The following is a 115343-nucleotide window of genomic DNA, read 5'->3' as shown; positions in this document are numbered from 1 at the left end:
AATCATCCTTATAGGTAGTATCTTTTTTGCTTTTGCTGTAATGTCTAATAACCTTATTCGTGCTGAGGGGAATGCAAAAGTAGCAATGATTACTATGATTTTAGGTGCTGGAATTAACATTATTCTAGATCCTGTATTCATTTTTGCATTTAATCTTGGTATTAGTGGAGCTGCTTTAGCTACAATAGTTTCACAGTTTATCTCTTTCTGTTACGTTCTATTTTATATTTATAGTGGTAAAAGTTCTTTAAAAGTAAAACTTCATCACTTTATGCCAAACTGGAATATTATTAAAGAAATATTTTCGGTAGGGTTTTCTGCCTTTGCTAGGTCATCTACTAGTACAATTTTCGCAATTGTTGTTAATAATTCATTAAGAATTTATGGAGGAGATATAGGAATTACAATATTTGGTATTGTCAATCGAGTTATTGCTTTCTTATTTCTCCCTATCATTGGTGTAGTACAAGGTATGCAACCAATTGCAGGATTTAACTATGGTGCTAGAAAGCTAGAAAGGGTAAATAAAGTTATTAAATTGTCTATTATGGCTTCTACAGTTTTAGCATTAATAGGTTGGATTATTGGAGAATCAATTCCACATGTTATTTTTAGGGCCTTTACTGAAGATGTGAATTTAATAAAACAAGGCTCCTTTGTTTTTAGAATAGTAATTGCTATGGTACCTTTACTTGGTGTTCAGTTTGTTGGAGCAACAGTATTTCAAGCTATAGGTAAAGCAATGCCGGCTTTGATCTTATCTTTGTTAAGACAGTTTATATTATTAACACCTTTAATATTAATTTTACCAAGACTATTCAATCTACAGCTATTTGGTGTATGGTTAGCATTCCCAATTGCTGATATATTAGCTAGTATAATCACTATATTACTTATGAAAAAACAAATATCTGAAATTAATATAAAGTTAAATGCAGGACTATAATTAATAATTTTAAACAAAAAGAGAAGGAACACTAAATTCCTTCTCTTTTTATTATCCTAAACAACTAAACGGAAATTATAATTCCCCTAACCTTTTTGTTTTTATCTAATATTAATCCTATATTATCCCCAATTTTTAAATCCTTAAATTTTATGTTCATTTTTTTATCATTTCTCTGTAAAACAATAACAACATTCTCTTTTACTTCTAATAAAGGAGTAACTTCAATACTATTATCATCATAATGCTGTTCTAGTGTAATCTTCCTTTTTTCATAATCAATATCTGTTATCATCCCGTAGACAAAAACTTCTCCATTTAAATAGTCACATTCTTCAACATCATCAAAGGTTTTAATTATAGCTTTATTTTCTTCATTTTCCCAACTTACTTTAGCATTCATTGCTTCAGCAACAAATCTTAAAGGTACATAAACCCTATCATTATAAATAAATGGTTCCGTATCTGTTGAAACTTCTTTATTATCTACTTCAATTTTTATATTATTAAAATATACTTTTATTTCTTTTAAAAAGTCCTCTGCAAAACTAGCCGTTGTACTAATAGATACTATTAGTAGTATAACTAAAATAAATTTTATCCTTTTAATTTTCAATCCCCCCTTGTATTGGAACATTTTATCCATCATTATTAACAAATTTATTTAAAAATATACGATTATAATTATCTAGAGCTGATTTTAATTTTTATCTTCTTTATCTATATCTTCCTTTTTTATTTCCTCAACCTTATCCTCTATATTATCTTTTACATCTCCTGTTAAGTAATTAGGAAGCTCCATTCCAGCCATTTTGAAAATATCATCAAAAGGAGGGATTGACTTTAACATTCCAGATAAAAAGTTTGCTGTCATAGGAGTTTGTTTATCTCCTCCCATTGAATCCCAAACAGTAACTTTATCTATCTTAATGTTCTTTATTGCTTCAACTTGAGTCTTAACTAGTTCAGGAAGTTTATCTGCAATCATTAATGTAACAGCATCTTTAGCATTACCACCTGCTGCCTCAACTATTTTTTCAAAACCTTCAGCCTGTTTACTTAATATTTCCATTTTACCCTTAGCTTCTGCTTCCATTTTCATTAACACACCATCTGCTTCCCCTCTTGCTTTACGTCTAATTCTTTCGGCTTCTGCTTCTGCCTCTATTTCTGCTTTTTGTTTTTCTATTTCTGCTGGAATAACTATGTCTGCAATCTTAGTAGCCCTTTGTTTTTCTGCACGTGTCTTTTCTGCCTCCTGTTCTGCAAGATATGCCTCTTCAAGGGCTTTAGCTGTTTGAACCTTTTCTGCTGCAATTGCTTTTCTATTAGCTTCAGCTTCTCTTTGTCTTCTTTCAGCTTCCGAATTGGCAATAGATATTTTAGCTTTATTTTCTCCTTCAACAGCCGTTGCATTTGCTTCAGACACTCTAATTCTTTCATCCCTCTTAGCATTAGCTTCACCAATTGCACCATCACGATTTTTCTCAGCAACTGTTCTTTTGGCATCATTAATAGCCTTTGCAGCTGCTTCTTTACCTAATGCTTCTATATATCCTGATTCATCTTTTATATCTGTAACATTTACATTTATTAATTTTAAACCAATTTTTTTAAGTTCTGCCTCAACATTTGTAGTTACATTTGCCAAAAATTTATCTCTATCAGCATTTATCTCTTCAATATCCATTGTTGCAATTACTAACCTTAGCTGACCAAAGATTATATCTTTTGCTAGCTCCTGAATTTCATCTAGCTGTAATCCCAGTAGCCTTTCTGCTGCATTATTCATAACTCCGGGCTCAGTAGAAATACCAACTGTAAATCTTGAAGGAACATCTACTCTAATATTTTGCTTACTTAAGGCATTTTTTAAGTTTACTTCTATTGAAATAGGTGTTAAATCTAAAAATTCATAACTTTGTATAACAGGCCATATAAAAGCAGCCCCTCCATGTATACACTTTGCAGAACGAAAAGCACCATCTGAACCCTTTCCTACCTTACCATATACTACTAGTACCTTGTCTGCTGGACATTTTTTATATCTAGTAAAGATAGCAGCTAAAGTTGCAAATATTACTACAACAACAATACTAATTAGTATTATTGAATAACCCATAACAATATCCCCCTTTTATTTATCCACTTTTTCAACTAAAAGTAATTGGTCATTTAATACTTTTACAACCTTTACCATTTCTCCAGATTTTAATTCTTCCCCATCTGTTACTGCTTCAATCTCCCTTAATGAACCTTGAATTTCAATATGAACCTTTCCCCTTCCTTTTCTATTTGCAGGTATCTTAATATATACTTCTCCTATACGGTTTATAGCATTTGTCAAATCCATATTTCCACTTTCAGTTAATCTGTTCATAAAATAAAAAGTACCTGCGACAATAAGCATTAAAATTAAAGCTAGAAAAATAGCTAATATTAATGTAACTGTTTTGCTAAAACCTGCATTTATTGCAGCAATTCCAGTCCATCCGAATACTGTAAAAAATATTATAAAGTTCCTCACTGTAAATAAAGGAAATGAATCAAAATCTAAAAATGCATCAAATACATCTACATCTCCATCCATTCCCATAAAGGTTAAGACAACCTGCACTATAAATGCTAGAGAAAACGGTATTGCAAAATACCAAAATATCTTCTCAAACCCCGTTATTCCGTTCCACCAATCCACCAACACCCTCCTTTCCTAAAAATAAATTCCATTTATTTCCACAGCACATATATATGCTTTCTTTATTTTATTAATACTTACTTTTATACATAAAAAAAGCTGATGGGTATATACCCATCAGCTTTTTATGTGTAATTTTTAATTAAGTTTTCTAATAATTAAACTTTTTATCATATTATATATACCAAATCCTAATATTGCCCCTAACACATTTAATATTAAATCATCAACATCAAATACTCCAATACCAGTTATTAACTGTATCAATTCAAATATCAAACTTATAATAAAAGCAATAATAAATATCTTGCTTAGCTTTTTTAACCTTTCAATTAGAAAAGGTAATATAAAGCCTAGTGGAATAAAAGCTATAATGTTGGCACCAATATTCAATTTACTTATTTTAATATTGTCTTCACTAATCAAATAGTAGAATATAGTTTTCATAGGAATAAAATTACTATAAAGTATTCTTCTTTTAAAATTCTCTATATTGGTCTGTTCAATTGCTTCAATAATAGCCTTAATTGGATACTTTAAAATGATAACTTTTATTAATAGTAATAGATACATGAAAAATATTACCCAAGAAAAAATTTTAAAAAGTTTATTGTTAAAATTTATTTTTTTCAAAATCAGCCTCCTTTGTTTTGAAATAAATATTCTTCGTTGTAAAACAAAACCTACTATATTTTTCATTTGCTACACATTTATATTATAATATAAATCCCTATTTTAATTATTAAACATATAAAAAAAACCGGCAAAACTCGCTTCTGCTAAGCGACCTAGTTCCCCTTCGGCTGTTGCTTGCAAGTCTTAAGCACCCCTCTAGTATGGTAAGGGATTTCATCCTCGCAACCTTAATTTTTATTGTCTTATAAAATTTTTCATTATACTTAAATACATCATTTGCCTTTGTTTCAGCAATTCGTTAAAATATGCTTGCTTATATAATAAAAAATATGGGCTGAGTAATTCAGCCCATTCAGTAATTTTCAATTCTCAATTTTCCATTTTCAATTGTGTTACTTCGTTTCTCCCAAATATGCCTTTTGAACCTCATCATTATTTAAAAGTTCATTACCTTCACCCTCAAGGACTATACTTCCTGTTTCTAGAACATATCCGTAATCAGCAATCTCTAATGCTGCTTTTGCATTTTGCTCAATTAATAGAATTGTAACTCCTTGTCTATGAATTTCTTTAATTATTTCAAAAATATCCTTAACTATAAGGGGTGCTAACCCTAATGATGGTTCATCCATCATTAAAAGCTTAGGCTTAGTCATAAGGGCCCTTCCTACAGCAAGCATCTGCTGTTCACCACCTGACATGGTACCAGCCTTCTGCCATTTCCTTTCTGCAAGTCTCGGAAATAGTTTATAAACAAGCTCCATATCCTTTTTAATTTCACTTTTATCCTTACGAATATAAGCACCTAAAGTTAAATTTTCCTCAACGGTTAAATTGGCAAAAACTCTTCTACCTTCTGGAACTAAAACTGCTCCCATTTCAACTATTTCCTTTGTTTCTTTATTAGTTATATCAGTATCATTATAATTTATTTTACCCTTTGAACCCCTTACAAGGCCCATAATTGTTCTAAGTGTTGTGCTTTTACCTGCTCCGTTAGCTCCTATTAATGTAACTATCTTATTTTTAGGTACATCTATATTTATACCCCTTAGTGCATGTATACCTCCATAATGAACATTTAAATCTTTTATTTTCAACATATTAATCCACCCCTAAATAGGCTTCTATTACTTTTTCATCATTTTGAATTTCCTTTGGTGTTCCTTCAGCAATAGTAACACCATGATCTAAAACATATATTTTTTCACATACTCCCATTACAACCTGCATATGATGTTCAATCATGAAAATAGTTAAATCAAATTTATCTCTAATATCATGTATAAATTCCATTAACTCAAAAGACTCTTGAGGATTCATCCCTGCTGCAGGCTCATCTAACAATAAAATCTTTGGATCTGTTGCCAAAGCCCTTGCTATCTCTAGTCTCCTCTGTTTACCATAAGGTAGGGAGGAAGCCATTTCATCCTTTACATCATCTAATCCTACTTCTTTTAATAGTTCCATAGACTTTTCATACATATGTTTTTCCTGTCTAATATAATTAGGTGTTCTTAACACAGAAAAAAGTATGTTTGATTTTAGTCTTAAATGATTTGCAACCAAAACATTATCTAATACAGATAATTCCTTGAAAAGTCTAATATTCTGAAAGGTTCTTGCTATACCTAATTTAGTAACCTCATGGGATTTAATTCCTGTAATATCCCTTCCGTCAAAAAATATACTCCCTTTAGTAGGCTTATAAACCCCTGTTAACATATTAAATACTGTGGTTTTTCCTGCACCGTTTGGACCAATCAAACCGACTATTTCCATTTCTTTTATATCCATAGCAAATTTTGATACAGCTGTTAATCCACCAAATTTCTTTGTTAAATTATTAGTTCTTAATAAAGACATCCCTTTCACTTCCCTTATTTAGCCTTTAATTTGTGTATATTTTTTCTTTCTATTTAATATCCAATCCCAGGTAAATTCCTTTGTACCCATAATTCCTCTCTGATAAAAAAGAATTACAAACATAAGAAGAGCAGAAAATACAACCATACGCATTCCTGGAATGCCTGATATTCTAATAAATCCTAAGTCCATGGTTCCGTCTAATACTCTTAAAAATTCCATTAGTACAGTAACAACAACTGCTGATATAACTGTACCTGTTATACTACCTATTCCCCCAAGAACTACAATAAGTAGTATATTAAATGTAAGTAAGAACCTAAACATTAAAGGGTCAATTGTACCCAATAAATGAGCAAGTAATGCTCCTCCAACTCCTGCTAAAAATGAACCAATTGTAAATGAAATTATTTTATGCCTAAATAAATCTATTCCCATGGCTTCAGCTGCTATTTCATCTTCTCTTATTGCCATAAGAGCTCTACCATAGCTACCTTTTATTAATAAAACCATAAAAATGACCGTTCCTATTGCCATTCCCCAGCTCCACCAAACATTTGTATACTTTGGTAAACCCTTTAATCCTAAAGCACCATTAGTTAGGCTTTGAGTATTAGTAAATACCACCCTAATAATTTCGCTAAATCCTAAAGTTGCAATAGCCAAGTAATCATCTTTAAGTCTTAAAACTGGAGCAGCTATTAAAAAACCTATTAATCCAGCCATTAAACCAGCTATTAATAAAGAAGGAAGAAATGGTAGCTGAATATTTTTAAATATTGGAATTATCGGTTTTAAATAATAATTCATCTGTTTTAATTCAGGAGACATCGTAAAAATTGCAGAAGTATAGGCTCCAATTGCCATAAAACCCGCATGTCCTAAGGAAAAAAGACCAGTAAAACCATTTATTAAATTTAAACTTAACCCCAATACAACATATATTCCACATAAATTTAGAATTCTTATCTCATAAGAATCAAAAGTTCTATTCATTATAAAAAGTAGTATCACAAATAATATAAGTGATATTATTGTTAAAATTTTTCTTTTATCCTTCATAGGCTACACCTTCTCTGTTAAATTTTTTCCCATTAATCCAGCTGGTTTTAATAATAATATTACTATTAAAAGTATAAATGCAAAGGCATCTCTATAACCTGTTAAAGAAGGTAAAAATGCCACAATCATTATTTCTCCTAACCCCAAAATAAAGCCACCTAAAACTGCACCTCTTATATCTCCTATTCCCCCAACAACTGCTGCTATAAAGCATTTAAGACCTGGCATAAGTCCCATTAATGGAACAAGATTAGGAAATTTTAATCCCCACATTATTCCTCCCATTGCTGCTAAAACTGAACCAATCCCGAAAGTAAAAGATACTATTTTGTTTACATCAATTCCCATAAGTCTAGCTGCTTCATAATCCTTTGATACAGCCCTCATAGCCATACCTGTCTTAGTGTTATTTACCACATAAAGCAAAATTAATAGAAGTATACCGGTTATTATAGGTATATAAAAATTTACACTTACAATTGATACATTTCCAATTTTAACTACTTTATTAAACATATCTGGTATTGGAAAAGCCTTTGGTCTACCACCAAATAAAACTATGGCTAAATTTTCAATTAGGAATGAAGCTCCTATAGCAGAAATCATTACAGATATCCTAGGTGAATTTCTTAATGGTTTATATGCTGCCTTTTCAACAATAATTCCAAATATACAAGTTAGAATCATGGCTATTAAAAAAGACAACCACCATGGTAATAAGAAAGAGGTCATTGAGTAAAAAGCAATGTAGGTACCAACCATAAATATATCTCCATGGGCAAAGTTTATAAGTCTTAATATACCGTATACCATTGTATACCCTATAGCTAACAATGCATATAAACTACCTAGTGAAATTCCATTGGCTAATTGTTGTAGAAAATTTGACATCCCCATTATAACCACCCTATTCCATTTATTTAATTTCTCAGTAGATTAGGTCTTACGCTTATATATGCCTAATCTACTGAGAGAATTTTAGTTGCCTTTAGATTTTATAGTAGTCAAGTATGTGAACTTTCCGTCTTTAACCTGCTTAATTACCGCATCCTTAACTGCATCTCCATTTTCATCAAGGGTTATAACACCAGCTGCACCTTCAAAATCTTTAGTTTTAGCTAATGCTTCCCTAATTTTTACTGGATCATCTGTCCCTGCCTTTTTAATGGCATCAAGAATAACTAAATATGCATCAAAACCTAATGCTGTAACTGAAGCTGGCTCTTTATCAAATCTCTTTCTATATTCTTCTAAAAACTCTTCTGATTTCTTTGTAATTGGTACCTCAGATGTAAAGAAGGTAGAAAACACTGCTCCTTCTACTGCTTTTCCTCCTATTTCTAAGAACTCTGGTGCTTCCCAAGTATCTCCACCTAAAATAGGTGCATCTATACCTAATTCCCTTGCTTGTTTAATCAATAATGCTGATTCACTGTAATTTCCAGGTGCAAATATAACATCTGGATTTAATTTTTTAATATTAGTTAACTGTGCAGTAAAATCTTGGTCTCCTGTATTATAATCAGCTATTCCAACAATAGCATTTTCATCACCTGTAAGCTCTTTAAAAGTATTCATAAAGAAGTTTGCTAAACCTACAGAATAATCATTTGATACTTCTCTAATAATAGCAGCTTTCTTAGCTCCTAATTCATTAACAGCATAATTTGCCATTACTTTACCTTGGAATGTATCAATAAAGCAAACTCTAAAATAATAGTCATTTCCCTTTGTAACTAATGGATTAGTACAAGATGCTCCAACTGCTGAAACCTTTGCATCAGCTACTATTGGTCCTGCTGCCATTGAAAAGGAACTTCCCCAGCTTCCTATAATAGCAGCTACCTTTTCTTTATCAACTAGCCTAGTTGCTGCATTTGCTGCCTCCACTTTATCTGACTTGTTATCAACAATTACTAACTCAACTTTTTTACCTAATACCTCAGGATACAACTCATTTGCAAGCTTTATACCTTCAACTTCCATAGCACCACCTGCTGCATTAACACCTGTCATTGGCTCAAAAACTCCTATTTTAATAACATCATTTTCGTTGTCTGCATTTTCATTGGCTTCAGTAGAACACCCAATAAATAAAGTTGTTGTTACCAAAACTAATACCATCAATAAAGCTATTTTTCTTTTCAACTTAATACCCCCTAAATTATTTAATGTTAAAATAATTAAGCTTAATTTATAAATAAAGACCCGGATCTTTATTTCAAAAAATTTTACATATAAAAAACCCCCCACCCCTAGCAAAATTACACTAGGGACGAGAGGTATTTTCCCGCGGTTCCACCCTAATTGGTTATAAAACCCACTTTAATGCTTTAACGCAGCAATTACGGCAATCTTTACCCTAAAAAGATTCAGATACAGCTCAGGGATAGATTTCAACTAGTCATATCTAGGATGCTCCCAGCCTAAGGCACTCCCTCTCTGAAAGACTGTTTCTAGTCTACTACTTCCCATCACAGCTTTAATCATGTTATTTTTTGAATTTTTATTAATTATATAGAATAATTTTACGGATGTCAATAGAATTTATTAATTTTTTGTAATATTTTTAGTGGTAATTTATTCTATACTTCACTTACCTTTACTTTCTCAAATTCTTCAACAATTTCCTTTGATGGTTCTTTATCAAAAAGACTTATTAAAATAATAGCGAGGCATGAAAATATAAAACCTGGTACAATTTCATACAATTCAAAAATTCCCCCTTGAAGCTGTTTCCATACAAGTACTGTAATTCCTCCTACAATCATTCCCCCAAGGGCTCCATACTTTGTCATTCTTTTCCAGAAAAGTGAGAAGATTATTGTTGGTCCAAAAGCAGCACCAAATCCTGCCCATGCATATGCAACTAGCTCTAATACAGAACTATTTGGGTTTAATGCTAGTATAAAAGCAACAATTGAAACTAAAATAACAGTAAATCTACTTACCCATACTAATTCCTTTTCTCCTGCATTTTTTCTTATCAATGATTTATAAAAATCTTCAGTAATGGCAGAGGCAGTAACTAATAACTGAGAGTCTGCTGTACTCATTATTGCAGCAAGAATTGCAGCTAATAAAATTCCCGCTATTAAAGCTGGAAAAGTTTCGTTTACCATCAGCATAAATACAGTTTCAGAGGCAGTACCTTTTAATGTCTGAGGTAAATAAACTCTACCTACCATACCAATAATCACAGCAGCTCCAAGGGAAATTACTACCCAAATCATAGCAATCATTCTAGCTTTTTTAATTTGTTTCGAAGAACTTATTGCCATAAAACGGCTTAAAATATGGGGTTGTCCAAAATAACCTAATCCCCATGCCATAGCTGATACTACAGATATAAAGGGAATTAATTTTCCATCTACTATTGTGAAAGGATTTAGTAGTTCTTTATTAATAGCCTTTAAACTATAAATAGTTTCACTATATCCCCCAATTAAAATTGCACATGTTATGGGAACTACTAAAATAGCAAAAAACATTATAGCTCCTTGGAAGAAATCGGTCCAGCAAACTGCCATAAAACCTCCCAAAAACGTATATAAAATTATTACAACTGCACCTATAGTTAAAGCATGTATATATGGAATATTAAAAACTGTACTAAATAATTTTCCCCCTGCTACAAGTTGAGAGGCTGTATAAATCAAGAAGAATATTAAAATAAATAGTGCAGAAATTGTCCTAAGTAATTTTGTATTATCTCTAAATCTATTCTCAAAGAATACCGATAGAGTTATAGAATCCCCTGAAATTTGGGTATACTTACGAAGTCTTTTAGCAACAATCTTCCAATTTAAATAAGTACCAACTGCTAACCCAATACTAATCCATAGAGCTTCCATTCCTTTAAGATAAGCAAGTCCAGGCAATCCCATAAGAAGCCAACCACTCATATCTGAAGCCTGAGAACTTAAAGCAGTTACCCAACTATTAAGTCTTCTCCCTCCTAAAACGTAATCAGATAGGTTATTAGTTTTTTTGTAAAAAACAAGCCCAATACTTAACATAAAGACTAAATATACAATAAACGTTATAAGAATACCTACAGTTTCATTTGTCATGTATTACCAATCCCTTCTGCTTTGTTATTTACCCTATGTTATATTTTCGACATTTTTCGATATATTAAATAATTGTAACATATTTTCACATTATTTTGTATGCTTTTTTATAAATTTTTCATTCCATTTTATAGAAAAAAGGCCCCAACTTATGGGACCTTTTTCTATAAACTAACCCTTCTTTAACATTTTCTTTAAAAACTGACCTGTATATGATTCTGGTATTTTACAGATTTCTTCGGGTGTTCCCTGTGCAACTATCATACCACCTTTATCTCCACCTTCTGGACCAAGGTCTATAATATAGTCTGCAGTTTTTATTACATCTAAGTTATGTTCTATAACTATTACAGTATTTCCACTTTCAACTAATCTATTTAATACTTTTATAAGCTTGTGAACATCAGCAAAATGAAGGCCTGTTGTAGGCTCATCTAAAATATATAGAGTCTTTCCTGTACTTCTTTTACTTAATTCAGTGGCAAGTTTTATCCTTTGAGCCTCTCCACCAGATAGCTGTGTTGATGGCTGTCCTAACTTTATATAACCTAAGCCTACATCATACATTGTTTTTAGCTTTCTCTTTATTTTAGGTATATTTTCAAAAAACTCTAACGCCTCTTCAACAGTCATATCTAAAATATCAGATATTGATTTTCCTTTATATTTAACTTCTAATGTTTCTCTATTATATCTTTTTCCTTTACATACTTCACATGGAACATAAACATCTGGTAAGAAGTGCATCTCTATTTTAATTATTCCATCACCTTTACAAGCTTCACATCTTCCACCTTTAACATTAAAACTAAATCTACCCTTTTTATATCCTCTCATCCTAGCTTCAGGGGTTTTAGCAAATACTTCCCTTATATGGTCAAATACTCCTGTATATGTTGCAGGATTAGATCTTGGGGTCCTTCCTATAGGGGATTGGTCAATATCAATAACTTTATCTATATTCTTAATTCCCTTTATTGTCTCATGTTTTCCTGGTTTATCTTTACCTCTATGGAGAACTTGTGCTAATTTTTTGTAGAGTATCTCATTAACAAGTGTACTCTTTCCTGAACCTGAAACACCTGTTACACAAGTAAAAACCCCTAATGGAAATTTTACATTGATTTTCTTTAAGTTGTTTTCTCGTGCACCTACTACTTCTATCCACTTTCCATTTGGTTCTCTTCTTCCTTTAGGTACTTCTATTTTCTTCTTACCACTTAAATATTGCCCAGTTATAGATTCTTTACACTTTTTAATTTCATCAACTGTTCCATGGGCTACTATTTCTCCACCATGTAATCCTGCTCTTGGTCCTATATCTACTATATAGTCAGCACTATACATAGTGTCTTCATCATGTTCAACTACAATCAAAGTATTACCTAAATCAGTTAGATTCCTTAATGTCTTTAAGAGTCTATCATTATCTCTTTGATGAAGCCCTATACTTGGCTCATCTAAAACATATAAGACACCTACAAGGCTTGACCCTATTTGTGTTGCTAACCTTATCCTTTGAGATTCCCCACCTGATAGAGTGCCTGCTCTTCTAGATAGTGTGAGATAATCTAATCCAACATCCTCTAAAAACTTTAACCTTTCTCTTATTTCTTTTAATATCTGCTCTGCTATAAACTCTTGACGCTTTGTAAGCTTAAGATTGTCAAAAAATTCCTTTGCTTTCCTTACTGACATATTAGTAATTTCTGATATATTTTTTTCTCCTACAGTTACTGCTAAGCTTTCAGGCTTTAATCTTGAACCATTACATTTAGGACAAGGTATTATACTCATATAATTTCCTATTTTATCTCTAATGTAATCAGAATTTGTCTCCCTATATCTTCTTTCAAAATTTGGAATTATACCTTCAAATGGAGCATTAAAATCTCTTACTCCTCCAAATCGACTTTCATACGTAAATCTAATATTTCTACTACCAGTACCGTATAGAATTTCATCTAAAAACTTTTTAGGTGCATCCTTTATAGGAGTATCTAAATCAAATCCATTATCCTCTGCAATTGCTTTAAAAGCTCTAAAATAATATGTGTCATCTGAGGTATTGCTATATGGTGCTATAGCTCCTTGATTAATAGTCAAATCCTTATTGGGTATTATTAACTCTGGGTCAACCTTTTTATTACTACCTAATCCATTGCAATCAGGACACATTCCATATGGACTATTAAATGAAAACATCCTTGGTGACAATTCTTCTATTCCAATACCACACTCAACACATGCAAACTTTTGACTAAATAATAGTTCTTCCCCATCTATTATATCTACAATAACTATTCCATCTGACAATTCTAGTGCAGTTTCTATAGAGTCAGCCAATCTTTTTTCTATTCCCTTTTTCATTATAAGTCTGTCAACCACTACTTCTATAGAATGTTTTTTATTTTTATCCAGTTTTATATCCTCGTTTATATCCCTTATATCTCCATCTACTCTTACTCTTACAAATCCTTCTTTTCTTATATTATCTAATAGTTTTTGATGTTCCCCTTTTCTTCCTCTAACTATAGGAGCAAGAAGTTGTAGTTTTGTCCTTTCTTCTAACTCCATTATCTTATCTACCATTTGGTCTACTGTCTGTGAAGAAATGACTTTACCACATTTAGGACAGTGTGGAGTTCCTATTCTTGCAAAGAGTAATCTCAAGTAGTCATATATTTCTGTAACAGTACCTACTGTAGATCTAGGATTTTTACTTGTAGTCTTTTGATCTATTGATATAGAAGGTGATAATCCCTCAATATAGTCAATATTTGGCTTCTCCATTTGTCCTAAAAACTGTCTTGCATATGCAGAAAGACTTTCGACATATCTTCTTTGACCCTCTGCATATATAGTATCGAAAGCTAAAGAAGATTTACCTGATCCGCTTAGTCCAGTAAACACTATAAACTTATTTCTAGGAAGCTCTAAATCTATATTTTTAAGGTTATGCTCTCTAGCTCCTTTAACAATAATTTTGTTTTTTGCCATATTACCACCTCAATTTTTTCTAAAGGTTTTCCTTTAACTCCTCTATTTTATCCCTTAATTCAGCTGCCCTTTCAAATTGTAACTGTTCAGCTGCTTTAAACATTTCCACTTCTAACTTTGCAATAGTTTCCTGGATTTCTTCTCTAGTTAACTTATCTTTTTTAGATACACCATATTTGTCTTCATCTTCAGCTACCTTAGTTGCTTCAATAACATCCCTAATTCCCTTTCTAATTGTTTTAGGTGTAATATTATGCTTTTTATTATACTCCATTTGAATATTTCTTCTTCTATTTGTCTCATCTATGGCATTTTTCATGGATCTTGTCACTCTATCAGCATATAGTATAACCTTTCCTTCTGCATTCCTAGCTGCTCTACCAATTGTCTGTATCATTGAAGTTTCAGACCTTAAAAAACCTTCCTTATCAGCATCAAGGATTACAACTAATGAAACCTCTGGTAAGTCAAGGCCTTCCCTTAAAAGGTTAATTCCAACTAAAACATCATGGTTTCCTAATCTTAAGTCCCTTATTATTTCCATTCTTTCAATAGTATCTATATCAGAATGTAAATATGTTACCTTTATTCCCGCCTCTTTAAGGTAATTTGTTAAATCCTCAGCCATTTTTTTCGTAAGTGTTGTAACTAAAACCCTTTGGTCCTTTTCTACTCTTAGGTTTATCTCCTTTAGTAAATCATCTATTTGTCCCTTTGTTGGTCTAACTTCAACTTCTGGGTCCAACAATCCAGTAGGTCTAATAATTTGTTCTACTACTTGTTCTGAATGTTCATGTTCATAGGGACCAGGGGTAGCACTTACATACAGAACTTGATTTACCATTTTTTCAAATTCTTCAAATTTTAATGGTCTATTATCATATGCCGAAGGAAGCCTAAATCCATGTTCCACAAGGGATCTTTTCCTTGATCTATCACCGGCATACATTCCCCTTATTTGTGGTATAGTTACATGGGATTCATCTATTATCATTAAATAATCATCTGGGAAATAATCTAAAAGTGTAAAAGGTTTACTTCCAGGTTTTCTTCCACTTAAATGTCTAGAATAATTTTCTATTCCTTGACAATATCCCATTTCTCTTAGCATTTCTATATCATACATTGTTCTCTGCTGTAGTCTTTGAGCCTCAAGTAATTTATCTTCAGCCCTTAATTCTTTAAGTCTTTCTGCTAATTCCTTTTCTATACTTTTTATAGCCCTTTCAATCTTGTCTTGAGATGTGGCAAAGTGAGAAGCAGGAAATATTGATACATGGTTTCTTAAACCTATTATCTCTCCAGTAAGTGAATTAATCTCTGTTATTCTATCGATTTCATCACCAAAAAATTCAACTCTTATTGCATTTTCACTAGATGATGCAGGAAATATTTCTATTATATCTCCCCTAACTCTAAATGTTCCCCTTACAAAGTTTACATCATTTCTCTCATACTGGATATCAACTAATTTTTTAATTACTTCATCTCTATCCTTTATCATACCTGGTCTTAGAGAGATTACTAGATTTTCATAGTCTATTGGGTCTCCTAATCCATATATACAGGATACACTAGCAACTATAATAACATCTCTTCTTTCAAAAAGAGCTGATGTTGCTGAGTGTCTTAACTTGTCAATTTCGTCATTTATTGAAGCATCCTTCTCTATATAAGTATCAGTCTGAGGCACATAGGCTTCAGGCTGATAATAATCGTAGTAACTAACAAAATACTCTACTGCATTATTTGGAAAAAATTCTTTAAATTCACTTGCAAGTTGTGCAGCTAAAGTTTTATTATGTGCTATTACTAATGTAGGTTTTTGAACTTTTTCTATAATATTAGCCATAGTAAAGGTTTTTCCAGACCCTGTTACACCTAATAGAGTTTGGTGTTTCAATCCATTTTTTATTCCTTTACTCAGTGCTTCTATAGCAGCAGGCTGATCACCTGTTGGCTTAAAGTCAGAAACTATTTTAAATTTTCCCATATTATCACCTCTTAAGAACATCCGTTCGTACTAATTGTATAATTTAATTATATTAAAGTCAATATCTTTTAGATAAAGTTTGGAAATAATTGTAAGTAAGCATAATAAACTAAAACAGAAATGAAATATTCAATAATGTATATGCCCATTTTGTAGTACTTTCAAACCTATCTCATTATATTTAATATTCAACAATACTAACAAATTTAATAGATACTAATTTATATATTATAATAAATAGGACTAGATTAAAAGAATATATGAAAGTATTTATGTGTAAATTTTTGTGTATTTAGCTAATAAAAAGAAGCTAAGGCTTTATCAGTCCTTAGCTTCTTTTTATTAGCTTTCTTTTTATTTTTTTTAATATTCTTTTAATAGGGCTTTCAAGTTCTTTTACAATAAAAGAATTAATTTCATCATTAGAGATTACTAAAACTCCTAAATTTCTTACACCTTTTCTATAGTTTGCATAGTCCTTTGATATGACCTCTCCATTAGAATAATAATCAACCCAAATAAAGGTTGGGTAATATGATAATATTTCATCTATTTCTCTTTTTGTGTATACCCTTTCTCCATTTATAGAAAGAATTATGTCTCCTGATTTTAATCCAAGTTTCTCTCCTACACTATTTGGAATAACATCTAGAACCTTTACCCCTCTATGGGAAGGTAAAAAAACAGGTGTACCCTCCCTCTCTCTTTTTCTCCCGTACTGTATTAATGCTTCATGGGCTATTGGACTAAATAAGGCAGCTATATATTTAAATACATATATATGTGAAGATAATACTGCCAATATTAATAATATTATGCTAAAAAGAAATAAATTTTTAGAAGAATTTTTTATTTTATTTTTCGGATAATCTGTAATTGACATATCTCCATATCCTAATACTGCTATTACAGCAATCATATAGAAGGTTAAATCAGTCTGATTTGCTAACACTCCATCTGGCTTGAAAAGAGGCCACCATTCGGGCATATTTACTCCATTTTCTAGGACAGTCATTTGGCCTATAATAAGAAGAACTATAAAGGGTATTGGCCAAAATCTCATCATATTAAATCCGCCAACAACTCTATTATTCTTTTTCATAAATATTGGTATTAAAGTATTATCTCCATCAAGTAGAATTAGGAAGCTTTCAACTAAATGTAGTACAGCTACAATTGCTATTATACTTGATACATTTACCTTAGGATATCCAAATAATAAACTAGATAATGAAATTATTCCTCCAGCATAGGAAAAACATATAAATCTTGGATGAAATAACATTAACAAAATTGCAAGTAAAAAAACATATTTAAAATCATTTGCTTCTATTGTTATTCCTAATAATAAAATTACGAAACTACCTATGATGCCTCCTAATATTCCCATGAGCATTGATGATAGAACCCTTTTATGAATCGGTTCTTTATTAGTACCTAAAATTCTTTTCTCCATCTTGGCTACTCTCTTATATTGAAAATATAAAAGTAATACTACTCCCCAATATATTGGATTTATAAAAAGTTGAAATAGAGTTATACCAGACATATATATAATATCAAATAACTTAGACATAAAAAACACTCCTAATCTAAATAAGTAGCGGATATTAATATCCGCTACTATTTAAATATTCATTCTTATCTATTTACCTATTTCTTCCTTAATTACTTCTATAGCCTTTTGAAGTTGTTTGTCTTCTTCTATATTTTTTACTCCAATCTGTTCTATATCATCTGGATTTTCAAGAACTATATCTGGTTCTATCCCTTTACCGTGAATGCTTACTCCACTTGGAGTAAAATATTCAGAAACAGTAAGTTTAAATCCTGACCCATCTTTTAATTGTGTAATTCTTTGAACTATTCCCTTACCAAATGTCTTTGTACCAATTAAGATACCTGAGTTTGTATCTTTCACAGCCCCAGATAATATTTCTGAAGCACTTGCACTTCCTTCATTTACTAATACAACAAATGGAATATTTAATTTATCTGCATCTGACCTTCTATATTCTCTTTCTCCATTTTTAGTTTCTGTATATACAACTACACTTTTTCCAATTAATTCATCTGCTATCTCAACTGTTTCACTTAATAATCCACCTGGATTATTTCTTAAATCTATTATTAATCCCTTCATTCCATTATCCTGTAATTTTTCTAAATGTTTCATGAAATCCTCATAAGTTAGTTCATCAAATGAAATAATTCTAATATATCCTATTTTATCTTTTAGCATTTTTGACTTAACACTTTTTAGTCTTATTGTTTCTCTTGTAATAGTTAAATCTATAAACTTTGAATTTCCATTTTCATCTTTTCTAAGAATAGTAATATCAACATTAGTCTTTGGTTTACCCTTCATTACTTTCACTGCGTCATCCATTTTATCTGCAGTAAACTCCTTACCATTTACTTTAACAATTTTATCCCCTGGTTTTATTCCTGCCCTTTCCCCAGGTGTATCCTCTATCGGTGATACAACTGTAATAAGGTTATCTTCTCCTGGTGCAACAATTATTCCTATTCCACCATAAGTTCCCTTAGTATGCTCCATAAAACTAGTAAATTCGTCTTTAGTCATATAAACTGAATAGGGATCACCTAATGCCTGAAACATTCCTTTAATTTGCCCTTCAACTAAATCCTTATCTTCTACATCATTTAGAAAATTTTGTTTTACCATATTTTCTATTGCAATTACCTTCTCATACTTTTTATAGACATCCATTAGTTTTTCATAATCATTCTTAGTTATTAAAACCTTGTCATCTATTGTAATTTGTATAATATTACTTAATACGAAAGTCGATAAACTTGTTATTAGAATAATTATGATAGCACCAAGTATAGCTTTTCTTCTTGAAATCATCTAGGCTTCACCTCAAAACTATAATCTAGTACTCTATTTTATTAAATACTAGTAAACATTATACCATCATTACCTCTTTTTTTCAAAATAGTAAACTTTCCTTATAATTTCAATTTAAAACAAAAGTAATTTAATGTATAATATTATTTGTATTTCTAAATATTACCTTAAAGATAGTTTTAGTAATTAATAAAGATAATTTAATTAAGGGGGTACAGAATGAATAATAAAAATTTTTTTAATTTACCACTTTTTATTTTTATTTCCTTTTTATATAAGATAGCACTTTTTAATTATATAACAGATGTAAAATAATGTTTATATATATGTCCATACTGTTAATGAAAAAAGCTTAAAAGATAAATTAAAAAATCAAGGTGTTGATGGGTTCTATACAGATATATTATTACCTAAATTAGAAATAAAATAGGACAGGTAAATACCTGTCCTATCAATTATCTATCACCTTTTAACCATGGTAATGGATTAACATACTTACCATTTACCCTTACCTCAAAATGTAAATGTGGTCCTGTAGAATATCCAGTACTTCCTGCTAAAGCTATAGCTTGTCCTTTTCTAACTCTCTGTCCTGCCCTTACTAAAAGTCTAGAATTATGAGCATATAATGTTGTAATTCCTCCACCATGGTCTATTATTACTACTTTTCCATATCCTCCAAGCCAGCCGGCATGTTGCACTACTCCGTCATTTGCAGCTACTATTTTCCTTCCTAATGGAACTCCAATATCAATACCTGTATGAAGCTTTTGTTTTCTTAATATAGGATGGAATCTCGGTCCAAATGGAGAAGTAATTCTATAATAGCCAGGAGCTGGCCAAGCTAGTTTACCACCAGCATATTTTCCTGAAAGCTGCTTTCTTCTTATTTCTTGTTCTAACTTTTTAGCTTGTCTTATTAGGGAGTCCTCCTGTTTTTCAAGCTCTTCAATATTATCCTTTAATTTTTCCATCATTCTTTTCTTTGCTCTAGTTGCCAGTAATAGTTTTTCTCTTTTTTCTTCTGCCTTTTTTCTAGCAACTTTCAACATTTCTCGTTCTTTTTCTAAGTTTTCCTTTTCTTGTGCAATTATTTCTCTTTGTTGTTTCATAAATTTAAGTAAATCAATATCATGTTCTATTATCTTTTGGACCATATCTATCCTTGTAAGTAAATCTCCGATATCTTTAGAAGCTAAAAGAACTTCTAAGTACCCAACCGTTCCATTTTTATATATGACTCTTAATCTTTTATTTAAAACATCATTTTTCTCTCTTATATTATTTTCTGCTTCTTCCAATTTAGCCTTAGTTTCATCTATCTTATTTTCTATATTTTTTATTTCTCCTTCAACCTTTTTTAACTCTTTATCTGCCCTATCTACTTGTAAATCTAATCTTTCAATTTCTCTAGTAATATCCTTATATTCTTCCTTTTTTTCCTCAATTTTTTCCTTAAGCTCGCTAATATTTTTATTTACTTCATTTAATCTCTGCTTTTCATTACTTATATCTCCATCTGCATAAACAATAATAGTATTAATTAAAAGTATTAAAACAAGCACAATTGTAAATCTTTTAGATACCATTTGTAGCTTGTCCCCCTTTGCTACACATTTAAATATTTTTTTAGAGATACTATACTTCCTAATGTTCCTATTCCCACTCCAATTGATGTAAATATCATTATTATATCGTCATAAAGTACTTTATAAGGAATCATATATACAGTAAAGAATATATATAACTTTTTATTTAGAATATCAACTATATATTGATAACCAAAATTAACAATTAAAATTGCTAACACTGAACCTAAGAAACCTAAAATAATCCCTTCAACAATAAATGGTCCTCTAATAAAGCCATTAGTTGCTCCAACATATTTCATTATATTTATTTCCCTTTTTCTAGCAGCAACAGTAAGCTTTATAGTATTTGAGATAATAAATATTGAAATAAACAGAAGAATACTTGTTACAATTATGCCGCCTATTCTTACAAAGTTGGCTATACTTATCATTTTTTCTACAATATCACGATAGTACTTGATTTCCTCTATACCAACTAGGCCTTGTATATGGTCAACTACAGAATTAGCATATTTAATATCCTTTAATTGAATAATATATGAATTAGGTAATGGATTTTCCTCTAAACCTTCTAATAGATAACCTTCTTCTCCCCATTGTTTTTGCATATTCTCTAAGGCCCGTTCTTTTGATTGAAAGATTACTGATAAAACTCCTTCATTTTCTTTTATTGCTTCCCCTATTTTTTCTATCTGCTCTTGTGAAACATCATCCTCTAAGTAAACTTGTATCTCATCAAATTGGTCTTTAGCAACATTTGTCATATTATTTATATTTAATGCTAAAATTAAAATTACACCTAATATTACTAGCATAGATGTTACCGAGCCAATAGAAGCAAAGCTCATCATTCTGTTTCTCCAAATACCAACAAACCCCTGTTTTATGATATAATTTAACATCCTAAATCTCATAGTCATACACACCTTTTCTTTCATCTCTTACTACAGTTCCTTTTTCTAATGCTATAACTCTTCTTTTCATAATGTTTACTATATCTCTGGCATGTGTTGCCATTACAATTGTAGTACCCCTTCTATTGATTTCTCTAAGAATTTTCATAATTTCCCAGGCTGTATCTGGGTCCAGGTTACCAGTTGGTTCATCAGCTATAAGTACATTTGGGTTATTCACTATAGCCCTAGCTATTGAAACTCTTTGCTGTTCTCCTCCAGATAGTTCATTTGGATAATTATTAGCTTTATGACTCAATCCAACCATACTTAAAACAATAGGAACCCGTCTTCTAATTTCTCTAGAAGATGCACCAATTATCTCCATAGCAAAGGCTACATTTTCAAAAACTGTCTTATTTGGAAGTAGCCTGAAATCCTGAAAAACTACACCTACACTCCTTCTTATATAGGGAATTTTCCTATTACTTATGTTAGTGATATCCATATTATTTAATATTATCTTTCCATCTGTAGGCTCTTCCTCTTTTAATAAAAGCTTTATTAATGTTGACTTCCCTGCACCACTAGAACCTACAATAAATACAAATTCTCCTTTATCTATATGAATATTTATATCCTTTAAGGCCTTTACTCCCTTTGTATACTCTTTGCTAACATCCATAAACTCTATCAAGTCTTATCACTCCTGTCTATTACGGACTAACTATTTCTATTAATTCGACAAAGTTTAAGTAAATCCTGCAACTATAATTATCATTTATGGCAATATATTCTATTTTTAATGCTAAAAAAACTAATGTACATATATAATTATATAATTTTTTTAGACATAAAAAAACAAAAAGGTCTTGTATTTAATGTAGCATTTTTCCTTTTCCTCCAAAATAGTCTATTTTTCCTATACTTATCTCAAATTTTTTATATAATTATCTTTTTCCAAGTTATGGTATTATATTAATTAGGAGGGATTAATATGGAAAAACAAAAAATAAGAAATGAAATATTAACAAAGCGTAAGAATTTATCAGAGAAAGATATAATTAATAAAAGTAAAAAAATTTGCGACCTTTTTTTATCTACAGTATTATTTAAAAAATCTAAAAATATTATGGCTTATGTGGATTTTAGAAATGAGGTAAAAACTGAACATATTATCAAAACAGCTTTATCTAAGGGAAAAAACATATTTATTCCTATTACTATCACAAAAACTAAAGAACTTTTACTGTCACAGCTTAAAGATTATGACAATGAACTTACTAAGGGTACATATGGAATCTTAGAACCTAAAGAAGAATATATTAGAAAGTCAGATCCTGATTTACTTGATTTAATTATTGTTCCTGGAGTGGCCTTTGATAAAAGAGGATATAGGATTGGTTATGGAGGAGGTTATTATGATAGATTTTTAGGAAAACTTAACAAGGAAATTCCTAAAATTGCTTTAGCATTTGATGTACAAATTGTCCCTAAAATAATCCCAGATAAATTTGATATACCTGTAGATTTTATTATAACAGAAAATGCAATAATAAATTGTACAGAAAATAGAAGCTAAGTACTACTTAGCTTCTATTGATATTCTTTATAAACTTTTGCTAATTCATTTAGTTTCTCTTGCACTAGATAATTGACTGTTTCCTTTTCATAGTATCCATTTTCATCTTTTTTACCAGCAGGAACTCCTGTTAGTATTTCTATCCCTTCATCTATTGTTTTTACTGCATATATAGTAAACTTTCCTTCTTTTACTGCTTCAACCACTTCTTCATTTAACATTAGGTTTTTAATATTTTGATAAGGTATTATTACACCTTCTCCTCCTTTAAAACCCTTTAATTTGCAAATCTTATAGTACCCTTCAATCTTTTCATTTACTCCTCCTACTGGCTGAATTAATCCTTTTTGATTAACTGAACCTGTAACTGCAATAGCTTGATTTATTGGTAGTTCTGATAAACTTGATAATAGTGCATATAATTCTGTACTTGATGCACTATCTCCATCTATTAAACCATATGATTGCTCAAAGGTAATACTAGCAGAAAGGGATAAAGGTTTTTTTCTTGCATATTTTTCACCTAAATATCCGCTTAATATTAAAACTCCTTTATCATGTATGCTACCACTTTTTTCAACTTCTCGTTCAATGTTAATAATACCTTCTTTACCTGCATATGTTGATACAGTTATTTTACTAGGTCTTCCAAATGAATATTGACCAGAGTCCATTACTGAAAGCCCGTTTATTTGACCAACTTTATATCCTGAAGTTTCTATAAGTAACGTGCCATCTTTAAACAGTTCCTGCAACTTTTCTTCATATTTATTATTTCTAAATATTTTTTCTTCTATTGCCTCTTTAATATGCTTAGCCTTAATAATATCATCACCTTCAACCTCAGCCCATGCATCTGCTTCATATAAAAGCTCTACTAGTTCATTAAATCTAGAGCTTAATTTTCTCTGGTCTTCTGCTAATCTTGAACTATATTCGATTACCTTTGCTACTGCAGACTTTTCAAAATGTCTTAACCCTTCATCCTTACAATGTGATGCAATAAAAGATGCGATTTTTTCTATATTATCTTTATTTCTATCCATTTCTATATCAAAATCAGCTCTTATTTTAAATAACTTTTTAAAATCATCATCATAATTATATAATAATTGATAGGTATAGTAGTCTCCAATAATTATTACCTTTAGGTCAATTGGGATAGACTCAGGCTTTATCGTTTGTGTTACAATATTACCTTTACTTATATTCTCAATTTTTACCTTTTCCTCTTTTAATGCCCTTTTTAGTCCTGCCCATGCATATGGTGAAGTTAATATGTCTTTTGCTTGAACTATTAGGTATCCTCCATTAGCTTCATGTATAGAACCAGGTTTTATTTTCATATGATCAGTTTTTAAAGCTCCAAGTTCATTTACATATTCAATTTTTCCTAAAAGATTATAATAATTTGGATTTGATTCTCTTACTACCGGTGCTCCTTTAGTATTACTATTATCTATAAAAAGATTAACCTCATATCTTCTAAAAAAGTTTTCTTCATTTGTTGTCTTACTAAATATATAGGTAGTTTTTTTATCCTTTTCATTTTCTAGAAACTTATCTAGATTTTCAACAATATCCTTTTTCATTTCATCAAGATAATTAATTATTTCTTTGTTATCTTCAAATTTTTCTAATAATGGAGCCATATAAAAACTAACAACTTCTGTAGCCATCTCTTTCTCTAATAAGTCAATATTTTCATTTAGTTCCTCTTCTAACTCCCTTAATTTGTTTAGTATATCAAAGGCAACTTTATTTAATTTACTTAAATTATCCCTTAATATTTCTATTTCTCTATCGGAAAGCTCCTCAATTTCTTCTTGCTTCATAGGTCTACCCTTTATAAGGGGTATACTCATAAGTCCTTTTTCAGTTTCTTTAAATACAAAACCATATCTTTTAGATAATTTGTTTAATTTTTTAATTATTTCAGATCTTTTGTTTTCATATTCATGATATATAACCCTTTTTTTGTTTTCATACTGTCTTGATGAAAATGCATCTACCATTTCTGCTTTAAGTTTAGAAATTAGATTTTCAACTTCCTTTTTAAATATAGGGCCTCTTCCTGCCTTAAGTTTTAAAGCCCTAGGATTTTCTTTTTTGTTAAAGTTATAAACATAACACCAATCATATGGTACTTGTTTTTTCTCTGCAAACTCTTTTGCTATTGAATATGAATAGCTATTTCTCCCTGTGCCTGTTACACCAGATACATATATATTATATCCTTTTTTCTTCACATTAAGGCCGAATTTTAATGCCCTTGTTGCTCTTTTTTGTCCTATAATTTCTTTTATTTCAGATATTTCCTCCGTAGTATTAAAATTAAAAATAGATACATCACATTGTTTTCTAAGTTTAGAAACAGGTATTTCTAAATTATTTTTCAAGATACCACCCCCACATTATTATTCTTTATATACCCGGAAGTTAAGTATATACTTATTATTTTTTATATGTTGTGGAGGTGGAAAAAGTTACCTGTGATTATCTTATACCTGCAGCTATTTTCACATTTTCTTGATGTTTTTCATCTACTTTTCCATCTTTATGTCTTTGACTGTTTAAAAAGTGAATATCAAAATGACCATTCATGCCATTATTTTTAACATAATCTAGGTTTATTCCTGGACCATAATCTCCACTTCTCCAACTAGTATAGTAACCTCCCCTATCTGAATCATTTCCTGCATGGGGCATTCCTGAGGCACTTGCAGCAATTTTTCTACCGTTGTATTCAACTATAACTGGTCTTCTTACCCAACTAAAATTTCCACCCCAAATATCTTTTAACTTTTCGGTATCCTCTTTAGTTAATGCTTCAACATCAGCATGGCTTGCACCAGTGGTTCTTTTAGCCATAAAAGATTTACCTGTATAGAAATCAATTACTTTTATAGTAGCACCTATAGGAATTACATATTGAGCACCATTCCACCAATCTAAATATTCCCCATATTTTTCTCCTGCCCTTTCCATTTCAGGTACATTGTGTACTGGGATAGTAACTGTATCTCCTACATATAATCTAGTATTTGTATCAGCATTATTAACTTTTAATAGTTCTTTTACAGGTACTCCATACTTTAAACTTAAAGTCCAAAAATTATCACCTGGTTGTACAGTATGTTCTTTATAAGTAATATAAGTTCTAGGCTGCTCAGGTATAAAAGTACTAGGCGTACTGTTAGTAATATTAGCTGTACTTTTATTAGAAGCTGGTATTTTTAATTTATCTCCTGGATAAATAATTGAATATTGATTTAAATTATTTAAACTTAAAAGATTTTCCAAGGAAATTCCAAACTTTTCACTTATAAGATACGGAGTATCTCCACTTTTTACTTCATAATAAAAGTAATCATTATTATCAGGTATAGTTAACTTTTGCCCTACATATAAAATAGTATTTTCAGTAGCATTATTAGACTCCATTAGCTTGTCCAGACTCACTCCATACCTTTGGCTTATTTTCCAAAAAGTATCTCCTGATTTAACTTCATAAGTCCATGCATAAGCAGTTGCTGAAGTTCCTATTAAAGAAGCAGCAATTGTACTAACTATTATTTTTTTCAACTTGTTTTTCATACTTTTCCTCCTTATACAAAAGTAATGTATGTATAAATATACACACAATATAAATTTTCTATATATCATCAAAATTTCCTTTATGTAATTTATGGTCAAAAAACCAAAATCATCAGCCTTTAAGACTGATGACCTTAGTTTATATACTCACTTTTTAATTCAATTTTATCTGGTAATTCTTCAAGATTTGTCTTTACAACAACAGTAGGATATGTAATAACCTGTGCAACTATTTCATCTGGTTTAGGATCTTTATATTTGGCATAAACTACAAGTTTATAACCATTTTCTTGGTCAACTTTTTCTATTTTATCTATAGTAACTGAATAGCCTGCTGTCATTTTTTCTCCTCTGGTAACTATAACATATACACTTTCATCCACCTTACATGCCAATGCTCTCTCTTCAGCTTTATATTTAGGTAATAAATCTTTTATCTTTTCAGGTATTTCTTTCTTTTCTAGTTCTTGAAATTCCACTGTACTCCCACCTTCATTTGAAAGTAGTTTTGGGATAAAAATTACTCCTAATACAATCACAACTACTAAAATTATCCCTATTATCCAAGCCCTTTTCACCAAATCCCCCCTTTTACTTTCTCTATAAATATTATTCTTATTTTTTATATTTTATGATAAAAGGAACAATAATTTAAATATAATATAAAAATAATTAACTATAAATAGCGAAGAATAAATTCTTCGCTATTTATATACAATAAAAAAATATTTTAGACTAATTTTTCAATATTAAACATAGCGTCTAAAGCCTGCCAGTTTTGTGGGAAAGGTACTCCTAATACCCAATAGCTTACTCCCCTTAATCCATATTCATTTACAAGATTAAATTTTGCCATAACACTTCTTACATCTTCAAACCAAATTACATGTCTTCGTCCTTCTTCATCTACATAATAAAAATATGGTGCTTGAGATTCTTGATCATAATTAATTACTGCTCCATATCTTGCAGCTATTTCTACTGCCTCTTTTGGACTTACACGTTGTGCCCAATCTCCTCTTGGAGTATAAGGTAACCTCCAATCATATCCATATAAAGGCATTCCAAGTATAATTTTCTCTGGTGGTATTACTGAAGCTGCATAATCAACCACTTCGCGTACTCTATTAATAGGTGCAACTGCTAATGGTGGACCTCCTGACCAACCCCATTCATAAGTCATCAATATTACAAAATCAACTATCTCACCATGAGCTTGATAATCATGGGCCCCATGCCATGCACCTGTTCTAATATCATATGGCTTAGGAGCAAGTGCTGTTGATACCACATATCCTTCAGGTCTTAATTGTTGTACTACTTTCCTTAAGAAATTATTGTATAATTCTCTATCATCTGGTGGAATTCTCTCAAAATCTATATTGAGTCCATAATAACCTTTATTTTCCATAGTTTGAAGTACATTATTTATTAGGTTCTGTTGAACATTTTCATTCGTTAGAATTGTATGGGCTAATTGAGAATCAAAGTTCCCATTTCTAAAATTTGTTATGACCATTAGTGGAGCTATATCATATTGTCTAGCAGTATTTAAAATAGTCTCATCATCAATTGGATTTAGATTCCCTTCTTCATTAACCTGATAACTAAAAGGACTTATATACGTTAAATATTGCCCTACTTCATTAATTATTTCTCTTTCTCTTTCTGGAGAAGTTGGTTCTATATAGGCGTTTACTTCTATTGTTCCATACTGATTTGCCTGTGCCGGAATTTTAATAACCATTCCCGGATAAATAAGGCTAGGATTTGCTATATTATTTACATCTAGTATACTCTCAACAGTAACTCCATACCTTTGACTTATTGCCCAAAGGCTATCTCCTGGTTGAACTGTATAAGTTGCTTCTATACCTGGAATTATTAATGCTTGACCTGGTACTAGATAAGGCAAATCTTGTATTCCATTTGCGTCAATAATGTTTTGAACACTTACTCCATATCTTCTAGCAATGGCCCATAAAGATTCACCAGGCCTAACTACATGTATTTCCATTTTATACCCCCTTTCCTCATAACTATTATTAATTTATTCATGAGAAAAGGGATTAGTGCTAATAAAATAAAATTTTATAAATTAAAAAGTAGCCCAGACTTAAGTCCGCGCTACTTTTTAATTTTAAATTGCTTTTATTTATTTCCTTTTTACAACTCTTTTTACTGCTTCTACTAAATCACTTGAAGTAAGTCCGTACTTTTCTAATAATTCATCTGATTTACCTGACTCTCCAAAGGTATCTTTTACTCCTATTCTTTCCATCGGCACTGGATAGTTTTCAACAAGTACTTCAGACACTGCACTTCCAAGACCACCTATTATATTATGTTCTTCTGCAGTTACTATTGCACCAGTCTCCTTAGCTGCTTTTACTATAATATCTTTATCTATAGGTTTTAGTGTATGTATATCTATAACTCTTACATTTATTCCATCCTTTAATAATTCATCTCTTGCTTGAAGAGCAATTGAAACCATTATTCCTGTAGCTATTATAGTTGCATCAGTTCCGTCTTCAACTAAAATTCCCTTTCCAATTTCAAATTCATAATTATTTTCATCATAAATTACAGGAACTTTACTTCTACCCAACCTTATATATACTGGTCCAACATATTCTGCTGCCTTTAATACAGCTTCCTTTGCCTCTACTGCATCCGCAGGGTTTATTACTACCATATTTGGAAGACTTCTCATTAAACTTAAATCTTCTAAAGCTTGATGACTAGCCCCATCTTCTCCTACTGTTAAACCTGCATGGGTAGCTGCCACCTTTACATTAAGTTTTGGATAGGCAACAGAATTTCTAATTATCTCATATGCACGTCCAGTTGCAAAAACTGCAAATGTACTTGCAAAAGGTATCTTACCAGCAGCTGCTAGACCTGCAGAAGTACCAATAAGATTCTGTTCTGCTATACCTACATTTAAAAATCTATTAGGGTAATCTTCTTTAAATTTGGCTGTTCTAGTAGATTTAGATAAATCTGCATCTAAAACTACAATATCCTTGTTTTTCTTTCCTAATTCCTTTAAAGCCTCACCGTATGCATCTCTTGTTGCTTTATTTGCCATTATTTTTCACCTCCAAGCTCTATGATAGCCTTTTCTGCTTCCTCATCGTTTGGAGCAGAACCGTGCCATCCTACTTCATTCTCCATAAATGAAACGCCTTTTCCTTTTACAGTATTAGCAATTATAATAGTTGGCTTCCCTTTAGTATTTTTACTTTCTTCTATTGCTTTAAATATTTCTTCAAAATCATGCCCGTTTATTGTTATTACTTGCCATCCAAAGGCTTCCCATTTTTTATCAATAGGCTCTATATTCATAACCTCTTTATTTTCTCCATCAATTTGTAATCCATTGTGGTCTAAAAATACAGTCAGATTATCTAGCTTATAATGTGCAGCAAACATAGCTGCTTCCCATATCATACCTTCTTGAACTTCCCCATCACCAATTAAAGCATAGACTCTATAATCCTTTCCATCTAATTTACCTGCTAGAGCCATTCCATTTGCACAAGCCAATCCCTGTCCTAATGAACCTGTTGACATTTCAACACCTGGAGTTCCCTTCATATCTGGGTGTCCTTGAAGCATTTCTCCAGTTTTTCTTAATTTCATTAGTTCTTCTTTAGGAAAATATCCTTTCTCTGCTAAAGCAGCATATAATACTGGTGCAGCATGACCTTTAGACAATACAAACCTATCCCTATTTTCCCAGTTAGGTCTCTTAGGATCAATTTTCATTTCTTTAAAATAAAGGGCAGTTACAATTTCACATGCTGATAATGAGCCTCCAGGATGCCCTGAACCTGCTTCATTAATCATTTTAATTATGTCTTTTCTTAACCTGTTGGCTGTTTCTTTAAGCTCTTGATAATTATCCATATTACAGACCTCCTAATCAGTTTTAATTTCTTTAAATCCTTCACCTAATACCTCATGAATATCTGCTACCATAACAAAGGCATTACTATCAATTTGATGTACTATTTCTTTAAGTTTAACTATCTGTGATCTATTTACTACACATAATAGTACATCTCTACTTTGCCCTGTATACATTCCCATACCTTTTAATACAGTAACCCCTCTACCTAGTGCTGATATAATAGTTTCTCCTATTTTATCTGGGGTATTGGATATAATAAAGAATGCTTTTGCATAACCTATACCTTCTAGTATTATATCTATAACTTTAACTATTATGTATAATGCTATAACTGAATATAATGAAGTCTCTATTTTTTTATCCACTACACCAGCTATTGTTACAACAAATAAATCTATTACCATCATTAAAGTTGCTGTACTAAAATTAGGGAAAAATTTATTAAGTATAGCCCCTGCTAAGTCTGTTCCCCCTGTAGTACCACCAAACTTAAAAACTAAACCTAATCCTAATCCCATAAGTACTCCACCAAATACTGCAGCTAATAATAAGTCATTTGTTAAATTAGCGGCTGGAAACATCCTAATAAAAAATGATAGTGCCAAGGTACCATATAATGTTTTTGCTCCAAAGGCTTTTCCTAATATAATGATGCCCGCAATAAATAATGGTATATTAACTACTAAGTTTGTTATATCTATAGGAATACCAGTAAGTTTCTTTATAACTATAGCTAATCCAGTAACACCACCTGGTGCAATAGTATTAGGGTCAAGGAACATTTTTAATGAAATTGCCATAATTGCTGTACCTAATGAAATACCTACATATTCAATTACATAGTTATACCAATGTTTTGTTACTATTTTCATTACTACTCCTCCTTCCCCCTGAATTCTTCTTGCATTACTTAACAATATTTTTTCTAGAAAATAATACATGTAGCATAAATAAAGGTAATACCATTTGTCTTTTAATTCTCCAAGGTTCTTTTATGAGTCTGTAAAGCCATTCTAATCCAAGTTTTTGATAAACTTTAGGAGCCCTTTTCACTTTTCCAGCTAATACATCAATAGTACCTCCATTACCAATAATTACTTTACAGTTAAGTTTATCTTTGTTCTCATGAATCCATTTTTCTTGTTTTGGGGCTCCAAAACCTACAAATAAAATATCTGCATTTGATTTATTTATTATTTCAATTACTTTTTTTTCATCTTCATGATTTTTATAACCAATATGAGTTCCTTTAAAATAACCATGATGAACTCCAGCAATGTTTAAATTAGGATATATATTCTTTAACCTTTCACTAGCTCTTTTAGCTACTCCTTTTTCTCCACCTAATAAAAACAAACTATATCCCTTTTTATTAGCTAGTTTAATCATTTCTACTGATAAATCATAACCTGTTACCCTTTCTGCAAGAGGTCTTTTCTTAATTTTTGAGGCATAAACTAATCCTATACCATCAGGAATAGTTAAATCACCATCATTCAATATAGTCTTTAATTTATCATCATCCTTTGCTATCATAACTACCTCAGTATTAGGGGTATATATAACTTTAGTATCTTTACCATTTAAAAATTTATTTACTTTATCTACTGCCTTTTTCAAAGTTATATTATTAATCTTTACATCCATTATTTTTATAAAAGAAGGCATATTAATCACCTACTCTCTAACAGCTTCATAACCATCTTAACATTATCATAAGCTTTTTCTTTTAATTCTTTCTTAACTTTTATTAATTTATTTTTTATTTGTTTTCTATTATTCCAAACATCATCAATAATTGTGCACAAATCCACAACCTCTAAATCATCTACATTACAACCAGTTTCTAGCCCAACTTGATCTAAAAATCCCTTTACTTTTGGGTCATAGACAATTCCTACCATTGGAACTGCCTGTGTAGCCGCATATATTAGTGAATGAAGCCTCATAGCTATAATTATTTCCAGTTTATTTATAATTCCCATTACATCTTCTACAGAATATTTTTTAGATATTATATAACATTTAGTTTTAGCTAATTTTTTTATTTCTTTGCTTATTTTAAGGTCATTGGGATAATGCATAGGTAATAACACTATGTTTACATTATAATTATCATTTAAATAATCTATAGCTCTAGATATAACTTCTCTTAATTTTTTATTATTTTTCCATTCCCTAACAGCTACTCCTATTAAGGGCTTATCTGTAGGAATACCTTCTTCTTTTAATATTTGAAATATTCTTTTTTCACTTGCAAGTTGCAAAGTAAATACAGGGTCTGAAGTTACATGAACATTTTTATTTTCTACTCCTATTTCTTTTAGCGTTTTTTGAGAATTATAATCCCTTACTGTTATCAAGTCAACATTATTTAAAACCTTTTTAGTTAATAATTTGTTAATTCTTTTCTTAATAGGTCCTATACCATTTGCATATATAACTACATTTTTTCTAAAAAATTTAGCAATAAATATTAGTGCAAGATAATATATAAGAGATCTTGTACTAGTTATATCCTGTAATAAGCTGCCTCCTCCACTTATCAACATATCACAGTTATATAATCCTCTTATAACTTCAATCACACTGAATCTATTTATTGCATTAATATTATAATTTTTCTTAGTATCTAAAGGCTTTCTGGATAGTGCGGTTATCTCTATATTATTATTTTGAGATTTTAAGTCCTTAACTATGGCTTTTAATATAGCATCATCACCACTATTATCAAAACCATAATACCCAGAAATAATAATCTTCTTATTCTCTTTCATAAATTTAGCTCCTTTAATCTAATTTATTACACTTACTTTTACTACTTGATATGTTTAAAATGACTAAATTAAATGCAATTAAAGTCCAGAAGGTTATTATTATTCTAGGCAAATACAGTATATTTTCAACAAGTCCATGAAACAATATAGCAGACAAACCAGCTAAAACTCCTGCTGAAATTACTTTTATATATCTATCTTCTGTTTTCATCAAGTTTAATATAGAGTATTTATAATTTATAAATATTAGAATTAGTAAAACTATTAGACCACCAATCCCTAGTTCTGCCATTGTTTCTAGATAAGTGTTATGTGCATGATAAACATTCATTGTTCTTATATACTTAACAAAAGTCTCTCTAAATGGTATATATCCAAATCCGACTCCTGAAATCCAGTTATCTTTAATAATATCAAGTGTTATATCCCATACTTTTATTCTATATGCATTAGAAGAATCTTTTAAATTTCCAATCGTCATAATTCTATGAAGTATAGAAGAAGGCATAGCAAAAAATGAAATTATTCCAAAAGGAATTAATGATAGTAATAACCTTTTCTCAATTAGTAGAACAAATATAAACATGCTAAACGCAAATCCTAACCATCCACCTCTAGAAAATGTTAAAATTAAAGCTAAAGTTAAAATTATTGTTGTCAAACTAAAAATAGCCTTTTTATAAATCTTCTTTGAAACCCAAAAAAATGACAAGGAAACTGGTATTGCCATAATTAAGTATTCAGCCAATATATTAGGATTACCAAAAACAGAAAAAATCCTAGTTCTTAAACTGGGATTATTAGCAACATCTACCCAGGCATCATCAATCTTAACTCCGACTTTATATTGGTAAAGACCATATAAGGCAACAATTGTTGCAGTAAAAATAAATGTTGTTAAAATTATATTTAATTGATTTTTATTCTTTATTATATTTACTATAACAAAAACCAGCCCTATAGCTGATAAATGTATTGCTAAATCTCTGAAGCTTCCTTGAGGATTATAAGAAGTAACTGTTGTAATTAGTATTATAATAACATAAACTATTATGGGTACATCTAAAAAACTTTTTCTTAAAGAATATCTTTCGGTACAAAATAATTTAAATAAGAAAACACATACAATAAATATTGCAAACATTAGTGAATTAATTTTTGATACAAAAGGTAAACTAAAAATTACTAACATTATACCTATATTTATGTTATATATAGAGAGAATTGCTGCCACAATCCCTCCTATTAATTTCAACACTATTGTTCCCCTCCAGTTTCTTCATCAATGGTAAATACATCAATAACAATACTTACTATCAGACTATTTTTTAATACCTTTTTTATCATAAACTTGTTATCAGATAACCTCATTAAAAAACGATAAATCAAACTATGCTTCTTGTAACTATTAAAGATTTTACGACAATAATTTGAAAAAGTCATTATTAAATCATTCAGTCTACAATATATTTTAAAAATAAAACTGCTTGCAATTAAGCTTTTTTCACTCTTTATAAAACATCCTATAAAAGAATTATTGTATAGAAATATTATTGTTTTTATTATATTATCAGTAATTTTTCTTAATAAACTGGTCTCATAAAATCTTTCCAATTTATACCATAATTTAAAAAGCACCTTTACTGTAAAGCTATTATACACGCTATCATCTCCTAATATCACTTAACTTTCATGCCTGTTACTGTTGCAAATACAGCTATATTTCTATTTTTAACTCTAAATTGAGTACCAATTCTTGTATGTTCTCCTCCTACAATTATAACCTTATCAGTAACAGTTCCTTTAGCTTCTATAACAAGTTTTACAGTATATTTTTCTGGTACCTCAGCCATAACAACTTTTCCATCACTTGTTGGAACTGCTTCTCTATAGTTTTCTACTTTTTTTTCGATTATTTTTCCAAAAACTTGTCCTCTATCATAATGATATAATAGGTCCCCTTCCTTTATTCCATCTACTGTAGGCTTACGTACATCACTAATTTCTAGTTCAACTAATACCTTTTGGCCTTCCTCAATGACTTCAGGCTGTGAGTTTAAAATTTTATATCCTCCACCTACTATTAACAAACCTATTATTAGTAGTACTGTCAAATCTATTATATTAATAATTCCAAAAACTCTTCCCTTATTATCAATAAATTTCATTAATAATACCTCCTATTTTCCACAATTTTTCTATATATTTTGTAGTGGTCTAAAGCCATCCTTTCCAAAGAAAATTTTTCTTTAACAATATCATGAAGTCTCTGGCCCATTTTATCCATTTTATTTTTATCGTTCAATATTTTTTCAATATATTTTACTAATTCATCAACATTTCCAACTTGAAACAAGTATCCATTCACATCATTTTCTATAAGGTCTCCAATTCCACCTACATTAGTGCTAACAACAGTTTTCTTTAATCTAGCACCTTCTAAAATAACATAAGGAAAACTTTCACTCTTAGAAGTCAGTACATTTATATCTATTGCATTGAAAAAAGAATAGGGTTCATCAACAAAACCTAAAAAGTATACTTTGTCTTTTATATTTAAAGACTCTGTCATGGAAATTAATTTTTCTTTTTCTGGTCCTTCCCCAGCAATTAAATATATTACATCATCTCTTTTTTCACTTAATTTACCAGCAGCTTCTATAAACGTTTCATGATTTTTTACTAAGTCAAGCCTTCCCATGATCCCTATAATTTTCTTCCCTTTACAATCTATATCATATTTATTTAAAAATTCTTCTTTAGGAGTTATATTTATCGGTCTATTAAAGTCAATTCCATTATATACTGTGAAAATTTTTTCTTTATCAAACCCTCTCTCTATTAGCATATTTTTAAAATTACTAGAGATAGCTATATAATAATCAAAAAATTTTAAAGCTATAGCATTTAAAGGAGTATATACAAATTTTTTGTATATATTGTCATTGAAATCTAACTTATAGTCACTGTGTACAGTGGTAACAAAACATTTTTTTACTCTTCTCTTCAAAAGCATGCCTATAAAATTAGCTCTAGCCCCATGACAGTGGATTATATCGAAATTTTCATCTTTAATTTTATCTTCTAATTTTTTTATTATAGAAAGATCATATCTTTTTTCCTGTTCAATAACTTCTATATCTATTCCTAATTCTTTTCCTTCCATATAAAACTGGTCTTTTATGAAACATACAAGTTTTACTTCTACATGGTTGCTAAGTCCTTTTATTAAAGATAATACATGGGTCTTAGCACCACCAGTATCTCCTCCACTAATTAGATGAAGTATTTTCATTTATATTATGGCTCTTAAGAGCTTTCCTCCTCTCAATTAAAATTTCTATATAATTATAACATATGAATATAGTAGTTTCCACAAAGCGTTTTACAATTATTTTATAATCAATATTTTATCTTTAATTGTTTATAGCAACTAAAAAAGAGGGATTAAAATTCCCTCATAATTCAATTAAATACCTTTATTTAATTTACTTTCCTCTAATTCTCACTAATTCTCAACTTTTAATTTTCTACTATTTCATACTCTCCCCTTACCATAAATATTGCATATTTTTCAGCATAAACTCCTCTTCCATCACTTCTTGGTATTATTAAAAGATGGTTAGCAGGAATCAATTGATTCATTTTAATATCTGTAGCACCAGTTACATCTGATAGTCCTCCTAATTCTCCAGCTATAGCCTTAGCTTGTCCTCCTCTTAATATTATTTCTGTCCCTGCTTTTCCAATAAGTTTTTGGCTATTCTTCAGTTCAACAACCTCTAGCCCATAGGACCCTGTTTGTTTTATATTTTCTATAGCTTCTATTTTATCTTTTAATTCTTTATTTTCATTTATTAGTTTTTCAATTTCAGCTTTATTACTATCTACAGTCCCAAGTACTTCTTCTATTTTTTGGTCTATATAGTATTTTATCTGTTCAATTCTTTTTTCAACATAACTCTGTGTAACTAGTGGGTCTTGTTCAGAGCCAGGCTCAGATATTGTTGCCATTCCTATTCCTGTAAATATAAAAATTCCTATTATAGCTAATGTTGCTATTAATAATTTTCTTCTACTCATTTTACTGCCTCCTTAGCTACTATACTGTTTACCATCTTAATTTATATTTTCGACTAATAATGAAAAAATCCTTTCTATTTTCCCGGGAAATATGTCGGAAATTATATACTATAAATCCAGTTATTAGCTCTTAGTTCCTACCTCTTAGCAAAACCCAAAACTAGCAAACTTTATTTTCTCTAAAAACTAACAGCTTAGTTTTTAACTAACATCTAAGAACCAAGAACTAGGAACTGCATTTTTACTAACTACTAACAAAAATTTATCACAAAATATAATAGAGCCTGGAATAACTCCACGCTCTTCTTAAAACTCTATAAGTCCTAAACTAATTTTTAGACATTCATCCACTTTTTTCATCATTTGCTCGTCAAACTGTCCAACTCTCTCTCTTAGTCTCTTCTTATCAATAGTCCTTATCTGCTCTAATAATACTACTGAATCTTTAGGAAGTCCATAATCTTTAGCACTAATTTCTATATGAGTTGGAAGTTTTGCTTTATTAATCTGTGAAGTAATGGCAGCTACAATAATTGTTGGACTATATTTGTTGCCTATATCGTTTTGTATAACTAGAACAGGCCTTACCCCACCCTGCTCTGAGCCTATTACGGGGCTTAAATCTGCATAAAATATATCTCCTCTTTTTACTTTCACTATTATTCACTTCCCGTCAACTTAGCTTCATATACAGATAATTCTTTAGTATCTTCCTCCAGCCCCATTTCAGCTAATGATGCATTAATTTCACTCATTTCTAAATAGCCGTTTTTCATTTTTTCTAATGTCTGTATCCTTTTTTTCTCTCTCAAATACAGTTTCATGGCCTCCCTTATAAATTCATTTCTATCCTTTTTTTCCTTAGCAATAATTCCGTCTATTTCCCTTAATAAATTATCTGGTAAACTTACCATTATTTTCTTTAGCTCGGCCATTCGTACACCTCCAGATTTAGGCGTCACTTATAATTTTAATAAATTAAATAACATATAGGAAATTATATTTATTAAAATATCGCCATTAAAAATATAATTTCCATAATATGTTTCAAAAAATCAACCCTGTAAATATTTTACTTTAATAGAAGACTTTTTATTATTTAATATTATCTTAATTAAGCCACTATATACAAGATTATATATTACATTTTATAAGCCTGTCAATAAAAGTCACCTTATTTCTAATATCTATATTATTCCAATAAATAGTCCTTTATACATACTATTTTATCATTTTTAATATATACCCTTGGAACTCTTCTACTTACCATGCATACAACTTCATAATTAATTGTTCCTAATATTTTAGCTATTTCGTCTATATGGGGACTATTATCTTTTCCATCTCCCATAATTATAACTTCATCACCTGGTTTTACTCTTTCTATATCAGTTAAGTCAACCATAGATTGATCCATGCAGATTCTTCCAATAATTGGTGCTCTTTTACCTTTAATTGCCACTTCTGTTTTATTAGAAAGAAGTCTCGTAAAACCATCTGCGTATCCAATAGGTAAAGTTCCTATTGTAGATTTTTTATCAGTAGTAAAGGTAAGTCCATAGCTAACTCCCGTTCCTTCTGAAACTTGTTTAACATGTGAAATATGAGTTTTTAAAGTCATTGCAGGTTTTAATTTTACCTTTTCTTTATTGACCTCATCTGATGGATATAAACCATATAGCATTATACCAGGTCTTACCATATTTAGATTGTAATCTGGTAAATCAATTGTTGCAGCACTATTTGAAATATGTTTAATAGGTATAACTATTCCCTTATCTTCTAAACTTTCCACTAACCAATTAAACTTTTGAAACTGTTTTTCTGTAAAAGTTTTATCTTTTTCGTCTGCTACTGCAAAATGTGAAAAAATCCCTTCAATCTCAATGTTATCTAGTTCAGTTATCTTGATAATATCATTAATAGTAGATTCATTTGGTTTAAAACCAATTCTACTCATTCCTGTATCAATTTTTATATGAATCTTCCCTGTTTTATCTAACTTTTTCGCAGCCTTTGAAATTTTTTTAGCATGCTCAAAGGTATAAACTGTCTGTATAATATTGTTACTAACTACTTCTTCAGCTTGAGATGTTGGGGTATACCCTAATATCAATATAGGAGCATTAATCCCATTATTTCTTAACTCAATGGCTTCTGAAAGAGTAGCAACAGCTAGTCTGTCAGCACCATTTTCTAAAAAAGTTTTTGCTGCCATAATAGAACCATGTCCATATGCGTCTGCCTTTACAACTGCTGTTATAAGTGTTCCTTCCTTTACTATTCTTTTTACTTCATTTAAATTATGTATTAAGTTGTCCAGATTAATTTCAGCCCATACAGGCCTTACCTTTTCTAAAGTATCCATTCCACTTCCCCCTTTGTTTAATAATCATATTTAATTAATATGACTCTATATTAAATACTTTATCTGGCAATTTTATATTAGATTTGTAATCTGTATAGATTACTTCAGTTGTAATTTCTTTATTTTCATTTAAAATTACAAGCTTAAATGGATTAAAGTTCTTCTTGTTAACCCATAGTTTTTCAAATTTACCATACTTGCTATTTCCAGGCATTTCAGTAGTTATTATTAAATATTCAGAATCTCCTATTTTTTCGGACTCTAAGCTAATATATTCATTCGTAAAAAGATTCTTTAAAAAATATCCAATAAACATATTTTCTTTAGGAGAAGCTTTAAGATCTCTTATGAGGATAGATTTTTCAATTTTGGGATGATAAAACCATACCTGTTTACCGTTACATATCGTTATGTGACCTTTACTTTCTTCTGGTTCAATTATTTCTATAACATACTTATTAGGTCTTTTAAATTTATGCTTTGCTTTATATATCCTTATATCTTCTCCTTTTATTTTAACAGTTGCAGTGCAACTATAGGTTTCTAATACATTATAGGTCTTTTGAACTTCATAAAAAATTTCTTCATTAGTTGGTTCTTTACAACCAGTAATAAATATTAGTGAAAGAATTATAATTATCAAATAGAGATGTTTCATTATAGAGATTTCCCCCTAATCTCGCAACTTTTCGAAAATTCTGACTACAATTGCTAAAAAAAGAGTCTTATCTATAAATATTTATTCCTCAAATATACTCTTTATGCTATAGGGTATATTTTCTAAAATATCTGTTGCAGTAATTCCATATTCACCTTTAATTTTAGATGCCAAATCTCCAGCTAACCCATGTATGAACACTCCAGCTATTGCTGCATCCATGGATTCTATCCCCTGTCCTATAAAACTAGTTATTACCCCTGTTAAAACATCTCCACTACCTGCTGTAGCCATACCTGGATTTCCAGTTGGATTTATATAAAGTTCACCCTTAGGATTAGTTACAATAGTATTATTCCCCTTTAATACAGTAATAACTCCATATTCTTCTGAAGTATATTTAGCATAATTTATCCTATCAGACTGTATATCATCTATACTTTTATCAAGTAATCTTGAAAGCTCACCAGGATGTGGAGTAATTACAGTAATTCCTTTTCTTTTCTTTAATATATTTTTATCCTTTGAAACACAATTAATTCCATCTGCATCAAGAACAATTGGTTTATCTGTTGTTAAAAGTAAATTTCTTATTAATTCAATCCTCTCATTATCAACACCTAAGCCTGGACCAACTGCAATTACATCCATATTCTCAACAAAATTATCTATTTTATAAAAATTTTCTTTTAATAAATGTCCTGTATTATTATCATGTAGTGGCTTAACTATAACCTCTGTAGCCTTTAATTCTAAAATGTGACTTATAGATTTGGGAACCAATGAATATACTAAACCACTTCCACTTTTTAAAGCAGCCATAGAAGTAAGATAAGCTGCTCCACTCATTCCAATGCTGCCTGCAATAACAGCTACTCTCCCATATGTTCCTTTATGGCTTTCTTTTTTTCTTTGTGGTATTATGTTTGATATTTTCCCCTTATTTAAAATATCAATAGTAGTTTTATTAAAACATTCTTTATTTTCGATTCCTTCTGCTAGGGCAAATGCTATGGCATAATCGGTATCATGGCTAATAGATATATGTATATTCTTTATTCCTTTATTTAAAGCATATTCGTAAGCTTTTCCCTTTAACTTAATATAGGGTTTACCTAATTCATCATGTATTACTTCAATATCCTTAAAGCTAAATCCTCTAATACCAGTACCTAAAACTTTACTTACAGCTTCTTTCGCTGCAAATAATCCCGCAATAGTTTTAATATTATACTGTCTTTTTTCTAAATATTTCTTTTCTCTATCACTATATATCCTCTCAATAAAACCTTTTCCTTTATCTATGATTTTTTTTATTCTATCTATTTTTACTATATCTACTCCATTTCCTCTAATCATTTAGGCACCTCTTTTTCCTCATACTGTATTCATTAATTATTATAACAAACTGTATTATCTTTTTTCATATTACTAATCCATTACATATATCAATAAATTTTAATTATATTTATATTACTTCATCCTTGACATTATAATACTATGACAAACATACTTTGTTATAAAATAAAAAAGCTGTGTTAGCAGCTTTTAAACTTTTGTATATTACAAATATCATAAATATGTAGATTTATTTAAGCATATATCTATCTAAAAATATCTAAAATACTTTTATCAAGTGGAATTCCAAACCACATTGCAAGAATTTTTACTAATTGAATTAAAAAATATATTACTGATATCATGAATATTGCTACAACAAATAATTTTATAGCATCCTTTCCTTTTTGATTAAGCTTATAGTCTTTCTTAAATAAAGATGCTATTTTTTGTATAAGCATTGTAAATATATTCAAAAAAATCTCTAGTCCGCTAAAAATAAGTGCTATAAACATAATAGTCTTTATATTCATTGTATCTACCTCTCATAACTTACTAACTTATAACTATATTTTACCATAAAATCTATTTTATTAAAGCATCTGCTTATCTAACTGTTCCATTACTTTGCTTCCTAATATTCCATGCAAAAAGCTATAAGTATTACTAATTTTTTCTTCATGTTCGTGTTTTTCTTCTATAAGTTCCCTTAGTTGATTTCTTAGTATTTCTATTTTTTCATTTGCTGTTTCAAGTTTTTTATGATCCATTTTTAACTCTTTATATGCATATTTTACTGTAGCTAACAATAAGTTGTAATTTGTTATTCTAATCTCCCTTGGTAGAACTTCTAATCTAAAGGTTAATTCGTCTATTTCATCGTTTAAATTATGGATTTCTTCCTTTAAAATATCAAGTTTATTTACACTATTCTTATTATTCCTATTATTTATTTCATTAGAAGTGTTTAATATTTTTGCCATTATTCTTTTCTTTTTAGAATTAGCTTGGTTAAGCTTTCTTTCTATTTCTATTTCTTCTTTTATTAGGCTTTTCAATTGTTCTTTATATTTAACTATTTCCTTTTCCTGAACATCTCCAAAAAGCTTTTTCCAAGATTTATCTTGTATTAATATAGGTACTTTATTTTTTACTACTATGTCATAGTCTAGTTCAATATTTTTTGAAAACATATTATACTCCTCCCTAGTGAAATTATACTATATTTCATCTATTTACTAAATAGTATATTTTAACTAAAATATCCAATATATTTTATACATCTAAAAACTTAATTTTCAGTTTTAAGAAAGTATAATTTTTACTAATTTTTGTTTTATTTTATATTTTAGAGGTATATATTTGAAATATAGGGTATTTTTTCAATAAAACTAAAAAGGGGGATGGAAAATGTTAAAAAACTCTAAAAAGCTAAGTCTTTTCTTAGCTATAATTATGGTGATTTCCATTATTGTACCACTTAACTTGGTCTCAGCTGAAGAAACTGAAACAGTAAAAATAACAGTTTTAGGAACTACTGATATTCACGGTAATATATATGATTGGAGTTATGAAGATGGTGCTGAAGATGATGATGTAGGACTTGCAAAGGTTTACACAATAGTAAAACAAGTTAGAAAAGAAAATCCTAATACACTATTACTAGATAATGGAGACACTATCCAAGGAACAGTTTTGACAGATGACTTATATAACTTAAACCTTGATAAGCCTAACCCAATGATGGATGTTATGAATTTCATGGGTTATGATGCAATGACACTTGGTAACCACGAATTTAACTTTGGGCTAGATTTAATACATAAGATGGTTAAAGAAGCTAATTTCCCTATTCTTTCTGCCAATATTTACAATAAAGAAGATGGTTCAAACTTTGTTAAACCTTATTTAGTTAAAGAAATAGGTGGAGTAAAGGTAGGTATTATTGGACTTACCACACCAAATATCCCTCAATGGGATGGACCAAAGGTAACCAGTCTTGAATTTAAACCAATGGCTGAAGAAGCCAAAAAATATGCAAAAATTCTTAAAGAGGAAGAAAACGTTGACATAATAATAGCTACTGCCCATGCAGGCCTTGAAGGAAGACATCATCCTACAGGTGGAGATGCAGTAAAAAACGTAATAAATGAAGTTCCTGAAATAGAAGCTATTTTAATAGGTCATGACCATATGGAAATTGCTGAAATAATGAATGGTACTGCTGTTGGGGCTGCAGATGATAAGGGACATCAAGTGGTAAGATTTGATTTAACCCTTAAGAAAAGTGGAGATTCCTGGACTGTAGTTGATAAAAAAGTTGAACTTATTGAGACTAAAGGTGTAGAAGCATCACTTGAATTAAAGGATTATGCTAAAAAGTATCATGAATCCACATTAGAATTTTTAAAAGACCCAATTGGAACCTCAACAGGAGATTTCCATCCTAAGGCTGAAATTGAGGGTATTCCCGAAGCTCAAGTAAGGGATACAGCAGTAATAGATTTAATAAATAATGTACAATTAAAATACACAGGTGCAGATATATCTGCTGCCGCACTATTTAAGTCTTCCTCAAATATTGAAAAAGGTGATGTAACATATAAGGATATCTTTGATATATATAAATATCCTAATACCCTTTATGCAGTAGAGGTTACAGGAAAAGAATTAAAAGATTATATGGAATGGTCAGCAGCTTACTTTAACACATATAAACCTGGAGATGTAACAATAAGCTTTAATCCAGAGATTAGAGGATATAATTATGATATGTTTGCAGGTGTTGAATACAAAATAGATATTTCAAAGCCTGCTGGTCAAAGAATAGTTGATTTAAAATTTAATGGTAAGGCTGTAAAAGATGACCAAGTATTTAAGTTAGCAATTAATAACTATAGATATGGTGGACTAAAGAGCCTAGGTATTATCAGTAATGAGCCTTACTTTAAATCAGACCCAGTTTCATTAAGAAGTTATATTGCAGAATATATAAAAGAAAAGGGAACAATAGAACCAGAAGTAGATAATAATTGGGAAATTGTAGGTGCAGATTTGAACCATCCATTAAGAGATGAAATAATTGATATGGTTAATTCTGGTAAATTGAAAATACCTACTTCTAAAGATGGAAGAACTCCAAATGTAAGGTCACTAAATGTATATGAACTAATTGCTGAAGGAAAAATTCCTCAAGAAATCCTTGAAGAGAATAACATAAAAGCTACTCCTATTACAATAGCACACACTAATGATACCCATGCGAGGGTTGAAGAAGGTAAATATGCTGGTATGGGATTTGCAAAAATAGCTACAAAAGTGAAAGAATTAAAAAAGAAAACTCCAAACCTATTACTTCTTGATGCAGGAGATACATTACATGGTCAAACTATAGCTTCCCTTTCAAGGGGAGAAAGTATTATAGAAATACTGAATAGTATTGGATACGATGCAATGGTTCCTGGAAATCATGATTTTAATTATGGGCAAGAAAGGCTTACTGAATTATCAAATAAAGCTAAATTCCCTATAGTGGCTGCAAATATTGAAAAAGAAGATGGAAGTAAATTCTTAAAACCATATACAATAAAAGAATTAAATGGTGTTAAGGTTGGAATCTTTGGTCTTGCTACACCAGAAACTACTTATAAAACACATCCTAATAATGTAAAAGGATTGAAGTTTACTGACCCAGTTAAGGCTGCTGAAGAAATGGTTCAAGAACTTAAGGATAAAGTAGATATAGTAGTAGCATTAAGTCACTTAGGTTTAGATAAGTCTTCTAAATATACTAGTGAACTTGTAGCAAGTAAAGTTGATGGAATAGATATTATTGTAGACGGTCATAGCCATACTTCCCTTCCAAATGGCAAACTGGTAAATGATACACTAATCGTACAGACTGGAGAATATGATAAAAACTTAGGTATAGTAAATCTAGTCTATGAAGATGGAAAGATAGTATATAAATCAGCTAAATTATTTACTAAAGCCGATGCTAAAGATTTAGAAGAGGATAAAGATATATTATCTGTAGTAACTTCAATAAAAGAAGAAAATAACAAAATTCTTTCAGTAGTAATTGGTGAAACCAATAAAAAACTAATTGGTGAAAGACAATTTGTTAGAACCGGTGAAACTAATCTTGGAAACCTTATTGCTGATGCTATGCTTGAAGTATCCGGTGCAGATGTTGCCCTTACTAATGGTGGAGGTATTAGAGCATCAATAGAACCAGGTAAAATTACCAAGGGGGATATTATAACTGTATTACCATTTGGAAACTATGTAGTAGTAAAAGAAATGAAAGGCTCTGATATAATAGCAGCTTTAGAACATGGTATATCAGCATATCCAGAAACTCTAGGTGCATTCCCTCATGTTGCAGGTATGGAATTTGTATTTGACCCTTCAAAAGAAGCAGGAAATAGAATAGTAGAAGTAAAAATAGATGGAAAACCAATTAACCCTGATAAAACGTATAAAGTTGCTACTAATGACTTCCTTGCAGCTGGTGGAGATAACTATACTATGTTTAAAGATGATAAAATAGTAGCTGAATACCCAGGACTTGATGAAGTTGTAATGAATTACATTAAAAAATATGGAACTGAAGGTGCCAAAATAGATGGTAGAGTTAAAGTTTATGAAGAAGAAACTAAACCAGTAACTGAAATATATATTGTAAGACCAAATGATGTATTATGGAAAATCGCTAATAAGTTTGGTCTAACATGGCAAAAAATAGCTAACTTTAATAAGTTAGAAAATCCAAACTTAATATTTCCTGGTCAAAAAATATTAATACCTGTAAAATAAACTTAAGGCAGCCATTTAGGCTGCCTTATATTATCTAATCATTATTAATAATTTCCTTTGCAACTTCCTCCATAGGTTTACAGTTATCCATACTTTTTTTCCGCAAAAACTTATAGGCTTCATTTTCTGTCATATCAAATTTTTCCATAATTATTCCCTTAGCTCTATCAATCAACTTCCTCCCTGAAAGTTTTGTTTCTAGTTTCTCTACTCTACTTTGAAGATTTTTTATTTTACTAGAATTAAAAAGTGCAAAGTCAATTATTTGGTATAGTTGTTCTGGCTTTATGGGCTTTGTTATATATGCAAATAAACTCATATTCTTTATAGTATCTATAAATGCCTTATTTGGATTAGAAGTAATAAAAACTACAGTTGCTAGGTTATCTTTTTCTATTATTTCTGCAGCATCATAGCTACTAATTCCCCATATATTTGTATCTATAAGCACTAAATCTGGTTTTGTGCTTCTTGTTAGTCTTATAGCGCCAGCACCATCACTGGCTTCATATACTTTATAACCCCTTTTAGCTAATATTCCCTTTATCTTTTTTCTTGAGGTTTCACTACTATCAGCAACTACTATTTTATAACGGTCCAAGATACCACCCCATTTTAAATTAAAAGAAAAATACAATTTAATAATTAATATTTCTAATATAATTAAGGTATTTTAACATTTAGTCTTTATAATAACATTGTATTAAAATATTTCTATATATTATACCATGAAAAAAACAATAAAAAAAAGAAGGGTGCAAACATCTTTCGATGTAAACATCCTTCTTCATAGAAGTATTTATTTAATCTTTTATTCACCAAAAACTTTAATAATTTCATACACCATTTTAGCACTATTTACAAGGTCGATAATAGAAATATGTTCTTCTAGTGTATGTGGTTTCTTTTCACCAATTCCCAAGTTTACAGATTTAATTCCATTTCCATTAAAAATATTTGTATCACTACCACCACCAGTAGCTTTTGTATATCCTTTAATGCCAATTCTACTCATAGCTTCCTTAACTTTAATAATAATTTCATCATTTTCATCAATAGTAAAAGCTGGATATACCCTTTCAGCATCTATTTCTACTTTACCTCCAAAGTATTCAGCTGACTCTTTTAAAGCCTTAATCATGTGATTAGTTTGTGCACTTAGTTTATCTTCCTTAAGACTCCTTGCCTCCCCTTTAATATGCACCTCTGGAGTAACAACGTTAGTAGCTTCTCCTCCTTGAATAATGCCAATATTTGCTGTTGTTTCTTCATCAACTCTAAGTAATTTCATATTATTTATGGCTCTAGCAGCTATCATTATAGCACTTACTCCTTCTTCTGGGGCAACTCCAGCATGGGAAGGCTTTCCTACAATTTTAGCATTAATCTTATCCTGGCAAGGTCCTACATTAATTATTTCTCCTGGTGAACCTCCGCTGTCAAGTACAAAACCATATTTAGCTGTAACTTTATCATAATCAAGGTTTTTTGAGCCAAAAAGGCCTCCTTCTTCCCAAATACTAAAAACTATCTCTACATCTCCATGAGCTATTTTATTTTCTTTTATTAATCTAAGACCTTCTAATACAGCAGCAATACCCGCTTTATTATCAGCACCTAAAACTGTTGTTCCATCACTATATATAACACCATCCTTAATAACAGGTTTTACATTTTCTCCTGGCTTAACAGTATCCATATGACAACTAAATAGAATGGCAGGAGCTTTTTTATTTCCTTTAAGACGAGCAATAATATTACCTGTTTCCCCGCCTACTTTTTCTCCTGCATTGTCTTGAGTTACTTCAAGACCTAAGTCTTTTAATTTATCGATTAATACCTTAGCAATTTTTCCTTCTTTGCCTGAATGACTATTTATTTTTACTAATTCCAAAAATTCCTGTATTAACCTTTCTTGCTGTACCATGATATTCCTCCTTTTATAAATACTTTGTAAAAACTATAGTTGTAATTAAAGGCTCTATTGTTACTAAAACACATATAAACCCTAGCAATCTACTGCTAGGGTTTATATAGCTATTTTATCTCATTGGTCAATACTACATTGGTGGAATCATAGTTGGTGCACCAGGACCTATTGGAATTCCTAGAACTAACCAAATAACTAACATAATCATCCATGCAATACCAAAAACTATAGAGTATGGTAACATGGTAGAAATTAGAGTACCAATTCCTAATTTAGGGTCATATTTTTTACCAAAAGCCACAATAATAGCAAAATATGACATTAAAGGCGAAATAATATTTGTTATAGAATCACCAATACGATATGATAACTGAGCTAGTTCTGGAGAATAACCTAACTGCATAAGCATTGGTACAAAAACTGGTGCCATTATAGCCCATTTAGCTGATGCACTTCCAATAAAAATGTTTATAAAAGCACAAACAAGAATAAACATTAAAATTAGTGGAATTCCTGTTAAATTAATAGCTCTAAGGAAGTCTGCTCCTTTAATAGCTAGGATTAAGCCAATATTTGACCAAGCAAAATAGGAAACAAACTGTGCTGCAGCAAATGCTAACACAACATATCCACCCATAGAAGACATTGTTTCTGACATGAATTCTGCTACGTCTTTATCATTTTTAATAGATCCTGATTTAATACCAAAGGCAATTCCTGGAATAAAGAAAAATAATGCAATCAATAATACCATTGAAGAAACAAATGGTGTAAATGGAATACCTTGTAAAATATTTCCTTCATCTGAACGAAGTAGTCCATTTTCTGGAATTAACATAGCAGCAATAATTAAAACAAAAACAATAACTGTAATAAATGCAAAATTTAATGCTTTAGATTCTTGTTTTGTAATTGGTTCTAACTCTTTTTTAAAGGTTCCTTTATATTCACCAAGTCTTGGTTCTATAATTTTTTCAGTTACAAACACTCCAACTGCTGTTATTAAGAAAGTAGAAGCAAACATAAAGAACCAGTTAGCAGTAGGTAATACAGCATAATTAGGATCAAGCAAATTAGCTGCAGAAGTAGTAAAACCTCCAAGTAATGGATCTAACATTGTTACTAATAAATTAGAACTAAAACCACCGGAAACTCCAGCAAACGCTGCTGCAAGTCCTGCCAATGGATGTCTTCCTTTGGCTAGGAAAATAATTGCCCCTAATGGAACAAGTACTACATATCCTGCATCAGCAGCCATACTAGACATAACTCCAGCAAAGACAACTACAGCTGTAATAAGTTTGTCTGGCGCACCAAGGACCATTTTTTTCAATAGTGCTGCAATTAAACCAGAACGTTCAGCAACTCCAACCCCTAACATTGCCACTAATACCGTACCTAGAGGAGCAAAGCTAGTAAAGTTGTCAACAGCTTTTGTTAAAATCATTCGAATACCATCTTTAGATAGAAGGTTAACTACTTTAATAGTTTCTCCTGTACCTGGATGCTGAGCTTCAACACCTAATAAGCTAAGCAAAAATGAAAATATAACTACAATTGCTGCAAAAATAAAGAATAAAGTTACAGGGTGTGGAAGCCTATTTCCAACTCGTTCAACAACGTTAAGAAAACGATCAGCCCAGTTTTCCTTTCTTTTAACTGAGGTTCCTTGTTGTGACATATTTACCCTCCTTTTTTTAAATTTTTATATAATTTAGAATATAATTTAATTATATTAAATCGATATAAATAAAACAAGAAGTGTTTCAAAATTTTAAAATTTCCACAAATTCAGACTCTTCATAATTTTGCATATATAACAAGAGAGTACTTAATAGCACTCTCTTGTAACTCAAACTTAATATTTAAATTAAAACTTAGTTAAATATTTTTCTATTTCCCATTTAGTTACTCTTGCTTTATATTCGTTCCATTCTAATTTAGCAGCTTCAGCAAACTTCTCATAAATATGTCCTCCTAAAGCAGCTTTTATAACATCATTTTGAGACAATTCTTCAACTGCTTCATAAAGGTTAGCTGGTAGGCTTTCAATTCCCATTTTATCTTTTTCTTCTTCTCCAATATTATATATATTACTATCAACTGACTTAGGAGGTTCAATTTTATTTTTAATTCCATCTAATCCTGCCTTTAATACAACTGCTAGAGCTAAATATGGGTTAGCTGATGGGTCAGGGTTTCTCAATTCAAGCCTTGTTGATTTACCTCTTTTAGCTGGAACCCTTACAAGAGGACTTCTATTACTTGCGGACCAAGCAACATATATAGGTGCCTCATATCCCGGAACTAATCTTTTGTATGAATTAATAGTTGGATTAGTTATTGCTGCAAAAGCCCTTGCATGTTTTAAAATTCCACCAAGGAAATAATAAGCTTCTTGAGATAATTGAAGTTTTCCATTTTCCTCATAGAACACATTATTACCTTGTAAATCATTAAGGGACATGTTTGTATGCATACCAGAACCACTTATTCCGTATATTGGCTTCGGCATAAATGTAGCATGTAGACCATGTTGTTGAGCAATTATTCTAACTGCCATTTTAAAGGTCATTATATTGTCTGCTGCACTTAGAGCATCATCATATTTAAAGTCAATTTCATGTTGTCCAGGTGCAACCTCATGATGTGAAGCCTCTATTTCAAATCCCATTTGCTTAAGTGTTAGAACCATATCTCTTCTGGCACTTTCACCTAAATCTACTGGAGCAAGATCAAAGTAACCAGCATTATCGTGAGTAACTAGTGAAGGATTTCCTTTTTCATCAGTATGGAAAAGGAAAAATTCACACTCTGGACCTACATTAAAAGTATAACCCATTTCTTCTGCTTCTTTTAATATTCTTTTTAATGTATTTCTCGGACAACCATCAAATGGTTTTCCATCTTTATCATAAACATCACATATAAGTCTTGCTTCTTTAACTTGTGTAGCCCATGGAAATATAACAAATGTTGAAGGATCAGGCTTTAAGTACATATCAGATTCTTCAATTCTTACAAAACCATCAATAGAAGAACCATCAAAAGTTATTTCTCCATTTAATGCCTTCTCTAACTGTTCAATCGTAATTGCAACGCTTTTCATTACACCAAAAATATCTGTGAATTGTAAGTGAATAAATTCAACCCCTAGATCTTTAGCTTTTTGTAACACTTCATCTTTACTGTACTTTTTTTGCATTTTAAAACCTCCTAAATAGTAGTTTTCAAAAAATAAAAAGCGCCTACTGCAAAAGGGTATAATTACCCCATTGAAGTAGACGCCATTGCCTACATACATTGTATTTTTCAGTTTTGTACAAAATTATACTAGCATATAGCTACATAAAAGTCAATACTTTTTTATTTTAGAATACATTCACATAATTCAGTATATAACCACACTATTGTAATATACTAATTATAAGTAATTCTATAAGGAGGGTTAATATGAAAACATTTAATATACAATTCTGTGAACACAACTTTTCCCATGGCACTGATAAGGTAGCTGAAAAAATAGAGAGTGAATTAGTAAATGCAAATGTGGAAATACAGGCATGTTTAGGATTCTGTGATGATTGTGCTGCATCTCCTTATGCTTTAGTAGATGGCGAATTAATTCAAACTGATACACCTGATGAATTGTACGAAGAAATAAAAGCTTATTTAACCTAAAATAACTTTTATTATAGATAATTGCACTTCCTTTTTTCCTGTAATACCTGAGCTATCAACTTTACATTAAAATTTTCCCTAAGAAATCTTTAGTTCTTACATGTTGTGGATTCAAAAAAATATTTTTAGGAGTTCCTTGTTCTAAAATTTTTCCATCATCCATAAAAATTACTCTATCAGCAACTTCTTTTGCAAAACCCATTTCATGAGTAACAATTACCATAGTCATCCCTTTAGAGGCTAACTGCCTCATTACATACAATACCTCTCCTACCATTTCTGGGTCTAAGGCCGAGGTTGGCTCATCAAACAACATTACATCAGGCGACATAGCTAAAGCTCTAGCAATAGCTATTCTTTGCTTTTGTCCACCTGAAAGCTGTTTAGGGTAACTATATGCCTTATCTTGTAACCCAACCATCTTTAATAATTGTAAAGCAGTTTTTTCTCCCTCTTCTTTACTCATCCCTTTTACCTTTATTGGAGCCAAAGTAATATTATCTATAACATTCATATGTGGAAATAGGTTAAATTGTTGAAAAACCATCCCCATTTTTTGTCTAAGTTTATCTATATTATTTTCCTTACTAGTGATTGGAATTCCTTCAAAAATCACTTCACCGCTTGTTGGATATTCTAAAAGGTTAAGACACCTTAAAAAAGTGCTTTTCCCAGAACCACTAGGTCCTATTATTACCACTACTTCACCCTTTTCTATTTCTACATTTATATTTTTTAACACATGTAATTGACCAAATTTTTTATTTAGATTAGACACCTTGATCACTAGCCTTCAACCTCCTCTCAGCCATTCTAAGCACCTTTGAAAGAGTGAAAGTAAGTACAAAATAAAGCATAGCGGCAATAATTAAAGGTGCAAATGCTCTAAATGTATTACCCCTAACAGTATCAGCATTATACATAAGTTCTGGCACACCTATTACTGAAACTATAGCTGACTCCTTTATAATTGTTATAAACTCGTTTCCTAAAGCAGGTAGAATATTTTTAAAGGCTTGAGGAATAATTATATATTTCATAGCCATACTATATGGCATTCCCAATGACCTAGCAGCTTCCATTTGTCCATAGTCTACTGCTTCTATACCAGCACGTATTATCTCAGCAATATAAGCCCCACTATTTAATGATAATGCTATTACACCAGCAGGAATTTCTGGTATATTAAATGGAAGTCCAAAATATATAATAAGTAATTGGACTAACAATGGAGTTCCTCTTATAAACTCTATATATGCTGAAGCTATTGACTTTAAAAATTTATTTTTACATATCTTCATAAGAGCAAGAAAAACACCTAATATTGTTCCAAAAAAAACAGAAAAAGCTGCAAGTAGAATTGTATTTCTAACTCCGATTAAAAAGAACATATAATACTTACTTAAAAAAGAAAAATCCAATTTAACTGCCCTCCTTGCTTACAATTTAATCATTAGCAATAGTTGTTAATGAATATTTTTTAAAAGATAGGGGATTCTCCCTATCTTTTTAGTTATCCTCCGCTAATTTTACAGCTTCTATAAAAAATTTCTCTATATCATTATTTTTCATTAATCTATCAAGGGTTTTATTTATTGCACCTACAAGTTTGGGAGAACCCTTTTTAATAGCAATTGCTGTACCATCATTTTCAGCTTGAAGTGTTATATTGGATACTGCCAACTCTTCATTTTTATTTGCATATGCCTCTCCTACAACCTTCTCAACTAATACAGCATCAACTTTACCATTTTGTAATTGTAATATAATATCTGGTATCTTATTAAGAGCCTTTATCTGCGGATTTTCAATCTGTTCTCTTGCCATTTGCTCTTGAATTGTACCCTTTTGAACTCCTATAACCTTTCCTTTAAGATCATCTAAAGTATTATATTTTTCTTTATCTTCTGCTCTAACTATTACACCTTGAACGGCTGTATAGTATACCTTTGAAAAATCAACACTTTTCTTTCTCTCTTCCGTTGGAGTCATTGCTGCAATTACAATATCCACCTTGCCGGAATTTAAGGCAGATAAAAGACCTTCAAATTTCATATCTTTAATCTCTAATTCTACTCCAAGATCCTTTGCTATTTCTTCTGCTATAGAAATATCAAAACCAACAATCTCATCTTTCCCATTAATTTCCTCATGAAATTCATATGGTGGATACCCTGCACTGGTTCCAATGATTAACTTACCTTTTTCCTTAATTTGAGCTAAGGTTGACTTATTCGAACAACCTGTAAAAACCATAAGTACCGTTAATAAAATCAAAATAATAGCTGTCGAGTATTTTTTTGCTTTAAACATCCATTCACTTCCCCTTTCATAATTTTATTAATTCATATTATATATTGTTTAGTATATTTTTGCAAGATTTTTTTTAAAAATTCATATATTTTTTTATTTCATTCTAAATAATAAGTAAATTTATTCATACTTTAATTAAATTTAGGTATAATTTTCTTAAATTTTAGAATATATATACTTTGCAATTTATAAATTAACAAATCTTTACACTTTTCCTTTTTGTTGTATTGTGTATATTTATACATAAGCTTATATTTAATAACTTCTAATCATACAATTCATAAATATCTAATTAAAATGGGATAATAATACTAGACTGTTTAGGGAGGTTTTCTAATGGAAAAGAAATTTATTGTAAGAACTGACAATGTTCTTTCAGACCCAATGCCTAGAGAAGAGGCTATTAAGAAAGTAAAAGAATATGAAAGATTAGGTATATCTGCATATATAGTGTCAGAAGATGAAGGGAAAAGATTAGAAAAAAGTAAATTCCATGAACCAAAGTGGGAATAAAAAATTAAAAAATGAAACGCGAACCGGGTTCGCGTTTCATTTTTTAATTTTTTATCCAATAATATTTACAATCTCTACTTCTTTCCATAAAGCCATATTCTATGAGATATCTTCTTAAAGTAACATAATCTTCAAATATTCTTTTTAAAATTCTATTTACTTCTTTTTCAGTATATTTTTTATCATTTTTAAAATTCTTAACTATATGTTGAAGTACAACAATTTTCCTTTTTTCTTTACTAGGAAATACATTAAGACTTCCATTTTCTTCAAAATAAGTTTTTATTATTTTTTCCTTTTCTTTTTCGGTAATTTCATATCTATTATCCACCATAGTAGCCCCCTTATGAATATCTATAAACTTATCATTAGTTTCACTTTTATTGTTTTCATTTAATAATCCCATTAATGCTAGAAAGATTTTTGCTTGTTTTTCCCTTTCTTTTAATTTAAAGCGGTGATTCCTTATAGTTGAAGTACTGCCTCCCCCTCTAGCCTTCACAATTTCCTTATCTGATAATCCCTTATAAAAGTAATCTAAAAGCTCTTTTTGGATTTCTGTTAAACCAGTATACTTTTTATTCATGTTTATAAGATAATTAAAAACTGGTCCATGTTCTTTAGATATATGCATCTTTATTGCCATTCTAGCCTCACAAAGAGTATCATTATTTTTATATATAATCCCTTCTGTAAAGCTTTTTCCACATATTAAACAAATATATTTTTCCTTTTTAATATCATAAACATATCCTTGTTTTATTTCTTCAACTGTAGCATTCCAAAATATCTCATTAATATTGTTCATACTTCCATCCCTCCATCCCCTAAACGTTTTTGATTAATGTTTGTATTTATATAGTTATTATATTATAAAGTTTGTCAATTTGTAAACCTATTATTATCTCATATTGTTTTAATAGACCTTAACTAATTTTTATCCTAACATCTGGTTATACTAATAAAATGAAAGCCATTGTAAGAGGTGATAATTTGAATAATAAGTTATTAGGATTCATACTAATAGTTTTAATTGCTGCACTATTTACTAGCTATTTCATTATAAAAGAATCTATATTTCCTAAAGGTTCTCTAGAATCTAGTCTGAATCAAATCGAAAATTATAGTAAAAATGAGGAATGGGATAAAGCTGCAGAAATTAGTAAAGAGATAAAAAATAAATGGAAAAGATATAAACCATTAATTATGCTTAATTATGCTGAAGAGGATTTCTCTACATTTGAAAACCTTTTAAGTGATATTATAGGTGGTACTGAAGCAGAGGATTTACCTACTGTTTTAACTAGTGTAAAATCTGCAAAAGATTTATGGGAAAACATTAATAGGTTAGTACCTGAACCATAGGAGGAATTTATATGGAAATAGTTGTTTATATGGTGCGTGCTGTTATAATGTTTTTAGTTTCATGGACAGCCGTAAGAGCAATAGGAAAAAAGTCAGTTGCTGAAATGACTGCTTATGATTTAGCAGGAATGATGCTATTAACAACGGTTGCTGCAGAACCCTTAGTTTATAAAATACCTTCCAAAGCAACTGTTGGAGTTGCAACCATAACTATCACTGGTTACATTATTGGTAACCTTGCATTAAAAAATTTTTTTACAATATCGATGCAAAACCTGTTATTCTTATAGCAAAGGGAAAAATATTAAAAAAAGAGTTAAAAAAGGTAAGAATGAATATCCCTTTACTTATATCGGAATTAAGACAAAAGGGATACCAAAAAGTAGCAGATGTAGAATATGCTATTTTAGAGCCAAACGGGGAGCTTTCTGTTATTCCAAAAGCTCAAGCAAGACCTGTTCAACCTAGTGATTTAGCTATAACTCCAAGCCCCACAGTATTAAGTTTTCCCATTATTATTGATGGCAAATTAAATGATGAAAATTTAAAGTATTTAAACAAAGATAAAAAATGGCTTATGACACAATTAAAAGCCTTTAATGTTGAAAAAATTGAAGATGTACTTTTAGCACAGGTAGATTCTACAGGACAACTTTACGTTGATAAAAGGGATAAAAATGTAAAGTTACCTTACATATACTAGTAGGTTGAAAGGAGACATAATATGTTAGATAATATGTTTTTCCGCATAGTTGGATCCTTTATACTTCTTTGGGCAATTTTAAGAATAATTGGCAAAAAAGAAATGGGAAGAATAACATATTATAACCTAGCTACTGCTGCAGCTATGGGTACGTTAGCTGGTGGATTAGCTTCAGATACTAGAACAAATCCATTATATTATGTTGGTCCACTTTTGGGATACTTCGCCTTAACCTATCTTATGGGATATGCTTCGCTAAAATCTATAACTGCAAGAAAAATATTTGAAGGAGAACCTACAGTTGTTATTTCAAATGGTAAAGTAATGGAAAATAATTTAAGAAAAATGAGACTCTCAACAGATAATCTTATGAAAAAATTAAGGGAAAAAAAGGTTTTTAATGTTAGTGATGTTGAATTTGCTGTAATGGAACCAGAGGGAAAAATAAGTATATTACTTAGAAAAGAAAACCAACCTGTTACACCTAAGGATATGAACATACCTGTAGGTTATCAACAACTTCCTTTAGATGTTATAAAAGATGGAAAAATAATAGAAGAAAATATAAAGAAACTAGGTATAACAAAAAGCTGGTTAAAAGAACAAATTAAAACCCATAATGTTGAGAATATTAAAGATGTGGCTTTAGCTCAGATTGATACATCTGGTAATTTATATGTAGATTCTAGGGATGATTATAAGTAAAACTATAATTAATCTATAAACTTCTGTATTTCTAATGTATATCCATTAGGATCTTCCATGAAAAAATGATAAATATTAAACTGTTCCTTCTTTTTAGGGGGATTAGGGTGAAAACCTACTTTAGTTAATTTAGTGTATATTCTATCTACATCTTCTACAAGCAAAGTAATAATAGGGCTTTTTCCTTGCTTTACTATAGATATGTGAGTACAAAAGCCTAGTTTGCCTCCATCTGGTACCTCGTAAATTTTGCATTTACCTTGGTCTTTATATAAAGGTAGTCCTAAAATTTTATTGTAGAAATAATCTGTTTTATCTAGATTTTTTGTTCCTAAAAAAGTAATTATTCCTTCCCATATATCCATTACCATTCCTCCTTTAAAATTGAGACAGAAACCCGGTTCCTGTCTCAATTTTTTGTTGTGATTTTTTCTACTATAATTTTTATTAATCTAGATATCTCTTCTATATTCTTCTCTATTAAAAAACTTGCCTTTTCTTTATTTAAAGCCTCTTCTAAATTAATGGGATAGTTAATAATTGAAAACATTGAATCTATTCCGTAATCATGATTAATTTCTGCATCATCTGATATATAACCTGCAATCCCTATTACTGGTATATTATATTCCCTTGCAATCCTTGCTACGCCATTTGGAGTTTTGCCATATATAGTCTGACTATCCATTTTTCCTTCACCTGTTATTATAAAATCTGCATCTTTTACCTTTTCCCTAAATCTAGTCCTTTCTATAACTATATCTATTCCTGGCTTTAATTTTGCATCTAAAAAAGCTAGTAAACCTGCCCCTAGACCACCTGCTGCCCCAGCGCCTTTAATAGTTTCAACCTCTTTATCTAAATCCCTCTTAATTATTTCTGCAAAACGTTTAAGTCCTTCATCTAACTTAAAGACCATTTCTTCTGTAGCCCCTTTTTGTGGACCATAAACATAAGAAGCACCCTTTGGACCACATAGGGGATTATCTACATCACAAGCAACTACGAAATTAGATTCTTCTATTCTCCTATCTACCTTACTCATATCAATCTTATCAAGATATTTTAGTGAGCCACCACCAAAGGGAATTTCTTTTCCTTTTTTATCTAAAAGTTTTATTCCTAATGCTTGAGCCATACCCGCACCACCATCATTGGTAGCACTTCCACCAATTCCTATAACAAATTCTCTACATCCTTTATCTAATGCTGATTTTATAAGTTCACCTGTCCCATATGTTGTAGTTATCATAGGATTTCTCTTATCCTTAGGAACCAATGGTAATCCTGAAGCTGCAGCCATTTCTATGACCGCAGTCTTTTTATCTCCCAATATTCCATAAAAAGCACTTACTTTATCACCTAATGGTCCTGTAACTTCTTCATATACAATTTCTCCTTCGGTAGCATCTACTAAAGATTTTACTGTTCCCTCTCCTCCATCTGCCATAGGAATTTTTATTACTTCAGCATTATTAAACACCTTTTTTATCCCCTTTACTACACTGTTTACAACTTCCAAAGCACTTAAACTTCCTTTAAATGAATCTGTAGCAACTACAATTTTCAAATCAATTTCCCCCTGATAATTAATCTTCTATAATCTTTATAGCAACCTTTCTACTTCTAGGGCCATCAAATTCACAAAAATATATACCTTGCCATGTTCCCAATAATAACTTTCCATTATGTATAATAATAGTTTCAGATGAACCTATAATACTTGCTTTAATGTGAGCAGCTGAATTGCCTTCCATATGTTTGTAATTATCATCAAAGGGTACTATTTTATTTAGTTCTTTTATCATATCACTTTTTACATATGGGTCGGAATTTTCATTAATAGTAACTGCAGCAGTAGTGTGGGGTACAAATATATAGCATATTCCATTTTTAATGCCTGAATTTAAAACTATTTCATTAATTTTAGGAGTTATATCGATAAGCTCTGTCCTTCCACTTGTCCTTACATCTAAATATTGAATCAATACTTTCACCTCCTAGTTCTATTTTATAATATTTTAATCATATTTTGATAATTTGGTAAAATCTATATAGTGAGTATAGAGCAGCACTAATAAATAATAGCTCTTCAAATTTTCCTCCAGCTTTTATTTTTAAAGGCGAAGATATTGCTTTTCCAAAAGGATAAAATATCCTTATTCCACCTCTAGTAAAATAATCTGCTATAAGATGACTCATATACCCTATTACAAACCCTAAATAAGCATCATTAATATTATATTTTGTAGCTAACATTTTAATCACCGTTGAATACAGAAATATACCTAATAAGCTATGTGTAAATCCTCTATGATTAGAAACTCCTGTTAAAATAAGAGCAGTCCCCAAAATTCCTAAAGATTTTTCATTAGTTTCTATAAAAAAATGTAAAAATATAATTCCAATAATAGAATATATAATAGCCTTATATATTTTATTTTTTATTAATAAAACCTTTTGATTAAAAGTACTTCTAGGATGATCTATGTCAGGGATTATAGACCCAATAATTGCTGAACCTACTAAAATACCAGCATTATCTGCGGAAAAGTTCAATGCTACTGTAATTCCTGAGGCAACTCCTAGCATCATATGTGTTTTGCCTTTCATCTTTTGCTTCCTCCAGTTTTTATATCTTCCATACACAAGAACATTAGTTCTATTATATCACAAAACATTGGTATTTACACGCTTACATTACTTTTATGTAAAATTTATTTATCAACATTAATATTGAATTATTTTATTATTCATTGTATAATGTAGTAGAACATATGAATATATGCTCATATATTAGTATAAAGGAGGATTATAATGGGTAAAGATACTTGTGATTGTAGTATAATCCATAACGATATAGTTGAAAAAGTTAAGAAAAAAATGCCTGAAGAAGAAAAACTATATGAATTAGCTGAATTTTTTAAAGTCTTTGGTGACACTACTCGAATTAAAATAATCTGTGCTTTATTTGAATCTGAAATGTGTGTTTGTGATATTGCTGCCCTACTTGGGATGAAACAATCAGCTATATCCCATCAGTTAAGAATATTAAAGCAAGCAAGACTAGTTAAATATAGAAAAGAAGGTAAAGTTGTTTATTATTCCCTTGATGATGACCATGTAAAAAAAGTATTTGACCAAGGATTTAACCATATAATTCACAACTAAATTTATGAGTCCTTGTATAAAGGGGGAAATATAAATGGAAAAAGAGTTTATATTAGAAGGCCTTGGTTGTGCCAATTGTGCAAAAAAAATGGAAAGAAAAATAAGATTAATTGATGGAATCAAAAAAGCTAATATAGATTTCGTAAATAAAAATTTAACTATTGAACAAAGGTCTAATTTAGATGATAAAGAAATACTAGAAAAGATAACTAAAATAGTACAAAGTATTGAACCCCATGTAAATGTTATAGTTAAATCTAAAGAAACTAATATCACCGAAAGTAACATTAACAAAAGTAAGCTTATTGAGCTTGGTATAAGTACTATTCTCTTTTTTACAGTTTTAATATTTGATTTTAAATTTAATATTGAAATAACCTTTTATTTAATAAGTTATCTTTTAGTAGGTAGAAAGGTATTATTAAGTGCTCTAAGAAACATTTCAAAAGGACAAGTATTTGATGAAAACTTTTTAATGACCATTGCTACTATAGCGGCATTTATTATTAAAGAATATCCTGAAGCAGTAGCAGTTATGCTCTTTTATAATATTGGTATGATTTTCGAAGACCTTGCTGTTAATCGTTCAAGAAAATCAATAAAATCCCTATTAAATATTAGGCCAGACTTTGCAAATTTAAAAACAGATCAAACAATATTGAGGGTTTCTCCAGACAATGTGAAAATTGGAGATACCATTGTAATAAAACCAGGTGAAAGAGTTCCTCTAGATGGTGAAGTAATATCAGGAGAGTCTATGATTGATACATCTGTATTAACTGGTGAATCTCTACCAAGAAAAGTGGTAAAAGGAGATGAGGTTTTAAGTGGTTCAATAAACCAGAATGGTCTATTAACTGTAAAGGTTACAAAAGAATTTAGTGAATCAACTGTATCTAAAATATTAGAACTTGTCCAAAAAGCAAGTAGTAAGAAAGCTCCAACAGAAAAGTTTATAACGAAATTTGCAAGATATTATACACCTGTAGTTGTATTTTTAGCACTTTTTATTGCAATATTACCACCTATTATTTTAAAGGAATCATTGGCTGAATGGATTTATAGGGCTTCCATATTTCTGGTAGTTTCATGTCCATGTGCCCTTGTAATATCTATACCTTTAGGCTTCTTTGGAGGAATAGGTGGTGCATCAAAAAATGGTATATTAGTTAAAGGTGGAAGTTATCTCGAAGCTTTAACTAATGTAGATACCATTGTATTTGATAAAACAGGAACATTAACTAAAGGAATTTTTAAAGTTACAAATATTCAAACCTTAGGTAGCTTGACAGAAAGAGAGTTGTTAAAGTATGCAGCATATGCGGAAAGTTATTCTAACCATCCTATTGCAATTTCTATATTAAAGGCCTATGATGATGAAATTAATGAAAAGTTAGTTAAAGACTACAAAGAAATATCTGGTCAAGGTATAAAAGCTATTATTGAAGACAGGGAAATCCTTATAGGTAATTCTAAATTAATGACTATAAATGAGATAGACTTTAATACAGTAGATGTTGATGGTACTGTTGCTTATGTTGCGATTGATGGAAATTTTGAGGGCTATATAGTTATATCCGATGAGCTAAAGACAGATACGTCAAAAGGGATAAGTAAGCTTAAAAAATTGGGAATTAAAAACTTATCAATGCTTACTGGCGATAATAAACTAGTTGCCGAAAAAATAGGAGAAAAACTTGGAATAGATAAGGTTTTTGCTGAACTGCTACCCCATGAAAAAGTAGAAAAATTTGAACTTATTCAAAAAAATAAAAAGGGTAACACTATATTTGTTGGTGATGGTATAAATGATGCCCCTGTTCTAGCTAGGTCAGATATTGGCATAGCTATGGGAGGTTTAGGTTCAGATGCAGCCATTGAAGCAGCTGATGTAGTTATTATGACAGATGAGATAAGCAAACTAGCAGATGCAATAAAAATTTCTAAAAAAACAAAAAAAATAGTATGGCAAAACATAGTATTTGCTTTAGGTATAAAAATATTAGTATTAATCCTTGGAGCCTTAGGTATGGCGACTATGTGGGCAGCAGTTTTTGCTGATGTAGGGGTTGCAGTAATAGCTATTTTAAATTCTATAAGGGCTACATTTATTAAAGATTAAACTGAAGGTACAATCCTTCAGTTTAATCTTTTTCATTATATCCTTTATAATGTTTTTCATCTACTAAATAAGGATGTCTTCCCCTAGGAATATATGAAGTATGAAGATATTTATTTGCCTTTTCTGAGGCAGGATGACCTAAAAACTCTTCATAAATTTGTCTTACCCTTGGATTTTCATGGGAACGCCTAATCTTTTTACCCTTTTCAACATTAAATAGTGCATCTGCTCTATTATGACGATAACTTAATGATATAAATTTATGATCTCTACTACCTAATATAGGCTGACCTCCTCCACCTACACAGCCTCCTGGACATGCCATAACTTCCATAAAGTGGATTTTCCATTCTCCCCTTTTCATTCTATCTAATGCCCTTTTTGCATTTCCTGTTCCATGTGCAATTGCAATATTAAGGGTTTTATCTCCTATAGTTACTCTTCCATATTTTAAGCCACTTTGAACATGTTCATCAGTATAATCTGGTACTTCCATTTTATCACCAGTAATTTTTTCATGAACTGTACGTAATACAGCTTCGAAAAGTCCACCAGTAGCTCCAAATATCATTCCTGCACCACTATATTGATCAAAGGGTTCATCATATTCTTCTTCTGGTAGGTTAGGGAAATCTAAACCTGTTTCTCTAATCATTCTGGTCAATTCTCTAGTTGTTAATACATAATCAACATTCCTATATCCATCTGATTCCATTTCTGGTCTAGCAACCTCATATTTTTTAGCAGTACAAGGCATTATTGCTACATTTACTATTTTATCTGGATCAATTCCATATTTCTGTGCATACCATGTCTTTGATAAAGCACCACACATTTCATGGGGAGATTTAGTACTAGACAAATTAGGAAGAAACTCAGGGAAGAAGTGTTCTGCATATTTTACCCATCCAGGGCAACAGGAAGATAATAGTGGAAGTTTGTCTGGTTCATGAAATAATCTATGTAATAGTTCTTCACTTTCCTCCATAATTGTAAGGTCTGCAGTAACATCTGTTGCAAAAACTTTATCAAATCCTATACGTTTAAGTGCAGCAACTAATTTACCAGCAACAAATGAACCAACAGGCATTCCAAAGGGCTCACCTATAGTAACCTGAATAGAAGGAGCTGTCTGCGCAATTACATGTTTATTTGGGTCTGATATTGCTTCAAGAACTTCATTAATATGCTCTTTTTCAGCTAAAGAGCCAGTAGGACAAGCTAGAACACATTGGCCACACATAATACAGCTAACTTCAGATAAGTCCTTTTGAAAAGCTGGTGCAATAAGTGTATCAAAACCTCTATTGATTGGAGAATAAACGTAGCATTCCTGAATTTTGTTACATATTGCCATACAGCGTCTACAGTTTATACATTTATTGTAATCTCTTTGAATTGCAGGATTATTATTATGGACACCATAATCCACTTTTTCACCTGTAAAGGGTATATTTCTAATTCCTAAATCTGCTGCTACATTCTGTAATTCACAATTTAAGTTAGCAACACATGTAGTACATTCTCTATGATGATTAGAAAGCAATAGACTTACTGCTGTTCTTCTTGCCCTTCTTACCCTTTCAGTATTTGTTCTAACTCTTAACCCCTCTCTAACAGGATATACACATGAAGGTTGTAATGTTCTAGAACCTTCTACTTCCACAACACAAACCCTGCAAGTTCCAATCTCATTAATGTCCTTTAAATAACATAAACTTGGAATTTCTATATTTACCATCCTTGCAGCCTCTAATACTGTTAAACCCTTTGGAACTTCATAATCTCTTCCATCTATAGTTATAGTTACTTTTTCTTCATTTTCATATATTTTATTTTCTTCTTTCTCAGGTATGTTCTCCATTATATCACCACCCTTATTCCTTATATATAGCGTCTACAGGACATTTTTGAACACAAGCCCCACATTTAATACAAACATCCTGATGGATTTTAAATGGAGGTTTTTTATGCTCTCCTGTAATAGCATTTACAGGACACACCCTTGCACAAATCCCACATGCAACACATTTTTCTTCAGAAATTACTACTTTTAATAGTTCATTACATACCTTTGCAGGACATCTCTTTTCCTTTACATGTGTTATATATTCATCTCTAAAGTATTGTAAGGTACTTAGTACTGGATTTGGGGCTGTCTGTCCTAAACCACACAATGAAGAATCCTTAATGTCATAGCATAGATTTTCTAGTATTTCTAAATCTTCCATTTCTCCTTTTCCACTTGTAATCTTTTGGAGAATTTCTAACAGTCGCTTGGTACCTACCCTACATGGAACACATTTTCCACATGATTCATCATGGGCAAACTCTAAATAAAATCGTGCTATATCAACCATGCAATCCGTCTGATCCATAACAATCATTCCACCAGAGCCCATCATTGAGCCTATGTCTGCTAATGATTCATAATCTACTTCTGTAGTTAATAAGTCAGATGGTATACAACCCCCTGAAGGTCCTCCTGTTTGAAGGGCCTTAAATTCCTTGTTATCGTGAATTCCACCGCCAATATCATATATTATTGTCTTTAACTTTGTTCCCATAGGTACTTCAATTAATCCTGTATTGTTAATTTGGCCAGCTAAAGCAAAGACCTTTGTACCTTTACTTCCCTCCGTTCCAATACTTGAATACCAATCTGCTCCTTTTCTTAAAATTATTGGAATATTAGCATATGTTTCAACATTATTGTTTAATGTAGGTTGTTCCCAAAGCCCAACTTCTGCAGGGAAAGGTGGTCTTGGTCTTGGTTCACCCCTTAAACCCATAGTTGATTGGATAAGGGCTGTTTCCTCTCCACATACAAAAGCTCCAGCTCCTAATCTTATGTCTAAATCAAAGTCAAATGAAGATCCAAGTATATTTTTTCCTAAAAGTCCCATTTTTTTAGCTTGGTCTAAAGCTTTTTCAATTCTATTTAATGCTGCCTCATATTCAGCCCTTACATATATATATCCCTTATGTGCACCTATACAGTATCCAGCTATAATCATAGCCTCTATTACACTATGGGGATCTCCTTCTAATATTGAACGGTCCATAAATGCCCCAGGGTCACCTTCATCAGCATTGCAAAGTACAAATTTTTTATCACTTTCATATGCAGATGCATACTCCCATTTTTTTCCTGTTAAAAATCCTCCCCCTCCTCTTCCTCGTAAACCAGACTGTTTAATTTCTTCAATTATAACTTTAGGATCTGTTTTATTTACCAAAATATCAGCTAAAGCCATATATCCATCCATTGCTATATATTCAGTTATATCCTCTGGGTTTATTACTCCACAATTTCTAAGTGCTATACGGTTTTGATAATCAAAAAAATCTACTTCATCTATTGTTTTTTGAACTTCATTTGTTTTAGGTGACCTATAAAATAGTCTCTCCACTGGTTGACCTTTTTCTATATGCATTTCTAGTATTTCATCAACATCTTTAGGATCTACCTTTGTATAAAAGGTTCTATCTGGATGAACTACCACTATAGGACCTAATTTGCATAAACCAAAACAACCTGTTTTAAATACTTTTACTTTTTCTTGTAGTTTTCTCTTTTTTATTTCTTTATCTAATTTTTTATGTACTGAATTACTTCTTGAGGAAATACATCCAGCCCCTGTACAAACTAATATGTGATATTTATTTATCTCCTTTTCTACATTTTCTTCTTTAAAACGCAACTTCATATTATTATAGGTTTCTTCTCTTACTCTTACTAAATCATCTTTAGAGTTTAACTGCTGTAATTTCAATTTTTCACCTCCTCTTTCTCTGGAACATGAGCCTTCTTATGGGTTTTAATATACTTATATAAAATTGATGGTATATCAGCTGGAGTTAGTCTTCCGTAAACATCATCATTTATCGTAATAACAGGTGCTAGACCACAGGCACCAATACATCTAGTTGTTTTTAAAGTAAAAAGTTTATCCATGGTAGTTTCCCCTTCTTTTATTTGCAATTCATCCTTTATAGCATCTAAAACTTCATGTGCTCCCTTTACATAACATGCAGTTCCTGTACACACACTTATTGTATATTTACCTTGTGGTTCTTGATAAAACAAAGAATAGAAAGTCACTATACCGTTTACCGTAGAAATTGGGATATCTAACCTTTCCGATATGTATGATTGAACTTTCATTGGTAAATAGCCAAAAATATCCTGAGCCTTTTGTAAAATCCTAATTAGCATACCTTCCTCTTCTTTGTATTTCTCAATCACTTGGTCTAACTTTTTAAAATTTTCTTCCTCATGCTTTTCAATCCTTATTCCCACAAACTCACCCTCTTTCTGGAAAAAAGATAATTTAAATTCAATTCTATTATGCTCGAATGTATAATTGATTATTCTGAGAAGTAGAGGGATTATAAGCATTAAAAAAGATGGTCTATTGTAAGACCATCTTTTTTAATGCCTAATTTTAGGTAACTGGATATGCTTTATTTTTTTAAGTTTAAATAAAAGCTTGTTACTTAATAAAGTTATACTAGGTAAAAAATAAAGGTAAAAACTATATGGAATAAAACTTGAATCTATTGATAGGGTAGCTGCTGGTATTGCTCCTGCAACATTCCAAGGAATTAGAGCTGCCATAACTACTACTGTATTTTCAATATCAATAGCCAGGTCATATTTATTTAACCCTCTTTCATCATATATCTTCTTTAAAAGTTGATAGGTGAGTATAATAGCAAGGGTCTGTGTACAACCAAAAGAAGATGTTATTATACTAGTAAATAATATTGCCGCAAAAACTCCATATTTATTACTAACCTTATATATAAACCCTTCTAATTCCTTTAATAAATTAGTACCTTCAAATATACCTGCATATGCTGTAGAAATAAGTACAATAATAGAGGCCTTTAACATAGAAACAACTCCGCCACCTTTTAATATTGCCTGAAGCTGCGCAGCTTCTTCTAGACTAAATCCAAATATAATATACTTTATTACATCTAAAATACTTCTATTTTGTACAAAAACAGCTATAATAATACCTGATAAAATACTTATAAACATTGATATTTTAATATCTATTCTCAATAAAATCAAAAAAATTATAACTACAACTGGGATAAGTACAATAATGTCAATATTAAAAATATTTATTATCTCGGAACTAATCATATTACCCTTAATTATAAGAGGATTTTCTAATGATAAAATAATAAAGGCTATTAGAGTTATTATTAAAGGTATAATAGTTGTTTTAAACATTAATTTGATATTTCTATAAATTTTTGTTTCAGTAAGTGTAGCTACTAACATGGCACTAGATGACATTGGAGAACATCTATCTCCAAAATAGGCACCAGATATAATTGCACCACCTACTAGACTGAGATTTATATCTCCCGTTTTGGCCATAATCATAAGTACAACCCCAATTGTACCTACAACACCAAAGGCAGTTCCTAAAAGCAATGAAACTATTGCACTTAATATAAAGGCAGAAAGAATAAAATAATTAAAATTAATCATTTCTAATCCATGATATACAATGAAAGGGATAGTTCCTGAAGCCATCCAAACAGAAATAATTGCCCCTATAAGCATAAATATTCTAACAATAAGTAATGCTTTTTTAGATCCATTTATACTAAATTTAACTAATTCTTTAAATTTAAACCCCCGTTTTATTCCTACTAAATATAATATAAATAATCCTGCTATCAATAGGTAAGCTAAAAAAGTTCCTTTATAGGAGCCGTATAATAGTAAGGAAAATATTAAAATTAATCCTAATATTAAGTCCACTAAATCACCTCTAGAATATTAATTATGCATTTAAAATTCATTATTATTGTATAATATTTTAGAAAACTTACAATAGTTAAAATTTAATCTAGGAAATTTCTTATTTAAAAAGCGAGCAAATCTCGCTTCCGCTAGGGGAACCTTAAATATATTATTTATCTTTATTTCATCAATTTGTTTAAATATACTTTCTTAGACAATAAAAGTTTATATATAAATAGGAAAGGTGGCTGAAAAATCAGCCACCTTTCCTATTTAAATGTACAGCCATCACATTCGGAACAGCTTTTTAATAGAATTTTAAAACATCGGGGACATCTAATAGCTTCTAAGTCTTTTATTTCAAAACCACATTGGGGACATATCCTCTTTTTTTCCTTTTGATTACATTTCATTTAATCACCTTCTAGGCTAATAATGGCAGTATTTTCGCTACAACACCACCTGCAACAAATGCAATTATCCAACTTCCAAACCAAATTGCTAGAGCTTCCTTCCAGCTTCTTTCTTTTATCATAATCATCATAGCTGCAATACAAGGTACAAATAATGTAATTGTAACTAGTGATACTACTGTTTGAGCTGGAGTCATTGCTAAATCTGTTAATCCAGCTGCACCAAAGTCACGTCTAACTATACCCATTATGAAGGCTGTTGCAGCTTCTTTAGGTAATTCTAGCCAGCCTACAGTAATTGGTGCTACTGCATTCTGAATAGCAGTTAACATTCCAAACTCTTGCATTAATGTTATTACTATTGCTCCTATAGCAAATATAGGACCTGCCTCTTTAATAAATGACTTAGACTTTATATATGTTTTTCTTAATACGTTGCTAACCCTTGGTAATCTTAATGGTGGTAAATCTATTAATAAATCAGTTGTTTCCCCTGGCATTACCTTGTTTAATAATGTTCCTACTAATACATAGATTATAAATATTGCTGCAACATAAATAATGAAGAATTTAGCCCCTAAAGGTGCTATTAATCCTGCGATTACACCTAACTGAGCTGAACAAGGTATTGCTAAACCTAATAGGAATACTGCAATTATTTTTTCCCTCTTAGACCCTAATAAGCGTGTTGTTATTGTAGCCATTGTAACACAACCAAAACCTAATAACATTGGAATAATTGCCCTTCCGTTTAAGCCTAATGAAGTTAGAACTCTATCTACCAAAGCAGCAATACGAGGCATATAGCCTGAGTCTTCTAATATTGATAAGAATAAGTAGAAACCAATAACTAAAGGTAATAATAATCCAAATGTATAAGTAATTGCCATAGTAAGTAATCCAAATTCACCTATTAGTAGTTGTCCAAATAATGAAGATGGTTCTACTACATTTCCAACTACCCTTCTAATAAAAGGCTCATACATTTCTAAAAATATTGTTTCTTCTGTAATACCTACAACTGTCTGTGCAACAAAAACACCTACAAATTCATATAATCCATATAGGGCTAACAATAACATAGGAATACCTGTTATAGGGTTAACCATCATTCTACCTAATGTAGTTTTAAAGTTTGTTCCCTCTGTTGTTTCTTTTACTACATTATCAACAATTTTATTTACTCTTTCTCTTCTGTCCTTATAAATTTTTTCCCTATGATTTATTGGTTTTAATCCATATTTTTCAGTTACGTGAGGATCCCCTTCAAGGATTAGTAATGCTTCAGGTTGATTACCCGCCTTTTTCTTAATATCTTCTAATTCTTCTGTAAGGGTTAAACTACTATTTCCTATCTTAGCTTTATTAATGGACTTTTTAACTTCTTCTAAGCCTTCACCTTTTGGTGCAACAGTAGGAATTACCGGTACACCTAGTTCTTTACTAAGTTTTGAAACATTAATATCTAATCCATTTTTCTTAGCATCATCCATCATGTTTAATGCAACAATTACTGGTATACCCATATCAATAATTTGTTGTGTTAGGAAAAGGTCACGCTCTAAATGAACTGCATCTACTATGTTTACTACAATATCAGCTGAAGCTATAACATCCCTTGCAACAATTTCTTCATCATTAAACGATGAAACTCCGTATACCCCTGGTGTATCTATTACATAGTAATCTCCAAATTTTCCTGTACTAATATCTAAAGTAGTACCTGGATAATTAGATACATCTACATATATACCTGTAAATGAGTTAAAGAAAATTGACTTCCCTACATTAGGATTTCCTGCTAGAACGACTTTTTTAGAATTTTCAGGTATATCTATCTTATGGCTTATATTACAGCAATCCATACTTTTACCTCCTTAATCTTTTGTTCATCTAGTTTTTATCCAATGTTTTTTATTTTTATTTTATTTGCTAAGTTTCTACCAACAGCAATTTCTTGAAGATTTCTCTTTACAATTACAGGTCCTCCTGGTACCTTTTCAGCACAAGACACAGTAGCACCCTCAGATATCCCAAATCTTAAGGCAAATGCTCTTGTTTTTTCATCTGGTATATAAGTTATTTGGAATTTATCTCCTCTTTTAACATCTGCTAATGTCATACTATTACCTCCCAAATATTTTAGTAATGAGAATCATTATCAACATCAGCTAAAAAAATTACTTTTATGTATGCTGATTTAAATTTCATCCGTCTATTGAAAACAATTATCATTTTCTCTATCCTTATTATATATAATCGTTTTTTATTTGTCAATAAGTTTTTTAAAAAAGGGTCTGAGATTAACAGTTTATACACATTTATTAACATATTTTTACTATTAATTATATTCTATAAATCATCTTTTTTTACAAAAAAACATTCGCTATTTTTAGCGAATGCATATTTTGTAACCAAAAAATAATTACTTTTTAGTTATTCTCCATATTACTCCTGTATTTGGTATAAATCCATGATAGCCATTTGCATGGTCGTGATCCATCATACCAAAATCCGCTACATACATACAATCATCTGGACCAAAGACCACATCAATAGGTCTTTCTAATCCTCCTCCATCTGTATATGAAGCTGCTCCAAATGACTTATTTATTGCAAATGTACTTACTTTTCCAGTTTCCATATCTATCTTAGAAATCCTATGTCCAACATAAGGCATTGGTTTACCACCTGTAGTTCTAGGGGCTTCACTTCCAAATTCCGCTATATAAACATCACCAACCTCTCCAAATAGAGGATTATAATTAAAATCAAATCCCATAATAGCAGAATGAGGTTCAAAAATTGCTAAAGGTTTTGGTGGCTCCATTGGATGTTGAGCTAATAGGAATGAAGGTTGTGGCTCATTCTCTGGCTTAAATATCGGTAAAGTTACTGGTAATCCCCCTGTGTAATCTGGCCAACCATACCATGCTCCATACTTTATAACATAAAAGGAATCAGGTGAGTTAGCAACTGGCCTACTACCCCTAACATCCATTCCATGGTCAGTTGAAAATAAACAACCATTTCTATCAAATTTCATTCTAAAGGGGTTTCTTAACCCCCATGCTACTAATTCTAAATCTGAACCATCTGGATTTGCCCTTAATACACTTCCACTTGCTTTTACAACACCCTTTACTATTTCTCCACTATATGATGGTACTCCAAAAGGCGAATAACTACCAGTGCATGCTGAATCCCTTTGTGCCTTTGTAAGGAAATTTTCTGTTTTATAATTTTTTCCTAGAAGCATAACTGTAGAGCCAGGATAATCATGAAAAAAAGGATGCCTTTTTACCCATGATGAATTATCCATTCCCACTACTCCCGAATTTGTAGCTGTACCTTGACCAAAATACATTTTTCCATCATGTCCAAAAACTACTCTATTGTTATGATGATCTCCCCAACTTGGAAGTCCTTCTATAATGTTTTCTTTAGTACCATCTGGCTTAATTATAGTAATGTAACCCCTATGAGAAACATAAATATTCCCTTCATGATAGGTTATTCCAGTAAGTGGAGGATTAAATCCTTCAGCTATTACCTCAAAACCATGGGAGGTTAATTTTAAAACTTTTCCATTTCCTGAAGTAACTCCAGCATCTGCAACAAGCATTTCGTCTTCATCTGTAAATATTATGTTAATTGGTGTTGTTAGGCCTTCTTTAAAGACTTCAATTTCATATCCTTCTGGTAAATTAATGTCTTCAGGGTCTAACTTTCTTTTAACCTCTAATAGATCTTTTTTTTCCTTTTCCACATTATTCACCTTCAATTAATTTTTTATATTAATATATTCAAAATCATTATAATTCGTGTATCTCATAAGTCTTTATAAATTCCCATTTAGAATATATGTAACATAACTATATAAAAAGAAGTTAAGGGGTGAACATATGGTAAGAACAAAGTTTTTAACATATGGAGGTATTCTTACTTGTCTAGCTGCAGTATTTCAGATAATTCCAGCTATATTAGGAGAAATATTTATTTTTATGACAATATTTAGTGCATTCCCTATATATTTTATAAGTCGATTAAGTCCAAAACTCGGTTTAATTGCCTATATAACGACTTTTTTTCTTGTTCTTTTGGTAAGTTTTCACGAAGCTATTTTTTTCCTTTTTACCAATGGGGCTTTAGGGATTTCCCTAGGAATATTTAGGTGTCATACTAGTAATAAAGTTATTGTATCTATTTTATCAGCATTAACTTTAACCCTATCTTTATCTATATTAAACTTCATAATAGGCATTCAAGTATTTGGATTCTCTATACCTGGAATACTGCTAGTCCAAGTATGCCTTATATATTCTTTCTCATTAGTTTATTGTTCTTTATATTTAAAAGTATCAGATGTTATTTTTGATTTAATTATAAAAGTTGTTAATGCCACATAACAAATATAAGCTGATGTCATATGCCATCAGCTTATATTTGTTATCTCCAAGACATCTTGTCCTTAAATATTTGATACAAATACTCCATCTCAGGATATGATTTTTCCTTTAATATTTTCATTATTCTATCTCTTCTTTCAATCATATTATTATAATGGTAAACAATTGCAAGGGTTGAAAGTACATCTAAATTATCGGGGGCAATTTTATGTGCTATTTTTATATATTCTAAAGCCTTGTCATCTTTATATCTTTGTAATTCAGTTAAAGCCATATTACAATATGCCAAAACATCCCTAGGATTTATATTTAAAGCTTTATTACAATACTCTATTGCTTTATCATATTCTTCAAGTTTTCTGTATAATACACCAAGTCCATTATAAGCCTTACTTGAATAGGGATTTATAGAAATGACTTTTAAAAAGGCCTTTTCTGAATCTTCATCTCTATCCATTAAAAAATATATATTACCTAGAAATATCCAAACATGCTCATTACTTGGCTCACTTTTTAAAAAAGCTAAAACCTTTTCTTCACATTCTTCTAAATTTCCCTTTTCATAATCTAATTTAATCTCCCTTAATAACTGTTTCTTACTCTTTTTATTATTTGATATATAAAATGAAGAAACTTTATAGAATCCTATCATAAATACTACGAAAGACAAAACTATCATAATTATAGTAGCAGATACCTCACCCACGTTATTTCTTAAAGTTATTAACACATAACCTTCCCACAGTACTGGTGTTTTACCAATAGTCAAAAAGGTTACAACTATACTAGTAATAATGAGTAATATCCCAAAAAGCATTTTAGCTCCCCTTTTAAAGATTAATAATTACTTTATAATAAAAAATAGCAGAATAAATTAACTGTATACAGCTAATTTATTCTACTATTTTAAAAAAAGTGCATGTTTTAACAAAGTTATTATAATTACTTCCTATCGAAAAAGATATTTTTACCTTTAGCAGATAAAGGAATTCCATAGACTATTTCTACATCTTCTCCTAATAAATTTAATTCTATAGCAGCCTTTCCTGCGCTAAACATTATTCGATTATCTGCTCTATCATTAGCTGATATACTTACAGCAGAACCTATAGCTATCCCTAAGTCACCTACATCAAATGCGCAAATTCCTCCATTTTGGTTCTTACCCTCACAATTTTCAAATCCACAAAATCCGCAGTATGGAACACCTCTTGATTTTAACTTAGTTCCTATTAATACAATTACAGAGGCCTGTCTTACATTTTCTGCATCTCTGGCAAAAAAGCCCACATTTTCCCTTTCAGCTATTTCCTCCATTTTTTCAGCCAATTTTTCTTTATCATTATCTGTCAATATTGCAGTAACAATATTATCAATTCCTTTGCCCTTTGGAGCAGTACGTGCAGCAACACACATTTTTTCAGCAGTGCTTATAAGTGCTTTTTTCTCTGCTTCATCACTTCTATATATCATATTGAAGTCCCCCTTTTTAAGTTTTCATATATATTTTACAATATTATATTTTAATTTTAAAACTATAAATTTTTTACAAAAAATAACTTTGGTAATTTACATAAAAAATAGAAGACTAATTAATATTATCTATTCATATACTATTAGTAGAGGTGGTTCAATGAACAAAGATAAGCATGTTCTTCCTAACACAAAAGATACTTTTGCTAATAGAATAAGAAGGGAAGCAAAAGAAGAAAAATTCGATATTCCTAGAAAAATAATCTATGGTCCTAATAATGAACCTCTAGTTAATGTTAACATGGAAGTTAGTGAAGAACTTAACTTAGATAAATAAAAAAATAAACACATTTATACAAAGCAGCCTTTGGGCTGCTTTATATTCTTTTAACTATATATATTTATTATGGATAAGGTATAACACTTTTTGTATATTAACTTATAAGATTTGAACCAATATTTCTCAAATATCTATTCTCCAATATACTTAGCATATAGACTTTTAGCCTCTATTGGATTTTCTGTTCCTTTTACTATAACTCTGCCGTCAGGAAAAATAGTTAAGATAAAGTTTTTTATTTTTAAACGTAACAAAAACTTATTGTACTCTACTTTTCCGACCCTTTCTAAAACTTCCGCCATTTCTTTTATATCTAAATTCTTTTTCTTATGTGGAATTATTTGTATAGCATTTTTTCCACAAAGAAAACTTGTAGTGGGTAATTTATTGTTTAAAAATTTAAACCTTCTTTGATGGCAAGAAGGGCAATTTTCTTTAAATTCCACCCTTATTACATCCCATTCTAACGGCCATAAACTTATTGTTAAAAGCCCTTTAAAAAAATTGTCATCCTTTAATAAAATTTTTATAGCTTCTAAAGACTGAATATTCCCTATAATACCTGTGGTAGAATTTAAAATTCCTAAAGTATCACATGTTTGTGTATGACCTGCGAAAGGAGCATCATTCATTAAACACCTTAAGCATGGTGTTTTACCTGGAATTATATTCATAGTCATTCCCGTATCCGCTACAGCTCCACCATATATCCATGGTATATTGTTTTTAATAGCTATATCATTTATTAAAAATCTAGTTGTAAAATTATCAGTACCATCTAATATGATATCAGCTCCCTTAATTATATCTTTGTAAGTCCTTGGATTAAAATCTTCAATAACCGCCTTTAATGTAACTTCCGAATTAATATCTTTTAAATGTTTTATAGCTGCTTCAGCTTTGGGAAGTTTTTTTCTAACATCTTCTTCCCTGTATAAAACCTGTCTTTGGAGATTACTTAATTCTAAATAGTCTCTATCGACTATTGTTATATGTCCAACTCCAGCCCTTACTAAATTATTAGCTATAACCGATCCCAATGCTCCAGCTCCCACAATAACCACTTTTGAGGTTTTAAGAGTTTCTTGTCCTTTTTTACCTATTTTGTCAAACAATATTTGTTTTACATATCTTTCATTCAAAATAATCTCCCCCTGCATTTTATTTTTTAATTTTGGATTTTAATTAAATTATTAGTCAAACAGTTGTTATAAAATCTTATAATTTAAAGTTACTCTTTATTAATAAAAGTTGATTTATTTTTTATTTCAAAATAAAAGTTTTATTCTATTATATCTCACAATTTATTAACTTTTTTAAATCCTTAAACATTTTATCAATTTTTTGCAAAATAATGTTAGATTTCAAAAAAAATTGGTATAAATTAAAATGGAAAATAAATAATATAGGAGGGATTATGATGAACACTAATGAAGCAGTTTTAGATGCATTAAAAAATTCAGACAAGCCATTAAAAACAGCTGAAATAGCTGAAGCTACAGGAATAGATAAAAAGGAAGTAAGTAAAGCTATAAAAGCCTTAAAGAAAGAAGAAAAGGTAATATCTCCTAAAAGATGTTATTATGCTATTAATGAATAAAACTTACTTACATAAAAGGTATCTACCAACTTTGTAGATACCTTTTATTTTTTAATAAAACTTCTTGCAGAATATGATAAATATTGATAGAATTATATCGAAATTCGATATCGTATTTAGTTTTCATTAGGGGTGTTTGTAATGAAAAACAAAATTCTCAGGAAATTATTTTTAGGATTTATTCAGATTCATATATTACATCATGCAAAAGAAGAACCTTTTTATGGTTCTTGGATGATAGAAGAACTTCAAGAGCATGGTTATGATATTAGTCCAGGTACCCTTTATCCTCTACTACATAGGCTTGAATCAAATGGTCTATTAGAAAAAGAAAAAAGAATAGTTGATGGTAAAGTTAGAAAGTATTATAAAATTACTGATAATGGTCTAAAAGTTTTAGAAGAAGCAAAAGTAAAGGCGTTAGAACTTTTTAATGAAATCAAGGATTAGTTAAAGGGGGTTTTTTTGTGTTCCATTTAAAAGAAGTAAAATATAAAGATATTCTCAATATTGAAAATCTGATTATACCAGAATATAAAGTTACTTGCATTGTAGGTGAAAGTGGCAGTGGGAAAACTACACTTTTAAAGTTATTAAATAAGATAATAAGTTATGATAGTGGAGAAATATATTATAAAAATAAACCATTAAGTCAAATAGATTCTATTGCACACAGACGAAATGTTGTTATGTTACCACAATCACCTGCTATTTTTAATGGTAGTATAAAAGATAATTTACTTATAGGTTTAAAATTTGCTGAAAAACCAATAGTATCTGATAACAAGCTAACTGAAATATTGGAGTTTATAAACTTAAATAAGAAGTTAAATGAAAATGCCCAGAAGCTATCCGGTGGTGAAAAGCAGAGGCTAGCCCTAGGGCGAATTTTACTTTTAAATCCAGAGGTGTTTTTGTTGGATGAACCCTCTTCTGCATTAGATGATGAAACCGAGGAAATAATTATTAAAAAGCTAGTTGAATATACAAAATCTAATAACAAAACACTTATAATGGTAACCCATTCAAAAAAGGTTGCTAAAGATTTTGGAGATAATATTATTGAAGTTAAAAAGGGAAAAATAATCAATTAAAGGAGGTGTAAGCATGAATTCAATAATTAATCTACAAATATATCAAATGGCTTTAGCCTATGTCTTTATAGTAATTTTATTATTTATAGTAAAATTTAGGGGAATTGCTAGAGAAAAAGAGATTTTAATTTCTACTTTACGAATGACACTTCAATTAATTTTGACAGGTTATATTCTTGTTTATGTACTTAATAATAAAAATCCATTATATACGATACTTATTATAATAATTATGGAAATTTTCGCTATACATAATATTTTTAAAAGAGTTAAGGTTAAACTCTCTAATAGAATTAAAAAAATTATTGCTATATCAATGATATTAGGCACTTTATCAAGTATCCTGTATTTCTTACTAGTAGTTATTAATATTAACCCTTGGTATGATCCTAGATACTTTATTCCTATTGCAGGAATGTTAATTGGTAATTCAATGACTGGTATATCCCTTGGTGTAAGTAGGCTAGTAGATGGAATGAATTCACAAAAACATCTTATTGAGTCAGCTTTAATGCTTGGTGCAACACCTAAAATGGCCTCAAAGAAAATCGTTAATAATGCATTTGATTCTGCCATACTTCCAACTATTAACTCAATGATTGGAATGGGAATAGTGTTTTTGCCAGGAATGATGACAGGTCAAATACTATCTGGAATATCACCTGTTACTGCAATTGAATATCAAATAGCTATTATGCTTGGAATCCTTGGCAGTGTTTCTTTAACAGTAATATTATTTGTTCAATTAGGATATAGAACCTTTTTTAATGACCAAAGTCAATTAATACTTGATGAATAAATGAAAAGGTCAGGTTCAAAATTTTAAACCTGACCTTTTGTATCTTTTAAACTCATAAAAATTGTAACAGCCATTAAAACAGCTACAACTGTCAAAATAATCCATACAAATTTTAAACCTAAATTCCTAACTATTTTCAATATATTCCTTGATTAATTTTAATCCTACTTTATAATAATCTGGTGCTCGTTTATTTGCCCAACTACATATATTTAAACCAGTATATAATCTATAAAAATCTCTTTTTTTAATTATTCTTTCATCATCAATCTTCAGATACTTTTGGTATCCTTTTCTAAAAGCTTTAGCATATCTTATGTTTCTATCAAGTAAGCTAAAATATAAATTAATTAATTCTTTATCTTTGTCACAAGGTAAGCCTTGTTCAAAATCAATTATTGCTTCTAACCTCCATTTATTTTGATTTTTATAAACCATAACATTTCTTTCATCAAAATCATTATGACAAAGCCTCGGCTCTATATTATCTTTTAATATGCTTAATCTACTTATTAATAGGTCTGCTCCTTTTCTATGCAATTCCTTGTTAGGTAAATCCTGTGTAAGTAATTCCTTTAATACACTTGCTAATCTCTTTTTAAAAAAGGAATAGTAATCTGTATACTTATCAATACTATTGCAATTTTCATCCCAATTACCAAAATACTTAAAAGTACCTATACTATGAATTTTCCCTAATTCTTCTCCCATTTGTTCATATATATAACATAAATCCTTTTCAGATATTGTATTTAATACCTTTTCTAATACTTCACCTTTTATATGTTCTAGTAATACCCATTCAGTTCCATCCTCTAAAACTCCATAATCAATTAATTTTGGACAGGCAACATCGTAATTAGCAAGTAGCTTCAAGCAAGCAATTTCCCTATTACATCTATTCTTTTTACAGTACAATTTAAAAACACAATTATTACCATTTGTATCTTCTACATAGTAGACTAAATGCCTTTTAAGATGATGATTACCTATAGGTTTTATATTTATATCTTTTTTAGTTATTCCTTTAATAATCTCTTTTATTTGACTTTCATCATACTTAAACATACTAAAAATTCCCTTCAATTATTTAATTAAGCTTAGTTATTAACTTTTCAAACCTTCTTTATTAGGTAATTTACCATTTTAATTTAATAATTCTACAATTATTTATAAATCCCTTTATGGTTAAATTTATATACTATTGAAATAAAAAAATAACTAAGTCAGGGAATTTTATCCTAACTCAGTTATTTCTTTAAATACAATATATTAAATTGCTATATATCTACTCCTTCTTTATAAGTTGAAATATTTAAATTCCCTTGAAAATCCATAGATGCATAAAAAATTTCTTTATAACTATTAAAACCTTTGGTTTTCATTTTCTCTAATATGTCCTGTTTTGTTGTGTTTAGCAAGTTAATATTCTTTTCTTGCAATTCTCCATCTAAAATAACAGTTAACGCCAAGTTACCGGATTTTGGTTGTATGTTCATGTCATTAATAGTAACAGTCTCATTTTGAACTTTTTTTAGAATAGACAAATTACCACTAGGCTCAATAATACCGTATTGAACTTTACTAATATCAAAAATTCCATTTTCCCTTAACATCATTAGAATATCATCTATTGCATAATTTATTTTTTTAATATTTTTATAAATAAGTTTTCCATCCTTTATAATTATTGTAGGTTCAAATGTTAGTAACTTCTTTGCTTTTTTATTTTTAAGAATAAGTATGCTAATAATTCTTTGAAAAAATGCCAAAACAACTACTGCAAAAGCAGTAGGAAGATGTTTGATTCTAGGATCTGCAATATCAGCACCAACAACTGATCCCATGACAACAATTGATAAAAAATCAAATACTGGCAACTCACCAATTGGTCTTTTTCCCATTATAAATAAAGTTACAAATAATAAAAGAAGCATAATAGTAATTATTCTAAATAATATGATAAGATATTCTTCCAATGAAATCACCTTTCTATATTTCTAATATCTTTAATATTTTTTCTATTTAAAATATAATTATTCAAATGATTAAGTTTGATAAAAAACAAGTCAGGGGACCGGATCTAACCAGTCCCCTGACTTATAATACTTTATTGTTATTCTACTTTATACTTTTATTTTCTAATAAGAATCTTTCTGCTTCTAACGACCATAGTCCATTATTTTTCTTAACAATTTGTGCAAGTTCTGCAAAGAAGTCATCAGTTTTTCCCTTTTCTTCAAAATCCTCTATAGCAGTTAATTCCATATCAACATGTGTATATATTAATTTTTTACCCCCAGGGATATTAGGCAAATTAAGTGTTGTATCTTTAACACTGTTTAAGCCTCCAACATGTGTAATCATAACGGCTGGATTAATTAATCCTTTACTTGTCATTTCCAAAGATTCCTTTAAATCATCTGTGTTTCCTCCACTTGTTCCTACTATATGTGTTGAAGCATAGTGTACATTATAGAAGTTTAGTTCTGCAGAAAAGTTTTTATCAGTTGGCCCTGCAAAAAAGTTTAGACATCCATCTTTGGCTAATATTTTATCTGCATCTTCTATAAGTGGTTCCACTGGAGCATAGACAAATACATCATCATATCCTTCTCCACCTGTAAGTGAGCGTAAATATTCACTTACATTATCTATATCTTTAGTATTTACATACTTTAGTTCTACTCCATTTTTTCTAGCATCTTCTTCAGTTAAAATTGAGCGTGCCCTTTCTAATCTTTCTTCGTCAATATCTGTTACAACTAGCATTTTTGGTTTCCTATCACGGTGAATTGCATAGTCAATAGCTCCTAGCCCCATTGGTCCTGCAGCTCCAAGTAATGCCATGTTTCCTCCTTCTTTTACATCCATAAAATGTTCATACACTCCAGCCTTAGTGTGGTAGTTTGCATGGAAAGCTCCTATTATACAGGACATAGGTTCTGCTAATGATGCTTCATAAAAAGCATCTCCATCATAATTTAATAAGCATCCAAGTTCCATTACTTCATTAGGAATTATAATATATGTTGCATTTCCTCCAAAATATTTATATGAATACCCTGGAGAATATGGTTTTCCTTTATAGTTTAAAGCCGGCTGTAATGCAAATTTACTACCTTCTTTAAATTGATCTTTCCATTTAGCTCCTACCTTTACTATTTCACCTGCAAATTCATGGCCAGTAATAATTGGATTTTCTGCAATATCTTCAGGTACCCTCTTATGTTTTGTACCTTGTATAACAGCCTTATATGTTGACATACATATACTATTTGATACTACTTTTGCTAATATTTCATCTTCTTTTATTTCTGGTAACTCAAATTCTTCTAGTCTTAAATCATTTTTGGCATATAATCTTACTGCCCTTGTTTTCATATTTACCTCTCCCCTTTTTATTATTTTTCTATTAAATGTATTTAAATTTTACTTTGTTTTCTAAGCTTCTTATAGTTTCAATACTTCCCGGTTGTGTTCCCTCAGTCATTACACTAGCAGTACTAGTTGCTGACGCTAGTTTTATAATCCCTTCAAATGGATAATTTTTATCTATAGCTAAAGCTAATGCAGCAACCATTGAATCTCCTGCCCCTACTGTACTCTTAACATCAACCTTCATTCCTTCTACTAATGCGGCCTTATCTTTAGTTATAAACAAGGAACCATCTTTACCAAGTGAAACAACAATATATTCTATTCCATATTTGAAAATATCTTTTGTTACATCTACAACTTTCTTGTAACTATCTAGTCTCTTACCAAATAATTCTTCTAACTCATGAATATTTGGTTTTACTAAATATGGTCCTGCTTTTATACCCTCACTTAATAATTTTTTAGAAGTATCTAATATGCACTTTACTCCCTTTTCCTTTGCTTTTTCTATTAAAAATTTATATATATCTATATCAACATTTTGAGGAACACTTCCCGAAAAAACTGCTACTGAATCTTCAGGTATAATATCAACTATTTTTTCCTTTATCCTTCTTAGGTCTTTATCTTCAATAAATGGCCCCTTTTCATTTATTTCAGTTGTAACTTGATTTTTAATATCTACAACTTTTATATTTGTTCTTGTTTCTCCATTAACCATTATAAAGTCGTTTTGAATACCTAATTTATCTAATTCTTGTTTTATAAACTCACCTGAATTACCAGCAAAAATGCCTATTGCCTTACTTTCTCCACCTAATGCCTTTATTACCTTTGAAACATTTATTCCTTTTCCTGCAGCATCTACCCTAGTAGATGTAACCCTGTTTACAGAGCCAATATTAAATTCATTTGTTGTAATAGTTTTATCTATAGCTGGATTTAATGTAATTGTAGTAATCATATTCATTCCTCCAAACCTTTTTATTTCTAGTTAGATGTAAATACTTCATATACTGTATCTACATTATTTGTCTTTACAAGCTTTTGTACGATATCATTATCATCTAACACAGTCGCCAGATTTGACAGTATTTGTAAATGCTCTTTTCCTTTACCAGCTATCCCTATTACTAAGTAAGCAGTATTTCCATCACCAAAATCAACTCCATTAGGAAACTGTAATACTACAATTCCAGATTTATTTACATTTTCTTTTGAAGATTCCGTACCATGTGGAATTGCAATTCCCTTTCCTATATATGTTGTTAGTTTCTCTTCCCTTTCTTTCATATCATCTATATAATCTGAACTTACATATCCACCATCTACAAGTAACTGACCAGCTATTTTAATTGCTTCATACTTATCTACACTCTCAAGTTGTAATTTTATATTTTCTTTCTTTAATACATTGTTATCACTTTCTTTTTTATCTGTATTATCAGTTTCTCCCCCCTTATTTCTTTTCAATTTACTAATCAATTCATCATATACCGGACTATTTATAAAGTCATCTATTGAAATATGTTCAGCATTAGGGGCTACTACTTTTGCCCTCTCTGTTAAACTCTTATGACTTATTACTATATCTGCATCACTTGGTATTTCTTCTATGGAACTATTTACAACTTCTATATCTAATCCATTTTTATTTATCCTATTTCTTAATCTTGATGCTCCCATTGCACTTGAACCCATTCCTGCATCACATGCAAATACTATTTTATTTACATTATCTGCTTTCTTTATCTCTACTTTTTTATCTTCCTTTTTATTTTTTAATTCTTTTACCCTTTCCTTTGCCTTATCTAGGTCTTCTTCTGTTCCTGATCTCTTAATGAAGAAGGATGCTACTAAGAATGATACTGTTGCTGATACTATTACACCTAATATTACTGGTATAAATCCTCCCTTTGGTGTCATTGCTAGTAATGCAAATATACTTCCTGGTGATGGTGTTGCCACTAATCCTGCTCCTAATATGCTAAATGTAAATACTCCACTTGCTCCTCCTGCTATTACTGCTAGTACTAATATTGGCTTCATTAACACATATGGGAAATATATTTCGTGAATTCCTCCTAAAAAGTGGATTATTATTGCTCCTGGTGCTGATTGTTTTGACATACCCTTACTAAATACCCAATATGCTAATAATATTCCTAGTCCTGGTCCTGGATTTGTCTCTAATAAGAAGAAGATTGATTTTCCTATCTCCTTTGCTTCCTGTAATCCTAATGGACTTAATACTCCATGGTTTATTGCATTGTTTAGAAATAATATCTTTCCTGGTTCAATAAATAATGATGCTAGTGGTAATAATCCTGCATTTACTATTACCTCTACCCCTGCCTTTAAGGCATTATTTAATCCTAATACTAATGGTCCTATTCCTAAGTATGCTAATATTGCTAATACCATACCCATAATTCCTGCTGAAAAATTATTTATTAACATCTCAAACCCTTCGGGTATTTTTCCTTCTATTGCTTTATCAAATTTCTTTATTACATATCCTCCTAATGGTCCCATTATCATTGCTCCAATAAACATTGGGATATCTACTCCAACTACTACTCCCATTGTTGCTACTGCTCCTATTACTCCTCCTCTTATTCCTGATACAAGCTTTCCTCCTGTATATCCTATAAGTAGTGGTAATAGGTATAATATCATTGGTCCTACTAGACTGGAAAGTTTTTCATTTGGTACCCAACCTGTTGGTATAAATAAAGCTGTAATCAATCCCCAAGCAATGAATGCTCCTATATTTGGCATAACCATTCCACTTAAGAATCTTCCAAATCTCTGTATCTTTACCCTTACTCCTTCTTGAGAAGTTTGGTTAACAACATCTGTCTTCATTGTTATTCCTCCCATTTAATATGTTTCTGAATACTTGCAATATTTAGATGTTTCTAGCTTTAGCTGAATAAAAATTATTTAATAATTTACTAAATTCTTCGTAAATTTCATCTTTACCCTTAGATATTAATATTTCAGTTAGATACTCATTTTCAACTAAAGCTCTACTAATTTCACTTATTACTTCTAAACTTGCTTTACTACTTTCCTTTGGTGCAATTAGTATTAAAGCTGTACTGATTTCTTGATTAGTTAAATTATTATTAATTTTATTTTTTAGCTTTACAACCCCACAACTTATTTCTTTTACTACTTTTGAACGGCAGTGTAATAATATTATTTTTTTATCTTTTAGAATAGTGTGTCCTTGTTTTTCTCTCGCCTTTAGTTTATCAGCTAATACCTTTTTATGGTCTTCTTCAATCATAAGTTGGCTAACAAATTCAATCAGTTCTTCTATGCTATTAACACAAACATTATCCTTGAAATAAAAGTTATTTAAAAGTTGTAATATTGAATCACTATATTCCCTTATTAATTTCATGTTGTTTTTAAAACTAGAAGTTGACTTAGGTTTAGATTTACGAGGTTTTTTTCGCATTTTTCTGATCTTGTCAACTTTTCTTAATTTTCCTTCTATTTTGAGTTTATCTTCATCAGTAAGAAAGGGAGTTACTACCACTGTATCAACTTGTTCATTTTCTATGTTAGTTGTCGATATTATTAATTCGATATTATTATCACTTAGCCAATTATTGTCTAATTCAATATTTGATACAACATCTATAATTTTTATACTTTTAAATTCTCTTTCTAATCTAGCAGCTAACATTTTTGAGGTTCCTATACCACTTGCACAGACAACTACTACATTATATAGTGCTTCTTTCTGAGAAACATTCCCTTCAATTACTGCACCTAAATGCATAGCTATATATCCTATTTCTGATTCAGGTATTTTTACATTATATTTTTCTTCTAAAACTTTGGCACTTTTAGTACTAATCTCAAATATTTCTGGATAGTTTTCCTTTATTTCTTCAAGTAAAGGATTTCTTATACTTAGATTTAATTTTAGACGATTTATTGCTGGTATAAGATGAGTTACTAAATCTAATAAAAGCCTATCATTGTATCTTAAAATATATCCTGTTTCATTCTCTACAACTTTTAACATTTCTTTAGCAATTTTAATTAATTCAAATTTTTGAATAACTTCTTCTTCAATCTTGTCCGAATTATATATTTTAGCTCCCCTTAAATGCATTGTAATATATCCTATTTCATCTTCTGGTATATTAACTTTAAAAGTTTCTGTAATTTTTTCAGCTAATAGTTTTGCAAAGTTAAATTCACTTGTTGATTTTAATTCCTCTAAAATTTCTTTATTTATTATAATTTTTTCGTTATTTTTTATCCTCTGTACTGCTAAAGCAAGATGAACTACTAAACCCACAAATGCACTATCTGTTAATTTTCGTCCCATTTTATTTTCTATACTTTGTACTATATCTTCAATCTTCATAGTTGTCTGTTTATCTATTAAGTTAAATAGTCTATTACGGACATTTACTTCTATTTTGTTTTGAGTATCTATTGAACCCTCTACTTTTTTATTTAAAATATGAATTAATTGGTCTATATCTAAATTTTCATATAATAAGTCAATTAAAGCTTGTCTAAAGTCTTCTTCCTTTCCTTCTACATAAACCCCAAATCCAGGTTTTCGAATTAATTTTAAGTTATGTTTTTCAAACCAGCCTTCAATTTTATCCAAATCTTTAGTTATGGTACCACTAGTAACATTAAACATAGATTTAAAGTAATATAATTTAACTGGTTCTTTCATCTTTAATAATTCATTAATTAATATGAATTGTCTTTCTTGAGGAGTATAACTTTTCTCTATATTTTCTTGCTTTAATAATTCCTTCATTCGAGCTCTATTCTCTAAAGTTTCATCTAATTGCAATCCTACTCCTGGTTTTTTTATAAGCTTAAATCCATTTTCCTTAATCCATTTCTCTATTTTAGGCATTTCCCTTAATATAGTTCTAGAACTTACTCCAATTTTTTTTGCTATTTCCTTAATTGTCAAAGTATCTGATGCATCAGCCAACATTAAAAGAATAGATTTTGCCCTAGAGCTTAACTTAAGGTTAATTTGAATACACCTCCTACTTAATTAAAAGCAGCTCTCTATAAAGATTAACGACATTTTTAAATAATATATCTTTGTTACTTTTATTGTAACACCGTTCTTTTCAGTAATTCAATGAAAAGATAATTCTATTTGTCTGTTATAAATAGTGACATTATTAAATTTTAAAAAGGAAAACAGCAAGAACCTTTTCTTGCTGTTTTCCTTTATGTTTATTTTTTTAATCTATCAATCAATTCATCATATACCGGACTATTTATAAAGTCATCTATTGAAATATGTTCAGCGTTAGGGGCTACCACTTTTGCCCTCTCTGTTAAACTCTTATGACTTATTACTATATCTGCATCACTTGGTATTTCTTCTATTGAACTATTTACTACCTCTATATCTAATCCATTTTTATTTATCCTATTTCTTAATCTTGATGCTCCCATTGCACTTGAACCCATTCCTGCATCACATGCAAATACTATTTTATTTACATTATCTGCTTTCTTTATCTCTATTTTCTTATCTTCCTTTTTATTTTTTAATTCTTTTACCCTTTCCTTTGCCTTATCTAGGTCTTCTTCTGTTCCTGATCTCTTAATGAAGAAGGATGCTACTAAGAATGATACTGTTGCTGATACTATTACACCTAATATTACTGGTATAAATCCTCCCTTTGGTGTCATTGCTAGTAATGCAAATATACTTCCTGGTGATGGTGTTGCCACTAACCCTGCTCCTAATATGCTAAATGTAAATACTCCACTTGCTCCTCCTGCTATTACTGCTAGTACTAATATTGGCTTCATTAACACATATGGGAAATATATTTCATGAATTCCTCCTAAAAAGTGAATTATTATTGCTCCCGGTGCTGACTGTTTTGACATACCCTTACTAAATACCCAGTATGCTAATAATATTCCTAGTCCTGGTCCTGGATTTGTCTCTAATAAGAAGAAGATTGATTTTCCTATCTCCTTTGCTTCCTGTAATCCTAATGGACTTAATACTCCATGGTTTATTGCATTGTTTAGAAATAATATCTTTCCTGGTTCAATAAATAATGATGCTAGTGGTAATAATCCTGCATTTACTATTACCTCTACCCCTGCCTTTAAGGCATTATTTAATCCTAATACTAATGGTCCTATTCCTAAGTATGCTAATATTGCTAATACCATACCCATAATTCCTGCTGAAAAATTATTTATTAACATCTCAAACCCTTCGGGTATTTTTCCTTCTATTGCTTTATCAAATTTCTTTATTACATATCCTCCCAATGGTCCCATTATCATTGCTCCAATAAACATTGGGATATCTACTCCAACTACTACTCCCATTGTTGCTACTGCTCCTATTACTCCTCCTCTTATTCCTGATACAAGCTTTCCTCCTGTATATCCTATAAGTAGTGGTAATAGGTATAATATCATTGGTCCTACTAGACTGGAAAGTTTTTCATTTGGTACCCAACCTGTTGGTATAAATAAAGCTGTAATCAATCCCCAAGCAATGAATGCTCCTATATTTGGCATAACCATTCCACTTAAGAATCTTCCAAATCTCTGTATCTTTACCCTTACTCCTTCTTGAGAAACCGTTTTTTCTGCTCTTAGATTTGTACTCATATTGTCCCTCCTTTTTTATTTTGTCACTAATTAGTTAGTGACATTTTTGTTAATATTTTTTATTTTCTGATAATTAAATTATATGTTGAAATTTCAACGTTTTCAAGGAATAGATAAACTGCAAATGTCACGATTAAATGGTGACATTTTTAAATTAAAATAAAAAACTACAAAAAAATAAAAGCACCTAGAATAAATCTAGGTGCTTTCCTTTTATTCAACTGTAACTGATTTAGCCAAGTTCCTTGGCTTATCAATACTACAACCTCTATTAACAGCTACATAGTAAGCTAATAATTGAAGAGGTATAACTGCTAATACAGAAGTTAATTCATCTATTACATCTGGAATATATAGAACACTATCAACATATTTTTCTATTTCTTTGTGTTCCTCTTGTGTAACTGCTATAACGTAAGCTCCTCTTGCTTTTACTTCTTTTATATTGCTAAGTGCCTTTTCATATGTTTTACTTTGAGTAATAGTTGCTATAACTGGAGTACCATCTTCTATTAAAGCAAGTGTTCCATGTTTTAACTCACCTGCTGGAAGTGCTTCTGAGTGAGCATAGGATATTTCTTTTAATTTTAACGAAGCTTCCCTTGATACATCATAATCCATTCCTCTACCAATGTAGAATACATGTTCATTTTTATATATCTTTTCTGTAATTTCTTCAATTAAATCTGTATTATCTAATATTGATTGAGCTTTTCTAGGAAGCTCTACTATTTCTTTAATTATTTCATCATATTTTTCCTTTGATATTGTTCCTTTCTTCTCAGCCATATAAAGTGAAACTAAAGCTAATAAAACAAGTTGAGTAGTATGTGCTTTTGTTGATGCAACAGCAATTTCAGGCCCTGCCCACGTATATAATACATCATCTGCTTCTCTTGATATTGAGCTTCCTACTACATTTGTTACTGCTAAAACCCTTGCTCCTTTTTCTTTAGCTAGTTTTAAAGCTGCAAGTGTATCTGCAGTTTCTCCTGACTGACTAACAACTATCATAAGAGTATTTTCATCAATTAATGGTTCACCATATCTAAATTCAGATGCAATATCAACAACCACTGGTATATTTAAATATCTTTCTATCAATGTTTTGCTTATTAAACCTGCATGATATGCAGTTCCACAAGCCACTACATATACTTTATTAAATTTATCTATATCTTCCTTAGTTAAGCTAACATCATCAAGTTTAATTTTCCCATCTTTTGTTACTCTAGGAGATATAGTATCTTTAATTGCCTTTGGCTGTTCATATATTTCCTTAAGCATAAAATGGTCGTATCCGCCTTTTTCTGCAGCTTCAACGTCCCAGTTTACCACATATACTTCCTTTTCAACTGGTGTTCCGTCAGTTTTCATGATTGATACCTTATCTTTTTCTACTATTGCCATTTCTCCGTCTTCTAGGATATATACTTTTCTAGTATGCTTTAATATTGCTGGTATATCTGATGCTATAAAGTTTTCCTTTTCACCTAAACCAACTATTAGTGGACTATCTTTTCTTACAGCAACTAATTTGTCTGGATTTTCTTTACTTATAACGCCTAATGCATAGGCTCCCTCTAATCTTGAAACTGCTTTTCTTACTGCATCAATTAAATCTCCTTCATAGTAAGAATGAACTAAATGTGAAATAACCTCAGTATCTGTATCTGAAACAAAGTTATATCCCTTTTCCTGTAATTCTTCTTTAATTTCTAGATAATTTTCAATAATTCCATTATGAACTACAGCTATATTTCCTGTAGTATCAGTATGAGGGTGTGAGTTTACATCTGATGGTTCCCCGTGAGTTGCCCATCTAGTATGACCTATACCTATTGTTCCATCTATTTTATTACCATTAAGTTTTTCTTTTAATACTGAAAGTCTTCCTTTGCATTTCTTTACATTAAGTTGTCCATTGTTTAAAACTGCTACTCCAGCAGAATCATATCCTCTATACTCAAGTTTTTCTAATCCTTCTAATAATATATCAGTAGCTATTCTATCTCCTATATAACCAACTATTCCGCACATTTTCCTTACTCCTTCCAGTCAAATTTATATATTTATATTACATTACGATTATTTTCTAATTCAAAAAATGGAAAATTTAATACCACCCGACTCCCTTTGTCCCCGTAATCGCTTACGGGTTTTGTGGAATCTTTAAGGGTAGTGGCAATACCCCAGGGCCATCCGCCGAATACTCGATAAGCCCCGTCCCTCGTCAACTTAAAGGCTTAATACCTTTAAGTCCTGGCGCTTTAATTTGCTATATTCAGTTGTTATTTAGTTGTCTCCCCATTTTCTTATAAGCACCACCTCCATAAAATTTATGATTTATAATCAACAATTGACAATAAGTTAAAATTGTCAATTGTACATTGTTAATTGTATTACTGTAATCTTTCTTCTATAAGCTTTGCTAAATTTTGAGCTAATTCTTTTATTTCTTCTTTATCTTTACCTTCTATCATTACACGTACAAGAGGCTCTGTTCCCGAAGGTCTTATAAATACTCTACCTTCCCCTTCAAATTTCTTTTCAAGTTTCTGTATCTCCTCTTTTATTATATCATCTTCTAAATATTTTTTCTTCTTGCTATTATCAACCTTAGCATTTACTAATACTTGTGGAAGTTGAGTCATAATACTTGCTAATTCAGAAAGTTTTTTACCACTTTCTTTTAACACTGCTGTCAATTGTAATGCAGTTAAAAGTCCATCACCTGTTGTATTATGCTCTAAAAATATTATGTGGCCTGATTGTTCTCCTCCTAAAATGTATCCACTATCCTTCATCTCTTCTAACACATATCTATCTCCAACTTTTGTTTTTACAATATCTATATCATGTTCTTTAAGGCATATATCTAATCCCATATTACTCATTACAGTAGCAACCACTTTATTACCTTTTAATTTACCCTTCTTCTTTAACTCTGTACCACATACTGCCATAATATGGTCGCCATCAACAACATTTCCTCTTTCATCAACAGCTATTAATCTATCTGCATCTCCATCAAAGGACAATCCTATATCTGCACCTGTTTCTAATACTAATTCTTGAGCCTTTTCAGGATATGTCGAACCACATTCAACATTTATATTTGTACCATTTGGACAATTATTTATTATTTCAACCTCTGCACCTAGTTCTTTGAATATGATTGGTGCTGCTTCATATGCTGCTCCATTTCCTGTATCTAATGCCACTTTTAAGCCTTTAAAATCCACATCAATAGTATCTTTTAAAAAGTTTACATAGTTTTTAACGGCATCTTTAACTTCAATCCTTTTACCTACATCCTTTCCTGTAGGATTAAAATCTATTTCTTTATTTTCTAGTATAATATCCTCTATTTCTTTTTCTAGGTCATCATTTAGTTTATAACCCTTAGAATTAAAGAATTTAATACCATTATATTCTACAGGATTGTGGGATGCAGAAATTACAACTCCAGCATCAGCATTATATGCCCTTGTAAGGTAGGCTACTGCTGGTGTTGGAACAACTCCAACTACTAAAACATCAACTCCTATTGAACATATTCCTGCAATAAGGGCAGCTTCTAACATATCTCCAGATATTCTAGTATCCTTTCCTACAACAATTTTTGCATCTTTCTTATCCTTAGCTAGTACATATGCTCCTGCCCTACCTAGTTTAAAAGCTAGTTCAGCAGTTAATTCACTGTTTGCAATTCCTCTTACTCCATCAGTTCCAAACAATTTCCCCATCAATATACCTCCCATATAATATTCTACTTTATGATACCATATTTTGTGCTTGTCCACAATCTTCTGGAAATATAATCATTTAACTCTTTTTGTTAAGTAATAGTGCCATTTTTAAATACCTATATATATATTCATATATTTACTCTATTATATATATTCGTATATTGTTATTAGTTTAGTGTCCCTTTATTTCAATTTTTAGTCTATATATTATTTTATATTAAGCCCTTAAGGAACTTTTTTCTTAACTCAGGTTCAAATTTTTCTATTGCATACCTTAACATTGTCCTAGGCATTTTATTATAATGCTCCTTTAGAAAATTAAATTCTACATTAAAATCCCTTTTTCCAATTTCTCTAAGCATCCAACCTACAGCCTTATGTATTAGGTCATGTTCATGATTAAGTAGTACCTTAGCTAATTTTAAAGTATCTTCAAATTGATGGTTTTTTATAAAATAAAATGTTGAAATTATAGCTATCCTCTGTTTCCAAAGGTTATCAGATTGTGCTAGGTCATATAATAGACTTTTATCCTTATCAAACAAATAAGCACCTAAGATTTTATCTGCAGAGGTATCAACTAAGTCCCAGTTATTTACATATAAAATATTGTTTAGATATAAATCTACAATTTCCTTTTTTTCTTCTTCTTTTTTTATCTTTTGAAATTTATTCACTAGAATAATAAGTGCAGTAAAGCGATATTCGTGTATAGATTCTTGTAAAAGCATTTCTACTTCCTTTAATGAAATTTTTTTATAATACTTTCTTGCTATCTTTCTTTGATTTGGTACTCTAACACCTATAAATTTATCTCCTTCTCCATATCCACCAGGATATGCCTTAAAAAACTTTGGTAAATACTCAGCCTTTTCAGGTTCAATATATTGGCTTAATTCTTCTTTAATTGCTTTTATATAGTCCATAATTTCACCTCTAACTTTTACTCATTAACAAATCTTCCATCATCTTTCATAGAAGTAACCTTATGTACGTTTTTTTCTAACCATCCTATTTTCTTAACCTCTTTTATATCAAATTTTGGTACATAGGGCTTTATATCTAAAAGTGGAGTCCCATCAATAATATCTACATCTTTTATGTAAAGTGTATTTTCTTCAACTTTTTCTAATCTAACTATAGAAAGACCTATGGGATTAGGTCTGCTTGGACCCCTTATTGCAAAGATACCATGCTTTTTATCATCCATAAATGGTTTAGCCAATAAAGTTGACTTTTTAACCAAATGGAAATGATACAACAATATAATATGAGAAAAGCCTTCTATATCCTTTAACCCTTCTTTATATTCTGGAAAAACTTCTATTTTTCCTTCTATATCTATAGCGCCACTAGGTTGTATAGGAGTCCCTTTAGGTTCTGTAAAAGGTGATCTAATAATGCCTATTGGTTTATAAACTAATTCATTCATATAACTTACACTCCCCTTAGAAAATATGCAAGCTTTATTATTTTTAAGCTCTTTTCCAATATACTATATTATTTTCAATTTTCATTTCAATTTTTTTATGATTATACAAATGACTTAAATATGCCATAATAGATGTTCTCATAAGGTAATATTGTTGAGATGTCTTTAGCTTAAGTCTTAAGTAGTTGAATATACCATTTAACAACTCATCTGTAGTTTTTTTAGAAGATAGAAGTTTCAATAATGTCTCTTCTATACTATTTATTGCCTTCATATTTACATCAACTAAATTGGTTATATCATCTGTTAATTCTCCATGGGCAGGTATGTAATATTTGCATTTTATCTTCTTTAACTTCTCAAGTGTTTCTTTCTGTTTATTTATATCCACATGGAAAGGTATTTTATGCTTGTTTAAAATCTTTTCAGAAAATACTGAATCTGCACAAAATAATACATCATCAACTAAAATTCCTATCTGATTAATAAAATGTCCTGGAAGTGAAGCAATCCTTAATTCTACCCCATCAACAGTCAATATTTCTTTTTCTCTATCAATAATCTCATCAACCTTTGTTGGTTTTGCCATTAAAAACTTATTTTTTAAATCTTTAATAGGGTCAGCTCCTGAAAAAAGAAAAAAAGGTTCAAAATATGGATTACCAATTATCTCAGCTTCAACCTCCGGTGCATATACTTTAACCCCTTTATTCTTTTTTATATAGGAATTACCACCACAATGGTCAGCATGTGAGTGTGTATTAATTATTGCAACAGGATTCATTCCTGCTTTATCTAATACTTTAAGTATTTTCTTACCAGTATCATCATCTAGACCAGTATCTATTAGAATCACTCCATTATTGGACTTAATTACTCCAATATTAACTGGATTTTTAATATAGGATACCTTTTCAGTTAATTCTTTTAGTTTCATTAATCTTCACCTCTATTTTTTATTAATTCTTTTTCTTTCCAAAGTTTAGCCTTCTTATCAATTTCTCTAATAAATTTGCTTTTTCCTTCTACATAGCTTTCAATATCATACTTGTACTTTTTACTTAATTCTTCTTTTAATTTTGAGTATTTTTCTGCTTCATTAGGATGGGCTATCATATATTCCTTAAAATTAATATGTCTTTCAATTTCTTCATTTCCCCTTTGAAATATATGTACATGATGTGTTCTATTATTTCCTCCCTTAATAAAAAAACGCCTTTTTGGTATACCATATTCCCCCATCGGTTCATAACCTAACTTTTCCATTCCCTGATTATATTTATCGACCTTATCAATATCCTCAACTTCAACTAAAATATCTATTACTGGCTTTGCTTTTATATTAGGAATTGCTGTGCTTCCAATATGATAAATATTAATTAAAATATCCCTTAAAACCTTCTCTATCTCTTTAGCCTCTTCTTTAAACTTATTTTCCCAATCTGAATTATAGGATACAACCTCTACTTTCCTCACACTATTATTCATATATCCCACCCTTCATTTTTCCTGTTTTTGATTATTGTAACTAAATTATAACACTGGATTACTGCACATTCAAAAATTATACCTTTAACTACAACAATATAAAGAGATTAAAAATAAACCAGTAGGATTTACCTACTGGTTTATGATATTAAGCAAAATCTTGCATACTTATGTACAGTGGTAAAGGACACCAACTTTCCAGAACTTGTGCCTTTTTTGGTACTTTATTTACTAGTGATGGCTTAATTGGTCCAAAAAACATACGCATTAGAGTTTTAGTATCTAATCTAAAGTCAGCCTCTTCTTTTGTTTTTTCACAGTTAACATTATTATCTTTAACATTTATTTTGATGTTTCCATAATCTTCTATAGATATTATTATCTCTCCATCAATTAATGGTACATATTGACTCTTTACTTTTAACAAGCTATTTAAAACACTCTCCCAATTAATAATACACCAGTTATTTACATTCTTAATCTCTACTTCTTCACATAAGTTTCCTAATCGATTTGCAAGGGAATAGTCTATTGGATTTATGTCAACAGATATTGAGTAATTAATATTTTCTAAAGTAAATTTATGTATTAGCTCTATTGTAATATCTTCTGTTTCAGCAACTATTTCGTGTATATGATTTTCATCTTGATTAGCAACTAAATATCCTACAGGCTTTCCCTTTTTCAGACCAACATAAAGCTTATGATTCCAATTTTTACAGATTTTAAAGAAGTCTTCTTTAGACCTTTCAAAATGTATCGGGCGTTTATCATGAAAAGATTTTAATTCTTCCATTAATTCTTTATAATCTTCACTTATTTCTTTAATTTTAAAACCCTTATTCTCTATATCAGTATGTTTTAAATTATGTTTATTTATTTTAAAAATAAGCTTATAACCACATTTTTCAAATCCAAAATATGAATATCTATGTCTTAAGCCACCTAAATAGGCTAAATCATATTCTTCACTTTTAATACAATCCATGGAATAATTCATAAGTGATTGCATTAAACCTCTATCTCTAGTATTAGGATGGGTTGATACTGCACCTATTCTTGCTATTTTTAAAGAGTCATCTCCAATCTTTAACTTTCCTGGATAAACTCCTACTAAAGCACGTATCTTTCCATCTTGTTTTACAACATAATGACATCTCATATGTTCATCAGTTGGCTGATAATATGTAGGTAATAGCTCTGGAAAATTAATTGGATGATAATGCATACTAAAAACCATGTTTATAAAATCAATTGCATCTTCATAATCCTTGTCTGTTAGTTGCTCTATTTCAAAGTCCATAAAGTTATTCCCCCTTCATTATAGTATTCATGCTGCTTTTAATATTTTTATCTAACTATTAGTCATTAATCTAGCCCATATTTTTGAGGATTTCTATAATAATCTGAATAATTAAATTCCCCTACTAATTTAAAAGTATTATTTTTATTATCAAATTGAAAAATTAGAATTTTACCATAGTTTCCAGAGTTATCATTGGTTTCTACAATACCTATCTTATTATTTCCTAAATTTATAAAAGAATTTGATGGAATATTTACGTTTTGTCTTGGAATTTGTATATTAGGCACAGGCTTTAATGCAATTATTACTAAAGAAATAAAAATACCCAATAGTAAATATTTAATATGTTTTATTTGCTTTTCAGACATAGTTTTCCTCCTTAGTTTTATAATTCTTTCTTCATAAATATATCTTGTTTTTTTAATCCATCTCTATTAAACCCAAAATCACACCATAAAAATCCTATTTTATTATCTCCTTCTCGTTTTTCTAGTTTAAAATATTATTTTTTCCAATTCAAACAAACTTTTAATTTGATAATCTGAATTTGGATGTTTATTACCATTAGGATCAAAATAACAGGATTTGATACCTGCATTTCTAGCAGCTTGTATATCTAAATCCCTATCACCAACTAGTAAAGCTTCATCTTTTGAAACTTTATATTTTTCTAATAAATAATTTAATGAACTTGGATCTGGCTTTCTAGGAAAATTGTCAGTACTTGTTACTAGTTCAATAAAATAACCTCTCATATTATATTTTTCTAACAACCTAATTAATGTATCATAGTCTCTATGGGTTAATATTAAATTTGCCCTACCATTATCTATTATCTTCTTACAGATTTCCCTTGCACCATGAAAGGGTGGTTCCTCAACTGGTGCACCTTTCTCTTTATAATACTTAGTAAAATTACTTCTTAGTTCATCTTTGTCAATATTCAATTCTTTAGCTAGATTTTTTGCACAAGTACTAAGGGATTCTTTACACCAGTTAAAAACTTTTTTATATTCAAAGTCTAAACCATATTTATCTTTTAATACTGCTAAATAGCTTCTTGCTAATCCAGGATAGGTATTATATAATGTTCCATCAAAATCCCAAATAATATATTTAAACATAATATTCTCCTTTCTAATTTCCTTAATTATTATGTTTATTTAGTATTAATACAATTATCTCTGGCCTATTAAATAGCCTTTGTGGCGCAATACTACTATTTCCTAGCCCTCTACTTACAACCATTTTAGTCTTGTCTTCATTATAAATACCAGAAGTATACTTTGGAAAAAAACCTTGATTAGGAACAAAAACTCCACCTATTATAGGTAATCTTATTTGTCCACCATGTGCATGACCTGTAAAAACTAAATTTATATTTTGAGAAGTATATAGTGGTAAAAGTTCAGGTCTATGACATAATAATATTTTATACTTATCTTCATCAATTTTATTAGTGATGTTTATAAGTTTATTTTTAAATAATTGATATCTTGTTTTCTTAGAATATCTTTGAGGATCACTTATTCCCATAATATATATATAATCATTTCCCTTTTGAAGCTTAGAGAATTTATTATCTAAAATTTTAACACCAAGTTCTTTTATTTTTTCCTTTAATGTATAGTATCTTCCTGACTTCCATTCATGGTTACCTGTAACATAATATACTGGAGCGATTTCTAAAATTTGACTTAATAAAGTTAATGCTGGTTTTTCATTATATAATCTGCTATCTACTGAATCCCCTGTAAAAACTATAAAATCAGGGTTTATCTCTTTTATAGCTTTTACTAATTTTTTCTGATTATTACCAAACCTTTTGTTATGCAAATCGGATAAATGTACTATTTTACATTTGTTAAAACTATTGGGTATATCCCTTGAATTTATTTGTAATTTACTTATAACTAAACTATTATTTTGATAGTACAAAAAATAAAAAAGAGTAATTATAATGACTAATATAACAAGCTTATACACTCACACTTACACCTACCTATAACCCTAATTTAAAGCTACACTGTTTATATGAAAAATTTTACTATTAGCTATAATATATTAAAACATATGCCTTTAACATACAATTAGATTTGTTGCAATAAATATGGGTTTTATCTGCTTTAAAGTAAATAATTTCTCCTTCTTTGGCTGTAATTTTTTCGTCATCTACTGTCACTTCTAATATTCCTTCAGAAACTATAGCATACTCCTCAACTCCTATGTTATGTGGCCCTGTTTTATATGAGTAGCCAGGTTCAATTTCTATCATGTATATTTCGAAACCCTTATCTTTATTAAATGGAACTAAAGGATATACTCTATACATATTTTCTTTTTCTTTAATTGGTACTATACTTTCAGGAGTTATTTTACCTATTGTAGAAGTATCCTCATCTATAAAAAAAGAAAAATTAACATTAAGACTTTTAGCTATTTTCCACAATGTCTTAATTGTTGGATTTGATTCTCCCCTCTCTATTTGGCCTAACATTGATTTACTAATTCCCGAAATTTCTTCAAGCTCACTTAAGCTATATCCCTTCTTTTTCCTTAAATGATTCAGTTTTTTTCCAATTTTTAAATTAAAATTGTCCATTAAAATTATCCTCCCTATTAAATTCCTTCTTGTAAGATATAGGTTAATAATATATAATAAAATAAATGCGTTATATTATATTATTATACGTTATATTATACAGGTTAAAAGGGGGTAAATCAATGAAATTCACCAATAGTTTTATTTCCGGAATGAAAAGGGGATTACCAATAGCCCTTGGATATGTACCAATTGCCATTACTTTTGGTCTAATAGCAAAATCTCAAGGAGTTCCTAATTATATTAGTATTATGATGTCTGCCCTTGTATTTGCAGGTGCCAGTCAATTTGTTGCAATAAATCTCTTAGCATTAGGTACAGGTTATTTGCAGATAGTTGTAACTACATTCATTGTAAACTTAAGACATTTCCTTATGACTGCTTCTATCTCTCAGCGTATTAAAGGTACTGTTTCACAAAAATGGATGCCTGTGTTAGCCTTTGGAATAACAGATGAAACTTTTTCTTTTATATCCTTAAGTCCTAGTGAAAAGCTAAGTTCTGGTTTTATATTTGGAATAAATACTATCGCCTATATAGCTTGGGTTTCTGGTACTGCATTAGGAACTTTTCTAGGTAAAAGTCTTCCTGAAATATTACAAACTAGCATGGGAATTTCTCTTTATGTAATGTTTATTGGTCTATTAGTTCCTAGTTTTAAAAAATCTCGTTCCATAGTAATAATTTCTTTATTATCAGCAGGGATTAGCTCTCTTTTATATTGGGGACCATCAGTTTTAACTTCAATTCCTAAGGGATGGAAAATTATTATAACAACAGTTCTAGCTTCAGCTATTGGAGTACTTATTTTCCCTGAAGAAAAGGAGGTTGAAAGTGTTGAATAGTTTGTTTTTATTAGTAATTGGAATGGCAATAGTTACTTATATACCCAGAGTTATTCCTATGGCACTACTTTCTTCAACTGAGCCTCCACCTTTTTTAAAAAGATTTTTAAGCTTTATACCTTACACAGTTTTAAGTGCACTTATTTTTCCTGAAATCTTATTTTCTACCGGTAATGTAAAATCAGCAGTATTTGGTGGATTGATTGCTATAATTTTAGCTTTTTTAAATGCTAATTTACTTTTAGTAATAATAAGTGGTATCTTTGGAGTCTTGTTTTGGCAAATGTTTTTATAATTTATACTTTATTGAAAAATAAAAGCTTACTAATAATTTCTCTATAGGACACAAAACTCCTTTATAACTAAATAATTATTTTCGCCTACAAAAAATAAAAGTGCCTTTAACTATATATGTTAGGCACTTTTATTAGATTTTTTGTTTATAATTCTCTTTATACCTCCATAGACTAAAATGGCACCAAATATTAGTAAAATTAAACTACTAGCTGAAAATTTCTTTAACTTTAAGATATATAATAGTGGTGTAATTAATATAAATATACATAACACTATTAGAAATATAGGAAATTTACTTAATTTTTTTATAGGATTAGGTACCCTTCCTGTTCCTATATAATGTCCAGGATTAAATTGATTATCCTGCCATTCCTTTAATTCTTTTAATTCATTTTTAAGCTTATTTTTGTTTTTATGAGATGCCATACTTTTTCACCTCTATGGTATAATTAATCTTCTAGAGTAACCTATCTATTTAAAATCAAATTACTTAATGGTTTTTGTAGCTTTTATTACAATTAGTGATTATTATTTTAATGTTTGTTTTACTAACCCTTCTCCATTTTTAACCGCAACTTCTCCGTAGGCACCGTTAATTAGTGTTAACTGTGGTGGCATATGTCCGATATCTACATCATAAACTACAGGAATATCTAAGTCAGATAAAGAATATTTTAAAGCATCTACCAGTGTAAAATCGGCAACATCACTATATCCTTCTGGTCTTCCAAATAAAAAACCATTACATCCTTCAAACCATCCATTTTGTTTCATTTGCCATAATGTTCTATAAATATCTGTAGAGTTCATTTCACAACTTTCGAAATACCATATAAAACCATCAGATTTATATTTATCAATAAATTTTCTAACAGGTGCAAATGGAGTTCCTATTAATTTACATATTACATCTAAGTTTCCTCCTATAAACCTTCCTCCCATTTTTATTTCCTTTTCATTTCCTAATACCTTCCATTCAACCTTTTCCGTTAAATTATATGGTGGGAAGGTATTTTTTGTTACCTCTAACCATTCTTTTTGATATTTATCCATACTCCTTTGTTGGAAATTTTGTCCATTTTCTAAACTTAAAATTTTCAACGAATCTAAAACTGAGTAATGAATAGGGGTACCTCCAAAATCAAGTGCATTAGGACCATGGGCTGTAGCTATATTAAGATTTAAGGTAAGTGTAAATAGTAAGGTGCTAGTATCTGAAAAACCCAGTATCCATTTGGGTTCTGCTTCCTTTAGTTTTTGAAAATCTAAGTATGAAAGCATACTCATTAAAAATTCCCCGCCCCAAGGAGGAATTATAGCTTTTACATCCCTATCTAAATATAGTGAGGTAAATTCTTTAGCTCTTATATTAGGTGGTGCACTAGTTAGCTTATTTTGTCTACGAACAGAATCAGTTTCAACTATTTTATAACCCAATTCTTGTAACTGTTTTATAGCATTATCAAGTCTATAGGATATAACACCTGTAACCCCAGAAGATGGGGCTGTTATTCCAATAGTATCTCCAACCTTTAAAGGTTCAGGGTATCTTATCATAAATTATCTCTCCTTTTAATGTAAACTAATCCCCATAAAACTTACCATTTCTTATGAAGCTATCAACTAATTTTGCAGTTTTAAATTTATGATGAATCTCTTTATGTCCATAGGGAAGAATAATAAAATCTTTTAGCCCTTTATATTTAACTGAACTTACTCTAACTCTACCATCATTCTCTTCCTTCAATAATTTACCTAATAGTAAGTTATTGTTATTACCTGCAATTGCGCCTATTTCAACATTTTTTACTTCCTTTATACCTAGTTTTTTTATTTCTTCAGTTGTTAGGGATTTTAATGTTTTTAAAATATTTATAAAAACTTTAGAAAATCTTGAGGCTATATCTGCTAATTGACTTCCCTTATTAGGTGTTGCTATTAACACACATCTACCTATTTTATCTATATATTTTGTTTTAGATAAATAATACCTTATTATTAAGCCTCCTGTACTATGCCCAATAATTGAAATTTTTTCATTACTATTAAGATTTCTAAGTAAGCCTTTTATTTTCTTTTCAAAAACAGATGTGCAATAATCAACTTCTTTAAACCTTAATGGTAAATCTACTAATATGCACTCATAACCTAATCTCTCCATATTTTTCTTTAAAGGTAACATGTCTTTACTACTTTTATTATACCCGTGTATTAAGACTACTTTCTTCTTCATTCACTACCCCCTAATTAAGTTCTCAAACCTTCTTTTACTTTATTTGCTTCTATTAGACTTTCTTTTAAATAAAAAGGGGATTTATTATTTTCTAATATATCACATAATTTCATCCAATGTACTGATGAAACTTCACCTTTGTCTATAGGTTGAGGTTCTCCTTTTTTATATTTGCATAAAAAAATTACATCTATTACTTGTGTACCATCTTTTATCTTAAAATACCTACTCTGAACATATTTAATATCATTATATACTTCAATCCCTACTTCTTCTAAAATCTCCCTCTTTAAATTCTCCTCTAAAATATTTTCATATTTATCTATAACCTCTACTTTTCCACCAATTAATGAATATGTACCAGGAGCATGTTCCTCTAACTCACTCCTCTTAATAATAAGCCATTTATCCTTATGATAAATGGCAGCTTCAACATTAACTATAAACTTATTATTAATAATCATTAACACCCCCTTTAATTTTAAGTATTACTCTTTTCCCATTCACTTCTCATTATTATATTTTTATTATTTTCTAGGTGGTCAGTTGCTAATATTCCATAGAGATGGTCGATTTCATGCTGAAATAATTCTGACAAATCATCACTAAATTCTTCAATTTTTTCATTTCCTTTTTCATCTTGATATCTAACCTTAATTTTTTTATGTCTTTTAATTTTTACAAAAAAAGCAACATCAAAACTAAAACAGCTGTCCCAAACTTCAAACATTTCCTTACTCTTCTCTATAATTTCAGGATTAACCATAATTATTTCCCTATTTGTAAGTTTATAATATATTACCCTCTTTTTATAACCTATCTGGGGAGCTGCTAATGCTCTACCTATTTTTTTAGTTTTCTGAAGAAAGGTTAAAGTATCTTTAAGGTCTTGTATTATAATTTCTAATTGATTATTAAAATCCTGTATTCTTGTTGATTTTTTTCTTAATTCAGGATTTCCTATCATTAAAACATCTTTTATAGCCATACTAACCCTCCTGATTCTTGTTCAATTCTTCATATTCTCCCCATATTAAATAAACTAATCCAATAATTAAAGCTAATATACTAAATACTTTTAATGAATTTCCTACATACTTAAGCATTGCATTAAACAATCTCTCATTCCAAGTACTTATACCTGACCCAAATATAGCTGCACTAATATATCTAGTACTATAAAGTATTGCTGAAATCAGACAAAATACTGCCCCTGTTCCCCTTTTATTCATTAATATTCAACTCCTCTTGCTGAATTTTTTGAAAATTATCAATTTTTATGGTATAATAAAAAAACGAGCAAAGCTCGCTTTGTTATACTTTATTATACAATAAAAAAGGGCAAGTCGCCAGCTTGCCCTAGATGCCCACACTTTTAAATCCTCTTCCCTTAACCTCTTCTATATCATTAATTGTCATAAAAGCTGATGGATCTATTTCATCAACTATTTCCTTTAATTTACTAACTTGACTTGAAGTTACTATGCAATATATTACCTTTTTATTGTTTTTACTATATCCACCTTCTCCTTGTAGGAAGGTTACTCCTCTTTTTAATTTCTTTAGTATTACCTCTCCAAGTTCATCATATTTATCTGATACAATTATTACATTTTTTTTAGTATCCAATCCTGCTTGAACCCTATCTAGTATCTTATATGCCATATATAATGCTATAAGTGTATACATAGCTGGTACTAATCCAAATAAGGTTGATGAAACCCCAATAACTAATGTATTAAATCCTAATAATCCTGTTCCAACATTTACATTATACTTTTTCTTAAATATTGCTGCAATTATGTCTAATCCACCTTGTGAAGCCCTATTTCTAAACATTAACCCCAAGCCTAATCCATTTAATATTCCACCAAATATTGCTGCTAGTAATATATCGTTTAACTGTATATACTGGTCTATCCCCCTTGTTATTTCTAGAAGAAAGGAAAGAGCTAACATTGAAATAAAACTAAATGTAGCAAATTTTTTGTCTATTGTTTTAGCTCCAACTATAAATATGGGTAAATTTATTACAAAGACTACTAGACCGATTGGAAGTTGTGTTAAGTAATGAATCATCATGGCTATGCCACTTACTCCACCACTAATCATGTGGTTTGGTATGAAAAAACCATTAAAAGCTACTGAGCATAGTAGATTACCTAAAAAAATCAATGCAATTTTACTACTATACTCACCAAAACTTGAAGAACTAGTATTTAATTTTTTGACAATCTGCAACTTAAAAACCTCTTTTCTTATGGGGTGCCCCTTTTTTATTTCACCCCCATTATACTAACTTAGTTGTTGTATTGTAAAATGGTTTTTATCTTAAAAATTACTAAAAACTTTAATGTATTATATATATAACATTCAGGCTATTATTTTCTGTCTAATCTTTTCTTATCCTTTAATTTCCTAAAGATAGCTTTTTGCATAAAAAAAATCCAACAAAGCTCCCTTTGGCTAGTGGAACTCTATATTTTTACTACTGCTTTATCTAGTATTTTAGTACTATGACAAATATACTATTCTATGTAAAAAAGGCAAGGGATAAAATTCCCTTGCCTAAATGTGTTAAGATTACTTCTTAACCATTTCAGCTCCTCTTTGTAAAGCCTTTTCGTTAAGTGGAATTAAATGAGCTTTTCTCTCACCGAAAACCTTCTTTAATGCTTCTACAACTGATTCAACTTTAACAGCTTTTGTTAACTCTAAGTATGCACCTAACATAACCATATTTGCAACTTTACCGTTTCCAAGCTCAACTGCTATATCATTAGCAGGTATATAATAAACATTTATATCTTCTCTCTCAGCTTTTCTATCTATAAGAGAGCTATTTATTAATAGGTTTCCACCTTGAACTATTTCACTTTCAAACTTATCTAATGAAGGTCTATTCATAACTATAGCCCCTGTAGCTTCAGTAACTATAGGTGAACCAACTGGAGTATCTGAAACTATAACATTACAGTTTGCAGTACCTCCACGCATTTCTGGTCCATATGATGGAAGCCATGAAACGTTTTTATTTTCTATCATACCAGCATATGTTAATAGCTGTCCCATTGACATAACACCTTGACCACCGAATCCTGCCATTACTACTCTTTCTTCCACTTTACTTCACCTCCTCAGGTGTTCTGAAGTTTCCTAGTGGATAGTATGGTATCATATTTTCTTCTAACCACTTAAGTGATTCTGTTGGAGTCATACCCCAGTTTGTAGGACAAGTAGATAATACCTCTACTATTCCGAATCCTTCTCCTGCTAATTGAACCTCAAAAGCCTTCTTAATCGCTTTTTTAGCTTTTCTTATATTAGCAGCATTATGAACTGATACTCTTTCTACAAACTTAGCACCATCTATAGTTGAAAGCATTTCTGATACTTTTAACGGTTTACCTGTATGAGCTTCATCTCTTCCTAGTGGAGCAGTAGTAGCTTTTTGTCCTATTAGAGTTGTAGGAGCCATCTGTCCACCAGTCATACCATATATAGCATTATTAACGAATATTGTAGTTATTTTTTCTCCACGATGAGCGGCATGTACAATTTCTGCAGTACCTATCGAAGCTAAATCTCCATCTCCCTGATAAGTAAATACAACACTATCAGGATGAACTCTTTTTATACCAGTAGCTACCGCAGGAGCTCTACCGTGTGCAGCTTCATGCATATCACAATTGAAGTAATCATAAGCAAATACTGAACATCCAACTGGTGCAACACCAATTGCTTTACCTAATACTCCAAGCTCCTCTAAAACCTCTCCTACTAATCTATGGATAATACCATGAGTACATCCTGGGCAATAGTGGAAAGGTTTTTTAGTTAACCCTTTAGTTCTTTCAAAAACCTTAGTTGACATTACTTTTCACCTCCTGCGATTTTCTTAATTTCTGCTACGATATCTCTTGGATCAGGAACCATACCACCTGTTCTTCCATGGAAGTATACAGGATGCTTTCCTTTTACAGCTATCTTAACGTCATCTATCATCTGACCTGTACTCATTTCAACTGTTAGAACTCCCTTAGCATTTTCGTTTATCTTATCAAATGCTTCTTCTGGGAATGGCCATAAAGTAATTGGTCTGATAAGACCTACCTTAATTCCTTCTTCTTCACATTTAGCTATAGCATTTTTAACTACTCTTGAAGTAGTACCATAAGCAACAACTACTACCTCAGCATCTTCTAAGTTATATTCTTCATATCTTGTTTCATTTTGCTTAATTAGCTCATGTTTCTTTTCTAACTTCCATACATGATCTTCTAGTTCTTGAGGATCTATAAATAGTGAGTTTATGATATTTGGCTCTCTTTCACCTTTTGTTCCATCAGTTGCCCAATCCTTTGGAGGTAATTCTCTCTTCTTAGGCTCTTTAAATTCTACTGGCTCCATCATCTGACCTATCATTCCATCTCCAATTACCATAACTGGAATTCTATACATATCAGCAACATCAAATGCTTCCATTACTAAATCAACAGTTTCTTGTAGAGTTGCTGGAGCATAAACTACGTGTCTATAGTCTCCATTTCCTCCACCTCTTGTTGCTTGATAGTAGTCAGACTGTGCAGGTTGGATACCTCCTAGACCTGGACCTCCTCTAACTATATTTACAATTACACATGGTAATTCTGCACCTGCTATATATGAAATACCCTCTTGTTTTAATGCTATACCAGGACTTGATGAAGAAGTCATTACTCTTGCACCAGCTCCTGCTGCACCATATACCATGTTAATAGCAGCAACTTCTGATTCAGCTTGTAGGAAAACTCCTCCAACTTTTGGTAACTCCCTTGACATATATTCAGGAAGCTCATTTTGTGGTGTGATTGGATAACCAAAGAAATATTTACAACCAGCTTTAATAGCTGCAGCACCAATAGCTTCGTTACCTTTCATTAAGATTTTACCCATTTATCTTCCCTCCTTAGAAATTTATTTTTCAATTTTTCTTTCTACTTCAATAACTACATCTGGACAAATTGTTGCACAGTTTCCACAACCTATACATTTGTCCATTTCTTTTACTGTAGCTGGATGATAACCTTTTATATTGATTCTATCCTTATCCATTACTACAATATTTACTGGACATGCTGTTGTACATAACTCACAACCTTTACATAAATCTTCTTTAAAAATAACTTTTCCTTTAGCCTTAGCCATATTTACAACCCTCCCTCTAAATACAATCTAAAATTTTTAGTTATTTACTTTAGGTTTGTAATTTTCTTTTATTTAATAAATATCAACTATTAAAGTTAATATTTATTTACATCATCCACTCTTCTCTCATATACATTTTTATTGGAAGTATTTCTCCTTCTATGTCCTTTGGTAGTTCCCTTGCTACACTTTCTATTGCGGCTACATATTTTATTGGTATATTTAATCTCTCTGAAACCTCTTTTACCAGCTTCTGTCCTTTAAGGACTTCATCAACTGTAGTACTTTTTAACAGGTGGGTGTTATTAATCAAACCTGTTACTCTAGCCCTTGAAGCAGTTTCAATTTCCTTAAGATATTGTATAGCCTTTTCAGGTGTTTGAGTTTCTGGTCTATTGGCATTCAGTACAAAGAACATATCATATTCGTCTTCTATAAAATAGTTATGGTATCTTCCAAGGGCTTTAGCTCCAATTGGATCTCCACCAACATCTAAAATTAATTGATAGCTTTTATCCTGAATTGGTGCTAATATTTCAGGTGAAACAGCTGGCACATCAGCTGCTAAACCTTTTATAGAACTACCTAATACTTTGATTCCTTTCTCTGTAAGAAAATCTATTTTTTCTCTTGTTCTAAAATAAGGATTAACAACATCTAAGTCAGCTATTGCAACTTTCTTGCCCTGTTCAGCCAACTTAACAGCATAATTAACTGAAAACTCAGTTTTTCCACTACCATAGTGACCAGTAATAATCCTTATTCTATTATCATTTAACATAAATATCACCCTTTATAATTGACAAATATTGTTGTCAATTAATTCTACTTGTATTCTTTTGCTTTTTCTTCTCCTCTTAGAACTCTTAGTCCACCTTCTGCTAATGCTATCATTTCATCTTCCCCTGGATAAATCATTATAGGTGCTATAAACTCAACTCTTTCTTTTACCCAGCCAGTAAACATTTTGTCGTAAGCAATTCCTCCAGTTAATATTATTCCATCAACTTTTCCTTTTAATACAGCAGATAGACTACCAATTTCTTTTGAAACTTGATATGCCATTGCCTTATATATAAGTTCTGCTTTTTCATCTCCATTTTCTATCATTTTTACAACTTCTCTACCATCATTAGTTCCTAAATATGCTACAAGTCCACCATTACCTTTAATCTTTTTCTTGATATCTTTTAATGTATACTCACCAGAGAAGCACATTTTTGCTAAATCTCCTACTGGTAATCCTCCACTTCTTTCTGGGGAGAATGGTCCTTCACCATCAAGAGCATTGTTTACATCAACAACTCTACCATTTTTATGAGCACCTACTGAAACTCCTCCACCAAGATGAGCCACAATTAGATTTACATCTTCATAAGCTTTTCCAAGTTCTTTTGCAGCTCTTCTAGCTACTGCTTTCTGATTTAGAGCATGGAATATACTTTTTCTTTCTAACTCTGGCATTCCTGATATTCTTGCTATATCATCCATTTCATCAACAACAACAGGGTCTACTATAAAAGCAGGTATATTAAGTTGTGAAGCGATTTCATTAGCTATAATTCCTCCAAGATTTGAAGCATGTTCTCCTAATACTCCAACTTTTAAGTCTTCTATCATTTTTTCATTTACACTATATGTTCCACCAGGAATAGGCTTTAATAATCCACCTCTACCTACTACTGCATTTAATTTTGTAAGATTAATTCCCTTATCATTTAGAGTTTCCAAAATAACGTTTTTCCTAAACTCGTATTGATCATAAATTTTTTCATATTTTGATATTTCCTCTGTTGAGTGTCTTATAGTTTCTTCTAAAACCGGCTTTTCATTATCAAATATAGCTATCTTAGTTGATGTTGAACCTGGGTTGATTGTAAGTATTCTGTATACGTCAGTCATCCTTTATTCCTCCCTTGATTATTTGTTTGAAGCCATAAGTACACCTAATGCTATTGAATTTAATTTAGCTTTATCACTATCAGCCCTTGAAGTTAGAATTACAGGAGCTTTTGCACCTACTATTACACCTGCATTTTCAGCTTTAGCTAAGAAAACTAATGACTTATAGAATATGTTTCCTGCTTCTATATATGGTACTAATATTATATCTGCATCTCCAGCAACAGGATGTTCAATTCCCTTATGTTTTGCAGCTTCTTTAGAAATTGCATTATCAAGAGCAAAAGGTCCTCCTACCATGCAACCTTTGATTTCACCTTTTTTATTCATTTCTTCAAGCTTTTGTGCATCTACAGTTGCTGGCATCTTTGGATTAACTTTTTCTTTTGCACCTACTACCGCAACCTTTGGCTCTTCAATATCTAAAGAATGAGCTACATAAACAGCGTTTTCTATAATTTGTTTCTTTTGTTCAAGATTTGGAGCAATATTCATTGCAGCATCAGTAACAAGTAAAATCTTTTCATAAGTTTCTAAATCAAATACAGCCACATGGCTCAACAATTTACCTGTTCTTAATCCTATTTCCTCATCAAGAACTGCCTTTAAAATAATGGAAGTATCAACTAGGCCTTTCATTACCATATGGGCTTTACCTTCACTCACTAACTGAACTGCTTTTCTAGAACCTTCTTTTAAGTCCTTTTCATCTACTATTTCAAATTGGTCAATATCCATATCTATCTCTTTTGCTAGATTTACTATTTCATCCTTGTCACCTACAAGTATTGCATCTGCAATTCCTAATTTTTTTGCTTCATTTACTGCTAATAAAACTTCTTTATCATTTGCCATTGCAACAGAGATAGTTTTTGGACCTTTTTTCTTTGCTAAATTAAGAACATCTTTAAAGCCTCTAATCATCTAATTTCACCTCTTCTTCGTATATTTTTTCTTTTTCTTGACCATTTATTACTCTTAGAGCTCCCTCATTAAGAGCTTCCATTTCATCTTCCCCTGGATAAATTTTTACTTCGGCTATGTGTTTTACCATATGTGTAATAAAATCAGTTAAACGTTTAGAATGAGCTAATCCTCCAGTTAGAATTATTTTATCTACCTCTCCACATAATACTGTAGCCATTGCTCCAATTTCTTTACCTATTTGATATCCCATAGCCTCAAATACTAATTTTGCCTTTTCATTTCCATTTTCAATCATACCTTCTACTTCTCTTGCATCATTAGTTCCAAGATATCCTACTAGACCACCTTTACCTCTTAGTTTTGTCTTAATTTCCTTGTAAGTATACTTACCTGAAAAACACATTTTAGCTAAATCTCCTACTGGTAATCCACCTGTTCTTTCAGGTGAGAATGGACCCATTTCATTAGCATTGTTTACATCTACTATTTTTCCTTTCTTAACAGGAGCTACTGATATTCCCCCTCCTAAATGGGCTACAATTAAGTTTAAATCTTCTAAAGACTTGTCCATTTCTTCTGCCAATCTGTGAGAAACTGCTTTTATATTTAATGCATGTAACAACGATCTTCTCTTAATCTCTGGCATGCCTGATATCCTTGCTATATCATCAAACTCATCAACTGCAACTGGGTCAACTATAAATGCCTTTATTCCTTCTTTATCAGCAATTCCTTTTGCTAATATTCCACCTAAATTTGAAGCATGTTCTCCTTGGTAACCAATTTTTAAATCTTCAATCATTTTGTCAGTTACTAAATAAGTTCCACCTGGCATTGGACGTAAAAGTCCACCTCTTCCAACTACTGCCCTTAATGATGATGTACTAATTCCTTCTTCTTTTAACCAATCTAAGATTAATTTAAGTCTATAGTCATATTGGTCTGCTACTTTATCAAACTTTTCTAACTCTTCTGCACTATGTTCAATCTTTTTTAGGATAACCTTTTCCCCATTTTTATAAATAGCTACTTTTGTTGAAGTCGAACCTGGATTTATCACAAGTATATTTTCTCTATTCATTTTCTCTCCCCCAATCTTTAGTTTCCATTATATATTAATATGCAATTAATATGCCAACTTTATTATTCCCTAGCAAAAAAATTTTTATCCACTCCACATCTATTATACCGTAATATTTCCAAGTACACAAATCTGAGTTTCCTCGACATACTTCTGCATCCTTTTGTTTTCTTGCAATTTTTTGCATGCAAAATCATGCAATTCTTTGCATATGTGCAACTTTTTGCACGTCATTCTTCAATACCATATTTATCAATTTTATAGTATAGACTTCTTATTGAGATTCCTAAAGCCTTTGCTGCTTTAGTCTTATTAAATCCAAATCTTTTTAGAGTATTTTTTATAAACTGTCTTTCAGTATTTTTTATTACATCTTTTAAACTCATGTTTTTACTTTCAAAATTTATTTCTAAATCATCTTTTAAATCAATGCTTTTTTCACTGTAGTGGTATATCTTAGGTATATATTCTTCTTCTATGACTGTTTCATTATGCTTCATATTTATTATTGCTCTTCCTATGACATTTTCAAGCTCTCTAACATTGCCTGGCCAATCATGTTTTTTTAATATTCTTAATGCACCTTCTGATATTTCAGTTATACTTCTTCCATATTCTTGATTAAACTTCTTAATAAAATGTAATACAAGAGGATAAATATCATCTTTTCTATATCTTAAAGCAGGAATATATATTGGAAAGACATTTAATCTATAGTATAAATCCTCTCTAAATTTACCCTCTTTAACAGCTTTTTCAAGGTCAATATTAGTTGCTGCAATTATCCTCACATCTATACTTATAGGTTTAGTACCTCCTACTCTAACTATCTCCTTCTCTTGAAGTACTCTTAAGAGCTTAGCTTGAGTACTTAAACTTATTTCACCTATTTCGTCTAAGAAAATAGTTCCTCTATTTGCCTGTTCAAATAAGCCTTTCTTTCCTCCTTTTTTAGCTCCAGTAAAAGCCCCTTCTTCATATCCAAAAAGTTCACTCTCTAATAATGATTCACTTATAGCTGCACAATTAACCCTAACAAACTGATTAAATTTTCTGTCACTTTCATTGTGTATAGCATGGGCAAATAACTCTTTTCCTGTTCCACTTTCTCCCCTTAAAATCACAGTAGCTGGTGTAGTAGCTGCTTTCTTAGCTTTTTCTATGGCTAGATCAATTAATTCATTATTTCCTACTATATCATCAAAAGTATATTTAGCTTCTAATTTCCTAATAAGCTTTTTAGCTTCTTTTAATTCTTTATTTAGCTTTATGATTTCTGATACATCATGAAGAACCCCAACACTTCCTCTAAGTTCTCCATCAACCATTATGGGAGCAGCTGTTGCTAAAACTTCTCTTTTATTTGGACCTACCTTAAGTCTAGCGTTTTTTACAGGCTTTTTAGTTTTTAAAACTTTCATGTGAATACTTTCACCTTCAGCTATATCAGCAGTAGCTGGCTGACCTATTATATCTTCTTCGCTTAATCCAGTTAATTCTGTATAAGCTGGATTTATCATAACATTTATTCCTTTTTTATCTACAACAGATATGGCATCTTGGGTAGAGTTAAAAACCCCTTCTAACATACTTTGAATCTCTTTTAGATTTGTTATTTCCGCCGCTAAATCAAGTATTTCTGTTATATCCCTAAATACAGCCACCGCACCTATTATTTGACCCTTTTCATCTTTAACTGGCATTCTATTTGTAATTATCTTTATATTTCCTAAGTCCTGTTGTCTATTTAATTCTAAATCTCCAGTTTTAAGTATATAGGGAAGTCTCGTATTTTGAATTACTTCTTTTACGGGCTTTCCTAAAGCATAATCCATATTAATACCAGTTAATTTTTCAGCAGCTTTGTTAAAAAGAGTGATTATACCATCCTTATTTACTGCAATCATACCATCATGAGTAGAGTTTAATATTACTTCTAATTCTTTCCTCAATTTATTCCTCCTCACTATTTTCTGTATAACCCTCTTCCCTTTTAGTGTTATTTAATGTTATATCTACACGTTCTGGTTCAGTTTTTACTACTTCTATAGATTCTGGTGAATCTACCTCTATTATTACATTATAATTTCCTTCCTCTAGATTCGATAAATCTACATAAGGTGTTATATCATTTTTAGATATTTCATTAATAATACTTTCTATAGCTTTAATAGTTACATTTATTTTTTCAGGAAACTTAGTTTTATCTACACTTAATTCTGGATTAAGATTTATTAACTTTAAATCCTCCCTATTATATTCAAAGGTTTTACTTTCAACTTTTTCTATATTAACTGTTATAACAGGATTAATTGTTTCCCCTACTACTTCTACCTCTTTGGGCACTATTAATGGTACTTCCTTTTTAATACTCTCCTTTAGATAACTAACATCTATTTGTGCAGTATTTAAAGAAATCAGATCTTGAATTATTTTTTTGTTTCCTTTTATTTTGACTATAGAAGGCTCAACGAATGTACTAGTTATTTTATATCCTTCAAAAGGTTCTCCAACAATTTGTGGTTTTACTAAAACATTTTTTATACGCAATACAGGAATATTTACATCTACAATATTAGGGCTAATTTCTACTTGAGTTATTTCTTTACCTCTATCATCTACTACTTTTAAAGGTACAGTTAGCTGTATATCATCTGTTGCATTTTTTAAGTTTACTTCAGCTATAACTTTTTCTACGGAATTTACCAAACTTCTAGGTCCTTCTATATATATACTAGATGGCTTTAATACAGTATTCCCTAATGTATATCCATTAGCTACCTCTCCAATCTTATTAACTATTATAGGTTTTTGTTTTTTTACTATACTATCAAATTTAAACAAAACTTGTTTAGGAGAAAAATCTACTATTTGAATTTTGTTGTTAGACAACATTACCTCAATTGGTACTTTATTTTTCCCTTCTGAGTATCCCCTTAAATCTGCCTTTGCAATAACATTATCTTTTGTTATTTCCATTATATCATTTCTTCTACCAGATATTTTTACAGAAACTTTTACTTCTTTAGGTTCCATGAGTATAAGTCCTTCCTGTTTAACTGCACTTAGGTTTATAAGTTCTAC

The 115343-nt window shown here is 30.3% G+C and carries 115 protein-coding genes and 1 other annotated feature (1 of these 116 running past the window's edge); of the genes, 19 read left to right on the top strand and 96 right to left on the bottom strand.

Annotated elements, in window-relative coordinates:
- Positions 1-946, top strand: partial view of an MATE family efflux transporter gene (locus BET03_RS11295; protein ID WP_120170397.1) — the 3' portion only. Its footprint begins 416 nt before the window's first position; only the last 946 of its 1362 coding nucleotides appear in the window; its start codon lies off the left edge, out of view; the stop codon is at positions 944-946.
- Positions 947-1010: 64 nt separating this feature from the next.
- On the opposite strand, the gene BET03_RS11290 is transcribed toward BET03_RS11295, so the two are convergent.
- The 17 genes from BET03_RS11290 to ftsE form a co-directional block, all read right to left on the bottom strand.
- The gene (locus BET03_RS11290) at positions 1011-1562 is read right to left on the bottom strand and encodes a copper amine oxidase N-terminal domain-containing protein (RefSeq protein WP_183108844.1); all 552 of its coding nucleotides are present in this window, start codon (positions 1560-1562) and stop codon (positions 1011-1013) included.
- Between the two features lie 84 nt (positions 1563-1646).
- Positions 1647-3068, bottom strand: coding sequence for a flotillin family protein (locus BET03_RS11285; RefSeq protein WP_120170394.1), 1422 nt, complete (start codon positions 3066-3068; stop codon positions 1647-1649).
- A 15-nt stretch (positions 3069-3083) separates the two neighbouring features.
- Positions 3084-3641 (bottom strand): NfeD family protein, encoded by a 558-nt coding sequence (locus tag BET03_RS11280; protein WP_120170392.1) that lies wholly within the window; start codon positions 3639-3641, stop codon positions 3084-3086.
- A gap of 138 nt (positions 3642-3779) precedes the next feature.
- Positions 3780-4274: a VanZ family protein gene (locus tag BET03_RS11275; protein WP_183108843.1), complete on the bottom strand. Its 495-nt coding sequence runs from the start codon at positions 4272-4274 to the stop codon at positions 3780-3782.
- A gap of 395 nt (positions 4275-4669) precedes the next feature.
- Positions 4670-5380 carry an ABC transporter ATP-binding protein gene (locus tag BET03_RS11270; RefSeq protein WP_120170390.1) on the bottom strand — a complete coding sequence of 237 codons (711 nt, stop codon included), beginning with the start codon at positions 5378-5380 and terminating at the stop codon, positions 4670-4672.
- A gap of 1 nt (position 5381) precedes the next feature.
- On the bottom strand, positions 5382-6143 hold the full coding sequence (locus BET03_RS11265; protein ID WP_120170389.1) for an ABC transporter ATP-binding protein: 762 nt from the start codon (positions 6141-6143) through the stop codon (positions 5382-5384).
- Positions 6144-6161: 18 nt separating this feature from the next.
- Entirely contained in the window at positions 6162-7205 is a 1044-nt protein-coding gene (locus tag BET03_RS11260) for a branched-chain amino acid ABC transporter permease (RefSeq protein ID WP_120170388.1), read from the bottom strand.
- A 3-nt stretch (positions 7206-7208) separates the two neighbouring features.
- Positions 7209-8102, bottom strand: a complete 894-nt coding sequence (locus BET03_RS11255) for a branched-chain amino acid ABC transporter permease (protein ID WP_183108842.1) — start codon at positions 8100-8102, stop codon at positions 7209-7211.
- Positions 8103-8183: 81 nt separating this feature from the next.
- On the bottom strand, positions 8184-9353 hold the full coding sequence (locus BET03_RS11250) for an ABC transporter substrate-binding protein (protein WP_120170386.1): 1170 nt from the start codon (positions 9351-9353) through the stop codon (positions 8184-8186).
- Positions 9354-9473: 120 nt separating this feature from the next.
- Positions 9474-9692 (bottom strand) — a binding site (T-box leader).
- Between the two features lie 98 nt (positions 9693-9790).
- Complete coding sequence (gene putP, locus BET03_RS11245; RefSeq protein WP_120170385.1) at positions 9791-11278, bottom strand: sodium/proline symporter PutP; 1488 nt, start codon at positions 11276-11278, stop codon at positions 9791-9793.
- A gap of 171 nt (positions 11279-11449) precedes the next feature.
- Positions 11450-14278, bottom strand: coding sequence for an excinuclease ABC subunit UvrA (uvrA, locus tag BET03_RS11240; RefSeq protein WP_120170384.1), 2829 nt, complete (start codon positions 14276-14278; stop codon positions 11450-11452).
- Between the two features lie 19 nt (positions 14279-14297).
- Positions 14298-16271, bottom strand: coding sequence for an excinuclease ABC subunit UvrB (uvrB, locus tag BET03_RS11235; RefSeq protein ID WP_120170383.1), 1974 nt, complete (start codon positions 16269-16271; stop codon positions 14298-14300).
- Between the two features lie 328 nt (positions 16272-16599).
- Complete coding sequence (locus BET03_RS11230; protein WP_120170382.1) at positions 16600-17847, bottom strand: PDZ domain-containing protein; 1248 nt, start codon at positions 17845-17847, stop codon at positions 16600-16602.
- Positions 17848-17916: 69 nt separating this feature from the next.
- Positions 17917-19146: a S41 family peptidase gene (locus tag BET03_RS11225; RefSeq protein WP_120170381.1), complete on the bottom strand. Its 1230-nt coding sequence runs from the start codon at positions 19144-19146 to the stop codon at positions 17917-17919.
- Between the two features lie 455 nt (positions 19147-19601).
- Positions 19602-20735 (bottom strand): murein hydrolase activator EnvC family protein, encoded by a 1134-nt coding sequence (locus BET03_RS11220; protein WP_120170380.1) that lies wholly within the window; start codon positions 20733-20735, stop codon positions 19602-19604.
- A gap of 20 nt (positions 20736-20755) precedes the next feature.
- The gene (gene ftsX / locus BET03_RS11215) at positions 20756-21676 is read right to left on the bottom strand and encodes a permease-like cell division protein FtsX (RefSeq protein WP_243096928.1); all 921 of its coding nucleotides are present in this window, start codon (positions 21674-21676) and stop codon (positions 20756-20758) included.
- Positions 21642-22328: a cell division ATP-binding protein FtsE gene (gene ftsE / locus BET03_RS11210; RefSeq protein ID WP_120170378.1), complete on the bottom strand. Its 687-nt coding sequence runs from the start codon at positions 22326-22328 to the stop codon at positions 21642-21644. The genes ftsX and ftsE overlap by 35 nt, the downstream gene beginning before the upstream one ends.
- Before the next feature lie 300 nt (positions 22329-22628).
- Between ftsE and BET03_RS11205 the strand changes: the two genes are divergently transcribed.
- Positions 22629-23213 carry a 5-formyltetrahydrofolate cyclo-ligase gene (locus tag BET03_RS11205; protein ID WP_120170377.1) on the top strand — a complete coding sequence of 195 codons (585 nt, stop codon included), beginning with the start codon at positions 22629-22631 and terminating at the stop codon, positions 23211-23213.
- A 14-nt stretch (positions 23214-23227) separates the two neighbouring features.
- Here the strand turns inward: BET03_RS11205 and BET03_RS11200 are convergent, their stop codons facing one another.
- From BET03_RS11200 to BET03_RS11100, 21 genes are all read right to left on the bottom strand, one after another.
- Entirely contained in the window at positions 23228-25612 is a 2385-nt protein-coding gene (locus tag BET03_RS11200) for a Lon protease family protein (RefSeq protein ID WP_120170376.1), read from the bottom strand.
- A 97-nt stretch (positions 25613-25709) separates the two neighbouring features.
- The gene (locus BET03_RS11195) at positions 25710-26810 is read right to left on the bottom strand and encodes a LysM peptidoglycan-binding domain-containing protein (RefSeq protein WP_120170375.1); all 1101 of its coding nucleotides are present in this window, start codon (positions 26808-26810) and stop codon (positions 25710-25712) included.
- A 134-nt stretch (positions 26811-26944) separates the two neighbouring features.
- The gene (locus BET03_RS11190) at positions 26945-27388 is read right to left on the bottom strand and encodes a protease complex subunit PrcB family protein (protein ID WP_120170374.1); all 444 of its coding nucleotides are present in this window, start codon (positions 27386-27388) and stop codon (positions 26945-26947) included.
- Positions 27389-27540: 152 nt separating this feature from the next.
- On the bottom strand, positions 27541-28827 hold the full coding sequence (locus BET03_RS11185; protein WP_120170373.1) for a glycoside hydrolase family 18 protein: 1287 nt from the start codon (positions 28825-28827) through the stop codon (positions 27541-27543).
- A 138-nt stretch (positions 28828-28965) separates the two neighbouring features.
- Positions 28966-29904, bottom strand: coding sequence for a transketolase family protein (locus BET03_RS11180; protein WP_120170372.1), 939 nt, complete (start codon positions 29902-29904; stop codon positions 28966-28968).
- Positions 29904-30725 carry a transketolase gene (locus BET03_RS11175; protein WP_120170371.1) on the bottom strand — a complete coding sequence of 274 codons (822 nt, stop codon included), beginning with the start codon at positions 30723-30725 and terminating at the stop codon, positions 29904-29906. The genes BET03_RS11180 and BET03_RS11175 overlap by 1 nt, the downstream gene beginning before the upstream one ends.
- A gap of 12 nt (positions 30726-30737) precedes the next feature.
- Positions 30738-31601 (bottom strand): YitT family protein, encoded by an 864-nt coding sequence (locus BET03_RS11170; protein ID WP_120170370.1) that lies wholly within the window; start codon positions 31599-31601, stop codon positions 30738-30740.
- 34 nt (positions 31602-31635) lie between these two features.
- Positions 31636-32397 carry a WecB/TagA/CpsF family glycosyltransferase gene (locus BET03_RS11165; protein ID WP_120170369.1) on the bottom strand — a complete coding sequence of 254 codons (762 nt, stop codon included), beginning with the start codon at positions 32395-32397 and terminating at the stop codon, positions 31636-31638.
- Between the two features lie 5 nt (positions 32398-32402).
- Positions 32403-33506: a polysaccharide pyruvyl transferase CsaB gene (gene csaB / locus BET03_RS11160; RefSeq protein ID WP_120170367.1), complete on the bottom strand. Its 1104-nt coding sequence runs from the start codon at positions 33504-33506 to the stop codon at positions 32403-32405.
- Positions 33507-33519: 13 nt separating this feature from the next.
- A complete protein-coding gene (locus BET03_RS11155; RefSeq protein WP_207666069.1) occupies positions 33520-34764 on the bottom strand; it encodes an O-antigen ligase family protein in 1245 nt (414 codons plus the stop codon).
- Positions 34764-35168: a hypothetical protein gene (locus BET03_RS11150; protein ID WP_120170365.1), complete on the bottom strand. Its 405-nt coding sequence runs from the start codon at positions 35166-35168 to the stop codon at positions 34764-34766. The genes BET03_RS11155 and BET03_RS11150 overlap by 1 nt, the downstream gene beginning before the upstream one ends.
- 17 nt (positions 35169-35185) lie before the next feature.
- Entirely contained in the window at positions 35186-35674 is a 489-nt protein-coding gene (locus BET03_RS11145; protein WP_120170363.1) for a DUF4330 domain-containing protein, read from the bottom strand.
- Positions 35674-36801, bottom strand: a complete 1128-nt coding sequence (locus BET03_RS11140) for a glycosyltransferase family 4 protein (protein ID WP_120170361.1) — start codon at positions 36799-36801, stop codon at positions 35674-35676. Before BET03_RS11140 ends, BET03_RS11145 begins: the two co-directional genes overlap by 1 nt.
- Positions 36802-37028: 227 nt before the next feature.
- The gene (locus tag BET03_RS11135) at positions 37029-37589 is read right to left on the bottom strand and encodes a hypothetical protein (protein ID WP_120170359.1); all 561 of its coding nucleotides are present in this window, start codon (positions 37587-37589) and stop codon (positions 37029-37031) included.
- A gap of 306 nt (positions 37590-37895) precedes the next feature.
- Positions 37896-38246: a type II toxin-antitoxin system PemK/MazF family toxin gene (locus BET03_RS11130; protein ID WP_120170357.1), complete on the bottom strand. Its 351-nt coding sequence runs from the start codon at positions 38244-38246 to the stop codon at positions 37896-37898.
- 2 nt (positions 38247-38248) lie between these two features.
- Positions 38249-38524 carry a CopG family ribbon-helix-helix protein gene (locus tag BET03_RS11125; RefSeq protein ID WP_120170355.1) on the bottom strand — a complete coding sequence of 92 codons (276 nt, stop codon included), beginning with the start codon at positions 38522-38524 and terminating at the stop codon, positions 38249-38251.
- 257 nt (positions 38525-38781) lie between these two features.
- Positions 38782-39957, bottom strand: coding sequence for an alanine racemase (alr, locus tag BET03_RS11120; RefSeq protein WP_120170352.1), 1176 nt, complete (start codon positions 39955-39957; stop codon positions 38782-38784).
- A gap of 34 nt (positions 39958-39991) precedes the next feature.
- A complete protein-coding gene (locus tag BET03_RS11115) occupies positions 39992-40615 on the bottom strand; it encodes a LolA family protein (RefSeq protein ID WP_120170350.1) in 624 nt (207 codons plus the stop codon).
- Positions 40616-40696: 81 nt separating this feature from the next.
- A complete protein-coding gene (locus BET03_RS11110) occupies positions 40697-41974 on the bottom strand; it encodes an NAD(P)H-hydrate dehydratase (RefSeq protein WP_120170348.1) in 1278 nt (425 codons plus the stop codon).
- Positions 41975-42219: 245 nt separating this feature from the next.
- Entirely contained in the window at positions 42220-42486 is a 267-nt protein-coding gene (locus tag BET03_RS11105; RefSeq protein ID WP_120170346.1) for a hypothetical protein, read from the bottom strand.
- Between the two features lie 60 nt (positions 42487-42546).
- Positions 42547-43146 carry a hypothetical protein gene (locus BET03_RS11100; protein WP_120170344.1) on the bottom strand — a complete coding sequence of 200 codons (600 nt, stop codon included), beginning with the start codon at positions 43144-43146 and terminating at the stop codon, positions 42547-42549.
- A 217-nt stretch (positions 43147-43363) separates the two neighbouring features.
- On the opposite strand from BET03_RS11100, the gene BET03_RS11095 reads away from it, so the two are divergent.
- A complete protein-coding gene (locus BET03_RS11095; protein ID WP_120170342.1) occupies positions 43364-46771 on the top strand; it encodes a 5'-nucleotidase C-terminal domain-containing protein in 3408 nt (1135 codons plus the stop codon).
- A 34-nt stretch (positions 46772-46805) separates the two neighbouring features.
- Here the strand turns inward: BET03_RS11095 and BET03_RS11090 are convergent, their stop codons facing one another.
- From BET03_RS11090 to glnA, 4 genes are all read right to left on the bottom strand, one after another.
- Positions 46806-47372 (bottom strand): ANTAR domain-containing response regulator, encoded by a 567-nt coding sequence (locus BET03_RS11090; RefSeq protein ID WP_120170340.1) that lies wholly within the window; start codon positions 47370-47372, stop codon positions 46806-46808.
- A gap of 210 nt (positions 47373-47582) precedes the next feature.
- On the bottom strand, positions 47583-48698 hold the full coding sequence (locus BET03_RS11085) for a M20/M25/M40 family metallo-hydrolase (protein ID WP_120170338.1): 1116 nt from the start codon (positions 48696-48698) through the stop codon (positions 47583-47585).
- A gap of 133 nt (positions 48699-48831) precedes the next feature.
- Positions 48832-50382 carry an AbgT family transporter gene (locus BET03_RS11080; RefSeq protein ID WP_120170336.1) on the bottom strand — a complete coding sequence of 517 codons (1551 nt, stop codon included), beginning with the start codon at positions 50380-50382 and terminating at the stop codon, positions 48832-48834.
- Positions 50383-50571: 189 nt separating this feature from the next.
- The gene (gene glnA / locus BET03_RS11075; protein WP_120170334.1) at positions 50572-51906 is read right to left on the bottom strand and encodes a type I glutamate--ammonia ligase; all 1335 of its coding nucleotides are present in this window, start codon (positions 51904-51906) and stop codon (positions 50572-50574) included.
- Positions 51907-52154: 248 nt separating this feature from the next.
- Here glnA and BET03_RS11070 point away from each other — a divergent pair, with 248 nt between their 5' ends.
- Positions 52155-52382 carry a DUF1450 domain-containing protein gene (locus BET03_RS11070; protein WP_120170332.1) on the top strand — a complete coding sequence of 76 codons (228 nt, stop codon included), beginning with the start codon at positions 52155-52157 and terminating at the stop codon, positions 52380-52382.
- 61 nt (positions 52383-52443) lie between these two features.
- Here BET03_RS11070 and BET03_RS11065 read toward each other — a convergent pair whose 3' ends face one another.
- The 3 genes from BET03_RS11065 to BET03_RS11055 form a co-directional block, all read right to left on the bottom strand.
- Entirely contained in the window at positions 52444-53169 is a 726-nt protein-coding gene (locus BET03_RS11065) for an amino acid ABC transporter ATP-binding protein (RefSeq protein WP_120170330.1), read from the bottom strand.
- Positions 53153-53803, bottom strand: a complete 651-nt coding sequence (locus BET03_RS11060; protein ID WP_120170315.1) for an amino acid ABC transporter permease — start codon at positions 53801-53803, stop codon at positions 53153-53155. Before BET03_RS11060 ends, BET03_RS11065 begins: the two co-directional genes overlap by 17 nt.
- Positions 53804-53891: 88 nt before the next feature.
- Positions 53892-54695 carry an ABC transporter substrate-binding protein gene (locus tag BET03_RS11055; RefSeq protein ID WP_120170313.1) on the bottom strand — a complete coding sequence of 268 codons (804 nt, stop codon included), beginning with the start codon at positions 54693-54695 and terminating at the stop codon, positions 53892-53894.
- Between the two features lie 336 nt (positions 54696-55031).
- Here BET03_RS11055 and BET03_RS13715 point away from each other — a divergent pair, with 336 nt between their 5' ends.
- A complete protein-coding gene (locus BET03_RS13715; protein WP_183108841.1) occupies positions 55032-55208 on the top strand; it encodes a hypothetical protein in 177 nt (58 codons plus the stop codon).
- Positions 55209-55251: 43 nt separating this feature from the next.
- Here the strand turns inward: BET03_RS13715 and BET03_RS11050 are convergent, their stop codons facing one another.
- Positions 55252-56016 (bottom strand): DUF2087 domain-containing protein, encoded by a 765-nt coding sequence (locus tag BET03_RS11050; RefSeq protein ID WP_120170311.1) that lies wholly within the window; start codon positions 56014-56016, stop codon positions 55252-55254.
- A 185-nt stretch (positions 56017-56201) separates the two neighbouring features.
- On the opposite strand from BET03_RS11050, the gene BET03_RS11045 reads away from it, so the two are divergent.
- From BET03_RS11045 to BET03_RS11030, 4 genes are read left to right on the top strand one after another with little or no spacing between them, the layout of a single operon-like run.
- Positions 56202-56573, top strand: coding sequence for a DUF4363 family protein (locus BET03_RS11045; RefSeq protein WP_183108840.1), 372 nt, complete (start codon positions 56202-56204; stop codon positions 56571-56573).
- Between the two features lie 11 nt (positions 56574-56584).
- The gene (locus BET03_RS11040) at positions 56585-56863 is read left to right on the top strand and encodes a DUF421 domain-containing protein (protein WP_120170307.1); all 279 of its coding nucleotides are present in this window, start codon (positions 56585-56587) and stop codon (positions 56861-56863) included.
- Entirely contained in the window at positions 56815-57276 is a 462-nt protein-coding gene (locus BET03_RS11035) for a YetF domain-containing protein (RefSeq protein ID WP_120170305.1), read from the top strand. Before BET03_RS11040 ends, BET03_RS11035 begins: the two co-directional genes overlap by 49 nt.
- Before the next feature lie 21 nt (positions 57277-57297).
- Positions 57298-57981: a YetF domain-containing protein gene (locus BET03_RS11030; RefSeq protein WP_120170303.1), complete on the top strand. Its 684-nt coding sequence runs from the start codon at positions 57298-57300 to the stop codon at positions 57979-57981.
- Between the two features lie 8 nt (positions 57982-57989).
- On the opposite strand, the gene BET03_RS11025 is transcribed toward BET03_RS11030, so the two are convergent.
- The 4 genes from BET03_RS11025 to BET03_RS11010 are packed head-to-tail and all read right to left on the bottom strand — an operon-like array spanning position 57990 to position 60594.
- Positions 57990-58346, bottom strand: a complete 357-nt coding sequence (locus BET03_RS11025) for a VOC family protein (RefSeq protein WP_243096927.1) — start codon at positions 58344-58346, stop codon at positions 57990-57992.
- A gap of 44 nt (positions 58347-58390) precedes the next feature.
- Complete coding sequence (locus tag BET03_RS11020; protein ID WP_120170299.1) at positions 58391-59551, bottom strand: glycerate kinase; 1161 nt, start codon at positions 59549-59551, stop codon at positions 58391-58393.
- Between the two features lie 19 nt (positions 59552-59570).
- Positions 59571-59969 (bottom strand): secondary thiamine-phosphate synthase enzyme YjbQ, encoded by a 399-nt coding sequence (locus tag BET03_RS11015; RefSeq protein ID WP_120170297.1) that lies wholly within the window; start codon positions 59967-59969, stop codon positions 59571-59573.
- Between the two features lie 37 nt (positions 59970-60006).
- The gene (locus BET03_RS11010; protein WP_120170295.1) at positions 60007-60594 is read right to left on the bottom strand and encodes a metal-dependent hydrolase; all 588 of its coding nucleotides are present in this window, start codon (positions 60592-60594) and stop codon (positions 60007-60009) included.
- A 204-nt stretch (positions 60595-60798) separates the two neighbouring features.
- On the opposite strand from BET03_RS11010, the gene BET03_RS11005 reads away from it, so the two are divergent.
- Positions 60799-61152 carry an ArsR/SmtB family transcription factor gene (locus tag BET03_RS11005; RefSeq protein WP_120170293.1) on the top strand — a complete coding sequence of 118 codons (354 nt, stop codon included), beginning with the start codon at positions 60799-60801 and terminating at the stop codon, positions 61150-61152.
- A gap of 34 nt (positions 61153-61186) precedes the next feature.
- Complete coding sequence (locus tag BET03_RS11000) at positions 61187-63274, top strand: heavy metal translocating P-type ATPase (RefSeq protein WP_120170291.1); 2088 nt, start codon at positions 61187-61189, stop codon at positions 63272-63274.
- Positions 63275-63296: 22 nt separating this feature from the next.
- On the opposite strand, the gene BET03_RS10995 is transcribed toward BET03_RS11000, so the two are convergent.
- The 8 genes from BET03_RS10995 to BET03_RS10965 all read right to left on the bottom strand — a co-directional run bounded on the left by BET03_RS10995 (position 63297) and on the right by BET03_RS10965 (position 73226).
- Positions 63297-65138 carry an NADH-dependent [FeFe] hydrogenase, group A6 gene (locus BET03_RS10995; RefSeq protein ID WP_120170289.1) on the bottom strand — a complete coding sequence of 614 codons (1842 nt, stop codon included), beginning with the start codon at positions 65136-65138 and terminating at the stop codon, positions 63297-63299.
- A gap of 13 nt (positions 65139-65151) precedes the next feature.
- A complete protein-coding gene (locus BET03_RS10990; RefSeq protein ID WP_183108846.1) occupies positions 65152-66984 on the bottom strand; it encodes an NADH-quinone oxidoreductase subunit NuoF in 1833 nt (610 codons plus the stop codon).
- A 62-nt stretch (positions 66985-67046) separates the two neighbouring features.
- Positions 67047-67577 (bottom strand): NADH-quinone oxidoreductase subunit NuoE, encoded by a 531-nt coding sequence (nuoE, locus tag BET03_RS10985; RefSeq protein WP_120170284.1) that lies wholly within the window; start codon positions 67575-67577, stop codon positions 67047-67049.
- Between the two features lie 132 nt (positions 67578-67709).
- Entirely contained in the window at positions 67710-69062 is a 1353-nt protein-coding gene (locus BET03_RS10980) for a Na+/H+ antiporter NhaC family protein (RefSeq protein WP_120170282.1), read from the bottom strand.
- 251 nt (positions 69063-69313) lie between these two features.
- Positions 69314-69457 carry a hypothetical protein gene (locus BET03_RS13710; RefSeq protein ID WP_183108839.1) on the bottom strand — a complete coding sequence of 48 codons (144 nt, stop codon included), beginning with the start codon at positions 69455-69457 and terminating at the stop codon, positions 69314-69316.
- 11 nt (positions 69458-69468) lie between these two features.
- Entirely contained in the window at positions 69469-71322 is a 1854-nt protein-coding gene (gene feoB / locus BET03_RS10975) for a ferrous iron transport protein B (protein ID WP_120170280.1), read from the bottom strand.
- Positions 71323-71357: 35 nt separating this feature from the next.
- Complete coding sequence (locus BET03_RS10970) at positions 71358-71579, bottom strand: FeoA family protein (protein WP_120170278.1); 222 nt, start codon at positions 71577-71579, stop codon at positions 71358-71360.
- A gap of 303 nt (positions 71580-71882) precedes the next feature.
- Entirely contained in the window at positions 71883-73226 is a 1344-nt protein-coding gene (locus BET03_RS10965) for a PQQ-dependent sugar dehydrogenase (protein ID WP_120170276.1), read from the bottom strand.
- Positions 73227-73362: 136 nt separating this feature from the next.
- On the opposite strand from BET03_RS10965, the gene BET03_RS10960 reads away from it, so the two are divergent.
- Positions 73363-73866 (top strand): hypothetical protein, encoded by a 504-nt coding sequence (locus tag BET03_RS10960; protein ID WP_120170274.1) that lies wholly within the window; start codon positions 73363-73365, stop codon positions 73864-73866.
- A gap of 40 nt (positions 73867-73906) precedes the next feature.
- Here the strand turns inward: BET03_RS10960 and BET03_RS10955 are convergent, their stop codons facing one another.
- Positions 73907-74683, bottom strand: coding sequence for a tetratricopeptide repeat protein (locus BET03_RS10955; RefSeq protein WP_120170272.1), 777 nt, complete (start codon positions 74681-74683; stop codon positions 73907-73909).
- A 125-nt stretch (positions 74684-74808) separates the two neighbouring features.
- The gene (locus tag BET03_RS10950; RefSeq protein WP_120170270.1) at positions 74809-75339 is read right to left on the bottom strand and encodes a ferredoxin domain-containing protein; all 531 of its coding nucleotides are present in this window, start codon (positions 75337-75339) and stop codon (positions 74809-74811) included.
- Positions 75340-75499: 160 nt separating this feature from the next.
- Between BET03_RS10950 and BET03_RS13705 the strand changes: the two genes are divergently transcribed.
- Complete coding sequence (locus tag BET03_RS13705; protein ID WP_183108838.1) at positions 75500-75676, top strand: hypothetical protein; 177 nt, start codon at positions 75500-75502, stop codon at positions 75674-75676.
- Between the two features lie 134 nt (positions 75677-75810).
- Here BET03_RS13705 and BET03_RS10945 read toward each other — a convergent pair whose 3' ends face one another.
- Positions 75811-76821, bottom strand: coding sequence for a ThiF family adenylyltransferase (locus BET03_RS10945; RefSeq protein ID WP_183108837.1), 1011 nt, complete (start codon positions 76819-76821; stop codon positions 75811-75813).
- Between the two features lie 278 nt (positions 76822-77099).
- Here BET03_RS10945 and BET03_RS10940 point away from each other — a divergent pair, with 278 nt between their 5' ends.
- The 4 genes from BET03_RS10940 to BET03_RS10925 all read left to right on the top strand — a co-directional run bounded on the left by BET03_RS10940 (position 77100) and on the right by BET03_RS10925 (position 79172).
- Entirely contained in the window at positions 77100-77279 is a 180-nt protein-coding gene (locus BET03_RS10940; RefSeq protein ID WP_120170266.1) for a helix-turn-helix domain-containing protein, read from the top strand.
- A 141-nt stretch (positions 77280-77420) separates the two neighbouring features.
- Positions 77421-77729 carry a PadR family transcriptional regulator gene (locus BET03_RS10935; RefSeq protein WP_120170264.1) on the top strand — a complete coding sequence of 103 codons (309 nt, stop codon included), beginning with the start codon at positions 77421-77423 and terminating at the stop codon, positions 77727-77729.
- A gap of 17 nt (positions 77730-77746) precedes the next feature.
- Entirely contained in the window at positions 77747-78373 is a 627-nt protein-coding gene (locus BET03_RS10930; RefSeq protein ID WP_120170262.1) for an ABC transporter ATP-binding protein, read from the top strand.
- A 13-nt stretch (positions 78374-78386) separates the two neighbouring features.
- Positions 78387-79172 (top strand): ABC transporter permease, encoded by a 786-nt coding sequence (locus BET03_RS10925; protein ID WP_120170260.1) that lies wholly within the window; start codon positions 78387-78389, stop codon positions 79170-79172.
- A gap of 126 nt (positions 79173-79298) precedes the next feature.
- Here BET03_RS10925 and BET03_RS10920 read toward each other — a convergent pair whose 3' ends face one another.
- The 18 genes from BET03_RS10920 to BET03_RS10835 all read right to left on the bottom strand — a co-directional run bounded on the left by BET03_RS10920 (position 79299) and on the right by BET03_RS10835 (position 99787).
- A complete protein-coding gene (locus BET03_RS10920) occupies positions 79299-80240 on the bottom strand; it encodes an aminoglycoside phosphotransferase family protein (protein WP_120170258.1) in 942 nt (313 codons plus the stop codon).
- 212 nt (positions 80241-80452) lie between these two features.
- Positions 80453-81109: a DUF421 domain-containing protein gene (locus BET03_RS10915; protein WP_243096926.1), complete on the bottom strand. Its 657-nt coding sequence runs from the start codon at positions 81107-81109 to the stop codon at positions 80453-80455.
- 184 nt (positions 81110-81293) lie between these two features.
- Complete coding sequence (locus BET03_RS10910; protein WP_120170254.1) at positions 81294-82556, bottom strand: zinc-binding dehydrogenase; 1263 nt, start codon at positions 82554-82556, stop codon at positions 81294-81296.
- Positions 82557-82587: 31 nt separating this feature from the next.
- Positions 82588-83517 (bottom strand): 1-phosphofructokinase, encoded by a 930-nt coding sequence (gene pfkB / locus BET03_RS10905; RefSeq protein ID WP_120170252.1) that lies wholly within the window; start codon positions 83515-83517, stop codon positions 82588-82590.
- Between the two features lie 26 nt (positions 83518-83543).
- Positions 83544-85421: a PTS mannitol transporter subunit IICBA gene (locus tag BET03_RS10900; protein ID WP_243096925.1), complete on the bottom strand. Its 1878-nt coding sequence runs from the start codon at positions 85419-85421 to the stop codon at positions 83544-83546.
- 43 nt (positions 85422-85464) lie between these two features.
- Positions 85465-87552, bottom strand: coding sequence for a BglG family transcription antiterminator (locus BET03_RS10895; RefSeq protein WP_279230392.1), 2088 nt, complete (start codon positions 87550-87552; stop codon positions 85465-85467).
- A gap of 242 nt (positions 87553-87794) precedes the next feature.
- Entirely contained in the window at positions 87795-89207 is a 1413-nt protein-coding gene (locus tag BET03_RS10890) for a PTS mannitol transporter subunit IIBC (protein ID WP_120170246.1), read from the bottom strand.
- A 213-nt stretch (positions 89208-89420) separates the two neighbouring features.
- Entirely contained in the window at positions 89421-91247 is a 1827-nt protein-coding gene (gene glmS, locus BET03_RS10885; protein ID WP_120170244.1) for a glutamine--fructose-6-phosphate transaminase (isomerizing), read from the bottom strand.
- Positions 91248-91609: 362 nt separating this feature from the next.
- Entirely contained in the window at positions 91610-92956 is a 1347-nt protein-coding gene (gene glmM / locus BET03_RS10880; protein ID WP_120170242.1) for a phosphoglucosamine mutase, read from the bottom strand.
- 215 nt (positions 92957-93171) lie between these two features.
- Positions 93172-93885, bottom strand: coding sequence for a DNA alkylation repair protein (locus BET03_RS10875; RefSeq protein ID WP_120170240.1), 714 nt, complete (start codon positions 93883-93885; stop codon positions 93172-93174).
- 17 nt (positions 93886-93902) lie between these two features.
- On the bottom strand, positions 93903-94391 hold the full coding sequence (tsaA, locus tag BET03_RS10870; protein ID WP_120170238.1) for a tRNA (N6-threonylcarbamoyladenosine(37)-N6)-methyltransferase TrmO: 489 nt from the start codon (positions 94389-94391) through the stop codon (positions 93903-93905).
- A 43-nt stretch (positions 94392-94434) separates the two neighbouring features.
- The gene (locus BET03_RS10865) at positions 94435-95328 is read right to left on the bottom strand and encodes an MBL fold metallo-hydrolase (protein ID WP_120170236.1); all 894 of its coding nucleotides are present in this window, start codon (positions 95326-95328) and stop codon (positions 94435-94437) included.
- Positions 95328-95879: a GrpB family protein gene (locus tag BET03_RS10860; RefSeq protein WP_120170234.1), complete on the bottom strand. Its 552-nt coding sequence runs from the start codon at positions 95877-95879 to the stop codon at positions 95328-95330. The genes BET03_RS10865 and BET03_RS10860 overlap by 1 nt, the downstream gene beginning before the upstream one ends.
- Positions 95880-96027: 148 nt before the next feature.
- On the bottom strand, positions 96028-97182 hold the full coding sequence (locus tag BET03_RS10855; RefSeq protein WP_120170232.1) for a GNAT family N-acetyltransferase: 1155 nt from the start codon (positions 97180-97182) through the stop codon (positions 96028-96030).
- A 65-nt stretch (positions 97183-97247) separates the two neighbouring features.
- Positions 97248-97553 (bottom strand): hypothetical protein, encoded by a 306-nt coding sequence (locus BET03_RS10850; protein WP_120170230.1) that lies wholly within the window; start codon positions 97551-97553, stop codon positions 97248-97250.
- A 126-nt stretch (positions 97554-97679) separates the two neighbouring features.
- The gene (locus tag BET03_RS10845; RefSeq protein WP_120170228.1) at positions 97680-98309 is read right to left on the bottom strand and encodes an HAD-IA family hydrolase; all 630 of its coding nucleotides are present in this window, start codon (positions 98307-98309) and stop codon (positions 97680-97682) included.
- Between the two features lie 22 nt (positions 98310-98331).
- Positions 98332-99171, bottom strand: a complete 840-nt coding sequence (locus tag BET03_RS10840) for a metallophosphoesterase (RefSeq protein ID WP_120170226.1) — start codon at positions 99169-99171, stop codon at positions 98332-98334.
- Between the two features lie 64 nt (positions 99172-99235).
- Complete coding sequence (locus tag BET03_RS10835; RefSeq protein WP_120170224.1) at positions 99236-99787, bottom strand: helix-turn-helix domain-containing protein; 552 nt, start codon at positions 99785-99787, stop codon at positions 99236-99238.
- 122 nt (positions 99788-99909) lie between these two features.
- Here BET03_RS10835 and BET03_RS10830 point away from each other — a divergent pair, with 122 nt between their 5' ends.
- Complete coding sequence (locus BET03_RS10830) at positions 99910-100632, top strand: AzlC family ABC transporter permease (RefSeq protein WP_120170222.1); 723 nt, start codon at positions 99910-99912, stop codon at positions 100630-100632.
- Positions 100625-100927: an AzlD domain-containing protein gene (locus BET03_RS10825; protein WP_120170220.1), complete on the top strand. Its 303-nt coding sequence runs from the start codon at positions 100625-100627 to the stop codon at positions 100925-100927. Before BET03_RS10830 ends, BET03_RS10825 begins: the two co-directional genes overlap by 8 nt.
- Positions 100928-101046: 119 nt before the next feature.
- Here BET03_RS10825 and BET03_RS10820 read toward each other — a convergent pair whose 3' ends face one another.
- The 17 genes from BET03_RS10820 to BET03_RS10740 form a co-directional block, all read right to left on the bottom strand.
- On the bottom strand, positions 101047-101355 hold the full coding sequence (locus BET03_RS10820; protein ID WP_120170218.1) for a hypothetical protein: 309 nt from the start codon (positions 101353-101355) through the stop codon (positions 101047-101049).
- A gap of 102 nt (positions 101356-101457) precedes the next feature.
- Positions 101458-102486, bottom strand: a complete 1029-nt coding sequence (locus tag BET03_RS10815) for a S66 family peptidase (RefSeq protein WP_120170216.1) — start codon at positions 102484-102486, stop codon at positions 101458-101460.
- Positions 102487-102511: 25 nt separating this feature from the next.
- Complete coding sequence (locus BET03_RS10810) at positions 102512-103162, bottom strand: alpha/beta fold hydrolase (protein WP_120170214.1); 651 nt, start codon at positions 103160-103162, stop codon at positions 102512-102514.
- Positions 103163-103176: 14 nt separating this feature from the next.
- Positions 103177-103626, bottom strand: coding sequence for an NUDIX hydrolase (locus BET03_RS10805; RefSeq protein WP_120170212.1), 450 nt, complete (start codon positions 103624-103626; stop codon positions 103177-103179).
- A gap of 17 nt (positions 103627-103643) precedes the next feature.
- Entirely contained in the window at positions 103644-104150 is a 507-nt protein-coding gene (gene def / locus BET03_RS10800; protein ID WP_120170210.1) for a peptide deformylase, read from the bottom strand.
- Between the two features lies 1 nt (position 104151).
- A complete protein-coding gene (locus BET03_RS10795) occupies positions 104152-104394 on the bottom strand; it encodes a hypothetical protein (protein WP_120170208.1) in 243 nt (80 codons plus the stop codon).
- 127 nt (positions 104395-104521) lie between these two features.
- A complete protein-coding gene (locus BET03_RS10790; RefSeq protein ID WP_120170206.1) occupies positions 104522-105403 on the bottom strand; it encodes a YitT family protein in 882 nt (293 codons plus the stop codon).
- Positions 105404-105745: 342 nt separating this feature from the next.
- Positions 105746-106285 carry a 2-oxoacid:acceptor oxidoreductase family protein gene (locus BET03_RS10785; RefSeq protein WP_120170204.1) on the bottom strand — a complete coding sequence of 180 codons (540 nt, stop codon included), beginning with the start codon at positions 106283-106285 and terminating at the stop codon, positions 105746-105748.
- Between the two features lies 1 nt (position 106286).
- A complete protein-coding gene (locus BET03_RS10780; RefSeq protein WP_120170202.1) occupies positions 106287-107036 on the bottom strand; it encodes a thiamine pyrophosphate-dependent enzyme in 750 nt (249 codons plus the stop codon).
- The gene (locus BET03_RS10775; protein WP_120170200.1) at positions 107036-108097 is read right to left on the bottom strand and encodes a 3-methyl-2-oxobutanoate dehydrogenase subunit VorB; all 1062 of its coding nucleotides are present in this window, start codon (positions 108095-108097) and stop codon (positions 107036-107038) included. The genes BET03_RS10780 and BET03_RS10775 overlap by 1 nt, the downstream gene beginning before the upstream one ends.
- Positions 108098-108118: 21 nt before the next feature.
- The gene (locus BET03_RS10770) at positions 108119-108349 is read right to left on the bottom strand and encodes a 4Fe-4S binding protein (protein WP_120170198.1); all 231 of its coding nucleotides are present in this window, start codon (positions 108347-108349) and stop codon (positions 108119-108121) included.
- Positions 108350-108455: 106 nt separating this feature from the next.
- Positions 108456-109130, bottom strand: a complete 675-nt coding sequence (locus BET03_RS10765; RefSeq protein ID WP_120170197.1) for a nucleotide-binding protein — start codon at positions 109128-109130, stop codon at positions 108456-108458.
- A gap of 44 nt (positions 109131-109174) precedes the next feature.
- Positions 109175-110251: a butyrate kinase gene (gene buk / locus BET03_RS10760; protein ID WP_120170195.1), complete on the bottom strand. Its 1077-nt coding sequence runs from the start codon at positions 110249-110251 to the stop codon at positions 109175-109177.
- Between the two features lie 18 nt (positions 110252-110269).
- Positions 110270-111175, bottom strand: coding sequence for a phosphate butyryltransferase (ptb, locus tag BET03_RS10755; RefSeq protein ID WP_120170193.1), 906 nt, complete (start codon positions 111173-111175; stop codon positions 110270-110272).
- Positions 111168-112259 carry a butyrate kinase gene (buk, locus tag BET03_RS10750; RefSeq protein WP_120170191.1) on the bottom strand — a complete coding sequence of 364 codons (1092 nt, stop codon included), beginning with the start codon at positions 112257-112259 and terminating at the stop codon, positions 111168-111170. The genes ptb and buk (BET03_RS10750) overlap by 8 nt, the downstream gene beginning before the upstream one ends.
- Before the next feature lie 230 nt (positions 112260-112489).
- Positions 112490-114211 carry a sigma-54 interaction domain-containing protein gene (locus BET03_RS10745; protein WP_120170189.1) on the bottom strand — a complete coding sequence of 574 codons (1722 nt, stop codon included), beginning with the start codon at positions 114209-114211 and terminating at the stop codon, positions 112490-112492.
- A 1-nt stretch (position 114212) separates the two neighbouring features.
- Positions 114213-115343: CdaR family protein (locus tag BET03_RS10740; RefSeq protein ID WP_147417156.1), on the bottom strand; the 1131-nt coding region annotated here is incomplete at its 5' end.

Origin of the sequence: Thermohalobacter berrensis (genome assembly GCF_003609645.1) — a bacterium.
Classification (GTDB): Bacteria; Bacillota; Clostridia; order Tissierellales; family Thermohalobacteraceae; genus Thermohalobacter; species Thermohalobacter berrensis.
This window is presented reverse-complemented; position numbering and strand designations above follow the sequence as displayed.

Coding starts and splice junctions, on each gene's coding strand:
- BET03_RS11285 (WP_120170394.1), bottom strand. CDS start 3,068: ATGGGTTATTCAATAATACTAATTAGTATTGTTGTTGTAGTAATATTT.
- BET03_RS11270 (WP_120170390.1), bottom strand. CDS start 5,380: ATGTTGAAAATAAAAGATTTAAATGTTCATTATGGAGGTATACATGCA.
- BET03_RS11265 (WP_120170389.1), bottom strand. CDS start 6,143: ATGTCTTTATTAAGAACTAATAATTTAACAAAGAAATTTGGTGGATTA.
- BET03_RS11260 (WP_120170388.1), bottom strand. CDS start 7,205: ATGAAGGATAAAAGAAAAATTTTAACAATAATATCACTTATATTATTT.
- BET03_RS11255 (WP_183108842.1), bottom strand. CDS start 8,102: ATGGGGATGTCAAATTTTCTACAACAATTAGCCAATGGAATTTCACTA.
- putP (WP_120170385.1), bottom strand. CDS start 11,278: ATGACAAATGAAACTGTAGGTATTCTTATAACGTTTATTGTATATTTA.
- uvrA (WP_120170384.1), bottom strand. CDS start 14,278: ATGGCAAAAAACAAAATTATTGTTAAAGGAGCTAGAGAGCATAACCTT.
- uvrB (WP_120170383.1), bottom strand. CDS start 16,271: ATGGGAAAATTTAAAATAGTTTCTGACTTTAAGCCAACAGGTGATCAG.
- BET03_RS11230 (WP_120170382.1), bottom strand. CDS start 17,847: ATGTCTAAGTTATTTGATATTATATATATGTCTGGTATAACTCTATTT.
- BET03_RS11225 (WP_120170381.1), bottom strand. CDS start 19,146: ATGATTTCAAGAAGAAAAGCTATACTTGGTGCTATCATAATTATTCTA.
- BET03_RS11220 (WP_120170380.1), bottom strand. CDS start 20,735: ATGGTATCTAAAAGATTTACAATTGTGCTTGTTTTAATACTTTTAATT.
- ftsX (WP_243096928.1), bottom strand. CDS start 21,676: ATGAAAGAAAAGGTGTGTATGACTATGAGATTTAGGATGTTAAATTAT.
- BET03_RS11205 (WP_120170377.1), top strand. CDS start 22,629: ATGGAAAAACAAAAAATAAGAAATGAAATATTAACAAAGCGTAAGAAT.
- BET03_RS11195 (WP_120170375.1), bottom strand. CDS start 26,810: ATGAAAAACAAGTTGAAAAAAATAATAGTTAGTACAATTGCTGCTTCT.
- BET03_RS11185 (WP_120170373.1), bottom strand. CDS start 28,827: ATGGAAATACATGTAGTTAGGCCTGGTGAATCTTTATGGGCCATTGCT.
- BET03_RS11180 (WP_120170372.1), bottom strand. CDS start 29,904: ATGGCAAATAAAGCAACAAGAGATGCATACGGTGAGGCTTTAAAGGAA.
- BET03_RS11175 (WP_120170371.1), bottom strand. CDS start 30,725: ATGGATAATTATCAAGAGCTTAAAGAAACAGCCAACAGGTTAAGAAAA.
- BET03_RS11170 (WP_120170370.1), bottom strand. CDS start 31,601: ATGAAAATAGTAACAAAACATTGGTATAACTATGTAATTGAATATGTA.
- BET03_RS11165 (WP_120170369.1), bottom strand. CDS start 32,397: ATGCCTTCTTTTATAAAAATAATGGATGTAAAGATTAATAATATAACT.
- csaB (WP_120170367.1), bottom strand. CDS start 33,506: ATGAAAGAGAATAAGAAGATTATTATTTCTGGGTATTATGGTTTTGAT.
- BET03_RS11145 (WP_120170363.1), bottom strand. CDS start 35,674: ATGAAATTTATTGATAATAAGGGAAGAGTTTTTGGAATTATTAATATA.
- BET03_RS11140 (WP_120170361.1), bottom strand. CDS start 36,801: ATGAAAATACTTCATCTAATTAGTGGAGGAGATACTGGTGGTGCTAAG.
- BET03_RS11135 (WP_120170359.1), bottom strand. CDS start 37,589: ATGAGTAGAAGAAAATTATTAATAGCAACATTAGCTATAATAGGAATT.
- BET03_RS11125 (WP_120170355.1), bottom strand. CDS start 38,524: ATGGCCGAGCTAAAGAAAATAATGGTAAGTTTACCAGATAATTTATTA.
- alr (WP_120170352.1), bottom strand. CDS start 39,957: ATGGATACTTTAGAAAAGGTAAGGCCTGTATGGGCTGAAATTAATCTG.
- BET03_RS11115 (WP_120170350.1), bottom strand. CDS start 40,615: ATGAAACATCTCTATTTGATAATTATAATTCTTTCACTAATATTTATT.
- BET03_RS11110 (WP_120170348.1), bottom strand. CDS start 41,974: ATGATTAGAGGAAATGGAGTAGATATAGTAAAAATAGATAGAATAAAA.
- BET03_RS11105 (WP_120170346.1), bottom strand. CDS start 42,486: ATGAATATAAAGACTATTATGTTTATAGCACTTATTTTTAGCGGACTA.
- BET03_RS11100 (WP_120170344.1), bottom strand. CDS start 43,146: ATGTTTTCAAAAAATATTGAACTAGACTATGACATAGTAGTAAAAAAT.
- BET03_RS11095 (WP_120170342.1), top strand. CDS start 43,364: ATGTTAAAAAACTCTAAAAAGCTAAGTCTTTTCTTAGCTATAATTATG.
- BET03_RS11085 (WP_120170338.1), bottom strand. CDS start 48,698: ATGGTACAGCAAGAAAGGTTAATACAGGAATTTTTGGAATTAGTAAAA.
- BET03_RS11080 (WP_120170336.1), bottom strand. CDS start 50,382: ATGTCACAACAAGGAACCTCAGTTAAAAGAAAGGAAAACTGGGCTGAT.
- glnA (WP_120170334.1), bottom strand. CDS start 51,906: ATGCAAAAAAAGTACAGTAAAGATGAAGTGTTACAAAAAGCTAAAGAT.
- BET03_RS11070 (WP_120170332.1), top strand. CDS start 52,155: ATGAAAACATTTAATATACAATTCTGTGAACACAACTTTTCCCATGGC.
- BET03_RS11055 (WP_120170313.1), bottom strand. CDS start 54,695: ATGTTTAAAGCAAAAAAATACTCGACAGCTATTATTTTGATTTTATTA.
- BET03_RS13715 (WP_183108841.1), top strand. CDS start 55,032: ATGGAAAAGAAATTTATTGTAAGAACTGACAATGTTCTTTCAGACCCA.
- BET03_RS11050 (WP_120170311.1), bottom strand. CDS start 56,016: ATGAACAATATTAATGAGATATTTTGGAATGCTACAGTTGAAGAAATA.
- BET03_RS11040 (WP_120170307.1), top strand. CDS start 56,585: ATGGAAATAGTTGTTTATATGGTGCGTGCTGTTATAATGTTTTTAGTT.
- BET03_RS11030 (WP_120170303.1), top strand. CDS start 57,298: ATGTTAGATAATATGTTTTTCCGCATAGTTGGATCCTTTATACTTCTT.
- BET03_RS11025 (WP_243096927.1), bottom strand. CDS start 58,346: ATGGATATATGGGAAGGAATAATTACTTTTTTAGGAACAAAAAATCTA.
- BET03_RS11010 (WP_120170295.1), bottom strand. CDS start 60,594: ATGAAAGGCAAAACACATATGATGCTAGGAGTTGCCTCAGGAATTACA.
- BET03_RS11005 (WP_120170293.1), top strand. CDS start 60,799: ATGGGTAAAGATACTTGTGATTGTAGTATAATCCATAACGATATAGTT.
- BET03_RS11000 (WP_120170291.1), top strand. CDS start 61,187: ATGGAAAAAGAGTTTATATTAGAAGGCCTTGGTTGTGCCAATTGTGCA.
- BET03_RS10995 (WP_120170289.1), bottom strand. CDS start 65,138: ATGGAGAACATACCTGAGAAAGAAGAAAATAAAATATATGAAAATGAA.
- BET03_RS10990 (WP_183108846.1), bottom strand. CDS start 66,984: ATGAAGTTGCGTTTTAAAGAAGAAAATGTAGAAAAGGAGATAAATAAA.
- BET03_RS13710 (WP_183108839.1), bottom strand. CDS start 69,457: ATGAAATGTAATCAAAAGGAAAAAAAGAGGATATGTCCCCAATGTGGT.
- feoB (WP_120170280.1), bottom strand. CDS start 71,322: ATGGATTGCTGTAATATAAGCCATAAGATAGATATACCTGAAAATTCT.
- BET03_RS10970 (WP_120170278.1), bottom strand. CDS start 71,579: ATGACATTAGCAGATGTTAAAAGAGGAGATAAATTCCAAATAACTTAT.
- BET03_RS10960 (WP_120170274.1), top strand. CDS start 73,363: ATGGTAAGAACAAAGTTTTTAACATATGGAGGTATTCTTACTTGTCTA.
- BET03_RS10955 (WP_120170272.1), bottom strand. CDS start 74,683: ATGCTTTTTGGGATATTACTCATTATTACTAGTATAGTTGTAACCTTT.
- BET03_RS10950 (WP_120170270.1), bottom strand. CDS start 75,339: ATGATATATAGAAGTGATGAAGCAGAGAAAAAAGCACTTATAAGCACT.
- BET03_RS13705 (WP_183108838.1), top strand. CDS start 75,500: ATGAACAAAGATAAGCATGTTCTTCCTAACACAAAAGATACTTTTGCT.
- BET03_RS10940 (WP_120170266.1), top strand. CDS start 77,100: ATGAACACTAATGAAGCAGTTTTAGATGCATTAAAAAATTCAGACAAG.
- BET03_RS10935 (WP_120170264.1), top strand. CDS start 77,421: ATGAAAAACAAAATTCTCAGGAAATTATTTTTAGGATTTATTCAGATT.
- BET03_RS10925 (WP_120170260.1), top strand. CDS start 78,387: ATGAATTCAATAATTAATCTACAAATATATCAAATGGCTTTAGCCTAT.
- BET03_RS10920 (WP_120170258.1), bottom strand. CDS start 80,240: ATGTTTAAGTATGATGAAAGTCAAATAAAAGAGATTATTAAAGGAATA.
- BET03_RS10915 (WP_243096926.1), bottom strand. CDS start 81,109: ATGCTTCTTTTATTATTTGTAACTTTATTTATAATGGGAAAAAGACCA.
- BET03_RS10910 (WP_120170254.1), bottom strand. CDS start 82,556: ATGAAAACAAGGGCAGTAAGATTATATGCCAAAAATGATTTAAGACTA.
- pfkB (WP_120170252.1), bottom strand. CDS start 83,517: ATGATTACTACAATTACATTAAATCCAGCTATAGATAAAACTATTACA.
- BET03_RS10900 (WP_243096925.1), bottom strand. CDS start 85,421: ATGAAGACAGATGTTGTTAACCAAACTTCTCAAGAAGGAGTAAGGGTA.
- BET03_RS10890 (WP_120170246.1), bottom strand. CDS start 89,207: ATGAGTACAAATCTAAGAGCAGAAAAAACGGTTTCTCAAGAAGGAGTA.
- glmS (WP_120170244.1), bottom strand. CDS start 91,247: ATGTGCGGAATAGTTGGTTATATAGGAGATAGAATAGCTACTGATATA.
- glmM (WP_120170242.1), bottom strand. CDS start 92,956: ATGGGGAAATTGTTTGGAACTGATGGAGTAAGAGGAATTGCAAACAGT.
- BET03_RS10875 (WP_120170240.1), bottom strand. CDS start 93,885: ATGGACTATATAAAAGCAATTAAAGAAGAATTAAGCCAATATATTGAA.
- tsaA (WP_120170238.1), bottom strand. CDS start 94,391: ATGAATGAATTAGTTTATAAACCAATAGGCATTATTAGATCACCTTTT.
- BET03_RS10865 (WP_120170236.1), bottom strand. CDS start 95,328: ATGAAACTAAAAGAATTAACTGAAAAGGTATCCTATATTAAAAATCCA.
- BET03_RS10860 (WP_120170234.1), bottom strand. CDS start 95,879: ATGAATAATAGTGTGAGGAAAGTAGAGGTTGTATCCTATAATTCAGAT.
- BET03_RS10855 (WP_120170232.1), bottom strand. CDS start 97,182: ATGGACTTTGAAATAGAGCAACTAACAGACAAGGATTATGAAGATGCA.
- BET03_RS10850 (WP_120170230.1), bottom strand. CDS start 97,553: ATGTCTGAAAAGCAAATAAAACATATTAAATATTTACTATTGGGTATT.
- BET03_RS10845 (WP_120170228.1), bottom strand. CDS start 98,309: ATGTTTAAATATATTATTTGGGATTTTGATGGAACATTATATAATACC.
- BET03_RS10835 (WP_120170224.1), bottom strand. CDS start 99,787: ATGGACAATTTTAATTTAAAAATTGGAAAAAAACTGAATCATTTAAGG.
- BET03_RS10830 (WP_120170222.1), top strand. CDS start 99,910: ATGAAATTCACCAATAGTTTTATTTCCGGAATGAAAAGGGGATTACCA.
- BET03_RS10820 (WP_120170218.1), bottom strand. CDS start 101,355: ATGGCATCTCATAAAAACAAAAATAAGCTTAAAAATGAATTAAAAGAA.
- BET03_RS10815 (WP_120170216.1), bottom strand. CDS start 102,486: ATGATAAGATACCCTGAACCTTTAAAGGTTGGAGATACTATTGGAATA.
- BET03_RS10810 (WP_120170214.1), bottom strand. CDS start 103,162: ATGAAGAAGAAAGTAGTCTTAATACACGGGTATAATAAAAGTAGTAAA.
- BET03_RS10805 (WP_120170212.1), bottom strand. CDS start 103,626: ATGATTATTAATAATAAGTTTATAGTTAATGTTGAAGCTGCCATTTAT.
- def (WP_120170210.1), bottom strand. CDS start 104,150: ATGGCTATAAAAGATGTTTTAATGATAGGAAATCCTGAATTAAGAAAA.
- BET03_RS10795 (WP_120170208.1), bottom strand. CDS start 104,394: ATGAATAAAAGGGGAACAGGGGCAGTATTTTGTCTGATTTCAGCAATA.
- BET03_RS10780 (WP_120170202.1), bottom strand. CDS start 107,036: ATGTCAACTAAGGTTTTTGAAAGAACTAAAGGGTTAACTAAAAAACCT.
- BET03_RS10775 (WP_120170200.1), bottom strand. CDS start 108,097: ATGGGTAAAATCTTAATGAAAGGTAACGAAGCTATTGGTGCTGCAGCT.
- BET03_RS10770 (WP_120170198.1), bottom strand. CDS start 108,349: ATGGCTAAGGCTAAAGGAAAAGTTATTTTTAAAGAAGATTTATGTAAA.
- BET03_RS10765 (WP_120170197.1), bottom strand. CDS start 109,130: ATGTTAAATGATAATAGAATAAGGATTATTACTGGTCACTATGGTAGT.
- buk (WP_120170195.1), bottom strand. CDS start 110,251: ATGACTGACGTATACAGAATACTTACAATCAACCCAGGTTCAACATCA.
- ptb (WP_120170193.1), bottom strand. CDS start 111,175: ATGATTAGAGGCTTTAAAGATGTTCTTAATTTAGCAAAGAAAAAAGGT.
- buk (WP_120170191.1), bottom strand. CDS start 112,259: ATGAATAGAGAAAATATACTTGTGATAAATCCAGGTTCGACTTCAACA.